Annotated in this window: 102 protein-coding genes and 1 tRNA gene (2 of these 103 cut by a window edge); 38 read left to right on the top strand and 65 right to left on the bottom strand. The window is 56.2% G+C overall.

Annotated elements, in window-relative coordinates; genetic code table 11:
* From DBV39_RS17335 to DBV39_RS17310, 6 genes are all read right to left on the bottom strand, one after another.
* Nucleotides 1-1,088 carry the 5' portion of a DSD1 family PLP-dependent enzyme gene (locus DBV39_RS17335; RefSeq protein ID WP_108622617.1) on the bottom strand. 46 nt of this gene lie to the left of the window's left edge, so only the first 1,088 of its 1,134 coding nucleotides appear in the window; its start codon is at nucleotides 1,086-1,088; its stop codon lies beyond the left edge, outside the window.
* 153 nt (nucleotides 1,089-1,241) lie between these two features.
* Nucleotides 1,242-1,805, bottom strand: a complete 564-nt coding sequence (locus tag DBV39_RS17330) for a GNAT family N-acetyltransferase (RefSeq protein ID WP_108622616.1) — start codon at nucleotides 1,803-1,805, stop codon at nucleotides 1,242-1,244.
* A gap of 49 nt (nucleotides 1,806-1,854) precedes the next feature.
* A complete protein-coding gene (locus tag DBV39_RS17325) occupies nucleotides 1,855-2,319 on the bottom strand; it encodes a DUF2141 domain-containing protein (protein WP_108622615.1) in 465 nt (154 codons plus the stop codon).
* Between the two features lie 17 nt (nucleotides 2,320-2,336).
* On the bottom strand, nucleotides 2,337-2,840 hold the full coding sequence (locus DBV39_RS17320; RefSeq protein ID WP_108622614.1) for a monooxygenase family protein: 504 nt from the start codon (nucleotides 2,838-2,840) through the stop codon (nucleotides 2,337-2,339).
* A 170-nt stretch (nucleotides 2,841-3,010) separates the two neighbouring features.
* Nucleotides 3,011-4,555 (bottom strand): acyl-CoA carboxylase subunit beta, encoded by a 1,545-nt coding sequence (locus DBV39_RS17315; protein ID WP_108623356.1) that lies wholly within the window; start codon nucleotides 4,553-4,555, stop codon nucleotides 3,011-3,013.
* A gap of 152 nt (nucleotides 4,556-4,707) precedes the next feature.
* Nucleotides 4,708-5,463: an SDR family NAD(P)-dependent oxidoreductase gene (locus tag DBV39_RS17310; protein ID WP_108622613.1), complete on the bottom strand. Its 756-nt coding sequence runs from the start codon at nucleotides 5,461-5,463 to the stop codon at nucleotides 4,708-4,710.
* A gap of 339 nt (nucleotides 5,464-5,802) precedes the next feature.
* On the opposite strand from DBV39_RS17310, the gene katG reads away from it, so the two are divergent.
* Nucleotides 5,803-7,962 (top strand): catalase/peroxidase HPI, encoded by a 2,160-nt coding sequence (gene katG, locus DBV39_RS17305; protein ID WP_108622612.1) that lies wholly within the window; start codon nucleotides 5,803-5,805, stop codon nucleotides 7,960-7,962.
* A gap of 126 nt (nucleotides 7,963-8,088) precedes the next feature.
* On the opposite strand, the gene DBV39_RS17300 is transcribed toward katG, so the two are convergent.
* On the bottom strand, nucleotides 8,089-10,947 hold the full coding sequence (locus DBV39_RS17300; RefSeq protein WP_159079019.1) for an autotransporter domain-containing protein: 2,859 nt from the start codon (nucleotides 10,945-10,947) through the stop codon (nucleotides 8,089-8,091).
* 296 nt (nucleotides 10,948-11,243) lie between these two features.
* On the opposite strand from DBV39_RS17300, the gene DBV39_RS17295 reads away from it, so the two are divergent.
* Nucleotides 11,244-11,453 carry a hypothetical protein gene (locus tag DBV39_RS17295; protein WP_108622610.1) on the top strand — a complete coding sequence of 70 codons (210 nt, stop codon included), beginning with the start codon at nucleotides 11,244-11,246 and terminating at the stop codon, nucleotides 11,451-11,453.
* An 87-nt stretch (nucleotides 11,454-11,540) separates the two neighbouring features.
* Nucleotides 11,541-13,595 carry an alkaline phosphatase D family protein gene (locus DBV39_RS17290; protein WP_108622609.1) on the top strand — a complete coding sequence of 685 codons (2,055 nt, stop codon included), beginning with the start codon at nucleotides 11,541-11,543 and terminating at the stop codon, nucleotides 13,593-13,595.
* An 83-nt stretch (nucleotides 13,596-13,678) separates the two neighbouring features.
* Here DBV39_RS17290 and DBV39_RS17285 read toward each other — a convergent pair whose 3' ends face one another.
* Entirely contained in the window at nucleotides 13,679-14,299 is a 621-nt protein-coding gene (locus DBV39_RS17285) for a hypothetical protein (RefSeq protein WP_108622608.1), read from the bottom strand.
* Between the two features lie 185 nt (nucleotides 14,300-14,484).
* Here DBV39_RS17285 and DBV39_RS17280 point away from each other — a divergent pair, with 185 nt between their 5' ends.
* Genes DBV39_RS17280 through DBV39_RS17265 form a run of 4 tightly spaced genes read left to right on the top strand, consistent with a single transcriptional unit; the run spans nucleotide 14,485 to nucleotide 18,985 of the window.
* Nucleotides 14,485-15,450 carry a Bug family tripartite tricarboxylate transporter substrate binding protein gene (locus tag DBV39_RS17280; protein WP_159079018.1) on the top strand — a complete coding sequence of 322 codons (966 nt, stop codon included), beginning with the start codon at nucleotides 14,485-14,487 and terminating at the stop codon, nucleotides 15,448-15,450.
* Between the two features lie 46 nt (nucleotides 15,451-15,496).
* On the top strand, nucleotides 15,497-16,498 hold the full coding sequence (locus tag DBV39_RS17275; protein WP_108622606.1) for a 2-hydroxyacid dehydrogenase: 1,002 nt from the start codon (nucleotides 15,497-15,499) through the stop codon (nucleotides 16,496-16,498).
* 21 nt (nucleotides 16,499-16,519) lie between these two features.
* Nucleotides 16,520-18,130 carry a thiamine pyrophosphate-binding protein gene (locus DBV39_RS17270; RefSeq protein WP_159079017.1) on the top strand — a complete coding sequence of 537 codons (1,611 nt, stop codon included), beginning with the start codon at nucleotides 16,520-16,522 and terminating at the stop codon, nucleotides 18,128-18,130.
* A 12-nt stretch (nucleotides 18,131-18,142) separates the two neighbouring features.
* Nucleotides 18,143-18,985 (top strand): TauD/TfdA dioxygenase family protein, encoded by an 843-nt coding sequence (locus tag DBV39_RS17265; RefSeq protein ID WP_108622604.1) that lies wholly within the window; start codon nucleotides 18,143-18,145, stop codon nucleotides 18,983-18,985.
* A 97-nt stretch (nucleotides 18,986-19,082) separates the two neighbouring features.
* Here the strand turns inward: DBV39_RS17265 and DBV39_RS17260 are convergent, their stop codons facing one another.
* The 11 genes from DBV39_RS17260 to tyrS form a co-directional block, all read right to left on the bottom strand.
* A complete protein-coding gene (locus tag DBV39_RS17260) occupies nucleotides 19,083-20,222 on the bottom strand; it encodes an Ldh family oxidoreductase (RefSeq protein ID WP_108622603.1) in 1,140 nt (379 codons plus the stop codon).
* Nucleotides 20,223-20,423: 201 nt separating this feature from the next.
* Nucleotides 20,424-21,836, bottom strand: a complete 1,413-nt coding sequence (locus tag DBV39_RS17255; RefSeq protein ID WP_159079016.1) for an autotransporter outer membrane beta-barrel domain-containing protein — start codon at nucleotides 21,834-21,836, stop codon at nucleotides 20,424-20,426.
* A gap of 211 nt (nucleotides 21,837-22,047) precedes the next feature.
* A complete protein-coding gene (locus tag DBV39_RS17250; protein ID WP_108622601.1) occupies nucleotides 22,048-22,431 on the bottom strand; it encodes a hypothetical protein in 384 nt (127 codons plus the stop codon).
* A gap of 91 nt (nucleotides 22,432-22,522) precedes the next feature.
* Complete coding sequence (locus tag DBV39_RS17245) at nucleotides 22,523-23,716, bottom strand: tyrosine-type recombinase/integrase (RefSeq protein WP_108622600.1); 1,194 nt, start codon at nucleotides 23,714-23,716, stop codon at nucleotides 22,523-22,525.
* Between the two features lie 148 nt (nucleotides 23,717-23,864).
* Nucleotides 23,865-23,955 (bottom strand) — tRNA-Ser (locus DBV39_RS17240).
* Between the two features lie 85 nt (nucleotides 23,956-24,040).
* The gene (locus tag DBV39_RS17235; RefSeq protein ID WP_108623355.1) at nucleotides 24,041-24,667 is read right to left on the bottom strand and encodes a riboflavin synthase; all 627 of its coding nucleotides are present in this window, start codon (nucleotides 24,665-24,667) and stop codon (nucleotides 24,041-24,043) included.
* 35 nt (nucleotides 24,668-24,702) lie between these two features.
* A complete protein-coding gene (ribD, locus tag DBV39_RS17230) occupies nucleotides 24,703-25,833 on the bottom strand; it encodes a bifunctional diaminohydroxyphosphoribosylaminopyrimidine deaminase/5-amino-6-(5-phosphoribosylamino)uracil reductase RibD (protein ID WP_193853036.1) in 1,131 nt (376 codons plus the stop codon).
* Between the two features lie 62 nt (nucleotides 25,834-25,895).
* A complete protein-coding gene (nrdR, locus tag DBV39_RS17225; protein ID WP_108622598.1) occupies nucleotides 25,896-26,366 on the bottom strand; it encodes a transcriptional regulator NrdR in 471 nt (156 codons plus the stop codon).
* An 18-nt stretch (nucleotides 26,367-26,384) separates the two neighbouring features.
* The gene (gene glyA, locus DBV39_RS17220; protein ID WP_108622597.1) at nucleotides 26,385-27,629 is read right to left on the bottom strand and encodes a serine hydroxymethyltransferase; all 1,245 of its coding nucleotides are present in this window, start codon (nucleotides 27,627-27,629) and stop codon (nucleotides 26,385-26,387) included.
* A gap of 205 nt (nucleotides 27,630-27,834) precedes the next feature.
* Nucleotides 27,835-28,476: a YbhB/YbcL family Raf kinase inhibitor-like protein gene (locus DBV39_RS17210; RefSeq protein ID WP_108623354.1), complete on the bottom strand. Its 642-nt coding sequence runs from the start codon at nucleotides 28,474-28,476 to the stop codon at nucleotides 27,835-27,837.
* 108 nt (nucleotides 28,477-28,584) lie between these two features.
* Nucleotides 28,585-29,811, bottom strand: a complete 1,227-nt coding sequence (gene tyrS, locus DBV39_RS17205; protein WP_108622595.1) for a tyrosine--tRNA ligase — start codon at nucleotides 29,809-29,811, stop codon at nucleotides 28,585-28,587.
* Between the two features lie 219 nt (nucleotides 29,812-30,030).
* Here tyrS and DBV39_RS17200 point away from each other — a divergent pair, with 219 nt between their 5' ends.
* Nucleotides 30,031-31,392: a M23 family metallopeptidase gene (locus tag DBV39_RS17200; RefSeq protein ID WP_108622594.1), complete on the top strand. Its 1,362-nt coding sequence runs from the start codon at nucleotides 30,031-30,033 to the stop codon at nucleotides 31,390-31,392.
* A gap of 124 nt (nucleotides 31,393-31,516) precedes the next feature.
* Complete coding sequence (locus tag DBV39_RS17195) at nucleotides 31,517-32,623, top strand: anhydro-N-acetylmuramic acid kinase (protein WP_108622593.1); 1,107 nt, start codon at nucleotides 31,517-31,519, stop codon at nucleotides 32,621-32,623.
* 2 nt (nucleotides 32,624-32,625) lie between these two features.
* Here DBV39_RS17195 and DBV39_RS17190 read toward each other — a convergent pair whose 3' ends face one another.
* The 5 genes from DBV39_RS17190 to erpA all read right to left on the bottom strand — a co-directional run bounded on the left by DBV39_RS17190 (nucleotide 32,626) and on the right by erpA (nucleotide 45,759).
* Nucleotides 32,626-33,327, bottom strand: a complete 702-nt coding sequence (locus tag DBV39_RS17190; protein ID WP_108622592.1) for a response regulator transcription factor — start codon at nucleotides 33,325-33,327, stop codon at nucleotides 32,626-32,628.
* Complete coding sequence (locus DBV39_RS17185) at nucleotides 33,303-35,249, bottom strand: sensor histidine kinase (protein WP_159079015.1); 1,947 nt, start codon at nucleotides 35,247-35,249, stop codon at nucleotides 33,303-33,305. The genes DBV39_RS17190 and DBV39_RS17185 overlap by 25 nt, the downstream gene beginning before the upstream one ends.
* Before the next feature lie 126 nt (nucleotides 35,250-35,375).
* The gene (locus DBV39_RS17180; protein WP_159079014.1) at nucleotides 35,376-36,170 is read right to left on the bottom strand and encodes a peptidylprolyl isomerase; all 795 of its coding nucleotides are present in this window, start codon (nucleotides 36,168-36,170) and stop codon (nucleotides 35,376-35,378) included.
* Nucleotides 36,171-36,191: 21 nt separating this feature from the next.
* On the bottom strand, nucleotides 36,192-44,831 hold the full coding sequence (locus DBV39_RS17175; protein ID WP_108622589.1) for an autotransporter outer membrane beta-barrel domain-containing protein: 8,640 nt from the start codon (nucleotides 44,829-44,831) through the stop codon (nucleotides 36,192-36,194).
* A 559-nt stretch (nucleotides 44,832-45,390) separates the two neighbouring features.
* Entirely contained in the window at nucleotides 45,391-45,759 is a 369-nt protein-coding gene (gene erpA, locus DBV39_RS17170) for an iron-sulfur cluster insertion protein ErpA (RefSeq protein WP_108622588.1), read from the bottom strand.
* Nucleotides 45,760-45,972: 213 nt separating this feature from the next.
* Between erpA and DBV39_RS17165 the strand changes: the two genes are divergently transcribed.
* Nucleotides 45,973-47,445, top strand: coding sequence for an amino acid permease (locus DBV39_RS17165; RefSeq protein WP_108622587.1), 1,473 nt, complete (start codon nucleotides 45,973-45,975; stop codon nucleotides 47,443-47,445).
* Here the strand turns inward: DBV39_RS17165 and argC are convergent.
* The 4 genes from argC to pmbA all read right to left on the bottom strand — a co-directional run bounded on the left by argC (nucleotide 47,424) and on the right by pmbA (nucleotide 51,163).
* Nucleotides 47,424-48,488, bottom strand: a complete 1,065-nt coding sequence (gene argC, locus DBV39_RS17160; RefSeq protein WP_108623353.1) for an N-acetyl-gamma-glutamyl-phosphate reductase — start codon at nucleotides 48,486-48,488, stop codon at nucleotides 47,424-47,426. The two genes, DBV39_RS17165 and argC, sit on opposite strands and share 22 nt — an antisense overlap.
* Nucleotides 48,489-48,698: 210 nt before the next feature.
* Nucleotides 48,699-49,091 carry a 30S ribosomal protein S9 gene (rpsI, locus tag DBV39_RS17155; RefSeq protein WP_108622586.1) on the bottom strand — a complete coding sequence of 131 codons (393 nt, stop codon included), beginning with the start codon at nucleotides 49,089-49,091 and terminating at the stop codon, nucleotides 48,699-48,701.
* Nucleotides 49,092-49,102: 11 nt separating this feature from the next.
* Nucleotides 49,103-49,531, bottom strand: a complete 429-nt coding sequence (rplM, locus tag DBV39_RS17150) for a 50S ribosomal protein L13 (protein ID WP_108622585.1) — start codon at nucleotides 49,529-49,531, stop codon at nucleotides 49,103-49,105.
* Nucleotides 49,532-49,807: 276 nt separating this feature from the next.
* Nucleotides 49,808-51,163: a metalloprotease PmbA gene (gene pmbA, locus DBV39_RS17145; RefSeq protein WP_108622584.1), complete on the bottom strand. Its 1,356-nt coding sequence runs from the start codon at nucleotides 51,161-51,163 to the stop codon at nucleotides 49,808-49,810.
* An 80-nt stretch (nucleotides 51,164-51,243) separates the two neighbouring features.
* Here pmbA and yjgA point away from each other — a divergent pair, with 80 nt between their 5' ends.
* Together yjgA and DBV39_RS17135 are read left to right on the top strand one after the other, a co-directional pair.
* Nucleotides 51,244-51,816 carry a ribosome biogenesis factor YjgA gene (yjgA, locus tag DBV39_RS17140; RefSeq protein ID WP_108622583.1) on the top strand — a complete coding sequence of 191 codons (573 nt, stop codon included), beginning with the start codon at nucleotides 51,244-51,246 and terminating at the stop codon, nucleotides 51,814-51,816.
* Between the two features lie 14 nt (nucleotides 51,817-51,830).
* Nucleotides 51,831-52,490, top strand: coding sequence for an alpha/beta hydrolase (locus DBV39_RS17135; RefSeq protein WP_108622582.1), 660 nt, complete (start codon nucleotides 51,831-51,833; stop codon nucleotides 52,488-52,490).
* Here the strand turns inward: DBV39_RS17135 and DBV39_RS17130 are convergent.
* Nucleotides 52,459-54,927 carry a bifunctional acetate--CoA ligase family protein/GNAT family N-acetyltransferase gene (locus DBV39_RS17130; RefSeq protein WP_108623352.1) on the bottom strand — a complete coding sequence of 823 codons (2,469 nt, stop codon included), beginning with the start codon at nucleotides 54,925-54,927 and terminating at the stop codon, nucleotides 52,459-52,461. The genes DBV39_RS17135 and DBV39_RS17130 overlap by 32 nt on opposite strands.
* Nucleotides 54,928-55,130: 203 nt before the next feature.
* Here DBV39_RS17130 and gltX point away from each other — a divergent pair, with 203 nt between their 5' ends.
* The 5 genes from gltX (at nucleotide 55,131) to DBV39_RS17105 (ending at nucleotide 62,644) form a co-directional block, all read left to right on the top strand.
* On the top strand, nucleotides 55,131-56,546 hold the full coding sequence (gene gltX / locus DBV39_RS17125) for a glutamate--tRNA ligase (protein ID WP_108622581.1): 1,416 nt from the start codon (nucleotides 55,131-55,133) through the stop codon (nucleotides 56,544-56,546).
* Between the two features lie 388 nt (nucleotides 56,547-56,934).
* Nucleotides 56,935-59,853, top strand: a complete 2,919-nt coding sequence (locus DBV39_RS17120) for a ribonucleoside-diphosphate reductase subunit alpha (protein WP_108622580.1) — start codon at nucleotides 56,935-56,937, stop codon at nucleotides 59,851-59,853.
* A gap of 30 nt (nucleotides 59,854-59,883) precedes the next feature.
* Nucleotides 59,884-61,071 (top strand): ribonucleotide-diphosphate reductase subunit beta, encoded by a 1,188-nt coding sequence (locus tag DBV39_RS17115; protein ID WP_108622579.1) that lies wholly within the window; start codon nucleotides 59,884-59,886, stop codon nucleotides 61,069-61,071.
* Nucleotides 61,072-61,506: 435 nt separating this feature from the next.
* Complete coding sequence (locus tag DBV39_RS20480) at nucleotides 61,507-61,944, top strand: histone (protein ID WP_108622578.1); 438 nt, start codon at nucleotides 61,507-61,509, stop codon at nucleotides 61,942-61,944.
* Between the two features lie 136 nt (nucleotides 61,945-62,080).
* Nucleotides 62,081-62,644 (top strand): YggT family protein, encoded by a 564-nt coding sequence (locus tag DBV39_RS17105; RefSeq protein WP_108622577.1) that lies wholly within the window; start codon nucleotides 62,081-62,083, stop codon nucleotides 62,642-62,644.
* A 194-nt stretch (nucleotides 62,645-62,838) separates the two neighbouring features.
* On the opposite strand, the gene DBV39_RS17100 is transcribed toward DBV39_RS17105, so the two are convergent.
* The 8 genes from DBV39_RS17100 to DBV39_RS17065 form a co-directional block, all read right to left on the bottom strand.
* Nucleotides 62,839-63,342 (bottom strand): outer membrane lipoprotein, encoded by a 504-nt coding sequence (locus DBV39_RS17100; RefSeq protein ID WP_108622576.1) that lies wholly within the window; start codon nucleotides 63,340-63,342, stop codon nucleotides 62,839-62,841.
* 38 nt (nucleotides 63,343-63,380) lie between these two features.
* Nucleotides 63,381-64,319 carry a carbohydrate kinase family protein gene (locus DBV39_RS17095; RefSeq protein ID WP_108623351.1) on the bottom strand — a complete coding sequence of 313 codons (939 nt, stop codon included), beginning with the start codon at nucleotides 64,317-64,319 and terminating at the stop codon, nucleotides 63,381-63,383.
* Nucleotides 64,320-64,359: 40 nt separating this feature from the next.
* Nucleotides 64,360-65,751, bottom strand: coding sequence for a DUF3426 domain-containing protein (locus DBV39_RS17090; RefSeq protein ID WP_108622575.1), 1,392 nt, complete (start codon nucleotides 65,749-65,751; stop codon nucleotides 64,360-64,362).
* A complete protein-coding gene (prmA, locus tag DBV39_RS17085; RefSeq protein WP_108622574.1) occupies nucleotides 65,751-66,656 on the bottom strand; it encodes a 50S ribosomal protein L11 methyltransferase in 906 nt (301 codons plus the stop codon). Before prmA ends, DBV39_RS17090 begins: the two co-directional genes overlap by 1 nt.
* Before the next feature lie 69 nt (nucleotides 66,657-66,725).
* Nucleotides 66,726-68,072 carry an acetyl-CoA carboxylase biotin carboxylase subunit gene (gene accC, locus DBV39_RS17080; protein ID WP_108622573.1) on the bottom strand — a complete coding sequence of 449 codons (1,347 nt, stop codon included), beginning with the start codon at nucleotides 68,070-68,072 and terminating at the stop codon, nucleotides 66,726-66,728.
* A gap of 2 nt (nucleotides 68,073-68,074) precedes the next feature.
* Entirely contained in the window at nucleotides 68,075-68,518 is a 444-nt protein-coding gene (accB, locus tag DBV39_RS17075) for an acetyl-CoA carboxylase biotin carboxyl carrier protein (protein WP_108622572.1), read from the bottom strand.
* Between the two features lie 77 nt (nucleotides 68,519-68,595).
* Entirely contained in the window at nucleotides 68,596-69,039 is a 444-nt protein-coding gene (gene aroQ / locus DBV39_RS17070) for a type II 3-dehydroquinate dehydratase (protein WP_108622571.1), read from the bottom strand.
* A 66-nt stretch (nucleotides 69,040-69,105) separates the two neighbouring features.
* The gene (locus tag DBV39_RS17065) at nucleotides 69,106-69,660 is read right to left on the bottom strand and encodes a TlpA family protein disulfide reductase (RefSeq protein ID WP_108622570.1); all 555 of its coding nucleotides are present in this window, start codon (nucleotides 69,658-69,660) and stop codon (nucleotides 69,106-69,108) included.
* A 73-nt stretch (nucleotides 69,661-69,733) separates the two neighbouring features.
* Between DBV39_RS17065 and mpl the strand changes: the two genes are divergently transcribed.
* The 7 genes from mpl to DBV39_RS17030 are packed head-to-tail and all read left to right on the top strand — an operon-like array spanning nucleotide 69,734 to nucleotide 77,429.
* Nucleotides 69,734-71,116 carry a UDP-N-acetylmuramate:L-alanyl-gamma-D-glutamyl-meso-diaminopimelate ligase gene (gene mpl, locus DBV39_RS17060; protein WP_108622569.1) on the top strand — a complete coding sequence of 461 codons (1,383 nt, stop codon included), beginning with the start codon at nucleotides 69,734-69,736 and terminating at the stop codon, nucleotides 71,114-71,116.
* Nucleotides 71,113-71,721 carry a YqiA/YcfP family alpha/beta fold hydrolase gene (locus tag DBV39_RS17055; RefSeq protein WP_108622568.1) on the top strand — a complete coding sequence of 203 codons (609 nt, stop codon included), beginning with the start codon at nucleotides 71,113-71,115 and terminating at the stop codon, nucleotides 71,719-71,721. The genes mpl and DBV39_RS17055 overlap by 4 nt, the downstream gene beginning before the upstream one ends.
* 4 nt (nucleotides 71,722-71,725) lie before the next feature.
* A complete protein-coding gene (locus DBV39_RS17050; protein WP_108622567.1) occupies nucleotides 71,726-73,624 on the top strand; it encodes a ribonuclease catalytic domain-containing protein in 1,899 nt (632 codons plus the stop codon).
* A gap of 19 nt (nucleotides 73,625-73,643) precedes the next feature.
* Nucleotides 73,644-74,525 (top strand): energy transducer TonB family protein, encoded by an 882-nt coding sequence (locus DBV39_RS17045; protein ID WP_108622566.1) that lies wholly within the window; start codon nucleotides 73,644-73,646, stop codon nucleotides 74,523-74,525.
* Nucleotides 74,522-75,382, top strand: a complete 861-nt coding sequence (gene aroE / locus DBV39_RS17040) for a shikimate dehydrogenase (RefSeq protein WP_108622565.1) — start codon at nucleotides 74,522-74,524, stop codon at nucleotides 75,380-75,382. Before DBV39_RS17045 ends, aroE begins: the two co-directional genes overlap by 4 nt.
* A 9-nt stretch (nucleotides 75,383-75,391) precedes the next feature.
* Nucleotides 75,392-76,567: an LPS export ABC transporter permease LptG gene (lptG, locus tag DBV39_RS17035; protein ID WP_108622564.1), complete on the top strand. Its 1,176-nt coding sequence runs from the start codon at nucleotides 75,392-75,394 to the stop codon at nucleotides 76,565-76,567.
* Between the two features lie 22 nt (nucleotides 76,568-76,589).
* Nucleotides 76,590-77,429: a symmetrical bis(5'-nucleosyl)-tetraphosphatase gene (locus DBV39_RS17030; RefSeq protein ID WP_108622563.1), complete on the top strand. Its 840-nt coding sequence runs from the start codon at nucleotides 76,590-76,592 to the stop codon at nucleotides 77,427-77,429.
* 19 nt (nucleotides 77,430-77,448) lie between these two features.
* On the opposite strand, the gene DBV39_RS17025 is transcribed toward DBV39_RS17030, so the two are convergent.
* From DBV39_RS17025 to DBV39_RS16995, 7 genes are read right to left on the bottom strand one after another with little or no spacing between them, the layout of a single operon-like run.
* Nucleotides 77,449-78,201, bottom strand: a complete 753-nt coding sequence (locus tag DBV39_RS17025) for a lysophospholipid acyltransferase family protein (RefSeq protein WP_108622562.1) — start codon at nucleotides 78,199-78,201, stop codon at nucleotides 77,449-77,451.
* Nucleotides 78,198-79,496: a dihydroorotase gene (locus tag DBV39_RS17020; protein ID WP_108622561.1), complete on the bottom strand. Its 1,299-nt coding sequence runs from the start codon at nucleotides 79,494-79,496 to the stop codon at nucleotides 78,198-78,200. The genes DBV39_RS17025 and DBV39_RS17020 overlap by 4 nt, the downstream gene beginning before the upstream one ends.
* Nucleotides 79,493-80,446 (bottom strand): aspartate carbamoyltransferase catalytic subunit, encoded by a 954-nt coding sequence (locus tag DBV39_RS17015; RefSeq protein WP_108622560.1) that lies wholly within the window; start codon nucleotides 80,444-80,446, stop codon nucleotides 79,493-79,495. Before DBV39_RS17015 ends, DBV39_RS17020 begins: the two co-directional genes overlap by 4 nt.
* A complete protein-coding gene (pyrR, locus tag DBV39_RS17010; RefSeq protein ID WP_108622559.1) occupies nucleotides 80,446-80,976 on the bottom strand; it encodes a bifunctional pyr operon transcriptional regulator/uracil phosphoribosyltransferase PyrR in 531 nt (176 codons plus the stop codon). The genes DBV39_RS17015 and pyrR overlap by 1 nt, the downstream gene beginning before the upstream one ends.
* A gap of 17 nt (nucleotides 80,977-80,993) precedes the next feature.
* The gene (gene ruvX, locus DBV39_RS17005; protein ID WP_108622558.1) at nucleotides 80,994-81,392 is read right to left on the bottom strand and encodes a Holliday junction resolvase RuvX; all 399 of its coding nucleotides are present in this window, start codon (nucleotides 81,390-81,392) and stop codon (nucleotides 80,994-80,996) included.
* Entirely contained in the window at nucleotides 81,385-81,948 is a 564-nt protein-coding gene (locus DBV39_RS17000; protein WP_108622557.1) for a YqgE/AlgH family protein, read from the bottom strand. Before DBV39_RS17000 ends, ruvX begins: the two co-directional genes overlap by 8 nt.
* Nucleotides 81,948-82,112, bottom strand: coding sequence for a rubredoxin (locus DBV39_RS16995; RefSeq protein ID WP_108622556.1), 165 nt, complete (start codon nucleotides 82,110-82,112; stop codon nucleotides 81,948-81,950). The genes DBV39_RS17000 and DBV39_RS16995 overlap by 1 nt, the downstream gene beginning before the upstream one ends.
* 43 nt (nucleotides 82,113-82,155) lie before the next feature.
* On the opposite strand from DBV39_RS16995, the gene DBV39_RS16990 reads away from it, so the two are divergent.
* Genes DBV39_RS16990 through DBV39_RS16965 form a run of 6 tightly spaced genes read left to right on the top strand, consistent with a single transcriptional unit; the run spans nucleotide 82,156 to nucleotide 88,094 of the window.
* Nucleotides 82,156-82,986 carry a bifunctional hydroxymethylpyrimidine kinase/phosphomethylpyrimidine kinase gene (locus DBV39_RS16990; RefSeq protein WP_159079013.1) on the top strand — a complete coding sequence of 277 codons (831 nt, stop codon included), beginning with the start codon at nucleotides 82,156-82,158 and terminating at the stop codon, nucleotides 82,984-82,986.
* Complete coding sequence (thiE, locus tag DBV39_RS16985; protein ID WP_108622554.1) at nucleotides 82,983-83,666, top strand: thiamine phosphate synthase; 684 nt, start codon at nucleotides 82,983-82,985, stop codon at nucleotides 83,664-83,666. The genes DBV39_RS16990 and thiE overlap by 4 nt, the downstream gene beginning before the upstream one ends.
* 38 nt (nucleotides 83,667-83,704) lie before the next feature.
* Entirely contained in the window at nucleotides 83,705-84,985 is a 1,281-nt protein-coding gene (hemL, locus tag DBV39_RS16980; protein WP_108622553.1) for a glutamate-1-semialdehyde 2,1-aminomutase, read from the top strand.
* A gap of 27 nt (nucleotides 84,986-85,012) precedes the next feature.
* Nucleotides 85,013-86,239: a bifunctional glutamate N-acetyltransferase/amino-acid acetyltransferase ArgJ gene (gene argJ, locus DBV39_RS16975; RefSeq protein ID WP_108622552.1), complete on the top strand. Its 1,227-nt coding sequence runs from the start codon at nucleotides 85,013-85,015 to the stop codon at nucleotides 86,237-86,239.
* Nucleotides 86,240-86,254: 15 nt separating this feature from the next.
* A complete protein-coding gene (locus DBV39_RS16970; RefSeq protein ID WP_108622551.1) occupies nucleotides 86,255-87,136 on the top strand; it encodes an ATP-binding protein in 882 nt (293 codons plus the stop codon).
* On the top strand, nucleotides 87,129-88,094 hold the full coding sequence (locus DBV39_RS16965) for a Nudix family hydrolase (RefSeq protein ID WP_108622550.1): 966 nt from the start codon (nucleotides 87,129-87,131) through the stop codon (nucleotides 88,092-88,094). The genes DBV39_RS16970 and DBV39_RS16965 overlap by 8 nt, the downstream gene beginning before the upstream one ends.
* On the opposite strand, the gene DBV39_RS16960 is transcribed toward DBV39_RS16965, so the two are convergent.
* The 4 genes from DBV39_RS16960 to DBV39_RS16945 all read right to left on the bottom strand — a co-directional run bounded on the left by DBV39_RS16960 (nucleotide 88,047) and on the right by DBV39_RS16945 (nucleotide 91,578).
* Nucleotides 88,047-89,468: an efflux transporter outer membrane subunit gene (locus DBV39_RS16960; RefSeq protein WP_108622549.1), complete on the bottom strand. Its 1,422-nt coding sequence runs from the start codon at nucleotides 89,466-89,468 to the stop codon at nucleotides 88,047-88,049. The two genes, DBV39_RS16965 and DBV39_RS16960, sit on opposite strands and share 48 nt — an antisense overlap.
* Nucleotides 89,469-89,530: 62 nt before the next feature.
* Complete coding sequence (gene zapD / locus DBV39_RS16955) at nucleotides 89,531-90,280, bottom strand: cell division protein ZapD (protein WP_108622548.1); 750 nt, start codon at nucleotides 90,278-90,280, stop codon at nucleotides 89,531-89,533.
* Between the two features lie 28 nt (nucleotides 90,281-90,308).
* Entirely contained in the window at nucleotides 90,309-90,914 is a 606-nt protein-coding gene (gene coaE, locus DBV39_RS16950) for a dephospho-CoA kinase (protein WP_108622547.1), read from the bottom strand.
* On the bottom strand, nucleotides 90,907-91,578 hold the full coding sequence (locus DBV39_RS16945; protein ID WP_108622546.1) for a prepilin peptidase: 672 nt from the start codon (nucleotides 91,576-91,578) through the stop codon (nucleotides 90,907-90,909). The genes coaE and DBV39_RS16945 overlap by 8 nt, the downstream gene beginning before the upstream one ends.
* A gap of 86 nt (nucleotides 91,579-91,664) precedes the next feature.
* On the opposite strand from DBV39_RS16945, the gene DBV39_RS16940 reads away from it, so the two are divergent.
* The gene (locus tag DBV39_RS16940; RefSeq protein ID WP_227870692.1) at nucleotides 91,665-92,435 is read left to right on the top strand and encodes a copper resistance protein NlpE N-terminal domain-containing protein; all 771 of its coding nucleotides are present in this window, start codon (nucleotides 91,665-91,667) and stop codon (nucleotides 92,433-92,435) included.
* Here the strand turns inward: DBV39_RS16940 and DBV39_RS16935 are convergent.
* The 4 genes from DBV39_RS16935 to DBV39_RS16920 all read right to left on the bottom strand — a co-directional run bounded on the left by DBV39_RS16935 (nucleotide 92,432) and on the right by DBV39_RS16920 (nucleotide 94,822).
* Nucleotides 92,432-92,710, bottom strand: coding sequence for a response regulator transcription factor (locus DBV39_RS16935; protein WP_108622544.1), 279 nt, complete (start codon nucleotides 92,708-92,710; stop codon nucleotides 92,432-92,434). The two genes, DBV39_RS16940 and DBV39_RS16935, sit on opposite strands and share 4 nt — an antisense overlap.
* A gap of 109 nt (nucleotides 92,711-92,819) precedes the next feature.
* Complete coding sequence (gene panC / locus DBV39_RS16930; protein WP_108622543.1) at nucleotides 92,820-93,662, bottom strand: pantoate--beta-alanine ligase; 843 nt, start codon at nucleotides 93,660-93,662, stop codon at nucleotides 92,820-92,822.
* Between the two features lie 35 nt (nucleotides 93,663-93,697).
* Nucleotides 93,698-94,537, bottom strand: a complete 840-nt coding sequence (locus DBV39_RS16925; RefSeq protein ID WP_227870939.1) for a segregation and condensation protein A — start codon at nucleotides 94,535-94,537, stop codon at nucleotides 93,698-93,700.
* 96 nt (nucleotides 94,538-94,633) lie between these two features.
* Nucleotides 94,634-94,822 carry a DUF3460 family protein gene (locus tag DBV39_RS16920; protein WP_108622542.1) on the bottom strand — a complete coding sequence of 63 codons (189 nt, stop codon included), beginning with the start codon at nucleotides 94,820-94,822 and terminating at the stop codon, nucleotides 94,634-94,636.
* A 132-nt stretch (nucleotides 94,823-94,954) separates the two neighbouring features.
* Here DBV39_RS16920 and DBV39_RS16915 point away from each other — a divergent pair, with 132 nt between their 5' ends.
* Nucleotides 94,955-96,328, top strand: a complete 1,374-nt coding sequence (locus tag DBV39_RS16915; RefSeq protein ID WP_108623349.1) for an MFS transporter — start codon at nucleotides 94,955-94,957, stop codon at nucleotides 96,326-96,328.
* 27 nt (nucleotides 96,329-96,355) lie between these two features.
* On the opposite strand, the gene DBV39_RS16910 is transcribed toward DBV39_RS16915, so the two are convergent.
* The 3 genes from DBV39_RS16910 to DBV39_RS16900 form a co-directional block, all read right to left on the bottom strand.
* A complete protein-coding gene (locus DBV39_RS16910; protein ID WP_108622541.1) occupies nucleotides 96,356-97,231 on the bottom strand; it encodes a universal stress protein in 876 nt (291 codons plus the stop codon).
* A 10-nt stretch (nucleotides 97,232-97,241) separates the two neighbouring features.
* Nucleotides 97,242-98,717 (bottom strand): SulP family inorganic anion transporter, encoded by a 1,476-nt coding sequence (locus DBV39_RS16905; protein ID WP_108622540.1) that lies wholly within the window; start codon nucleotides 98,715-98,717, stop codon nucleotides 97,242-97,244.
* A gap of 516 nt (nucleotides 98,718-99,233) precedes the next feature.
* Nucleotides 99,234-99,743 carry a hypothetical protein gene (locus tag DBV39_RS16900; RefSeq protein WP_108622539.1) on the bottom strand — a complete coding sequence of 170 codons (510 nt, stop codon included), beginning with the start codon at nucleotides 99,741-99,743 and terminating at the stop codon, nucleotides 99,234-99,236.
* A gap of 572 nt (nucleotides 99,744-100,315) precedes the next feature.
* Here DBV39_RS16900 and DBV39_RS16890 point away from each other — a divergent pair.
* Nucleotides 100,316-101,455, top strand: a complete 1,140-nt coding sequence (locus DBV39_RS16890; RefSeq protein WP_108622537.1) for a GGDEF domain-containing protein — start codon at nucleotides 100,316-100,318, stop codon at nucleotides 101,453-101,455.
* A 36-nt stretch (nucleotides 101,456-101,491) separates the two neighbouring features.
* Here DBV39_RS16890 and DBV39_RS16885 read toward each other — a convergent pair whose 3' ends face one another.
* From DBV39_RS16885 to DBV39_RS16865, 5 genes are all read right to left on the bottom strand, one after another.
* Nucleotides 101,492-101,953, bottom strand: a complete 462-nt coding sequence (locus DBV39_RS16885; protein WP_159079012.1) for a hypothetical protein — start codon at nucleotides 101,951-101,953, stop codon at nucleotides 101,492-101,494.
* Nucleotides 101,954-102,088: 135 nt separating this feature from the next.
* Nucleotides 102,089-102,901 carry a mechanosensitive ion channel family protein gene (locus tag DBV39_RS16880; RefSeq protein ID WP_108622535.1) on the bottom strand — a complete coding sequence of 271 codons (813 nt, stop codon included), beginning with the start codon at nucleotides 102,899-102,901 and terminating at the stop codon, nucleotides 102,089-102,091.
* Nucleotides 102,902-102,915: 14 nt separating this feature from the next.
* Complete coding sequence (locus tag DBV39_RS16875; protein WP_108622534.1) at nucleotides 102,916-104,133, bottom strand: hypothetical protein; 1,218 nt, start codon at nucleotides 104,131-104,133, stop codon at nucleotides 102,916-102,918.
* A 113-nt stretch (nucleotides 104,134-104,246) separates the two neighbouring features.
* A complete protein-coding gene (locus tag DBV39_RS16870; protein WP_108622533.1) occupies nucleotides 104,247-104,921 on the bottom strand; it encodes a gamma-glutamyl-gamma-aminobutyrate hydrolase family protein in 675 nt (224 codons plus the stop codon).
* On the bottom strand, nucleotides 104,900-105,883 hold the full coding sequence (locus DBV39_RS16865) for an amidoligase family protein (protein ID WP_108622532.1): 984 nt from the start codon (nucleotides 105,881-105,883) through the stop codon (nucleotides 104,900-104,902). The genes DBV39_RS16870 and DBV39_RS16865 overlap by 22 nt, the downstream gene beginning before the upstream one ends.
* Before the next feature lie 147 nt (nucleotides 105,884-106,030).
* On the opposite strand from DBV39_RS16865, the gene DBV39_RS16860 reads away from it, so the two are divergent.
* Both DBV39_RS16860 and DBV39_RS16855 read left to right on the top strand, forming a co-directional pair.
* Nucleotides 106,031-106,648: a DNA-3-methyladenine glycosylase gene (locus tag DBV39_RS16860; protein ID WP_227870691.1), complete on the top strand. Its 618-nt coding sequence runs from the start codon at nucleotides 106,031-106,033 to the stop codon at nucleotides 106,646-106,648.
* A gap of 109 nt (nucleotides 106,649-106,757) precedes the next feature.
* Nucleotides 106,758-107,702: an aldo/keto reductase gene (locus tag DBV39_RS16855; protein ID WP_193853081.1), complete on the top strand. Its 945-nt coding sequence runs from the start codon at nucleotides 106,758-106,760 to the stop codon at nucleotides 107,700-107,702.
* 36 nt (nucleotides 107,703-107,738) lie between these two features.
* On the opposite strand, the gene DBV39_RS16850 is transcribed toward DBV39_RS16855, so the two are convergent.
* The 5 genes from DBV39_RS16850 to DBV39_RS16835 all read right to left on the bottom strand — a co-directional run bounded on the left by DBV39_RS16850 (nucleotide 107,739) and on the right by DBV39_RS16835 (nucleotide 113,401).
* On the bottom strand, nucleotides 107,739-109,154 hold the full coding sequence (locus tag DBV39_RS16850; protein WP_108622530.1) for a nicotinate-nucleotide adenylyltransferase: 1,416 nt from the start codon (nucleotides 109,152-109,154) through the stop codon (nucleotides 107,739-107,741).
* A 99-nt stretch (nucleotides 109,155-109,253) separates the two neighbouring features.
* Nucleotides 109,254-109,880 carry a HupE/UreJ family protein gene (locus DBV39_RS16845; RefSeq protein WP_108622529.1) on the bottom strand — a complete coding sequence of 209 codons (627 nt, stop codon included), beginning with the start codon at nucleotides 109,878-109,880 and terminating at the stop codon, nucleotides 109,254-109,256.
* Nucleotides 109,881-109,977: 97 nt separating this feature from the next.
* Complete coding sequence (locus DBV39_RS20350) at nucleotides 109,978-110,112, bottom strand: hypothetical protein (protein ID WP_265416012.1); 135 nt, start codon at nucleotides 110,110-110,112, stop codon at nucleotides 109,978-109,980.
* Nucleotides 110,109-112,007 carry a potassium/proton antiporter gene (locus tag DBV39_RS16840; protein ID WP_227870690.1) on the bottom strand — a complete coding sequence of 633 codons (1,899 nt, stop codon included), beginning with the start codon at nucleotides 112,005-112,007 and terminating at the stop codon, nucleotides 110,109-110,111. Before DBV39_RS16840 ends, DBV39_RS20350 begins: the two co-directional genes overlap by 4 nt.
* A 104-nt stretch (nucleotides 112,008-112,111) precedes the next feature.
* Nucleotides 112,112-113,401 carry a solute carrier family 23 protein gene (locus tag DBV39_RS16835; protein ID WP_108622528.1) on the bottom strand — a complete coding sequence of 430 codons (1,290 nt, stop codon included), beginning with the start codon at nucleotides 113,399-113,401 and terminating at the stop codon, nucleotides 112,112-112,114.
* Nucleotides 113,402-113,689: 288 nt separating this feature from the next.
* Between DBV39_RS16835 and DBV39_RS16830 the strand changes: the two genes are divergently transcribed.
* The 3 genes from DBV39_RS16830 to DBV39_RS16820 form a co-directional block, all read left to right on the top strand.
* A complete protein-coding gene (locus DBV39_RS16830; protein ID WP_108622527.1) occupies nucleotides 113,690-114,634 on the top strand; it encodes a DnaJ C-terminal domain-containing protein in 945 nt (314 codons plus the stop codon).
* Between the two features lie 12 nt (nucleotides 114,635-114,646).
* Complete coding sequence (locus DBV39_RS16825) at nucleotides 114,647-114,973, top strand: MerR family transcriptional regulator (RefSeq protein ID WP_108622526.1); 327 nt, start codon at nucleotides 114,647-114,649, stop codon at nucleotides 114,971-114,973.
* Between the two features lie 199 nt (nucleotides 114,974-115,172).
* Nucleotides 115,173-115,343, top strand: partial view of a hypothetical protein gene (locus tag DBV39_RS16820; protein WP_108622525.1) — the 5' portion only. It continues 33 nt past the right edge of the window; only the first 171 of its 204 coding nucleotides appear in the window; its start codon is at nucleotides 115,173-115,175; the stop codon falls past the right edge of the window.

The following is a 115,343-nucleotide window of genomic DNA, read 5'->3' as shown; positions in this document are numbered from 1 at the left end:
ATGATGGCTGTGTATGCTGGATACTGCGCCGCAGTCGCGCAGGCGTGATTAGGCAGTATCCGCAAGCGTGTCCCGATGGGATAACGCTGTTCGATCGCTTCACCCTCATCAATGGATACTGAAATAATGCCATGCTCCTGATTTGCGCCAGTCATCAGCACACTGGGCAACACATTGCCTTGCAGATCACATACCTGCCCATACCCGAAATCCTGCTTCTGCTTCTGAGTTCCACGATCCCGGCTCATAGCCATCCAGCCAGCGTCCACAATGAGCCAGCCTTTCTCCGGTTGGTGACCGATCACGCTGGCGAGCACACTCAGCGCGATGTCGCCGGTCGAACAGACACCGACGTTATGCATCACCAGATCAAAGAACACATACACACCGGCACGGACTTCTGTCACGCCATGCAGGTGATCGTACGACAAGGCAGTTGGTGTTGATCCAATGCTGACTTGCGCACAGGCATATCCCGCTTGACGCAATCTATGCGCCGCGCGCACGGCGAGGTCCCGCTCCTGACGGGCAATCTGAAGCAGCGCCTCGCAGGTATCAAAATCATAACTGGAGCCCGCGTGGGTCATCACGCCGCCCAGACGCGCACCCACCCTGTTGAGCTCCCGTGCGATCTCGAGCAGCAAGTCACTTTCAGGTGCGACACCCGAACGATGCCCATCTGTGTCAATCTCGATCCAGACCTCAAACGTATGCCCCTTTGCCCGACCGTACTCGGCAATCGCTCGGGCGCCTGCCACACTGTCTGTGACAAGCTTCAGACAGCATCCTCGCTGACAGAGCGCAAAAGCACGATCAAGCTTGGTGGGAGCCATCGCTATCGCATACAGAATGTCGATCACTCCCGCCTCAAAAAACTGCTCGGCCTCTTTCAGAGTCGAAACAGTCACACCTTGTGCACCAGCAACGATCTGTGCTTGAGCGACCGGCCAGCTCTTGCTGGTTTTGACATGCGGTCTGAGCCGTGCGCCCAGTCGGTTGACCTGATTTTGCATCCGGTCAATATTGGACTGCATCCTTTGAACATCAACGACTGCAGCGGGGGTCTGCAAAGCATTCAGACTATTCATGATTCACGCGTAGGGGTAATGATCGTTCCAAGCAAGTGATCCCGGACGGATCGTCGCAAGAGGTCTTATAAAAATTGATCATAGCAATCCGTTTGGCAGAGCACGGTCCGACCACATTTCTTCATTTGATTTTCTCGGACAAAACCAAGCCTTCTAGGGTTTTGCCTGATCGCCTTGCTTGATCGCACGCTGCATCAGGACAGTGTCAACCCAGCGACCATGCTTGAAGCCGACCGACCGGAGCACGCCGACATGCTCGAATCCAAGCCGCGCATGCAGGCTGATAGACCCCTGGTTTGCGCGATTGCCGATCACGGCGAGCATCTGGCGCCACGGTCCTTGCTCACAGCGTGTAATGAGCGCGCCGAGCAAGGCTGACCCAATTCCCCGCGAGGCAAAACCATCACGGACGTAAACCGAGTCTTCGACGGTGTACCGATAGGCGGGACGTGGCCGATAGGCGGTGACATAGGCATACCCTACGATCTCGCCCGCCTCGCACGCGACGAGGTACGGAAACCCTGCCGAGATGATGGCTCCTCGACGCTGCATCATTTCCTCGACAGTCGGTGGTGTTTCTTCGAAAGTCGCGAGACTATTCAACACGAAATGCGCATAGATCGACTGCACGGCATCCATGTCCGATTCCTGCGCATCTCGCACAAGAATTTCAGGCAGGCCTGTTTCCTCATTGACTATCTTACTGACGCAGCTCATGTTTGAACTCACTGATCATTTTGCCGTGGGCATCTGCCCTTCACTCACCTCAGTACTTCATCTGCACATCCAGATTGACCGTGGCGCTCTCGATCCTGAACGCAGCCTCGTCGAACGAGGGCGGCCCCCAGGTGACGGATGGATTGTTGGAAAAGCCCACACCTTGCTGCGGTTTTCCAAACAAGCCATAGTTCACTTGACTCTCATTTGCCTGTGCATGAAACACGGCAACGGCATATTGGCCGGGATCAACCTGTTCGAATCTGCATGTCGCCCGCTTACCCTCAATTCTGGCTGTCGTCATTTTGAGAGCCCTGGATTCGTCTCGCCAACCGTCTTCACGGTCAAAGAGGCCACACTGAACTCGCCCATTATCGTTGACAAAATCCGTCATGCGAACCACGACACTCTCGGCCTCGACTGCCTGAACATGCAAGGGGAGCGCCGCCGCGCCCATCATTGACGCAAGCATCCAGGCACCAGCCCGGCTCCGTTTGAGAACATGTTTGAACATAGCTTCTTCTTTCTGGATCAGTCCTGCCTGTACAACTCAGACTCCGGGATCACGGACTCAACCGTTTTCTCAGCCGCTCTGCCAGCGCGCTGGCGTGAACTGAACATTGCTCCTCGAGCCGGAATCTCAGGTGCGAAGGCGCGCATACCAAACCGCTCGGGCACGTTGACGTAAACAGCCTCCATCCCCCCTCTCATGAAGCAAGCCTCATGCCAGAACCCGGTTCCTTTCGGATTCTTGAGAAATGTCTTCCACCAAGTCTTGTGTGGCTCGGTTCGCGCCCATGCTTCAAGACTCTCAAAGTCACGCCAGTACTGACGGATACCCAGGTGAGGAGGAAACAAGGAGTAAAGCACGGTCTCATGACAAAGCAGGCCGTCTGGCTTGTCCTTGATGGCCTGAGATATCCAGGGGCCAAACCGGAACAAGGTAGGCAATCCACTCAGAGTGTTGACCCGCATGCCAAGCGTCATCATGACCAGGTCAGGATAGGCGGAAAGGTCGACGGTTACGCGATCCATGAAAGACCTTTACAAATCGAGTACAGGCCGCCGATAAGAAATCAAGCGCAGCGAATAAACGCAGATGACAGGCGCCTGGCGGGTCAGAAAACAACGGTCGAGTCACAGGCTTCGAGGGCCACCCAAAGCCTGATAGTGGTTTTAAGTCGCGAGCACCACCATGTCAAGACTCAGGGACGAAAGCCCAGCGAATACTCGCGAGCTTGCCGGAATTTCGCACTCAGCTCTGCAAATTCGACCAGTCGCGCTCGCGTTTCGACCGGATCAATGATGTCCTCGATCACAAACGCCTCGGCACTGCGCAAAGGAGAAGTCAGACTGCGAACACGCACCTCAATCTCGCTGCGTCTGGCTTGCGGATCGGGTGCTGCCTCGATCTCTGCGCGGTAAGCCACATCGAGTCCTCCTTCAATCGGCAAGGATCCCCACTGGGCAGATGGCCACGCATAGCGAAAGTTAAATCGGTTGGAGTTCTGGTGTCCGCCCGCGGCAACACCGAAGGCCTTTCGCATGATCAATGAGAACCAGGGAACAGTTGCCTGACTGACGGCCGTCAGTGCTCGTACCCCCGCCCGCATGACGCCATCTTTCTCTGCGTCAATGCCAATTTGAAACCCGGGCACATCCACCAGATGAACAACGGGCAGCCGAAACAGTTCGGCCAGGTCAACCAGTCGAGTGAACTTCTCGGATGTGTGACGATCCCAGGCACCGCCATAGTGATACGGGTTGCTGGCGACGAACACGACTGGCCAGCCATCGATTCGTGCAAGCCCGGACACGATCGCCTTACCCCAGTTCTTGCCAATTTCCATCACCGACCCGGGATCAAAGAGACTCTCGACGATGGGCCGGATCTTGTAGACTTTGCGAGGATCTTTCGGAATCGCTGTACGCAACCAGGATTGATCAGGCAGGTGTGCCGGACGCTCGCCGCGCGGTGCCACCTCTTGAGCGCAATCAGGCAGGTAGCTGAGGAACCGTCGAGCAGCAGTAAAGGCTTGTTCTTCTGTTTCCACCTCATCATCCACAACCCCGTTACGGGTATGGATTTTGCTGCCACCTAATTCATTCTTGGTGAAATTCTGACCGATCCGTTCGACCACCGGTGGTCCTGCTATGAACAACTGCGATGTGTCTTTAACCATGACACTGTAGTGGCTGCCCGACACGCGGGCCGCCCCCTGACCCGCAACTGAACCAAGTGCAAGAGACACTACTGGAACATGTGACAGATTGCGCGCAATCCAAGACCAGATCTTCATTTTGGGAAGGAGTGTGTGACCCAGTTTCTCGATATTCTTGACCGAACCACCTCCGCCTGTACCATCAACGAGCCGCACCATCGGTACACGCAGATCAAAAGCCATCTGCTCGGCGAATATCATTTTGTCGCCCACCGCACCATCGTTGGCCCCACCACGAACCGTGAAATCATCCCCGATCACGACAACAGGACGATTATCGAGTCTTGCGCGTCCGATGACCACATTGGACGGCACGACGTTCTTGAGTTGTCCTTGTTCGTCATACTCCGCTGTTCCTGCCAGTGCGCCAACCTCCACGAATGACCCAGAATCGACAAGACCTGCCACCCGCTCGCGAACGGTCAGTTTACCGTTATCGTGCTGACGTTTGATTTTGTCAGGTCCGCCCATCTGCACAGAAAATTCCTGCCGACGTTCCAGTTCCCGCATCTCCTGCGACCAGTCCAGTTCCTGCGACCCACTCATTCAATCCTCCTGTTGGTACTGCTGTTTGATTACGACCGCATTCTTATCTGCTGCCGTTCCTTAGCCTTTAATGATCTGTTAATCGTCTACCGTGATGCAACCGCCAGCGATATCGCAGGCATCCCTGTCGACACTCAATCCGCCGTCCATCCACCATCGATCAAAAGGGCACTGCCAGTCACCAGCGCAGATGCCCGGGATGCGAGATAAATCGCACCACCGACAATGTCCTCGGGCTGACCGACCCGACCCAGTTTGATACGACTCAAAACGTTATCCATTACCGCCTTGTCTGCAAGCAGGTGTTGCGTCATGGGGGTCTCGATGAACGTTGGACAAATGGTGTTCACGCGAATCTTGTGAGGGGCCATCTCGATGGCAAAAGCTTTGGTGAAACCCTCGATCGCCCATTTCGAAGCACAATACAGTGTTCGGTTCAGTCCACCAACATGACCCATCTGTGACGAGGTATTGATGATCGACCCTTGAACACCTTCGTCCATCATCTTTCTTGCAACGGCCTGAGCCACAAAAATTGCTGCACGCACATTCAAACTCATGACAACGTCATAGTCCTGCAGAGTGGCCTCCATCAAAGGGCCAGGACGATTGGTTCCGGCGTTGTTGACGAGGATATCGAATGCAGGCAATTCAGCGACCAACGTCTGGAACGCGGCGATGTCGGTCACGTCTGCGACGAGTGCCTGTGCCTGTCCACCTTGAGCCTGGATATCGCGAACAGCCGCGTCGATCTCGGCCTGGCTACGCGCGCACAGTGTCACCTCGGCACCCGCCTGTGCAAACCCTTTGCTGATCGCCAGACCGATACCACGTCCTGCACCGGTCACCAGCGCACGCTTACCCTTCAAAGAAAATAGATCCATGCTCATAGGTGCTGTTCCCACTCGTTGAACTGACAAAACAAGAGGTCAACCCACGGCAGACTGGCTATGAAAGCCCACCTGCAGGTCCGACACTCACGGTGACAACTGAGTGTAGCGGTTGGTATGACTACGTGGCAGGTTTGCGCCCAGCATGAAAAAAGCGCTCGCATCATCCACTCAAAGCGTCTTGATGTGCATTGAAAAGGCCACCCGACTCAATAGCTATCAGTTAACAAAAATAAAATATCGATAGCTTTTTAATAAAATAATCATACTTATTTTTGATTGGACCATCTTAACTGATAGAACGAAACTATGACAATGCATTCACTCAGGAGAAACGCAATGTCAAATTCAGCAAAATGTCCAGTCATGCACGGTGGCAACACAGCCAGCGGCAACAACAACATGCAATGGTGGCCCAACTCGCTTAATCTCGAAATTCTGCACCAGCATGACACCAAGACCAACCCACTCAAAGGATTCAACTATCGCGAGGAAGTCAAAAAGCTTGACGTTCAGGCTCTCAAGAAGGATCTGACCGCGTTGATGACGACCAGTCAGGACTGGTGGCCCGCAGACTGGGGGCACTATGGCGGGCTCATGATCCGCATGGCATGGCACTCGGCAGGGTCTTACCGGGTCGCTGATGGTCGTGGCGGTGCCGGCACGGGTAACCAGCGGTTTGCACCACTGAACTCATGGCCAGATAATGCCAACCTGGACAAGGCACGCCGCCTGCTCTGGCCCATCAAGAAAAAGTACGGCAACCGCCTGAGCTGGGCGGATCTGATGATTCTGGCAGGTAACGTTGCCTACGAATCAATGGGTCTCAAAACTTACGGATTTGCATTCGGCCGCGAAGACATCTGGGCGCCGGAAACCGACACCTATTGGGGCTCCGAGAAAGAGTGGCTGCAAAAGAGTGACGGACAAGGGAGTCGCTACTCTGGACAACGCGACCTGGAGAACCCGCTTGCAGCGGTCATGATGGGTCTGATTTACGTGAACCCGGAAGGCGTGGACGGCAACCCGGACCCGATCAAGACCGCCCAGGACATCAGAGTGACCTTCGCCCGTATGGCAATGAATGACGAGGAGACGGTTGCACTCACTGCGGGCGGTCATACTGTGGGCAAAGCTCACGGCAACGGTAACGCCGGGAACCTCGGACCCGAGCCCGAGGCAGCTGATGTACATGAACAGGGACTGGGCTGGAACAACCATGTAAGCCGTGGTGTCGGACGAGACACCGTGACCAGCGGCATTGAAGGAGCCTGGACCACGCATCCCACCAAATGGGACAACGGCTACTTTTATCTGCTTCTGAACTATGAGTGGGAACTCAGGAAGAGCCCGGCGGGTGCGTGGCAGTGGGAGCCCGTCGATATCAAAGAAGAAGATAAACCCGTTGACGTGGAAGATCCGTCCATTCGTCTGAGCCCCATCATGACCGATGCGGACATGGCCATGAAAATGGACCCGGAATACCGCAAGATTTCTGAGCGATTCTACAAGGACCCAGAGTACTTCTCGGAAACGTTTGCGCGTGCCTGGTTCAAACTCACACACCGCGACATGGGTCCCAGAACACGCTATATCGGACCCGAAGCACCCGCTGAAGATCTGATCTGGCAAGATCCGATCCCCGCCGGAAATAGTGACTACGATGTGGCAACCGTCAAAGCACGCATTGCAGCAAGCGACCTGTCAATCGGGGAGATGGTGGCCACCGCCTGGGACAGTGCCCGCACATTGCGCCGGTCAGACTACCGTGGCGGTGCCAATGGGGCCAGGATTCGTCTTGCTCCCCAGAAAGACTGGGAGGGCAACGAACCAGAACGTCTGACGCGTGTGCTGTCAGTGCTCGAACCGATCGCACGTGAGTCAGGCGCAAGCATTGCGGATGTGATTGTCCTGGCTGGAAACATCGGGCTCGAAAAAGCCATCGCGGCCGCAGGCTACGAAGTACCCGTACCGTTTGCACCCGGGCGCGGCGACGCGACCCAGTCGCAGACCGACGTCGAGTCCTTTGAAGTGCTCGAACCTCTGGCAGACGGATTCCGCAACTGGCAGAAGCAACACTACGTTGTCCAGCCGGAGGAGATGCTTCTGGATCGCGCCCAGCTCATGGGACTGACCGCGAGCGAGATGACCGTCCTCATCGGGGGCATGCGCGTACTCGGTACGAATTACGGAGGCAGCAAGCACGGTGTTTTCACTGAGCGGGTTGGAGCGCTCACCAATGACTTCTTTGTGACGCTCACCGACATGTCCTACACCTGGAAGCCGACAGGACGCAACAGCTACGACATCGTTGACCGCAAGACAGGCCAGACCCGCTACAGCGCCACACGTGTTGATCTGGTTTTTGGATCCAACTCGATCTTGCGGGCTTACGCCGAGATCTACGCGCAAGATGACAATCAGGAAAAATTCGTCCGGGACTTCGTTGCCATCTGGACCAAGGTGATGAACGCCGATCGCTACGACTTGCAACCATGATGTTCGCACAGGCTCAGACTGCCCGATGCGTTGTACCTGTCGTCAGGTAGAGTCTGAGACCACCGCCCGGAAACTTCCGGGCGGTCGAACACAAGTCTCTCAAAGGCATTGCGTAACAAAGACTGCTCAGAATTTCCACTGCATTTGCGCCTGCAATGACTGACTGGATGTGCCGGCACCAAACGAGCCGGAATAAACCAGCATGACCTTCGTGGACTGGTTGACCGTTGCGCCGATACCGAACTCAAGCGCGAGCGCATCACGCGCCATGGGTGCCGAGCGAATGGTAAACGCATCACCACCCTCTTGAAACCCAAGCGTTGAAGTGGTCGTCAAATCGCCCCACCCCCGTTGCCAGCCAATCATGGCACTGGTGCTCCAGGTCGCACCGCTTGCCTGAAAGTCAGACTGCAGACGCACACCCAGCGTACTGAATCCGCTCGCATTCTGACTGGCGTCACCCTTGAGTCCGGCAAAACTCGCAGTCTCGTTAAACGAGCTCATTCGCAACCAGGTCTGGCTCACATTCCAGAAAGGCTGAACGGTGTGATTCGCGGAAAAGCTGAACGGCAGACCGATGTCGGCAAACACCTGCGTGGCATCACCCGACAGGGACGAAGACGCACCACTGCCTGCGGGTGTGCCGTAACCAGCAGAAATAGTGCGGTTGACATCAACCTCGTACCAGGACTGTGTCACTCCTGCGCTGAGTCTGGCTCGGCCCAGATCTGCTGCGCCATAGACACCGAGCTGATACGCATTGGTGCGGGCTTTGCTTGCAGACGCTTCAGCAGAGGTCTGATTCCAGCCAAGCACGCCACCGAGCCGCAAAGCCGGCGAGAGCGCATGTTCAAGGCCAACCAGCATCCCTGCTCCGTTGGCACTGACGGATGTGGCATTCTGGTTGCCAGCAAGGCGCTCACTATTGCCGTAAACGTCAAGCCAGGCAATCGTGTCGGAATTGACACGCCCGATTCCACTTTGACGGCTCATCTGCGGATTTGCCAGAAAGCTGTCCTGAATGCGATTATTCAATGCGCGTGACAAGGCCAGATTGTTTGCCAGCAAAATCGCCTGGTTACTGGCATATATCTCCCCGGAGAACGCCTGAAACGCTGCAGGCAAGCCGGCCGCACTGGTGACACTGACCAACGAGTCAAAGGGTTGCGCGCCAGGCCCCTGGCTGTCAATCGCTTGGGCAACCGATGCCTGGTTACCCGTCTGGGCGTACGACGCCATCTGCACCCCGTTGCGCGCGACTTGATAACTCAGCACCCGATTGTTGCTTGCCGACAGCCCCACCCGCTGTCCTAGAAACAGGTAGTCCGGCCCGTTGACAGTGTAGTTGCCCGTTAGCGTATCGCTGACTGACAACACGTCATACTCACGCAGGAGTTCGAGATCGGCCAGAGGCTGGACCTTTAAAATAGCGCCCGGTTCGATCACGGCCGCACCGGTCACCCGGATTGCATCCGATTCACCAGTTCCGTTGACCTCATAACGATACGTCGATCCGGCGGTCTGCAAAAAGTCCCCGTCCACCGTCAAGATGCCGATAGAGTTACCAGGGGAGACAGTGCCTCGCACCAGGGTGTCGCCAACCGTACCGGATCCGGCCAGAGTTCCCTGTGCAAGCACTTCGAGATCAGACAGCACAATCGAGCCATTAACAGCCAGTGTGCCTGACACAACCGTGGTATCACCCGTGTAATTGTTGTTGCCTGCCAGCGACAACACGCCGGCACCGCGCTTTCTCAGCCCGCCTGGGCCTGAAATGTCGTTGGACCAGACAGAGTGATAGCCCCTGGTATCCACGTCAAACGTTGCCGCAAAGATGGGATTCGAACCAAACTCGACAGGACCACGGACTGCGCGTCCCAGATTCAACAGACCGTGACCATAGACATCGGAGTCACCGAGATCCGTGGCGGAAGTCAGAAGCACTTCGATAATCTGGCGCGCAGTCATATACGGAAACGCCTGCCGGAGCACCGCAGCAGAACCCGCAACGAGCGGCGACGCCATGGACGTTCCGGATTTGAAACCATATGTACTCATCGGAACCGACGACAGCAAGTTAACGCCCGGTGCCCCCATGCACCATGCTGCGGCCGCACCGCAGCGATTGCTGAAACTGGCAATCTGGTTGTTCTGGTCAAGTGCCACAACTGTGATCAGAGCGCCCTGAAACTCGCTCGCATCCGCATTGGCCAGGTCTGGATCCGTGAGCGGTATAAACTCCCAGGAGGACGGGTCGGCCCGGTCGCTCTCGTCCGTGATCACCCGGTACAAGGCACCCGCTCGCGTATTGTCCGGGGTGATCAGTGGAAACATGCCATATCCCGCCGGAATCTGCGAGGCGATGGGCTGGACTTCACTTTCGTTGCCCGCAGCAAACACCATCACGATATCGGCTTTGGCCAACTTGTTGATGCTTTCATAGTAGGCATCAAGCTGATCCGGACTCAACGCCAGAAAATCGATCACCTGGTAATTCGGGTTGTAGCTCCCGTCCTGAAAGAACATCGGCGGGGCCGGTGGTGGACCGAAACTGCCATTCATGACCGACACGCCAGCGTCTACAAGCTCTTGCGCCCAGTCCTGCGGAAAGGGGTAGCCCGCCGCGGGCACCGCAATCACACCAGACAGACGGGTATCAAACGCCACCCCCATCATGCCGACATCATTGCGCGCAGCAGCGGCCAGACCCATCACGTGAGTCCCGTGCGAAGGCACCTCGTAACCAGGCACCGGAAACGCAGGGATGGGACTGGGCCATTGAACCCGGTTCGCGAACTCGGGATGCATGAACTGAAACGGTTCATCTGCAATGCCGAGCGTGACACCCTTGCCGGTGTAGCCCATGGCATATGCATCCTGGGCGCGTATGACACCCAGACCCCAGTTGGCCCGAAATTCCGGGGTCACAAATGAAGACGGTGAGGATATGTTAGCTGTAGCCAGCGAGGAGGGCTGTGCCTGCACTGCGGTACTGCACAGCACGCCAAAGGCAGACCACAAGACCGCAATGGCAGGCAGGAGAACCCTACTGGCACGCGGTGTCCGACAAGAATGCGCCAAAGATCTCACCGGCTGCAGGGATTGTGAGGTGATTCGCCGGGCGGGGATCGAAGTTATCGTCATCGCAATCTCTTTCGTCGACGGATTCGCGCGCGCGCTTTCTGCCTTGAATACATGTGCCATACGATTGATCACCCTTGCTGCGCCTTGACTTTTCAAGCGCCGAATGTACCGCAGTAACGAAATGAAAGTAACCACAAATGAGTGACTCGTATGCCGTCAAGCCCGAACATGTCGATCAACTTGTCGTTGCGACGCCCACTAATCAACCTGTCGATCCGAACAGTGATCGAATGAACCGGCAGCCTTCAGCCAGCCCATTCAAGATGGGTGCGCCTGCTCTATGTACACTGATCGCGTATGCCTGGCTTCAAACAGAGGTGATACATGCCATCGGCATGAAAGCATGAGAAGACATTTCAATTAGTTGTATCCTAAACAATCCGCATGTTAGCCCAGCCCGCCCAGGCAGGACTAACGCCTGCAGATGAGCATCCATGAGTAGAAGCGAGCAAAACAACATTCCAACCATACTGGCTGGCCCTGTCCTGAGGCGGTGCACAAACAGCCAGCTCGCGATCTGGCTGGCAACCAGCAAGCCGCTGGCGCTACGGATTCAGTTGTCACCCGGTCAGACCGACAATCGCACGTATACGCTCAGCCCGGATGACCCGGGCTATCGCATTCTGTGCGCCGGCAAGCACCTGTACTATGCGATGATCAACCTCTCGATTGAAGAGCCATTGCCATCAGATACCTGGATTGAATACTCGGTGTCAGTTCGACCTGTACAACCCACTGAAGCACTCGAGCCTGGATCTGATGGGTCGGCCAATGTACGGCATCACACATGGCAGGAGCTTACCGAACTACTTCCCCATCTGTGCTACACGGGAAGATCAAATCCGGGATTGCTGCTGCCTTCCCGGATACGCAGTCTGCTACACGGCTCGTGTCGCAAGCCTCATCATCCAACAGGCGACGGGCTTTGTGAGGCTGATCGATTGCTCGGGTCGCTGGTGACAGAAGGCGTTTTGACATCCCCACTCGACACAGAAGAAGCACCAGCAGCCGCCGAATCCGGATCGAACCCCTCCTGGCCATCGGTACTCATGATGACCGGCGACCAGATTTACGCCGACGATGTCGCAGGTCCCATGCTGCATGCCATTCATCAAGTCATTAGTTTGCTCGAACTGCCCGATGAGCCTATTCCTGGCGGCGAGGACATCCGGGTAGACAGTGCACAATCGCTTTACCACCACCCCGCGTGCTTTTATCACCGGGAGCGACTCCTGCCCAGCCAGAAACGCCATTACGCGCTGATCGAGGTCCTGTTCGGGGGGGTGGAAAAGCCCGTTTTCACGACTGACAGCGCTCACAACCATCTGATCACGCTCGGTGAGGTACTGGCAATGTATCTGCTGGTCTGGTCGCCGACTTTGTGGCAGTACGTAGACCTCACACCGCCAGAAGGTCTTGATGATGAGTCGCTTGCGCTCTACGAGACAGAACGCAAAGCCATTGAGAACTTCATTGATGGCCTGAGCTCTGTGCAGCGGGTCTTAGCCCACCTTCCAACGGCCATGATCTTCGACGATCACGATATCACCGATGACTGGAACCTGAGCCGGGAATGGGAAGAGGTCGCCTATGGGCATCCTTTCTCCAGACGAGTCATCGGCAACGCAGTCGTGGGCTATCTGCTCAATCAGGCATGGGGGAACCACCCTGAAGCATTTGATGACAGTCTGCTCAATCGACTCAAACTTGCTCTTCACAAACCTGGTCATGACGAACACGACGGTCTGATTGAGCAACTTTTCCGGTTTGACCATTGGCACTACACGTGGAAGACACAGCCACCGCTCGTCGTGATTGACACACGTACACATCGCTGGCGTTCAGAATCTGCTGCCCGCCAACCCTCCGGACTGATGGACTGGGAGGCACTCACGGACCTGCAACAGACGATCAAAGGTCATCCTGCCGTGCTACTTGTTTCACCCGCTCCCATCTTTGGCGTCAAGCTGATTGAAACCATCCAGCGCGTATTCTCCTGGTGCGGCAAACCACTTATGGTCGACGCAGAAAACTGGATGGCTCACCCGGGTGCCGCACACGCCATTCTGAACATCTTTCGGCACCCCAAGACACCACAACACTTTGTGGTGCTATCGGGCGATGTTCACTACTCGTTTGTCTATGACGTCGAGTTGCGAGGCCGAATCCGGGGCCCCGATATCTGGCAGATCTGCAGTAGCGGCCTGCGCAACGAGTTTCCGGCCGCGCTACTGGACAAGCTCGACCGGGCCAACCGCTGGTTGTACTCACCGCGTTCGCCGCTGAACTGGTTTACACGCAGACGTCACATGCGCGTCATTCCCCGCAAACCTGAAGGGACGCCACATGGGCGCCGGCTACTGAACGCTACCGGCATTGGTCTGGTAGAGATCGACGAACAAGGTGTGCCGTGGCGCATCAGGCAATTGAGTGGATCAGGGCAGATCGTGGAATTCACACGCAGGGAAGATGAGTCTCGCTGGCATTGACGGGTTGCACACAGGACGGCGGGTTCGTTGTGAGCTCTTCATCTATCAAAGACCACTTGTTAACCCAGTCTTGCACCTGTTGATTATTCCCTGTTACCTTCCGCCTGAAGTTCAGGCACTGCCTTGTTCAACGTTGCAATCAGCTCTTCTGGCAAAACATGTGCGCGCTTGCGCCACGGCCAGTGACTTCGAACCAGCGCACTGCCAAAGAGAATCAGCAAAGAGAATGGCACCGCCGCGGCAGCCAGCTTGCTCGCAGGCACTCCGGTCACAACTGCTGCGGTGAGCAAGCCTGCACCGAGGGCCACTGCAACCACGCCCAGACCAAACAGGATACGTTGAGCTTTGCCAGTCTGCCCAAGTACCACCCGCATTTCTGGCCTGACTGACACGACCGCTCGCAACGTCGCGATGAGTGCGGCGTAAAACTGCAGCTCGTCCGTACTGGAACGCGAACCTGTGCGACCTGTGTTGATGGAAATCGAGCGTTTTGTGTTTGATCCTTGCAGATCGAGCCGAACCATCTGGCTGTCGCCTACGCGTCCCTGAAAGAACGCCATGGAACGGATATCGGTCAGGTCAAGCGACCATGATCCCTCTACCGCCACGCTATCTGGACCCACCACCACGGTGAGTCGGGAGCCGACTGGAGCAGCTCGGTAGACAAACCTCCGTTCAGGCATCGCATGTGCAGACTCAGGCATCACTGTGTATCTCCTGCGAAGGATCTGGCTTGACTCACCCAGAATTTCATGATGTTCACCTGATGTCCAGAAATCACGTCACAGTGATTCCCCTAATGTCGCTACCCTCGCGCGGGACTATTGTTGTGATCTGCCGGTGTAACCAGCGCCGACGCATCAAAAAACAATATCCGGAGACAAATACAATGAAACCATTGCACCGTGTTGCGACACTGCTGCTTGCGTCGCTGGCGTTTGGCGCCTCATCGTCCCATGCCGAATCATTTCCGAGCCGCCCGGTAACGCTAATCGTGCCATTTGCGACCGGCGGATCCAATGACATTGTGGCTCGCCTGCTCGCCAAAGAACTCGGCACCATCTGGAAGCAACCCGTCATCGTGGACAACCGGCCGGGTGCTGGAGCGGCCATTGGTTCAGCTTACGCGGCCAAACAGGAACCGGATGGATACACCCTGCTGATCGCGTCGGTCACCTTCACCATGGCGCCGGCTGTTCGGGACATGCCGTTCGACCCGGTCAATGACTTCTCGCGCATCGGTCTGATTGGTGAAATTCCTCTCGCCCTCGGCGCCAAGCCAACCGTAACTGCCAGTACGCCCCAGGAGTACTTCGAATATCTCAAGGCCCTCCCTAACGGCACATACGGCGCAACCGGTGTGGGCAGTATCCAGCACTTCGCCGGCGAGCTCCTGAATATGAAAATAGGCTCGAGTATCCTGGCTGCCCAGTACAAGGGAGGCGGACCGGCCATGAATGATGTCATGGGAGGTCACATCGAATTCTCCATCGGCAGTCTCAACCAGATGCTGCCTCAGTTCAAGGCCGGCAACATCAAAGGCATCGCCGTCACCAGCACAGAACGTTCTCCCGCAGCACCCGAACTGCCCACGTTGAAAGAGTCCGGGCTCGATGACTACGATCTGACACAGTGGTGGGGAGTACTCGGCCCGAAAGGCATGAGCAAGGAGCGCATTGCCCAGATCAATGACGCCATTCGTCAGGCAGTCACGACCATTGACATGTCCCAGGCGCTCGAGCGCGACGGTGGGCGCGTACGCCCCATGACACCTGAAGAGTTCGACAAGTTCATGGATACAAACTTTGAGCAATGGAAGGCGCTTGCCGTACAGACTGGAATGAAGAAAAAGTGACTGCGGATCAGCCTTCAGAAATCTGGACAGCACACAGGAGAAATGGATGACACAGCATCACGTTGCAGTGATTGACGATTTCAAGCAAAGGTCCATCCAGACCATCATCGATACCATCCCGAAAGACTGGACATTGAGTGTGACACCATCCGGATCGGAAAGTGACGTGAGCGCCACCATCAAGCAGGCTGATGTCATCTTTCTGATGGGCAAGGGAGTCACTGCCGAGATGGTCAATGCCGCCCCCAGGTTGCGCTTCATTCAGAAGCTCGGCGCCGGGGTCGACAACATCGACGTGCGCGCCTGCAGTGAGAGATGCGTTACCGTTGCCAGACTTGCAGGCGGTAATGCCGTGCCGGTCGCAGAGCACACATTATTGATGACTCTGGCCACTTTGCGACGCCTCGCCCAGCTCGATCGAAATACCCGTAACGGACTCTGGGTCCGCGAGCAGGCACGCACGGTCAGTCGTCAGCTGTCGGGCAAAACGGTGGGCATTATTGGGTTTGGTGCAATCGGGCGCGCCTACGCGAGGCTGCTCAGGGGATTTGAAGTCAAGGTGAAGTACTTTGACATTGTCAGGGCACCAGCTGACCTCTGCGAGGCAGTCAATGCCAGTTATGCCGAAGTCGATGAAGTACTCGCCACATCAGATGTCATCTCCGTGCACACTCCGCTCACGGAACTGACACGCCATATGTTTGGCCAGCGTGAATTCGCGCTGATGAAACCCGAAGCTGTCTTCATCAACTGCGCTCGAGGCGGAATCGTCGATGAGGATGCCTTGATCGAGGCACTTTCCTCGGGCGCCATCCATGGCGCAGGCATCGATGTGTTTGGTCAGGAGCCACCCGACTTGTCGATCCGGTTTTTTGAGCTCGATAACTGCGTCGTCACCCCGCACACCGCCGGTGGAACCGTCGACAATTTTGAGCATGTCGTCAGACGGGCCGTGGACAACGTGCATCGCCTGGACCGAGGCGAACCGCTGCCGGAAGCGGACCTGGTCAAACCCAAACAACCCGTACTCGCGGACAACAAGGCTTAAGAAGCAGCATTGGAGAAACAGGTGACAACTACTGTAGAGTTTATGGCCGAGTCCTTCAAGGCACTCGGTACCCCTTTTATTGTTGGGCACCCCGGTGGTGAGTCCGTCGAGTTGATGGACGCAGCCAGAGTCCGGGACATGCGATTCATTCTTGTCAAACAGGAGGTCGCAGGCGCGATGCTGGCCAGTACCTGGGGAGAAATTACGGGATCTCCGGGAGTATGTCTTTCTACTCGAGGCCCTGGTGCGGCCAACATGGTCAACGGCATTGCCCATGCGTTTCTCGATCGCGCACCTTTGATTGCCCTGACAGATCGATATTCGGCGGGGGCCCAGGAGGTTGGACTGCGACAACGCATCGACCAGAAAGCGATGATCACGCCCCTGGTCAAGTGGAGCACCACGCTGGAATCCAGCGTGGTCGGACAACAGGTCAAGCGCGCCGCACGTACAGCCATGGCGCACGCACCAGGGCCGGTGCACATCGACATTCCACAAAGTGAAACCACGAAGCCTGCGGGTCCGGGCAGTGACCCCGCCGACCTCGTCATAGAACGGCCTACGCTGACTCCGGACAAGAAGAGCCTGTCGCCATTGCTCACGCGTATTGACAAAGCCAGTCGCCCGGTGCTGCTGGTGGGGCTCGGCGTATTCTGGGACAAGGCGAGCGTCGAACTGATCAGGCTCGCCGAGCATCTGGGTTCGCCTGTTCTCACGACGTCCAAGACCAAAGGCGCGATTCCCGAAGACCACGCGCTACGCGCTGGCTGCATCATTGGCGGTCTGATCGAACGCAAGCTGGTGATGCAGTCCGATCTCATCATCACCATCGGTGTCGACCCGGTTGAACTGCAACCCAAGCCCTGGCCTTACAACATTCCAACCGTGTCGATCACCAGCGTGGCATCCAATGAGGCCTTTATTCCAGCCGAAGTCGAGATGATCGGCAATCTGCAGGTTCTCATGCAGGCGATAATGGACTACTGCCCTGCCAAATCGGCATGGGGCGAGTCCGCAGCCCGGGACTTCCGTTCTGAGGTCCGGGTAGCACTCGATACGCCCTGCACTGGTCTTTCCCCTCAGAGACTGATGGAGGTTGCGCGAGCAAGCTTGCCCCGTGACACGATCGCAACCTGTGATGCCGGTGCCAGCCGTCTGCTGGTGGTTCAGAAATGGGAGTCCTATGGAGCGCGTGAGTTTCTGACGTCCAATGGTCTGGGCTCAATGGGGTTTGCCATTCCGGGCGCCCTAGCAGCCAGGCTCGCGCATCCGCAACGCCCGGTCGTGGCCTTTACCGGCGACGGTGGCGCCATGATGGCCATTGCGGAAATTCAGACAGCGGTCAAGGAGAACCTGCCCATTATCGTGATCGTGATTGATGACGAAGAGATCGGACTCATCCGGGTCAAGCAGGAGCTCAAGAAGATCCCCAGACATGGCGTGGCCATTGGCGGGATTGACTGGGAGAAACTGGCCAACGGCATGGGTGCTGATGGCACGACAGTTACCACCGAAAACGGCTTTCAGGACGCGATTGGCCATGCTCTGAAGTCTGGACGTACAACGGTGATTGGTGCAAAGATTGATCCGTCCGGCTACGTGGCACAATTCAACGCGCTGCGTGAACTGTAAGGAGCGCCAGTAATGAATCCTCCGTTTGTATGCGTTGTAACAGACGTCGACTTTCAGGTTGATCAGGGCGACGCGCTCGCACAACGCCTGAATCGTCTGCTTTCCGATCACGGCGTGGTGGTGTTCAGGAACCAGCGACTCGAACCACCTGAGTTCATCCGGGCGATTGCCCACTTTGGGGAGCTCATGCCGCAGCAAATCAAGAAGTTCACCCTGCCGGACTACCCGCTTGTGGGATACAACTCCAGCAACGATTTGCCGAGAAAGGATGGTCGACTGCAGGTCAGAGGTGAGAACTATCACACTGACCATTCGAACGAGATCGCCCCGCCCAAGGCAACTTCACTCTACGCCATACAGATTCCTTCGGTTGGTGGAGACACCCAGTTCGTGGATGTTCGGGCGGCCTACGAGGACCTGTCCGAATCAGTCAAACAGCAGATCGACGGCCTGTACTCACTCCATGTGCACCAGAGCTCGCGCAGTCCCAGAGAGCTGGCCAAGCTGACGCCTGAGCAAATGGCCCTGATTCCCCGAACCCCCCAACCGCTAGTGATTGCGCATGCCGGTTCAGGGCGTGGTGCCTTGTATCTGAACACGGCACGTATGGAAGGGATACAAGGGATTCCGGACGAGCAGGCTTACGAGCTGATCGAATATCTGTACAACCACGCCACCCATCCCCGGTATGAATACCGCCATCGATGGCAAGTCGGTGACGTGGTGATCTGGGACAACCAAGCGGTCATGCACCAGGCCAATGCCGATTACGATCCGCAAGAGTACCGGTATCTCTTGCGTCTCATGATCAAAGGTGCGCCACTCAAGGCGTACAGACTCCCGGTCACACAATAGCTGCCCGTTACAGCGTGCAAGATTGATGACAGGAAATCTGTCTGGCCGAGTTGCTGGCAATACCCTGTCCCTGCAGTAAAGGGTCGAGCGTAACCGGTCACCCGAGCAGGTATGGGACCTGCGCCTGCTCGCAAAGCTTTTTGACGTGATCAGCCAGCGCGGGTGGAAGGGGTATCCCGTTGACTCGACGGGTCGCACGACACTGCTCTTCGGGCTCCCCATGCACCAGCACCTTTTGAGCTGGATCTGCCGTCGGGGTTGCACACAGGATATCGATCACCTGGTCGAGATCTTCACGAAAATCTTCTGGATCCCTGAATACCGCCGGATCAATCACCAGAAAGAAATGCCCCAGATTATCAGGATCCTCGGGACGCTGGGTTCTGGTCCTTATCGGAGAAAACGACGATCCGGATAGTGTGCCCGCGAGAATATGGACCATCATCGCCAGGCCATAGCCTTTGTGGCTGCTCATCTCTGGCGTGCCACCAAGAGGTGCCAGACCACCCCCAAGCTCTTTGGGGCGGCGAACCAGGATATCCATGGCCTGAGTCGAGTCAGTCACCGCCTGGGCATTCTCGTCGGTCACCCAGCCAGCGGGTATGGGATCGCCTCTTAGTTCGTAAACCTTGACCTTGTTAGCTGCCACACTGCTGGTTGCCATGTCCAGTACAAACGGCGGGTTACGAGATGCCGGTGCCGCAAATGCAATCGGGTTGGTGCCCAGCACGGGAACCGTCCCCCGGGTTGGAACCGTATTGATCGAGCGGGTTGAGCTGGTACACAGCCCGATCAGTCCTTGTGATGCGGCCATGCGCACGTAATAACCGGCCGCCCCGAAATGGTGGGAGTTACGCACGCAAACCAGACCAATACCATGAACACGTGCCCGCTCGATCGCCATTTCCATGCCCATCACCGCAGCAGCATGACCCAGTCCGGCATCAGCGTCCAGCAATGCGGTCACACCGTGATCACGCACAACCCTTGGTTCGGCATGCAAGTTCAGGCGCCCGCTCAATCGCGACTTGTTGTAGTCCATGAGCATCGAAACCCCGTGCGAATCGACACCTGAAAGATCGGTGTCAACCATGACATCAGCGCTCTTGGTCGCCTGCATCTCGCTCATCCCCCACGCTCGCAGCAGGCGGTAAATCTGTTCGCGTACCGTTGCAGCACTGGGGCTGATCCATGTTGATTGCGGTGAAGTTGCTGCCTGTGACTGGCTTGCTGTCATGATTCGTATCGTCCTCGTTGTTGTCAGGGTTGCCTGATCTTAGGGGACACAGCGCGGTGTACGAAAGCTCGCCGACTGCTTTTTTATGTAAAGAATTTCGCACAGCAAGGGTCTCGCAGGCAAGCTGCTGCCTCTGCGGCAGCCAGCAGGGCATGAGAGCCATGACCACCGACCAGGTCAAATCGCTGCATGACAAAGAGGCTAGAACCGATAGACCAGATTGGCACTCAGGCTCTGGCTCCAGTACCCGTCTCCCACCTGCAGCCCATATTGCGCACGCACCTCCAGATTGTCTGACTCATACGCCTGCAAGCCGAGATTCAAATGCCCAAGCACTGTGGGTCCATCGGTACTCACCCCGTAAGTACCGACATTGGTTGCGAGGTTCCCGAGTGACATATGCGTGGTGACCTGATTGTTGGGCAAGAAGCTTGCACCGACACTGACAAACCCTTTGATTCGTCGCTTGCCGTCTACCGCCAGGTCCGTACCCAGTTCAAGCATCGGTGTGACCGCGACATTGAACTGGCTACCCGACTCAGCCTTCAACGCCAGAATCCCACCCGACTCGCTATAGCCCGACTGTGACGCATAGACAAGGTCAAGATCCACGTACGGCTTGAGATAATAGTGACCTTGATCATGGGTGTAAGCAGCGCGCAGCTTCAAGCCCGCCATGGTGATGCGCGAACGGCTCGTATAAAGACCCGAGATTGACTGCGCTGGTCCATTGCTCGGCAGACTTAGCGAGCGGTTGTTCTGCAACCAGCCTTGTGCGAACCCGAACGATGCACCAAACGTCCAGTCGTCAACCTGCTTCTGTAGCGATGCAGACATATCGAAAAACTGGCCATTGCTGCTGAAGCCATCAGAGGTCATGTAATTGTTGCCGTAACCTATTGTGACCCCAGCGGTCCACTGGTTGCCAAATGGCTTTTGAGCCCCCAGACGAATGCCGCCAGCTGTCACGTGATAGCCCGTATTGGAAGTATTTGACGACTGTTCGACAATGTTCCCCGTCAGCCTGCCCCACGAGCAACCGGTCTGCCTGAGTCGCCAGCCTTGACCGGTCATGAGCGGACAGGACAGGCTGTCAGTTAAACATGTGGCAAACGTTGTCTTGAGTTCGATGGTCTGACTGTTCAGCACCCCGCCCGCGATTCGCTGAAGCACCGATTGATAATCCGAGTAGTCACCTGCCTGGAACTGGTGCAAGTATCCAAACACAGAGGCCAGATTGGCCCCGCCCGCATCCCAGACACTCTGCAAGTAGCCGGCCTTGGCGCCTTGCTGAGAAGTGAGGTACCGGCCACCAAGCGCAAAGTCCGCGTCAACCGTCGCAGACAATGTCGCTCCTCGCACAGCATTGTTCCAGTCAAATACCAGTGTGTTGCCAATGGTTGTCGTACTCGCGAGCGATGCTGCGGAGATCAAGTCATACTTCAGCGGCAACAGCGGTGCAACATTGAGGGCAAGCGTTCCATCGACTGTGACTGAATCACGAACACGGATGATGTCATTGGGTTGCATCTGATTCTGCGCATCAATATCAAACACTATCTGAGCGTCGGATGCATTGCGTAATGCGGCCGGCAAGTCCATAACATCTGGCACGCCGACCTAGCCCACCAGCAATGTACCAAAATTGTTCAACGCACTGCCCGCGCCCATGGTGGCACCGGGCGAGTTCAAAAAGCTCAGTGTGCTGCGATTGACAATCTGTCTGGTTAACAGCCCATCGTTCACAATCAAGGTCCGGCCAGCCTGATAGATATCAACCGCCCTGTCGTTGGCCGCATCGGCAACCAGCGCGTACCATCGTTGATCAACTGGTTGACCATGCCATCAAGCACGATGGCTGTGCCCCCGTGCGCGGACACCACCGCAGGCCTGGCGACGTAGATGTAGGGGTCCTTACCACTAGTGTCCGTACATGGACGCCTGCTGCGTAGCTTGCACCAAGCCACCCTTCAGCCAGCATCGCGATGACATACGCGTCAATCTCAAGCTCATCAATTTCCTTCAGCATGTTTGGAACATCGGATGGCATACCCACAGCGTCAACAATTTCAAGGATTCTCAGAATGGTTCTCTCTTGCTTTCGAAGCATCGCGAAGTAGTCGACAAGCTCTGACTCATCCACGTCAACAATAATGTGCTTCGTTGTCTTAAGAGTCGCCCTGGGCGCTGTTCCGTCATCGTCTTTCATGCTGTCCTCACATCGTCCGATTGAATAAGGACCAATGTCAGACCGGTGGGCTATCCGACTCCCCCGTCGGAGTAGACATTGGCTTAGGCTGTCATGCTCTGACCATTGGAATAACATTCTCCACGCGCAAAACATCCAAGTATTGCGCCCATGCTTGCATCATCTTTGCCCGCTGTGCCAGATAAAGTGCATGGTTGTACGCGGCGCTCGTCTCGTCGCGCTCTTGGTGAGCTAGCTGTAACTCAATGTGCTCATGCGGCCAACCTTGCTCATGCAATATGGTTGACGCCACCCCCCTGAAACCATGGCCTGTCATGCGCCCCCTGTATCCCATGCGATACAAGGCATAAAGAATCGTGTTGTTGCTCATGTGGGTTGGCTTGCCGGTGTCAGCAGGGAACACAAAGGGCCTGCCATATGACAGGGCTTGCAGCTTCTGTAGGACTGCCAGCGCCTGAGTGCTGAGCGGGACAATGTGAGGGGTGCGCATTTTCATACGCTCTGCCGGAACCGTCCATCTTGCCGCGTCAAAATCAAATTCTTCCCACCTGGCCCCGATCAGTTCACCCGTGCGTACAAAGGTCAGCGCCATCAACTGCAAAGCCAGGCGGGTATGTTCGCCCCCGGTGTAGGCGTCAATGTCTCTCAGCAACTGCGGCAAGTCCTTGGCGTCAATTCGTGCGTAGTTGCGCTTCTTACGTGCGGGCAGAATGTCAGATGGTTGAATGTCGGATACGGGGTTTCGCGTTGCCATGTCATGCGCGACAGCATGCCGCATGATCTGACTACACTTTTGCAACTGCCTCTTTGCAATATCCAGCGCGCCCCGTGCCTCAATCGCTTTGATGCAATCCCTGACTTGCGCTGCAGTCAGCTCATCAGCAGGGATGCTGCCCAGTGCCGGGAATATGTCCAGTTCCAGCCGCCGCCAGACTTCAGAAGCGTGCTTTTCGGTCTTGTTGGGTTTCCAATGCTGAAACCACTTTTGAGCCACAGCGCCAAAGGTCAGCGCATCGGCCATCTTCTCAGCCTTGCGCTGAGCCATGGGGTCAATGCCACTTGCAATCTGCCGCTTCACGTCAATGTGAAGTTCACGCGCTGCAGCAAGGGTGATGACAGGATATGTGCCGTATGAAACCGTTTTGCGCTTGTCATCAAACCTGTAGTCGTACCGCCAGTACTTGCCCTTTGTGTTGACTAGCAGATACAGGCCCGTACCATCGGCCAGTTTGTACGGCTTGTCCTTCGCTTTGGCCTGCCTGACAGCCACATCAGATAGCTTCATGACGGTATTTCAGATACCGTCCAAAGTACCGTCAGGTGACGGTATAAGTCAATCCACTACCGTACATTGCTGTAGACACAAAAAAACCCGCAATGCCAGTAAACATGCGGGTTTAGTCTAATGTTGTACACGGTTGTATACAGGTAATTGGCGGACAGAGGGGGATTCGAACCCCCGATACGCTTTGAACGTATACACGCTTTCCAGGCGTGCGCCTTCAACCACTCGGCCACCTGTCCTGCTTCACTGCTACTTTCTGCCACACACCAGCCTTTGGCTGCGTCTGACGTAAGGGCACGAGTGTAACAGACTCAGAAAAAAAGTTCAGCGCCCGGTAATCCGGGTCGCTTTGATCATCCGATGAACATATCGGGCAATTGTATCCACCTCGATATTGACCGGATCTCCCGGTTTCAGATGCTGCAACGTGGTCATGGCAACGGTGTGCGGGATGAGATTGATATGAAACCTGGTTGACCCATCGAGATCGACCACATCATTGACGGTCAGGCTCACGCCGTTAACAGCAACAGAACCCTTATAGGCCAGATACGTACCAAGATTTGAAGGCACATCGATCACCAGCTTCCAGGACTCGCCAACCTGATGAAACTCGATCACCTTGCCCAATCCGTCGACGTGCCCGGAAACCAGGTGCCCGCCCAGCGGATCACCGAGGCAGAGCGACTTCTCCAGATTCACCTGCCCGACTGCACTCAACCCGACAGTGCGATTCAGACTTTCACGCGAAACATCCACCGTGAATCCGCCTTGCGTCATGGTCGTGACCGTCATGCACGCACCTTGTACGGCGATCGAATCCCCTGTCTTCACATCAGACATATCGAGACTGCCTGCTTCAATCGACAGACGCAAACCCGACTCTTCGCCCATCTCGATTGGACTGACTTTGGTAATGACACCCACAGCCTGCACAATTCCAGTAAACACAATCACTCTCCAAAGTTCATTCGAATCGATTCGATTTAACCTGTCGTCCAGCGGTCATTTGCCTGCAGGACCTTCAGTCGAATCTGCTCCCAGCGATCAACAGACCTTGCTCTGAGCCGGATATCTTCACCAATCTGACAGCTATCCATGAAGGTCAGTCTGGATGCCTGCTCCAGACCGTCAATGGTTGGAATCGCCAGCATGGGTGCTCCACCGCCAAGAAACACTGGCGCCATATAGATCAGCAACTCGTCGACCCTGCCCGCGCGCCATAAAGCTCCATTGAGTCGCGCCCCGGCCTCAATATGCACTTCATTGAAGCCATGTTTTGCCAACCAGCGCATCACCGCATCGAGATCCACATATGATGGTTGATAGAAGTCGGGCAATGCTACGACAATTGCGCCCCGGTCTCTGAGCCGCCGGACCTTGTCATCATCGGCAGTCGCCACGAATATCATAAGCCCGGGCTCATCAAGCAATCTGGCCGTTTCCGGAACATCCAGTGAGGCATCAATCAAGGCTCTGGCCGGCTGACGTGGTGTCTGCACGGCACGGACGTTTAGCTGAGGGTCATCGGCCTTAACTGTTCCGATACCAGTCAGCACCACACAGCTTCTTGCTCGCCAGTGATGGCCGTCGGCCCGTGCTTCGGATCCGGTGATCCACTTGGACTTGCCGTTAACCGTGGCCGTATGGCGATCCATCGATGCCGCAACCTTGACCCAGGAGTATGGCAACCCGAAAAGCATACGTGATACGAATCCCGGATTGATCTCAAGCGCCTGCTCCGCCGCCACGCCAACAGTTACTTCGATACCGGCTTGCCGAAGCGAAGCGACACCTCGACCGGCAACCGAAGGGTTTGGGTCGACATGGGCAATCACCACTCGTTCAGGGTTCGCTTGAATCAACGCATGAACGCAAGGCGGGGTTTTACCGAAATGGCTACATGGCTCCAGCGTGACATAAATCGTGGTGCCTGATGCGGCCAGGCCTCTCGCTTTGAGTTCCCTGAGCGCCATTACCTCCGCATGCGCCTGCCCTGCAAGCTGTGTTGCTCCCTCGGCCAGCAGCTGACCGTCTCTGACAATCACACATCCCACCCGGGGATTGGGAGAAGGGACGTAGAGCACGGATCGGGCAAGATCCAGAGCACGACTCATCCAGCGATGATCATCTCGGTCTGGGAGACAACGGGATTGTTCCATCAGTCTGGCTTCAGCCTCTACTTCGATCCGAGCGGCTTGGCATTCTGCATTTCCTTGATGGCCTGCACAAATTCACCAATATCCTCAAAGCTTTTGTAGACTGAAGCAAAGCGCACGTAAGCAACCTTATCGAGCCGGTTGAGCTCGTCCATGACCAGCGCGCCAATCTCCTCAGTGGAAGTCTCTCTCTGCCCGCTGGTGAGGAGTTTCTCTTCGATCCGGGTCACGACCTCATCAATCTGGTCGGTGCTCACAGGCCGCTTGCGCAAGGCCAGTTTCAGGCTGGCCTTGAGTTTGGACGCGTCGTATTCATGACGACTGCCGTTGCGCTTGACCACCGTCGGCATGGCGAGCTCGGCCCGCTCGAACGTGGTAAATCGCTTGTCACAATGTTCGCAACGTCGCCGACGGCGAATGAAATCCCCCTCCTCACCAACACGGGAGTCCACAACCGAAGTTTCGGAGTGACCACAATAGGGGCATCTCATCGTCAGCTGGTGCGCACGTTAGCGGTAAACAGGAAAAGCCGAGGTCAGCGCGTGAACGCGTTCACGCACACGGGCCAGATTCTCGTCGTTTCTAGGATCATCCAGTACGTCAGCGATCAGATTGGCGGTCGCTTCAGCCTCAGCCTCGCCAAATCCGCGCGTGGTCATGGCTGGCGTACCCAGACGCACGCCACTGGTGACAAACGGCTTCTCCGGATCATTCGGGATGGCATTCTTGTTCACAGTGATGTGCGCAGCACCAAGCGCCTGCTCGGCGTCCTTACCGGTGATGCCCTTGGCACGAAGATCAACCAGCATCACGTGGCTTTCTGTCTTGCCAGAAACGATCCGCAGGCCGCGGTTAACCAGTGTCTGGGCCAGTACGTCCGCGTTACGAACCACCTGAGCCGCATACTGCTTGAACTCTGGTTGCAGCGCTTCCTTGAACGCGACTGCCTTGGCTGCAATCACGTGCATCAGCGGACCACCCTGGATGCCAGGGAAGATGGCCGAGTTGATGATTTTCTCGTGCTCGGCCTTCATGAGGATCACGCCTCCGCGAGGGCCGCGCAGTGACTTGTGGGTCGTCGAGGTCACGAAGTCAGCATGCGGGACCGGGTTGGGGTAGGCGCCTCCGGCAATCAGGCCCGCATAGTGAGCTGCGTCCACCAGAAGGTAAGCATTGTTCTCGCGCGCAATCCGCGCGAGGCGCTCGAAGTCGATGCGCAACGAATACGCCGAGGCACCGGCCACGATCAGCTTGGGCTTCTCGGTTCTGGCAAGCTCTTCTACCTTGTCGTAGTCCAGCACTTCATTCGCGTCCAGACCGTACTGCACAAACCGGTAGAGCTTTCCGGAGGCATTGACTGATGCCCCGTGCGTCAGGTGACCGCCTTCTGCCAGGCTCATTCCCAGTACCGTGTCGCCCGGCTTCAGAACGGCCATGTAGACTGCCTGATTGGCCTGTGAACCGGAATTTGGCTGGACGTTTGCGGCCTCGGCACCAAAGAGAGCTTTCAGGCGCTCAATTGCCAGCTGTTCCACAATATCGACGAACTCACACCCGCCGTAGTAACGCTTGCCGGGATACCCTTCGGCGTACTTGTTGGTCATCTGCGAGCCCTGTGCCTGCATAACGGCTGGGCTCGTGTAGTTTTCTGAGGCGATCAACTCGATGTGCTGTTCCTGTCGGCGGTCTTCCTTCTGGATGGCATCCCACACCTCGGGATCAACACGATCAAGAGTCAATTTACGGTCGAACATGGATTTTCCTGGCAAGGTTTTAAGAATCTGGCTTGTCGGCTGCAATGTTGTCCGGGACCACCCGGGGCTGCGCGATCAAAGAGGGAAGATTGTAGCGCCTGGAAACAGTCAGAGAGCAGGTCTCGCACCTGGAACCCTCAAGGCATCTCAGGATACCTTGAGGCACAACAAAAAACAGATCAGCCATTCAGACGATCGAGAAGGATCAGCCTAGAGCCTTTGGAGCCAGGTCCGGGTTCAGCGTGTACAGCCCCATGATGCTGGCTTGATCCAGAATGTGGCCCTGGATGCGCTCAAGCACCTGGGCTGCCGTAAATGAGCCATCGACCGGAACTGTATCGATATCGAGTGCATACACCGTAAAGATGTAGCGGTGGTTGATCTCGTCGTTCCATGGAGGGCACGGACCGTCGTATCCGAAATACTCACCCGACATGTCTCGATCGGCTGCAAACCAGCTGGTGTAATCATTGATGCCCTGCCGGGTATCACCAGCTGCCAGTGGACCGCCTTTGCCGCGTGGAGTGATGCTGTTGCTGAACTCCCCTTCCTCTATCTCACGCCTGTCTGCAGGCACGTCGACCAGAATCCAGTGATAGAAGTTGGTGCGCGGCAGATCAGCCGGCACCGTTCGGCCCTCCTGATTGACGTCGTCCGCGCTGGTCGGTGCATCAGGATCGTGGCAGATGACCACAAAGGACTTCGTGCCGGCAGGCACGTCATCCCAGATCAACTGGGGGTTGATGTTGTCGGCCAGAGCAATGTGAATGTCCGGATCTATCCGGCCGAAAGCATACCGCTCAGGGATGAACGCCTGATCCGCAAATGACAAGCTAGAAACTTTCATGAACATCCTCCTCAAACGATGCAGAACAGAGCTGCACCACAAAATCGGATCGACGATCCACGCAAACCCGTCCAGACAGTCTGGCCAAAGGTGCTGGCGCCTCTCCGACTAGCCTACCGTAACACGTGCAAACTTACGTTTTCCAACCTGAATAATAAAAGTTCCCTTATGAAGCATCAGTGATTTGTCGGACACCCTCTCTCCGTCTACTCTCACGCCCGCTTGCTCCACGTTGCGCTGGGCCTCGGACCCAGAACTGACCAGACCGGACTCACGCAGCACCTTCAGGATCCCCACCGGCCCTTGCGGGACGGTGATCTCAGGCATGTCATCAGGGATAGCGCCATCCCGAAACCGGGATTCGAAGTTCGACAACCCTTGCTGTGCCGCATCATTTCCATGAAACCGCCCTACGATCTCAAGGGCGAGTTCAACCTTGACATCCCGTGGGTTCCTGCCCTGCTCAACAGCAGCCTTGAGTACCGCGATATCGTCCAGCGACCTGAAGGATAGCAACTCATAATAACGCCACATCAGCGTATCCGATATCGACATGAGCTTGCCGAACATTTCATTAGCGGGCTCGGAAATACCGATGTAGTTGCCTTTGCTCTTGGACATCTTCTCGACACCGTCGGTTCCCTCAAGCAGCGGCATAGTAAGAATGCACTGAGGCTCCTGACCGTATTCACGCTGCAACTCGCGGCCAACCAGCAGGTTGAACTTCTGGTCCGTCCCTCCAAGCTCCATGTCGGCCTTGAGTGCGACAGAGTCGTAACCCTGCATGAGCGGGTATAAAAACTCATGAACCGAGATTGCCACGCCCTGACGGAACCGCTGGGTGAAATCCTCTCGTTCCATCATCCTCGCCACGGTGTAACGCGAAGCCAACTGGATCATGCCACGCGCACCTAGCGGGTCACACCATTCCGAGTTGTAGCGGATTTCTGTGCGTTCGGGATCCAGAACCATGCTGGCCTGTGCGTAGTACGTGCTGGCGTTGGCTTCGATCTGCTCGCGGGTCAGAGGTGGACGAGTACTGTTACGCCCCGAGGGATCTCCGATCATCGAAGTGAAGTCACCGATCAGGAAGATCACCGTATGCCCGAGATCCTGCAGCTGGCGTAACTTGTTCAAAACAACGGTATGCCCCAGATGGATATCCGGTGCGGTCGGGTCCAGTCCTAGCTTGATGCGCAGCGGGATACCTGTGGCTTCACTGCGTGCGAGTTTCTGCTCGAACTCTCGCTCAACGAGCAACTCATCGCAGCCGCGCGTGACAACGCGCATGCTTTCCTTCACGCGGTCGGTGACCGGATACGTTTTTTGTGTCATGGCTGATCGGGTATCTTGCAAAGTATGAAAATCCGTTGGGATCACCGGGACCGGTTACAGATTCATTGGTTACAGATTCGTAACAGTTTGAATCATGGCGTCGAATCCGTTGTAGATCACGAAGAAATTAGGCTAACATTATGACAGCTTTGGGCTTTACTTCAGAAATCCAGCGAAGTTGCATGCCCCCTTCCCCAGTCATCAGCAACGAGATCACCTATGCAAGATATACAGGCCGCGCGTCGTCGCCCCAAAAAAATGGCAGCCCGACTTACGGCAGGCTTGTGTTTAGGTGGTTTGCTGGTGGGAGCCGGCGCGGTCGCCATGGTTCAGCCAAAACAAGCGGCGCCAGATATCCGCTTGCTGGTATCGGACGTCATGCGAGTTCCACTGGTCGCAGTTCAAGCGCCTCAGCAGCAAACTCAGGAAGATTCGTTTTTCTCGGAGACTCGCATTCAGTCAGGCGACAACCTCTCGACCATTTTTGAGCGACTCGGCGTCAGTGAAGATGGACTCATGCAGTTCATCACGGTTAACAAGGACGCCCGCTCAGCCTACAAGCTCTACCCGGGCAGAACTGTGCAGGCAGCGGTTGGTGCAGATGGAGCCATGCAGTGGTTACGATACATCCACACCCCCGGCGCTCAGGACGGCCTGGATCACGTCACAGAGTACCTTGAGATCATCAAGACGGGTGATCGCGAATTTCTCGCCCGAGAAGTCGCCGAGAAAACCGAGTCCCAGACGCACGTCGGATTCGGTACCATCAACTCCTCACTTTTTGCGGCAACGGATGCAGCGGGAATCCCGGACGGTGTCACGTTGCAGATGGCCGAAGTTCTAGGCGGAAAAATTGATTTTGTTCGCGATCTTCGTCAGGGCGATTCGTTTCGTGTGATCTACGAAACCCGCTATCACGAAGGCCGGCCCGCCGGCACTGGTCGCGTTCTTGCTGTCGAGTTTGTCAACAAAGGCGAAAAAGCCGAAGCATTCTGGTTCGAACCAGAAGGTGGGTCTGGCGGGTATTACGACAGCAATGGAAAGAGCCTCAAAGGCGCGTTTCTTCGCAACGCCATTCCGTTTACGCGGATCAGCTCGACTTTTGGTATGCGCAAGCACCCCATACACAATCGCTGGCGCCAGCACAGCGGCATCGATTTCGCAGCGCCAACTGGCACACCCATTCAGGCCACATCGGATGGTGTCGTCGAGTCGATAGGACGCAAGGGTGGCTACGGAAACACGATCGTGCTGCGTCACCCCAACAACATCACCACACTTTATGCTCACCAGAGCCGCTTTGCAAAAGGCCTCAAGAAAGGTGATCGCGTTTCCCAGGGACAGGTCATCGGCTACGTCGGCTCGACCGGCTGGTCCACTGGCCCACACCTGCACTACGAGTTCCGTGTGAGCAACAAGCCTGTGGATCCGCTTGGCGTCAAAATGCCCGAAGCCGTAGTGCTTGATGACAAGCAACGCGAACAATTTGTTTCGCTGGTCAACCCGCTTCGCAATCAGCTTGAGCGCATGGCCATGCTGCAAGACGAGAACCCGGACCTGCTCAAACTGGCGGCCAGATAAAGGCCCCGGAGCACTCATCTCGACACAGACGGCTCTTTATGAGCCGTTTTGTCTTATGGGCTGATCCATTACCCGCAGACCCTCTGATACTCATGGGTTGGCCTCTCAAAAGTGCGTGACCGATATGCAACCAGATTCGCTTTACATTGGCATCATGTCCGGCACAAGCCTCGATGGCGTGGATGCCGTTCTTTGCCGGATCAGTGATGACGGCAAACCTTCGTTTGTTGCACGACATCACGAGCCATTCGGCCCCGCGATCAGGCAGCAGATTCTTGACCTGAACACTTCCTTGCATGACGAATTGCACCTGGCAGCATTGACGGCGAACACACTCGCAAAGACCTACGCAACCTGTGTCAGCGGACTTCTTCAGAACTCGAATGTCAACGTCGATAAAGTCCGCGCTATCGGCGTTCATGGCCAGACGGTTCGCCACCAGCCTGCCCTTGGATACACGATCCAGATCAATTCACCTGCCCTTCTGGCTGAATTGACAGGCATTGACGTGATCGGTGACTTCAGAAGTCGTGATATCGCCGCGGGTGGACAGGGCGCTCCACTGGTTCCGGCATTCCACGCAGAGGTGTTCAAGGGACCAGGGACCCGCGTGATCCTGAACCTGGGGGGGATCGCCAATGTGACCATCCTGAGAGAAAGCGGCGAGGTTGTCGGGTTCGACACGGGCCCGGCCAACATGCTCATGGATGCCTGGTGCGAGCGACACACCGGCCTACCCTTCGATGAAGACGGGAAATGGGGCGCGAGCGGTCAGGTCAACTTGCCACTGCTGGAGAAGCTGCTGACTTCCCAGCCCTGGTTTGATCAGCCTGCGCCCAAGTCAACTGGTCGCGACATGTTCAATATGCCGTGGCTTGAGTCCATACTCTCGCAGTTCCCCGACACTCTGCTGCCCGCAGACGTCCAGGCGACCTTGCAGCACCTGACTGCCCTGTCAGTGCTGACCGCACTTGAGCGGGCCGGAGTCTCATCTCCTGACCTGTTTGTGTGTGGAGGTGGCGCCAGGAACTCGGCGGTGATGCAGTTACTTCGAGAGCTTGGTGCAACATCAGCCAAGGCAACTGACGTGCTCGGCATCCCGGCGCAGGATGTCGAAGCGGTCGCTTTTGCCTGGCTAGCCTGGGCATTCGTGCAACGCAGGCCAGCCAATCTGCCACAAGTCACGGGCGCAAGGGCAGAACGGATACTAGGCGCACTCTGGCCAGCGTGAGATCATCTCACGACTACCTGGCAGGACAGGCGGTAGCCGACACCCCGCACAAATGCAATCGGGTTGCCGGAAAGCGCGACAACCAGCTTTTTACGTAGCCGGGAGATTCTGACCTCGATCGCATGTCCGTTGACAATCTGGCTGTCTGATTGCAAGATCTCTGCAATTTGCCATGACTCCAGCGTACTCTGAGGTGCCGCTGCCAAGGCAGCCATGACCTTTGCTTCCGACAAGCTCAGGGAAATGGTAGAACCCGCAACCTCTAGACACAATCGGTCGCGATACAGAAAAGCGATCTGATCTGAATCATCGGCCGATCCAGTCGGTGATCCTCGCCTGCGTTCAGAGACGATTTCCACTGCACGCAACAGCTCCTGCCCTTTCACGGGTTTTGATAAACACAGATCAGCGCCACTGGCGTATCCGTCAAGCTGGCTTTCGACACCAGACCGGGCAGTCACCATGATGAAGGAAGCATTAGGAAATATCGGTCTGAGTCGCTTTAAAAGCGTCACCCCTGACTCCTCGGGCAAATTCCAGTCCACGATAAACGTATCTACTTCGGCCAGACTTGCATATTCCTGCAGGTCCTCAGCCGAACTCAAACCGATCGCTTTGTGCCCTGCCCGCTCCAGGACTCGACAGAACATCGCGTTCAGCGCCTCGTGGTCTTCGATGATCAGGACGTGCTGGCCGGCAGCCATAAAGCAAACTCCACGTGTGTCTGGCCAGGACGATATTCAATCGCCCCGTGTTGAAGGTGTGCAAACGTTTCGACGAGGTACAGGCCCAGCCCCGTTCCAGAAAGATGTCGGGCCGATTCCGCCCGGTAATATTTCCTGAACACATTCGCCGGGTCAGGCTTGCCCGCAATCCCGACAGCATTGGAGACCAGAAGTTCAAAACCGGTCTGCGAACGACTGAACCTCTGATGCGTGCTCTCACGCACAGTGATTGTGACCGGTTGGTCGGGATCACCATATTTGAGTGCGTTCTCCACGAGGTTACTGACAATTCGCTCGATAAGCAGCGGCGCACCGAGCACAGACGCAGCCACAGGCAGATGGCACAGCAGGAACACCGAGTCAGCATCGCGGCTCAGGTGCTCGCGCACGACCTGCACCAGGTCCACAGGCTCAAACGCAACAGCCCCGAGCGTTTCGCTCAGACCCTCAATCGAGCGTTCAACGACGGCCCGGATTTCTTCGATCGAACGGTCTGCGAGCCTGCGCTCAGATGGCTCGCGCACCCACTCCTCAACTGACAGTTGCAACACTGAGAGCGGGGTCTTGATCTCGTGCCCGATCATCTCGATCATCCGTGCCTGCTCCTCTCTGGCGAGTCGCTCGGCGAGCAATTCCCCTTGAACACGGGCAGCTACCTGGGTCGCCCTGATCTGTCGCTGTTCGATATCTCTGGCACGCAAGAGCAGCATGGTCATCAGCAACACCGAACTGATCACGCTATGAAACAGAAATGCGTGCAAAATCAATTCATTACCCTGATAAAAACCAAGCACCTGGGTGGCCCCCAGTCCGAGCAACAGCAAAATGATGCCGTAATAGATCACCAGCGTCTGTTTGGACAGCGGACCAAACTGCTCCACCGACGCGCGTGACCCAGCTTGCGCGGCGTACAGGCGCCCTTGCTGTGAGTCACGCATGGGCGCCGGCAGCAACAACACACAGGCAAACACGATGCAAGGCACGACCAGCGTTGTCAGGGTGGCGGCTCTGAGCCCCGCCTGCATCAAATCGAGCATACCCAGCACGATCGAAACGACCGGTACCAGATAGAAAACCTGGCATACGCGAATCGGCCAGCCCTTGAGGCCATAGTCAGTCAACACCCCGACATGGAACCACAGACCAATCAGCACCAGCACAAATATCGAGTACGAGAACACCTGATCCGGACTCAGACCAGCTGGCAACAAAAACACGAGATATCCGAGATAGCCGACGCAATACAAGGTGACAGCAAGGTGCTTAAGTAAAAAACGGCCTATCAGTGCATCCCGTTTCGCAAACCACTCGAGTGCCGACCAAAGCAAGATCAGACCCACAACCCCAAAAAACAGTCCGTGCCAGAATGTCTGAGCTCCTATCACCTCCATGAACACTTGTGGGGAAAGAACCTGCACGTCCAGCAAGTGCGCACTTGTCGAACGCAGACGCAGGTAGATGTCCCGATCATCAGGAGTATTAGGTATGCTGAACCCAGGGCTGGTCGGACGCAGCAAAAACGCCGGATCCGACACCGCATCACCCGTTGACTGCGGATTCCAGTCAAGCGCAGGATCGAACAAGGTGAGCTCGTTGACATAGGCCGGTCGGATTCTGACCATCAGATCCTTCTGGTCTGCGTTAGCTCCAACACCCGCTACGGTCAGGCGAACCCAGGTTGTACCGGGCCGATACCCAAGGCTCAATACCCCGGTGTAAGCGTGATACGTGGATTGTCTCGCCTGCGCAAGACCGGCCTCTGACGATGCGTCGTACCAGTACGCGCTTGCGCGCAGAAAGTCAGAATACGATGCAGGTGACTGAGCCACAGCCATCGCGGCACTCATTGACAGAAGCCACCCAAGTGCGACAGCCAGACAAAAGCCCGGAACCTGCCTCATGCTTTGTGCTCCGCGCAAACACCGCTGCACCCCTGACACTCGACTAAGGACCATGGCGAAACGGATCGGATTGTTCAAGGGGCGAGGGCGAAAACTCGAAGCATCCGAACGACCCGAACAACCCGCTCACTGTACGATGACCGCTTTCTCGCGGAGCGACCGGACGTAATCAGCCTGCGACTGCTGCGCAGCAGCACGTCTTAATTGCGGTTCGATCTGTGACATCGTGGGAGGTACATAGGCGCGCCGATCGTCGAGCCGCACAACATTCCAGCCAGAACGGGTCTGTATCGGAACTGCAGACAGTCTGCCTGCCACGAGGTTAGCGACCACATTACCGACGACCGGGACCATCTGCTGAGGCAACAACCAGTCGAGCTCGCCCCCGGCTTCACGGCTCGGATCAACTGACTCAGCTTTTGCGATGGCAGCAAACAACCCTTTATCCTCGCTGCCTTGCAACTGGGCAATGATTTCCCTGGCGCGGCTCTGATCGGGCACCGTGATGATACTGATCTTGTATTGATCCAGACCTGTCATTTCTTTCAGAAACAGATCATACTGCTGCCTGATCTGCTGCTCGGTGACAGGGTTGTTTCGCACAAAATGCTCAAGCAGCAAGTTCGCAAGAAAGCTCTGCTGAATCTGTTCGAGTCGCGCAAGCGCCTGGGGGTCCTGGTCCAGCCTGAGCGCCTTTGCCTGCTGCGCCAGCACAGCCTGCCCGATCAACTCCTGCGCCAGTAGTGCCCGCACCTCCAGCGTATCGGGCTGACCACGCTCGGCATTGGCCTGCACATTGACCTCCAGCAAGTCGTTACTGACTGGCTCACCATTGACTACAGCAAACGAACCCTCAGGTACCCCCTGCGCCAACGCAACGCTTGTCGCCAGACCACCTAAAACCGTCAAAAACCACTTCAAGATTGTCTCCCAATCACACCATCAGAACCGGTACAGCAGATTAGCACTCAGGCTCTGGTTCCAGTAGCCCTCGCCGACCAGCAAGCCATACTGCGCCCTGATTTCCAGATTCCCCTTGTGAAACGCCTGAATTCCGAGATTGAGCCTGCCCAGTACCTGCGGGCCGTCTGTTGTCACATCAAAGGTGCCGAGATTCTGATTCAGTCCCAGAAATGACACCTCGCTCTGAAGCCTGTTTCCCGGCAGAAAGCTGGCACCGACTCCGGCAAACAGGCGGATCCGGGTCTTGCCCTCAGTGATCGTATCGAGCCCATACTCGAGCATGGGGCTGATGGCCACGCCCCAGCGGCTGGTCGATGCAACATTCAATCCGAAAGGGGCAGCACCATCCTCCTGATAGCCAGGCATATGGCTGTACACAAGGTCCAGATCCACATAGGGCTTGAGGTAATGCCGAGTATCAATCTCATACTCGTAGGCTGCTCTCAGACGAAGCCCTGCCATGGACATTCTCGAACTGCTGGTGAATACGCCATCCATTGCCCCCACCAGGCCGGAGCCTGGCAACTGCCGGTTGCGGTTGTTGGTGAACCAGGCCTGGGCCAGACCCAGTGATCCACCAAACGTCCACTGACCGACCTGTTTACTGGCTGACACGGAGAGATCAGCAAACTGGCCATTACTCGAGAAGTTAGTCGAGGTCAGGTCATTCATGCTGTAGCCACCCGCAAACCCGACGGTCCAGCCTTGACCCAGCACACGCTGTGCACCGAGACGAATACCCCCACCTTTAGCGTGGTACCCCGGGTTCGAGCTGTTTGCGGACTGATCAGAAATATCACCTGTGATTCTCGCCCAGGCGCAGGCTTGCGGAATCAGACCAGGCCTGTCGTCTGCCACGGGCGGGCATGCCAGACTTTCCCCCATGTAACTCGAAAATGCCGTCTGGAACTGGATCGGTTGCGCATTCAACGCTTGCCCCATCAGCTGATTCAAGGTGTTCTGATACTCACCATGTGCACCATCATCGTGACCGTGGAGATAGGCGAAGAGCGTCGACTTGGATGACTCACCACTGTCCCAGCCGCGTTGCAGATAGTGTCCCAGCGAACGCTGGTTATCCGTGAGGCTGAAGTCCGGTCGCACAAAGTTTGCACGCGGAACTGTAGACAGGACGCTGCCGTTACTATGCAACTCCCAGTCAAACACGTGCCTGCGGTTAATCGATGCCGAGTGCTCCAGCGTTCCTGCCCGAACGATTTGATAGCTACCCGGCAGCAAGGTTGTCGGGCGGGGTACAAATTTGCCCTCGATACGGGCAAGTCCAGTCACAGTGATCAGGTCGTGCGTGCGGCCCTGTGTCGCAGCGTCCATATCGACATGGATCTCGCCACTGGCATGGTGTTTTAGAGAACCAACGATGTGCAGCCCACCGATCGTCCCCTCGCCTCCCGCATAGATCTTGCCGTAATTGTGTAACGAGTTCTGTGCGACCACCGCGCTCGAACCATGCCAGGTTCCGTTATTGGTGAAATCTCCCCGCGTACGAATACCGAGCAAGATGTTGCCCGTGATCGTTCCCGCATTGATGAGGTTGGTGTACCCGGTTGGTGCGTACACGGCCCATTTGTTGTACGGCGCATCAGTATCATCCAGAGCATAGCCCGGACTAACCTGGTATGCCCCGCTGGTAATCGTGCTCGTGCCATCAACTGCAATACTGTTCTGCCAGGATGTTTGCGTGCTGTAACTCCCGCCCACAAGCATCAGAGCAGTGTGCTGTGCAGAATAGATTTCCGACCGATTTCTGAGTGTCACCTGTATCTGGCCCTGATTGCCTGCACCGCCTGGCCCTGCGCCATCAGTCTGAATCAGGGCACCTCGCGAGGCAGGCCCATAAACCTTGACAGAAGACCCATCCAGGGTCAGATTGACCTGACCACCCGGCGTGTTGCCCTGTGCATTCTGTCCCACCAACGACACACCCATCGTCAACTTGTCACCACGAGACGACCATGCACCACCGGTTGAGCCCAGATTCTGAATCACGATGCCGTGGGCATTCTTTCCATACGTCCTGACCTGACTATCGGTCAGGTTGATGTTAGCCGTTGCGGTACGCCAGATGTCACCTGTCGAGCCGCTGGCCAGATTCGCCTGATTGACGATTGAGCTCACTGCGTGATTGACTACCAGGCTGGTTTGCCCCGTCGCCTGCGTGGGTCCGTTGAGCGCACTGGCATAGTACAGCGTCAGAAACTGCCTGACCTGTTCCGGTGTGGGCTTGATGACGCCTTGCAGACTCAACGAAGTTGCTTCAATATCCTCGGCGCCAAACACGATGCCAGTTCCGTCAATATCACCTGTGTCGCTGCCTGCCACAAAAAAGTAGTCTTCGCCCAGGTTCAGAATGTTGCCCGTGCCCACCGTTGCCTTGAACTGACCGTCTGGAGAGTACTGCTCGATCAGGTATGGGTTTCCAGGATCCGTACTGACAGAGACCTGAAGATAGTCTCCCGCTCCCCATTGAACCTTTCCACGTTGATATGGAATGTTGTAAGGCTCGCCCGCGGTCACGCGACCGACATCACATTGCCCGGTATCTCGGCAGTCAACCGGATACCAGGAAGCTGCGTCAGCGACCTGCATTCTTGCAAACTGTCCCAGAACCCTGATCGCATCGTGGCCTTGACCGTCGAGCGGCACCTTGAAAAAATGACGTGAGGCCATCGCATCGATCTGATCCTGATCCGGTTGACTCAGACCGGTTACGGTGTAAGTCGTGGCCCCGTGAATACCGTCACCCCGGTAGAGCTGGGCAGTCATGTTGTCGTCGCCCACGAAGAGAAACGCACCTTCTTCCATTGTGACAATACGACCTTTGCCGATACTGCCTTTAAGCGAACCATCGGACCGGAACTGATTGACACGAAAAGAATTGTTGCTGTCTCCACTGTCGACAAGCATCAGATAATCACCGTCGTCCCATTGCACCTGACCACTTTGATAAGGCACTTTATAGGGCGCACCAGGAACCATCTCTTCGATCCGGCAGGTTCCGGTCTGCAGACAATTCTGATAATCCCAACGATGCACATCCGCGACCTGCATTCGCCCAAACCGCACGTCTCTGATCGACCCGGGACGCTGACCTGCTGCAAAGACATCGTGGGCTGCGGCCGAATTCTGGTCATATTTGACGTTAAATGCGAGGTCCCTGGACGAATCCCCAAAGAATCCACCGCCGCCCACCACCGCTTGAGAGAAAAGTCCCCATGCACCATCACCATGGGTTGTGATGGATGCACCTGCGAGGTTGATCGTGGTCTGCGTCTGCAAATCACCCGTGTAGTTGGTCACGCGCTGTTGCGTGGGCATGTTGACCGAATGAATACGACTATTGGCACCACTGAAAAATCCGCCACCACCGGTAATGTTCTGAGTGACCATGCCCATGCTTCTGGCGCCGTACGTCGTGATGTCCTGTTGCGAGTAAACATTGATGATGCCAGTCTGACCCCCACTAACCCATTGAGCCGAGTCAAACTCACTGTTCAGATTGATCTCGACTCCGCTGGTGCCGGCTGCACCCACAAACGGGGCGGGTTGGCCAGCGGATCCGTTTGTATTGGGATTGCCGTGACAGGCACTTGCATAATGTGATGCATTGACCGCGCCGGAGTTGCTACATCCCATGCTGACCAGACCACCGCCACCACTGATTGTCTGCAGCAGAACCGCCATCGAATCATCACCGTGTGTCGTGACACGACCCATTGCGTAAGAAGACGAAGTACCAAAATTGACATCTCCCGAGCGCCCGCTGTTGCCGTATCTGATGATGTCACCACCTCCCTTGTCCAAGCTCCCGGACCCAAAGCTGACCGATCCAGCAGCTTTTGCATCATGCGCCTGGGCGCTGTATGAGGCGCTCGAGCCGATGCCGCCAAAGTCGACGCCACCTGAGACACTCACATCCTCATCCAGACCTACTGTGCCAGACAGGCCAAAGGTACTGCCTTCATGTGCAACGCCGCCACCTCCGCCGATTGATTGCAGTACGATGCCATGTGAGCCATAGCCATGGGTGATCGTGATCGAATCCGCGCGGGTAGACAAATAGGTCACTGTGCTTGCATCACCAGCCACCCCGCCTGCGCCGCCAACGTTGATGGATGGGCTGAAATCGATGCCATCATCAAGTGTCGCGCTCAGGCCCAGGTCAATCAGTGCACCATGTACGGCGCCCGCCTGCCCTCCTCCTCCACCAATCGACTGAGCCAGCACACCGAATGAGCGGTGACCAAAGGTTCGGATCAGTCCGTTATGAGTGACCGCGACGCTCGCACCCGAACCGCCTGACCCACCCGTGCCACCTACGTTGATCTTGGGGCTGAAACTGAAGCTGTCTGGAGCCTGACCCAGCAACCCGAGCTTGAGCAAAGCTACGCCAGCATTGATATCGGCAATATCATCGCTCGAAAGCCCGAGGGCCAGCAGCTCAGCCGTCTCGTATTTGCCATTGAGCAGATCCATGATCACGCTTGTGGTCGCCGAGCTTTGGGGATCGGCGTTGCCCCCGATGCCACCGCCTCCACCCACCGAATGCGCATGGATGCCGTGAGAATCTCCACCAATGACAGCCGGTGCCACAAACTTTGTCAGGTCTTGCTGGCCGGGATTGGCCAGATCAAACATCTGGCCCGTCACGATCAGCCCTTCATTCACGACGGTCACCGCACCTGCATCACCGCCTGCGCCGCCGCTCCCGCCAACATTGATCGTCGCATTCAACTCTCCACCACTCGCATCCGCCCCGGCCAGTGCCCCGATTCCACCGCCCCCTCCGATTGACTGTGCGAAGAGGCCAGTTGAATTCGAGCCTGCGGTAAATAGCCTTCCATACGAGGTCACCTCTACTGCTCCGCCGTCACCCCCACCAGCGCCTGATTTGCCGACATTCACATCAACCGTGACTGTCTTTGACTCAGGTGCCTCGGGATCGTCTGTATCACAGTTTTGAAGCCCTGCCGTGATGCTATTGGTCCTGAGCATTTTTTTCAGACAGATCATGGCACTGGCAAACAGCGTCTTCTCCTGACTGGTGACTGCAACCCCGGACGTATCAAGATCATCCAGATCGTTCAGATTCGCGACATCACCATCAACCTCTCCGGCCGTTGATGAAGCACCATTGACCACCGCGGACGGATTGCTGGTGTCCGGCAGATCCTTGAAATCATCCATGTCTGCAACATCATCGCCAGCCTGACCCAGCGTGTCATCATTCTCTGAGGGCTCTGCACCGTCTTTCGGGGTGAACTGGACAGACAGATCAAAACCACTGCCAATACCCGCATTCCCACCACCACCGCCAATTGACTGCGCAATGACGGCCTTTGAGTTGTGACCAGTCGTTCGAATGACCGCAGGGTTACTGTTGTCCAAGCTCCCTAATTGCAGCCAGACCTGGCCGCCATCAGCGCCTTGTGCAGCCGAACCGCCAAGACCCATGCTCAGATTGACCTGAGTCTCGGCGACACCCACAGTACTTGAGGCGGCCGTGGAGTCACCGCCTGAACCGCCACCACCACCAATTGACTGGGCCAGAATGCCTGGCGAGCCACCGCCGTAGGTCGAGAGAAAACCATCGTGCCAGTAACTGATGCTGCCACCAGAGCCTCCACCTCCTCCCGTCCCGCCTAACGAGAACGACACAGCGATAGCGGGCACTTCGGCGAGCTCCGGTGCCAGGGTACCCAGCCCGAGCGCAATGCTTTTTGCGACCGAACTGCCGCCAATGCCACCGCCGCCTCCGATCGACTGAAGTTTGATGGCCGTGGAGTCATGCGCATTGGTTATGACATCGCTGAACACGGGGGAGACTCGACCACCGGATCCACCACCCGTCACTGATCCACCATCGCCTCCATCACCGCCAGAGCCTCCCAGTGCCACCGCCGTGGAAAAGACAAGGCCATAAGAATGGGCATTGGCAGAACCACCCATACCTCCCCCACCGCCGATTGACTGAAGCACCAGACCATGTGCGTGCTGACCTGACGTCCGGAATGTTTTGCCCGAATTGCGCACATCAACAGATCCGCCATTGCCTCCGCCGCCTCCCGCGCCTCCAATCGCGTTGTCGACAAAGATGCCGGTGGACTTTGCATCGCCACCATAACCACCTCCTCCGCCAATAGAGTGCGCGAGCACTCCTACTGCGTGATCGCCACGCGTCACAACTGCAGCGCCACCATGAAACAACAACTCGATCCGACCACCATGACCGCCTGATCCACCGCGCCCTCCCGTTGCCACAAACCAGGAGTCAGAATTGGCGCCGGCACCTCCACCGCCTCCGATTGACTGGGTAAGAATACCGACCGCCGAGTTGCCAAGCGTTCGGATCACGCCAAAGTTATTCACCGTGACAGTGCCGCCGTCTCCGCCTGATGATCCAGATGTTCCATCTCCTAGTGCCCCCGGCGCACCCCCCATGGTCATCCCGCCACCGCCACCAATGGATTGCGCAACAATACCGTAGGCAACTCGGGTGCTACTGTCTGCATTTCCTGTAAATACATAACTGCCTGACCCGTTTGTGACCGCCACATCTCCGCCGCTCATCGGGGTCTGCGTAAGTATGGCGTAGTCCTGGCCAACGTAGCCCCCGCTATACCAGTTGTAGTAGTACTCAAAATAGCCATTGCCACCAACCTGAAATGAAGGGGCGGAGTTCGCCTGTGCAGATCCCAGGCTGTGGACAAGTCCACCCGATCCGTTGGAGGCGGCGTAAATACCCGTCACGTGGTTGCCTGTCACACGAATCCGACCGTTGTTTGTCACGCTCACCGATTCGGCAGTCCGGCCGGAATAGGCCGCACCCATCGAGCTTTGCTGACCAGCACTAGAAACGCCACCCGAATTTCCCGCCGACACAGTTGCAATACCGACCGCCTGACGCCCGGCCACTGCGATCTGCCCGTCGTTTTGAACAGTGACCTGACCGCCCTGGCCTAACGCCGGTTGTGGGCCCAACGGCACATCCTGGATGTAGTCATTCGACTCGAAAGGTGCGAGCGAGCCGCTCCCCGTGGACGTGGCAATCACCCCGGCGCTAAAGCCATTGTTTGCGTTCGAACCGGCCAAATCTGACAGGTCGATCGAGGAGGACGAATCAATCATGACGGTGACGTGTCCACTTGTCGGTGTGTCGCCGCTCCAGCCATTGAAATTAAATGGCACGGCAATCGGCCTGGACCCACTGCCGGCCATAATCCCGACAAGATTGCTTCCGGACAGACTGATCGACGAATGATTGAGCTTAACGCTGACGTCGCCACCCGAGCCAGGCAATGGAATCGCTGGCGTGGCGCCGTTACGGGTCAGAAGGTAGCCCGAATCCCAGCCGACAAAATCATTGGAATAGACCCATTCTCCGCCGAGTGGCAATCCTGGATACAGCTCAAGCGCGCCACCCACGCTGCTCGCAGTCAGGCCAAGCAAATACTGCCCGCTTCCAGATATTGCGGTATTGTTGAGTGCCACGGATACGTAACCAGCGGAGCCATTCTGACCGACATTGCCACCAAGCCAGTTATATTGCTGTGACGCAACATCACGGTACGGATGATCCGTGTAAAAGTGGGGACTCGCTTTGATCACCGAGAACAAAGGTGCAATCGGCACGTTGTTATTGACGTAACCGGGATCATCTGCCTTGTACCAAGGTACGGATCCTATTCCGCCCTGGCCACCGATGGAGGATACCACTACACCCGAAAACGGGGCGCGTGCTGTTCCACTGACATTGCTGAGTTGCAGATAGGTCTGCGGAATGAAAGTCACAGCTGACTCGTCACCTACAACCAGCGACACGTTGCCACCCTTTCCACCGTTTTGACGGGTGATGTTATTGCCGTAACCCACGCCATCACCCCCCCGGGAGGTGACATGGATCAGCGCTCCTGCAGGCTGCCAGGCAAGTCCACTGCCCGTCCCGGACATCGCGACAGAGTTAATAAACGCGAGTGGATTGGCCGCATTGTGCGTCGCGAAGGTGATCTCGAGCGAACCACCGTCACCGCCTTGATAGTTGTATCCCTCTCCTTCCTTGCCTTGTAGAAAGTAACCCGATGTTCCTGCAGACACCACATTGAACTGCACAGCCTGAGGCCCAGGAATCCATCCATCACCCCAGGGTGCTGAAGTAAATCCACCCGTATCGACTTCACGCTGTGTCTGCTGGTTCGACATATACGGTCGCCAGTCAAAATATGCACCGTTGGCAGAAAGCGGGCCCGCAAAAGGCATGTCATAGAAGATGGTCGCTGAAGGTGCCTTGCGCTGGTCATTTGAGTACGACCCCATTGAATTCGGTTGCCCGATCAGGATGAATTCACTGAAGCCCGACACCTGGTAGCCACCCGAGAGAGACAAACTGTTCTGGCTGGCACCACCGACTATTGAGTTCTGTAACGAATAGATCTGCCTGTTGACCTCCAAGGGTCGCCACGAAGGTGGAGAAGAAGGAAGGAAGGAGTAAGATCCATAGCTTTCTGCAGAGTTAGCAGACGTGGCATCAGGCAGGATCAAGACTATCCCTGCCGCGCACGTAAGCGACCATTTGAAGCCATTCACCCGATTACGAGCAGCCATTCAACATCCTGTCAGTTTCAAGATAGACGTGCCTGCTTAATTCTGTGCTTGCACTAAACAACGCGCGGCACTGGCTGACTGACCATCAGCATTCAAAGCGGGCCTGTTTCACTTCGGTTACCCGCAGATACCCGGCGGATGAACTCCCAGACTGAATGTAAGATAGGGACCAGACCGTACTCTCTCACTTGCTCTCATTTTGCTAAGCAATATTTTCATCAGGCGAGTTCCTGTAGGTGGGGCGCAACAGTGATGCCCGCATTCTTTTTCAATAAAAGCTTTTTGAACGGATTGGGGCTCTTAGCTGGATGAAGGGACGAAGCGAGATCGGCGTGGTTGCAGGCAACGGTACTGTGAGGGCGCTTGAGGAATCGTCAATACGGGAACCGTACCGGTTCGGCAAAGGAGCTGGCTGGCTCATGAAAAAGCCGCCCTGCAAGAGACGGGGCGGCTTTTTATAGTGCACTGCAAGAATAATGACCGTGCAGGCACCGTCAATCAACTGAGCGACGGCTGTTCATCGACCGGTGAGGCAAACAATACAGAAACGGGAATACGTTCAGACTGAGAACGAAGAACCACAGCCACAAGTTGTCGAAGCATTCGGGTTGCGAATGACGAACTGTGCGCCTTCCAGATCTTCCTTGTAGTCGATCTCTGCACCAACCAAGTACTGAAAACTCATCGGATCCACCAGCAATTGAACGCCGTGCTTTTCGAGTGCCGTGTCATCTTCGTTGACATCTTCGTCGAACGTAAAACCGTACTGAAATCCTGAACATCCGCCGCCCTGCACAAAAACGCGCAGTTTGAGGTTCGGATTGCCTTCATCAATCAGCAGATCACGCACCTTCTCCGCGGCAGAGTCCGTAAAAAGAATGGCTGGGGGCGGGGACTGAAGGTCCACTGTTTCGCTGACACTGCTCATGACTTGACTCCTGACATCACTTCGGTTGACGGCCGTTTAAGGCACGTACTGCTTCTGGCACGTACTTCTGAGCAATGAAAGTCTAGCGCATTCACAGTGACGAATCGGTATTACCCCTAATTCAACTACGGGAAATGTGCAACCCTTGAAATCAAAGGCCGACCACATCAGTACTAAGTTTGTTTTACTATTGTTTCTTTTTTTGAGATCATCATGGGTCAATTCTTTCAACGCAAGGCCCTGCCTGACCCGCAGGCATCTACATCTGGCGGTCTTCATCGCACCATCGGACTGACCTCCCTCATGCTCATGGGGGTTGGAAGCACTTTAGGAACCGGGATTTTCTTTGTGCTCACCGAGACGGCCCCTCTTGCCGGCCCGGCAGTCATCATATCGTTTCTGGTCGCAGCCTTCGCCGCCGGGCTGACCGCACTGTGTTACGCCGAGGTAGCCAGTGCCATTCCCGTGACTGGTTCGTCCTATACGTTCACCTACATGACGATGGGCCGGGGCCTGGCGCTCTTTGTCGGAGCCTGCCTGGTACTGGAATGGGGCGTTGCAGCCGCTGCAGTAGCGGTTGGCTGGAGCAGCTATCTCAACGAGGCACTGGTACTGCTCACCGGGCACGCAATCCCGCCGACCTTTCGTATGTCCTCACTTCAGGCAGGCCCCGTTGCTACAGACTCGATCCATGTCGGCAACATACCTGCAATGCTGGTCGTATGGATGTGCGCAGCTGTCTTGCTCAAAGGTTCCGGCCAGTCCAGCAAGCTCAATGCTGTGCTCACAACCTGCAAGATTGCACTGCTCCTGCTTTTTGTGGTGATGGTCATTCCGGTGTTTGACACCGGAAACTTCACTCCTTTCATGCCCAGCGGCGTATCCGGAGTGAGTCAGGCAGCCGCCATCGTATTCTTCAGTTTTGTAGGACTCGATTCCGTGGTCAATGCCAGTGAAGAAACGGTCAATCCCGACAGGAACCTCCCCAAGGCGATCATTGGCGCATTGGCAATTGTCACAGGTGTCTACCTGCTTGTGACGGTTGCGTCTCTCGGCGCACAAAAGGTAGAGTTTTTCAGGGGGCAGTCTGCCGGCCTGGCCGAGATACTGCGTCAGGCAACGAACACATCAGGTGGCGCAACCGTACTTGCATGCGGGGCGGTCATCTCGATCTTCAGCGTCACATTGATTGCACTGTATGGACAGGCTCGTGTCTACTTTGCCATGGCCAGAGATGGGCTACTACCAGACAGACTTCAAAAAGTTGACCCGACCACCGGCACTCCTCGCGTCGCAACGGTGGTTTCTGCACTGGTTGTCACCCCAATGGCGGGGTTCGTACCCAGTCACATGCTTTGGGGACTGGTTAGCATCGGAACACTCATGGCATTCATTGCTGTGTCGGTATCGCTGATTTTGCTCAGAAAAAACCATCCCCAGCTTCGCCGGGGATTTTCTGTGCCGCTTTATCCTGTGACGCCTATTCTCAGTATTGTTTGTTGCGCTTACCTGATCCTTAGCCTGGGAGTCTCAGTGCACCTGGCATTCATCGCCTGGATTGCACTGACATCAACCGTCTATCTGGTCGTACGCAAGGTGGCCGCAAGAGCTTGCCAGGAACCATCGACGATGGAACCCGAGTCCGCTCCTGGCACGCCTTGCGCTCAAGGCAGAATCGCGATCTGACTCAAACCCGCCTCTTCAGGTAGTCCGAACATCAGATTCATGTTCTGGACCGCCTGGCCGGAGGCGCCTTTGACCAGGTTATCCTGCACAGCCAGAATAACAAGTCGATCGACCGTACCCGGTGGGCGATGCAACGCAATTCTGAGCATATTGGACGCTCGCACCGAGCGGGTGTCAGGTTGCGCGCCAGCAGGCATGACATCAACAAATGGCGAGTCCCTGTAGTGAGCTTCAAACAAGGCTTGCACATCGGTCTCAAGGCCCTTCTCGGTCAGACGCACATAGATCGTGCTCATCATGCCCCGCACCATCGGCACCAGATGCGGCACAAAGGTCAGACCGACTGATGCACCTGTCAAGCCTTCAAGCTGGGACACGATCTCAGGATGATGGCGATGACCCGACACACCATACGCCTTGAAACTGTCACTGACCTCAGAGAACAGCAAGCCAACTTCGGCTTTGCGACCAGCTCCGGTCGCACCTGACTTGGAGTCAGAGATGATGTCCGTGACATCAATCATCGGATCGGGGCCAAGCAAAGGCGAAAGGCCCAGAATCACTGTCGTTGGATAGCACCCTGGATTGCCGACCACCCGAGCTTTGCGAATGGCTTCACGATTGATTTCAGGTAGTCCATAAACCGATTCGGCCAGTACATCCGGGCATGCATGCGACATCTTGTACCAGCGTTCGAACATCGCAGTATCCTGCAGACGGAAGTCTGCAGCCAGATCGATGATCTTCACATCTGCTGCGAGCAACTCGTTGGCCTGACTCATGGCGACGCCATGCGGTGTCGCAAAGAACACAACGTCGCACTCCTTGAGGGGCGCATCGGCAGGCGTGGTAAAGACCAGATCGAGATGGCCACGCAGGTTGGGGAACATATCCGCAACCCGCGTTCCTGCATCACCTCGCGAGGTGATGGCTGTCAACTCGACGTTGGGATGCTGTGACAACAAACGCAACAGTTCAACACCTGTATAGCCGGTCCCACCGACAATACCCACTTTTACGACTGGACTTGCAGATGTGCTCATCATTTTCCGCGATCCGATTCTGTTCTCTGGTTAAGGGTGATTCTAGCGTGCATGACCACAGAGACAAACCCTGACAGGCCAGACAAAGTGAATCAAGTGGAATTCATTTCATCCTTTCGCAACACTGTGACAACATTGTCACAGGCAGGCCGCTCCTGAAAAAAAAGCCACCCGTAGGTGGCTTTCGTGCGGCACAACAGCAAGGAGAAATTAACGCTTGCTGAACTGCTTGCGGCGACGTGCCTTGTGGAAACCTACTTTCTTACGTTCCACTTCACGTGCATCGCGCGTTACGAACCCGGCCTGCGACAACGCTGGCTTGAGGGTTGCGTCATAATCAATCAACGCACGGGTGATGCCATGGCGCACAGCACCTGCCTGCCCGTTCTCACCACCGCCATGCACGTTAACCTTGAAATCGAACGACTCGAGATGCCCAGTCAGTTCCAGCGGTTGACGAACGACCATGCGGCCTGTTTCGCGTGCAAAGAATTCATCAACGGGCTTGCCATTGACAACGATCTTACCCGTGCCTTTCTTCAGAAAAACACGTGCCACCGACGTCTTGCGGCGGCCGGTTCCATAGTTCCAGTTACCAATCATGTTCGACGTCCTTAAAAGTCAAGCGGCTGAGGCTGTTGGGCGCTATGCGGGTGCTCGGCACCAGCGTAGACCTTGAGTTTCTTGATCATTGCATATCCGAGAGGTCCGCGGGGAAGCATGCCCTTCACGGCTTTCTGGATCGCACGACCAGGATGGCGCTCTTGCATCTTCGCAAAGTTGGTCTCGGTAATACCGCCCGGGTAAGTACTGTGGCGATAGTACTTTTTGTCCTGAGCCTTGTTACCGGTCACAACGATATCAGAAGCGTTGATGATGACGATATAGTCGCCCGTGTCAACGTGCGGCGTAAATTCTGGCTTGTGTTTACCGCGCAGGCGTCGTGCGACTTCGCTGGCCACACGTCCAAGAACCTTGCCTTTCGCGTCAATCACGAACCAGTCACGCTTGACTTCATGCGGCTTTGCCACGAAGGTTTTCATGATTGGATCCTAAATTTTGATTCGAACGACAGCAGGGGAATCCTGCTGCTTGAAATTACCCATCATTCAGGAACTCAAGGCGTTGTTACCCCGCCCGTAGTTCTTCGAGTCTGGCAATTTTTGCCACCTGTGCGAAACACAGGCACAAACCAATTAACCAGAAAATTTTGAGTAATCAAGCATTCTACTATAAAAACAGCAACCTACAAAAACCAGACAGACTTTTCTGAGCCAACAAGGCGGCTGGAACGCGTCAACCGCTCCCGTCCCTGTCACTCAGGTCCCTGCAATCGACATGGATTCGATCAGAATCGAGCCTGTTGTCTTGCTCCCGCGAGTGAGTTCGTCCGCACCCACCGCAGCAATACCCATCAACATCTCCCGCAAGTTGCCAGCAATAGTGATTTCCTGAACCGGATACTGGATCTGGCCGTTCTCAACCCAGTAGCCAAATGCACCACGGGAATAGTCACCAGTCACGTAATTAACGCCCTGCCCGATCAGCTCGGTCACCAGCAAGCCTGTTCCCATCTCCTTTAGCAGCCAGTCCAGATCATGATTGAAAGCCGTGCGAGTTGAGCGCAACTGCAGATTATGAGATCCGCCCGCGTGTCCGGTTGTCTTCATGCCCAGTTTGCGCGCTGTGTACGAAGACAGAAAATAATTGTTCAGCACCCCCGCCGTGACCACCTGTCGCACCCGGGTGCACACACCCTCATCATCAAATGCACCACTGCCCATCGCTGCTGGAATGAACGGATTCTCATCGACCATGATGTGCTCAGGCAGAATCTGTGTGCCCAGCGAGTCCAGCATAAACGTCGCCTTCCTGTACAGCGCACCACCACTAACTGCCTGCGTGAGTGCCCCAAGCAGCCCAAGCGCCAACGGCGCCTCGAACACCACGGGAACCTTTCGCGTTGAAAGCCGGCGCGCACCAAGACGCGACAACGCCCTCTGGGCGGCGTACTTTCCCAATACCGCCGGATCAGCAAGCCGGTCAGCGCGCCGATCGCTTGCGTACCAGAAGTCTCGCTGCATCTGGTCTCCCTTGCCAGCGATGGGTGCAACAGACAACCCGTGCCTTGTGAAGCTGTACCCATTCAGAAATCCGCGGGTATTGCCCAGGACAAACTGACCTTCGCTGGTGTCCACACCGGCGCCCTCTGAATTGGAGATGCGCCGATCCAGCCCCATCGCTGCCGCCTCCGCCGCCAGTGCCATCTCGGTGGCTTGCTCGACATCGATTGACCAGGGATGATACAGAGACAAGTCTACGCCGGGTTCGCGCATCAGTTCATCAGGATCTGGCAGTCCCGAAGCGGGGTCATCGGCCGTATAACGGGCAATATGCCAGGCCGCTTCGACGGTCTGCCTCAATGCAACGAGTGACAGATCAGAGGTAGAGGCCGAGCCGCGCTTCTGGCCGGCAAACACAGTCACCGCCAGCGAAGCTCCCCGGGTCTGTTCAACTGTTTCGAGCGACCCTAGACGCACTGACACCGAGAGTCCCTGCCCCTCGGAGACCTCAGCGGCCGCGTCGGTCGCGCCGAGTGACCTGGCGTAATCGAGTGCCTGGGTGACCAGATCCTCGAATCTGGCTCTGCTCTCTGCGATTGGCAATGGCTGCATGAATGAGACGTCCTGAAGTAGTTGGTTCAAAGGTTTGTATGATAGCGAAGTCAGCACACAAGACCGGGTGAAACCCAATAATGGAACACGAACAAGACTCCGAGCACCAGGAATTACAGGACAGGCCCAGCAAATCGCAGGTCAAGCGCGACATGCTTGCGCTGCAGGCGCTAGGCAAGCGACTGGTCGACACGTCAGTCGAAAGACTCAAGCGACTGAACCTGGAAGAGAAACTTCTGGCGGCCATTTTGCTTGCCCAGCGTACCACCAGCCGCGAAGGACGCAGACGGCAGGTGCATTACGTCGGCAAACTCATGCGAGAGGCCCCTGCCCAGGAAATTCAGGCCCAGCTTGACGCCTGGGACAAGGGTTCTGCCACTGAAACCGCTCACATGCACCGCCTGGAACGCGACCGTGACAGGCTACTGGCCAGCGATGACCACCTCACCCCATGGCTGGAGCAACATCCGTCTGTCGATATTCAGGCGTTTCGCGCACTGATTCGTGCCGCACGCCAGGAGGCAAAAAAGAACGCATCCCAGCCCGCCGACCACATGCCTCAGCGCAAGCACTACAGGGCGCTGTTCCAGGCCATCAAGGCGGCTTATGACGAGAAAAACGAACAGCAACCCAGCGACCCACCCACAACCTGAAAGAGATTCTGAACATGCTTGACTGCATCGAAATCGAAACCGGCAAACAGCCCACCCACAGCATTATCTGGATGCATGGCCTGGGTGCTGACGGCAATGACTTCGCACCACTGGTTCCTGCACTGAACGTGGCATCCAGACACGCCATCCGGTTCGTATTCCCCAACGCTCCTCAGCAACCCGTCACCATCAATGGCGGGATGGTGATGCCGGCCTGGTATGACATTCTTGTTCCATCAATGGTCATACAAGAGGATGAAGCCGGCATTCTGAAATCCGAGCAAAGCATCAATGAACTGATCGAACGTGAGATCGATCGCGGCATTGCGCCTGAGCGGATCGTGCTGGCCGGATTCTCGCAAGGCTGCGCAATGACCCTGCACACTGGCTTACGTCAAAAACACAGTCTGGCAGGGCTGATGGGTTTGTCGGGCTACCTGCCGCTGGCCCAGACTGCGCCAGATGGATTGAGCGACGCCAATCGCAAGACTCCCATCTTCCTGGCGCACGGCACGATTGACCCCGTGGTCACGATTGACCGCGGCACGAAAACCAGAGACTTTCTGGAAAGCCACGGATATGACGTGCGCTGGCATACCTACATGATGCCGCACAGCGTCTGCCCGGAAGAAGTAGCCGACATCAACGCGTTTCTGGAACAGGTTCTGGGTTAAAGGTCATCCAGACCCGGCGCATACCGGTCGGGTCATCCGGATCCGGATCGTTACGCATTCCCATGCTCCTGGTCATCAGGGTGAGCATGGGCCTGTTATTGGAAAGGACTAGTCCTTCGATGTAGCTCAGGCCCTGCTCGCGGGCGGCTTCTGTCAGGCGCGACATCAGCCGCTTGCCCAGACCCTGCCCCTGCCAGTCATCCGCGACAACGAGCGCATACTCGGCACCCTGACCATCCGGATTGAGCAGGTAGTGGGACAGACCGATTATTTTCTGGGCCTCGACACCACTGGTGTCGGACTCGACAATCGTGGCAACCAGCGCAAACTCCCGGTGATAGTCCAGTTGTGTGTAGCGGGCCAGCATCTTCGGCGTGAGCTCTCGCATCATCGAGACAAACCGCATGTAGCGGGCCTGGTCAGAGAGATCCCGCACAAACTGCTGTAGTGCGAGGGCATCGTCCGGGCGGATGGGCCTGATCACTGCCTCGACGTCATTCTTGAGGGAGAGCTTCTCCACCCACCGGCGCGGGTACGGGTGAATCGCCATATGTTCGTAGCCACTTGCAGCAGGCACCGCCTGACAAAGACCATCCCTCAGGACAACATCCAGGTCTGCCACAAAAATCATGGCACCCCTGATCACGACGGGATCGATCGTGATGCTTTCAATCTCGGGACATTCCGACACGAGATCCGAGATAAGCTCCAGTGCCAGCAGCAACCTGGTCAAGGCAGCCCCCGACACCATGGTGCAAAGCATCTGCTGCCAGATTTGACTTCTTTGTACAAGCCGCTTGGCCAGAAAATGGTTCAAGGGCGCGAGATCCACACCATCCTGATCGATTGCGATACGCCCCATCATGCCACCTGCACCGAACCGCACGACGGGTCCGAACAGCGGGTCTGTTCCGACACGGATCGCACAAGGATACTCGGTCACCGAGACCGGTGCCTGGTCCGGGGCAATCGGGGCCAATGGCACATGAAAGTCAGCCAGAAGCGCCCAGGCCTGAGCCCTGTCAAGTCGACCGCCCTGCGTTTGAAGTGCAAGACGCAACCGCTCCCTTGCGACACGAACATCCGGCAGTGCGTGGTCCGGTTCGGCAGGCTGAATCTGCAGTAGAAGCTGCTGGTTGTAATGGTGACTGGCCAGAATGCCAAACGCGTTAGCAGTCGATTCCGGGGTACGGAATGCAGAAGTCCCTGCATTATCCAGAGTTCGTCGCAAGGGTCGCATCCCGGCATCACCCATCATGCAAGTCAGTACAGGCTTGTTGGCAACTGGCGCGAATCTCGCCAGTTCCGCGACCACTCCAGGAAAGTCTGATCGGGAATCCGGCGCAAAACTGGCCACCACACCATCCACCCCGTCATCCTGCAACAGAACACTCAGGACGTCATTGACGAGCATGGCATTCAGAGGCTGGTGAGTGACCACTGGATTACATATCAAAGACCCTGGCGCAAGAAACTTGTTCAGCCTGTTACGGGAAGCGTCCGACAGGCTTGCTCGCACAATCGGTCCGCCCGAAAAGGCCATGTCCAGCGCAAGCTGAGCCGGTCCTTCACCGTTGGAGAACACTGCCACACGCCGCCCTTTGGGACGACTTCGATACATAAAGACCTTGAGCGCAGAAAAGAGCTGAACAAAGTACTTGACCCGGACGGCGCCTGCGCGACGCAGGGCGGCATCAAACGCTTCCTCTTCTCGTGGATCCGTATCAAGCGATCCTGACCTCAGCACCACAACCGGCTTGACACTCGCAGCCGAGCGCAGTGCACTCATGAACTCACGCCCGTTACTCACTTTCTCGAGATAAATTGCAACGCTGTCAGTACTTGAATCCGTCGCCAGATAATCCAGCACTTCCGATATTCGGGTGTCGAGTTCGTCCCCCAGCGCGACTGCCGTGGAGAATCCGATGTGCACGTCATCGGCCCAATCCAGCACGCCGGCCATGATTGAACGCGACTGGGCAATCAGTGCCACCCTGCCTGGCTTGGCCAGCAAACGATGCTGACTGAGGTTGAGCCCCCGGTTGGGGCGTTGCAATCCAAACGCAAACGGCCCCAACAGGGCGCAGCCATGTGCCCTGGCCCACTTCGCACAGAACGTCCGGGTCGACTCAGGGTCAGGATCAATGGCCTCATGCGCCAGAATGACCAGTGCGCGGGGCGGAGCTCCTTCAAGCTGATCCAGCGTGTGCGCCAGATTGAGCGGTGGCATGCAGATCAGCGCCAGGTCGAGTCTCTCCCCGGCAGTCAGACCTTCCAGCCTGGCGGGAATACTTGCAAGGCTGCCGGGAGCGGGCTCGATCAGGGTGGTCTTGTTGCGTAGCGAAGCCGGCAATGACTGCATGACGGGAAGTGCCTGATCAGTCACAACCATCAGGCTGCGCGGCTGAAACAACGGATCAAGGGCGTGACGTAGCATAGGCGTATCTGCTGCTTTAACCAAAAGGATGTACTCTGACGCTCTAAAATAGAGTGACGTCCAGTCGAACTGGCGATCATTTGCTTCAGACAGACTGACTGCAAACATGCGGGCGAACCGGCACATGCTGAACAGCCCTGATCAGGGTTTACCTGACTGTCCATTGAAGCACAAACTTTCCGCACAAACCATTCGAAAATCAGATGAGCCAGAATCCAAACCGTCGCGTCCGTACCCGCTTTGCCCCCTCTCCAACTGGATATCTTCACCTTGGAGGTGCCCGCACAGCGCTGTTCTCGTGGGCATTTGCAAAACACCACGACGGAGACTTCATCCTGCGAATCGAGGACACTGATCTCGAACGATCCACCCCGGAAGCTGTCCAGGCCATCCTGGATGGCGTGGCATGGCTGGATCTGACACATGATGAAGGACCTTTCTATCAGATGCAGCGGATGGACCGCTACCGGGAAGTGATTGCCAGTTTGCTTGAGTCGGGACAGGCCTATTACTGCTACAGCAGTCCGGAGGAAGTCCAGACCATGCGTGAAGTGGCGCGCGCCAGAGGGCTCAAGCCACGCTACGACGGAACCTGGCGCCCAGAGCCTGGCAAGACCTTGCCTGCCGTCCCGGCAGACCGTACGCCCGTGGTGCGATTTAAAACCCCGGTTGATGGCGTCACGACCTGGAACGACATGGTCAAAGGCATCATCAGCATCGCCAACACCGAGCTCGACGATCTGGTCATTGCTCGCCAGGATGGCACTCCCACATACAACTTCTGCGTGGTCGTCGACGACTGGGACATGGGTATCACGCACGTGATCCGCGGAGATGACCACGTCAACAACACGCCGCGTCAGATCAACATCATGCAAGCACTGGGCGCAGAACTGCCCGTATACGGGCATGTACCCATGATTCTGGGGCCTGATGGAGAAAAACTCTCAAAACGCCACGGTGCAGTGAGTGTCATGGACTACGAGCGCCAGGGCTATCTCGCAGAAGGGATGATCAACTATCTGGCGCGTCTGGGCTGGAGTCACGGCGACGACGAAATATTCGATCGCGAGCAATTGATCCAGTGGTTTGACGGCAGCAGCCTGTCGCGATCGGCGTCGCAATGGGACCCCAAGAAACTGAACTGGGTTAATGCACATTACATCCAGAACGCGGACAAAGCCTGGCTCGCACAGATAATTGCACCACGCATCAGTGAACTGGGCGGTGATCCGGGAGCCTTCCCACTTGAAGAAGTGGTCAGCCTTCTGAAAGAACGTAGCGAGACGCTTGCTGACCTGGCCCAGGCGAGCATGCTGTTTTATGGAGAGCCACAGACTCCGGATGCGCAGACGCTCGCCAAGCATGTGACCGATGCCTCACGCGCCGCACTGATTGCGTTCCTGGATCAAGCAAGCGAGTGCTCATGGGAGCGCGCCAGTATCAGTGCCCTGATCAAGCAGATTCTGGGCACCCAGGGACTGAAGATGCCCCAGCTTGCCATCCCTTTGCGCCTGGCTGTAGTGGGAACCACACAGACTCCTGCGATCGATGCTGTCCTTGAAATTCTGGGCAAGAAACGCGTCATGCAGCGTTTGCAGACATTCCTGAGCGAGTGATTCGCCCAGGTGGCTGGTATCAGTAGCGGGATGGGTGCCAGGCCCTAACAAAACGCATCAATTCCCTCTCCCACAGGCTGCGTCCCTTTCAGTCTGTCGTCTTCCGGTTTGCTGCCCAGAATCAGCAGAAGGCGACCACTGACGGGCCGCAGAACGAGATACTCTGCGCCTGTGCAGCCCGTCAGACCGAGGCGTGAGCAAGTAGATTCAAATCGCTCGAAACAACGCTTTTAACACAGACTTAGGCACTTGCGGGATATCATCTGAGACACTAGAATTAGTGGATCGAATATTAACGAACACAACATGTAGTGTTCGTCACCACAACGTCTCTCGATCAGTCTGCCACCCTCGAGAGCGCATAAAAACACTCGCAGGAGCCCCCCAAATGCAAGTTGCAACGCCCTCCCCCACTGTCTCTGGTGTTCAGACACCCGTTGCCGCTGGTGCCCCCGTCACCAGCACGTCCCTTTGGTCCAGCTATCACATCATTCGTCGCAATGGATCTGTCGTCGGGTTTGAGCCAGGCAAGATCGCGATTGCCATGACGAAGGCATTTCTGGCCGTCAATGGTGGTCAGGGTGCTGCATCGGCCCGTATCCGGGAGCTCGTCGAGCAACTGACGCAACAGGTCGTGGGCGCACTGGTTCGCGGCCGACCGACCGGCGGCACGTTCCACATTGAAGACATTCAGGATGCAGTTGAACTGGCGCTGATGCGATCCGGTGAGCACGATGTCGCACGTGCCTACGTGCTGTACCGTGAGCGACGTGCTCAGGAACGCGCTGCGGCCGGCGAAACGCCGATGACACAGGCGGATCACACATTCAATGTGATCGAGAATGGTGTGAGTATGCCTCTGGACGTTGCACGTCTGCAGACTGCGATCGAAAGCGCTGGACGCGATCTGGGCGACTTCGTCGACACACAATTGATTCTGAAAGAAACCCTCAAGAACCTTTACGACGGCATATCCATCGAAGAAGTTCACAAGTCCGCCATCCTGTCAGCTCGTGCGCTGGTGGAAAAGGATCCGGCGTACAGCAAGGTGACTGCTCGCCTGCTGCTGCACAGCATCCGCAAGGAAGTCATTGGTGAGGAAACCTCTCAGGATGCCATGCATCAGGAGTATGCAAACTATTTCCCCAGATTCATCAAACGTGGCATCGAGGGTGGTTTGCTGAACAGTGAACTAGGTAACTATGACCTGAAGCGACTCGCCCAGGCACTGAATGCTGATCGTGACATGCAGTTTGACTACCTGGGTCTGCAGACCTTGTACGACCGCTACTTCCTGCATATCAAGGGACAGCGGATCGAACTGCCCCAGGTGTTTTTCATGCGCGTTGCAATGGGCCTGGCACTCAACGAGATCGATCGCGAGGCCCGTGCCATCGAGTTCTACGAGCTGCTCTCATCGTTCGACTTCATGAGCTCAACGCCCACACTGTTCAACTCCGGCACGACCCATTCACAACTGTCTTCATGCTATCTGGCTACGGTTTCCGATGATCTTGATGGCATCTATGAAGCAATCAAGGAAAACGCACTGCTTGCAAAGTATGCCGGAGGTCTGGGCAATGACTGGACTCCTGTGCGGGCCATGCGCAGCCACATCAAGGGTACCAACGGTGAAAGCCAGGGCGTTGTACCCTTTCTGAAAGTCGTCAACGACACCGCCGTTGCGGTGAACCAGGGTGGCAAGCGCAAGGGTGCGGTCTGCTGCTACCTCGAGACATGGCATCTGGATATTGAAGAGTTTCTCGAGCTTCGCAAGAACACTGGTGACGAACGCCGTCGCACCCACGACATGAACACAGCCAACTGGATTCCAGACCTGTTCATGAAACGTGTAATGGAAGGCGGTGACTGGACCCTGTTCTCTCCGTCAGACTGCCCCGACTTGCATGACAAAGTGGGACAAGAGTTCGAGCGAGCCTATGTTGGCTATGAGGAGAAGGCTGCTCGCGGCGAGCTGACCCTGTTCAAGAAAATCCCCGCGATCTCACTCTGGCGTCGGATGCTGTCCATGCTGTTTGAAACTGGCCATCCCTGGATCACGTTCAAGGACCCCTGCAATATTCGCTCGCCCCAGCAGCACGTTGGTGTCGTACACAGCTCAAACCTGTGCACCGAGATCACGCTCAATACCAACGAATCAGAGATTGCGGTCTGCAATCTGGGCTCCGTGAACCTGGTCGCACACCTCAAGCAACGCGAGGATGGCGGGCATGAGCTTGACCACCAAAAGCTGCAGCGTACGATCAACACCGCCATGCGCATGCTGGACAACGTCATCGACATCAACTACTACGCTGTCGGCAAGGCTCGCAACTCGAATTTGCGACACCGTCCGGTAGGCATGGGCATCATGGGTTTCCAGGACTGCCTGCAGATCATGCGCGTTCCCTACGCAAGCGATGCCGCAATCGCCTTCGCGGACACTTCCATGGAAGCAGTGTGCTACTACGCATATGGCGCTTCCAGTAACCTGGCTGTCGAGCGTGGAACTTACGCAACTTATCAGGGATCTCTCTGGTCCAAAGGCATCTTGCCGCAGGATTCGATCGAGATGTTGCGCCAGGAACGGGGCGGGTTCGTTGAAGTGGATGACTCAAGCACCATGGACTGGGATAGCTTGCGCGAGCGCATCAGGCGTCAGGGTATGCGCAACTCCAACTGCATCGCTATTGCGCCGACAGCGACCATTTCCAACATCATCGGCGTCTCGGCATGCATTGAACCGACCTACCAGAACCTGTACGTCAAATCGAACCTCTCTGGTGAGTTCACAATCGTCAACCAGAATCTGGTGCAAGATCTCAAGAAGCTCGGCCTGTGGGACGAGGTGATGGTTGCCGATCTGAAGTATTTCGACGGAAGCCTTTCAAAGATTGATCGCATTCCGGCTCAGCTTCGCTCACTGTATGCGACTGCTTTCGAGATTGAGCCACAATGGATCGTTGAGTGTGCAGCCCGTCGCCAGAAATGGATCGATCAGGCGCAGTCGCTCAACATTTACATGGCAGGGGCATCTGGCAAGAAACTGGATGAAACCTACAAGCTGGCGTGGTTGCGTGGCCTGAAAACAACTTACTACCTGCGTACGCTGGGAGCAACCAGTGCCGAGAAGTCAACCGGCCAGGGCGGTGAGCTGAACGCCGTCAGCATGTCGGGTTCGACGGGTTCCGGCGCAATGGCCTCAAGTTCGGCACCGGCCATCATGCCGGAAGCAGAAATTGTCGGCGCTGCTTGCACCATGCGACCTGGAGACCCCGGTTTTGAGGAATGCGAAGCTTGCCAGTAAGAAAGCAAAGAGATCAATACAAGGAATACCATGCTGAATTGGGATGATGAAGTCAAACCGGCACAACAGCCAACACAACATCCGGCCGCACCAAGGGCAGGACGCGATGATGGTTTGCGTTCAGCCACAGGCGTGTTTGGAGATATTGCCATTCCAACACCTGGCCTGAAGGAAATGCCGGTCTCTGCGCAGGCACAGGCCCAGCGCGTCAACGTGGCCGACAAGCGGATCATCAATGGGCAGACCGACGTCAACCAGCTCGTACCATTCAAGTACAAGTGGGCCTGGGAGAAGTATCTCGCGACCTGCGCGAACCACTGGATGCCGCAGGAAGTCAATATGGCTCGCGACATCGCTCTGTGGAAAAATCCGAATGGGCTGAGTGAGGACGAGCGTCGCATCGTCAAGCGCAATCTCGGCTTTTTTGTGACGGCCGATTCACTGGCCGCCAACAACATCGTTCTTGGAACATACCGCCACATCACGGCCCCGGAGTGCCGGCAGTTTCTGTTGCGCCAGGCATTTGAAGAGGCCATCCACACCCACGCTTATCAGTACATCGTGGAAAGTCTGGATCTGGATGAGTCAGAAATCTTCAACGCTTACAACGAGATTCCCTCGATTCGTGCGAAAGACGAGTTTCTGATCCCGTTCATTGACGCCATTGCCGACCCTCACTTCGCAACCGGTACACCTGAAAACGACCAGACACTGCTCAAGTCGCTCATCGTGTTTGCCTGCCTGATGGAAGGGCTTTTCTTCTATGTCGGGTTTACGCAGATTCTGGCGCTCGGCCGACAGAACAAGATGACAGGGGCGGCAGAGCAATATATGTACATCCTGCGCGATGAATCGATGCACTGCAATTTCGGGATTGACCTGATCAACACGATCAAACTGGAGAACCCCCACCTCTGGACCCCCGAGTTTCGTGAAGAAATTCGTGAGCTTTTCCGTAAAGCGGTCGAACTCGAGTACGCCTATGCAGAGGACACAATGCCGCGCGGTGTACTGGGCATGAACGCTCCCATGTTCAAGTCGTACCTGCGCTTCATTGCAAACCGTCGTTGTCAGCAGATTGGTATTGAGCCACTGTTCGGACAGGAAGAGAATCCTTTCCCATGGATGGCCGAGATGATTGACTTGAAGAAAGAAAGAAACTTCTTCGAGACTCGAGTGATCGAGTATCAGACAGGTGGAGCTCTCAACTGGGAGTAAAGGGACATTCATCCGACCTTCGTTGCATGGACCTCAGACATGCGGGAGGGTTGGTGATCGACGTGTCTACTGATGAGAAGTTAATCTTGTCTAGAACCATATGCCAATAAACAGTCGCTTATCACTAGCATATGGTTACCATCCTGGTGGATAATGGACGGTCGGTCACTCTGTCTGATCAATTTGGTCCTGAGTGACTGACTTGCAAGCAGGTGCGAACAAGTGCTGCCCCAACAAGGGTAGTTAGAAACAGGTCGTCCGCTTGGTTCCAGCTTGTTGTTCGCACATGTCATTGCGTGACATGAGTGGCCTGAACAGGTCTATCATGTCCGGGGTTGAAGATAGACTTCTCTCGGCCGCTGTATTGGTGGCAGTCGCATCAGCTGTTCTCTCGTCGAATTTTTGAGTCCTTGATAACAAGAAAGGAGTTACATCATGGCTACAGCCAAGAAAGCTGCGAAGAAGGTTGCGGCAAAGAAAGTCGCCAGTAAAGTCGCAGCAAAATCTGCTGAATCCGGGGTCCAGGCAACTGCCAGACCGGCTACCAAGCAAGCAGCCAAAACCGTTGCCAAGAAGGCCGTCAAGAAGACGGCGGCTCCTGCAAAGAAAGTGGCTCCCTCCACCTCGCAAAGAGCCGAAGCATCCTCTGCTGCCAAGCCTGCAGCACCAAAAAAAGTCGTTGCCAAGAAAGTCGCTCCGGCAAAGCCGGCTGCTGCGGAAGCCGCCAAGCCCACCTCTGTCAAGAAGACCGCCAAGAAGGCCGTGGTACGTAAACCCGCTGCCAAGAAAGTTACTAAAACTGTTGCAAAGAGTGCCAAGACCGCCAAGAATCCGGTCGCTGCATGGCCATTCCCGACCGGCAGTCGTCCCTGACAGTTCATCCGCCCCCAAAAATTGTCCCTGACTGGTCTCACATCTTCGTGCTGCAACAACCGGTCAGGACAACTCAAACGGGCATGCTCATGCGACAATTCGCTTTGTTGACCAGTTTCTTGGGCGCGTAGAATCCATGCCAGGCGAAATTCTGCAGTTTCTGATTGAAATCAGCTTTACCATTCTGGGTGCGGCGTTCCTTGCCCGCATGTGGTTACATGCGATCCGGTTTCATCCTTTCAATCCGTTCTCACAACTGATTTTCAGAGCGACGGAATGGCTTTGCAAGCCTTTGCGCAGTGTTTTGCCGTCTACCCGTTCTATAGACCTTGCCAGTCTTCTGGGTGCCTATCTGGTCGCATTTATTTATCTGATCCTGATGTGGACCGTAGCAACCCTGTCGCTGCCTCCTGCTCAGATGATCGGCCCCGCTATGGGGGCTGCAATCTTTACGACGGCACGATGGATGCTGAACCTGGTCATCTGGCTCACACTGATTCAGGCAATCCTGTCCTGGGTTAATCCAATGGCTCCTGTCATGCCAGTTCTCAGAACACTCACCGCGCCACTGCTTGAGCCCATCCGGCGCATACTGCCGAACTTTGGCGGGATTGACCTCTCGCCGCTGGTTTTACTGATCCTGGCGCAAATCGCGATGATGGTTCTAAACCGCATCAGCTTTACGCTGTTTGGTGTTTGATGCGAGCACGAGCAAACAGTCAGGCATGCGAGGGCTCAGGACTTCTGTCAAGATCATATCAGGGCCTGACCAGATGACCGTTCAACATAGAAATGGCAGAAAAGGCGCACCAAAAAAAGCATCACCTGTAGTGATGCTTTTTTTTCCCCGCTGAAATCCGTGTTGCCACGGATCTGCCGGATACTTCGGGTACTTTAACGCTGGGGCACGACTCTGGCCGGTCCAGCTCCGCTAATCACCGAAACACGCTGGCCTACAGAAATAGGTACATCTGCTTCCTGAGCAATCACGCGGTCTTCACCATTATCAAGTCTAACGGTGATTTCAAGACCATTGGTCCTGCCCATGCGCTCCTCAACCTGCTCACCGGCAAGTGCGCCCAGAATGGCACCACCGACAATCGCCAGATCCCGTCCGGTACCACCACCGATTGCACTACCAGCCACTCCACCGAGCGCACCTCCAGCAACCATGCCCGCACCGCTGCTGCGATCACGCTGGATCACGATCGGACGAACGGAGACGACCGTACCGTGACGAACAATCTGCTCAGACTGCGCCTGATCAAAGGTGTAAACGTTCGCCGAGGCGCTCGGCGTCTGACAACCAGATACCGTTACGCCAAGCAAGCCTACCACGACTGCAGCGCCGGCAAGCCTGACAGTCCGTGCACTGGTTTTAAAACTGCTAATGCTCATGATTTCTCCTATCTACGACCTCTGAGTGTGAGAATACTCTATTTAAGACCAATCCCATAGACCGCGCGCATGCGCTGATCCACAACCTCTGGCTCAACCTCATGATTTTGTGGCCCTCTGGAGGCAATCTTGATCGACCCCATCACATTCCCGAGCATGCAGGCACGCTCCCAGTTCCACCCCTGGGTCAGACCATACAACAGTCCGGCGCGATGTGCATCACCACACCCGGTCGGATCGACAACCTGCTCGGCCAGAACCGGTGCGATTTCTGTCACTTTTCCATCTGAATAGAGTGTCGCACCTTGTGCTCCACGGGTAACAACTACAGCCTCGAGATCAACCGCAATCTGTTCAATCGACTTGCCCGTCCGTTGCTCAACAACACTGGCCTCATAGTCATTCAGTGCCAGCGCCTGCACCTTGCCAATGACGTCCAGCAACTCGTCCCCATCAAAGAGTGGCATAGCCTGACCAAGATCAAATATCGTCGGCACACCCGCTTTACTCAAACGGTCTACATGCGTGAGCATGCCCACTTTGGAGTCTGGCGCCACAATCGCCCAGGCTGCATCCTCATCCGACACGTCATTCTTTGCAGAGTGCTCCATCGCGCCCGGGTGGAATGCACTGATCTGATTGTCGTCCAGATCTGTCGTAATGAAACATTGGGCGGTCAACATATCAGGGACAACCAGCATTCGTCTTGTTTCCACTCCCAGCGCATACAACCGGGCGAGATAGTCCCCTGCATCCTCACCAATGGTCGCGACAGGTAGAGGATTTCCTCCGAGACGCTTGAGGTTGTATGCAATGTTGCCAGCGCAACCCCCGTACTCCTTTCGCATGGAAGGAACGAGAAACGAGACGCTAAGCGCATGGATACGGTCAGCAAGAATATGTTCTTTAAAACGTCCATCGAACACCGCAATCGTATCGAATGCGACTGAACCACAAATCAAAACTGCCTTTGATATCACGCGTGCACCTGAGGTTGTAAAAGGTCGATCGGCTCACTCAGGGAAAGAATCGCTGTAATTCAAACCCACTGACTGAGAGCCCCTGAGTGAAAAGAGGAACTTCTAACGCTACTTCCTGGCGAGCACCAAACGGCGCATTTTCAAGGGATACGGGCAAGTATTGCTGGGGAGTCATCACCCGCCTGGAAATAATCGTTCCAGATGCATCACTGAGCGACAGTAACAAGGAAGGCCAAGGCTGGGGATAGTCGTTGCGATTCTGCAGCGTCAGCTTGAGCAGATAGGGACTACCTTCCTGCCCGTCTTTGCTCTCTACCTGCTGCAGCGATGAACCAATGATGACGATCCGATCAATATGTCTCACGTAACCGACCTCACATCCCAGCGGCTTGCAGATTTGCTCCAGCACCCCTCTTGTTGCAGGCATTGTCGTCGCGAGGTCATTCCTGAAATACAAGGCAAACTGCCCCAGCAACAAGACGCCGAGAACCAGAGCGACAAGCCACCACAGAGTGGTCGCGCCCGTTGAAGACACGTCATCCTCAAGAAACTCGGGCTCACGCCGACCAGCACTTGCAGGATCCTCACCTCTGAGCCGGGCTTCCCCCATCACACGCAAGGGCCTGGACTCGACTGCGGTTGTGTCATCAGCCGCCAACTCTGCAGAATTCAATCTGGACAGTACAGGTTCTCGACTGTCTCTCAAAGGCACTGCTGGCCTGACCCGCACATGGGGCTCACGAACCGAACTGTGTGCGGACATGGGCTTGTCTTGTCCAGGCTTTGAGCTATTGACGGAGGGATAGAGGGACCGGTCAGTCGGCGGATCCGTCCAGGCACTGATTCTCCGCACGAGCGGTGAGTCTTCTTCATCGTGCTGCTGCTTTTCATGACCGTCCAGCGACAGAGAAGGCTCTGACGCTCGTGCTGACCGAGAGGAAGAAAAAGACGATGCAATTGATGAAGATGTAGAGGAAGACGCAGACGAGGAGACGCTTGTAGGGGAAGACGGTTCGGTCGCAGAGGCATCGGGCTGTCCGCCTGGTGCTCTACCCGTGTCATGCCCCGGGAAGGCCGGTTTGATACTCGCTTGCGAATTCGAAACAGTAGCGGGAGGTGAGCCAGGCCTGGATGCCTCGCCTGACTGGTGGGCGCCCGAGGACGCTTGCGTGAAAGCGGGTGGGGTCGCTGCTTGCCGGCCCGTCGTGTCAGCAGCAACCGGGCTGCGTGAGAGATCACCCTGTGTGGATGAAATCCCTTCTTGATCGATTTTGCGAGTCAGCGTCGGCAGTTCAGCCTGCAGACACTTGAATCCATCAAATACATGGGAACACTGACCACAACGAACCAATCCATCGTGGAGTCTTAACTGATCCGCGGTTACCTCGAAACCACTCTGACACTTCGGGCAACGAGTGATCAGACTCATTACACAGCCTCCTCGGGTCGCTCACCCACAAGGCAGACCCATCCATCTTGCGCTTGCCAGACTTGCATGGGAATCCATGGCTCGTAAAATCGAGCCACTTCCTCAGCCTGACGCTCAAGAATGCCAGACAAGACCAGATGCCCTCCCGGCCTGACACGTTTTGACAACATGGGAGCGAGCACTTTGAGGGGATTGGAAAGAATATTGGCAACCACCACGTCGAACTCACCCGACGGCAAATCCTTCGGCAAGCCTGCCTGCAACACCACTGCGTTCGCACTGGCATTCAGACGCGTGGCATCAACTGCCTGCTCATCGATATCGATTGCCCACACATCCCTGGCGCCAACCAGTCTGGCCGCAATGGCCAGAATGCCAGACCCGCACCCGTAGTCAAGAACACTCACTCCATCAGGAAGGCAGTCCGACAACCAGCGCAGACACAAGTGAGTCGTCGGGTGACTGCCTGTACCAAAGGCAAGGCCCGGATCGAGCTCAATTTTGACTCGCTCATCCATGGGATCGACGTCGGCACTATGCCAGGTCGGCACGATCAGAATCCGGTCGCTGACTTCGATCGGTCCAAACTGGGATTGAGTCAATCTGACCCAGTCCTGATCTGGTACCTCCCGAACGTCCCAATCACCGATCGAAATGCCAAACTCTGCCTGAACTTGCTCCACAAGCTGATGCGGATCAAGGCCGTCTGGCAACAAGACCAGCAGGCGACTGCGATCCCACCCTTGCGGTGTCGCGTCACTGCCAGGCTCACCAAACTGGGGCTTCTCGTCTGGCGTATCCAGATCAGCGTCTTCCACACTGGCGCTCAAGGCCCCGGCCTCAATCAGTGCATCTGTCAGATCATCTGCCAGCTGGCCGCTGCAGTAGAGAATCAGCTCACGCATGGAAACCCTCCGACAAGTTCGACCGAGGGGGGGTGTTCCGAACGTGCCTGGCTGAAGTGGTCGCCATGATCAGGGACGCTCATCCAGTTTGTGCTCGAGGTAGTGAATGCTTGTTCCTCCCTCGATGAAGCGAGCGTCAACCAGCAACTCGCGATGCAAGGCGATATTGGTATTGATCCCTTCAACCACCATCTCGGAAAGCGCCGTACGCATACGAGCCAGTGCCTGCTCACGGGTATCACCGTAGGTGATAACCTTGGCAATCATTGAGTCGTAGTAAGGAGGCACAAAGTAGCCATTAAATGCGTGCGAGTCGATTCGCACACCTGGCCCCCCAGGAGTGTGCCAGTTCGTGATTCGACCCGGACTGGGAACGAATTTGAACGGATCTTCCGCGTTGATACGACACTCCAGAGCATGACCGCGGAACTGGATATCGCGCTGGCGCAACTCGAAAGGCTCCCCCGCGGCAATCCGGATCTGCTGTTGAACCAGATCAATTCCGGTAATCAGCTCGGTTACCGGGTGCTCGACCTGAATCCGGGTGTTCATCTCGATGAAATAGAACTCGTCATTCTCGAACAGGAACTCGAATGTGCCAGCCCCGCGGTAGCCAATCTTGCGGCACGCTTCGGCACACCGCTCACCAATTCGCTCGATCAGTCGTCGGGGGATACCGGGTGCTGGCGCCTCTTCGATCACTTTCTGGTGACGTCTCTGCATCGAGCAGTCACGCTCACCAAGCCATACGGCACGACGGCCGCCATCTGCCAGGACCTGAATCTCGACGTGGCGAGGATTCTCCAGGAATTTCTCCAGATAGACTTCCGGATTGTTGAATGCTGCGCCAGCTTCGGTTCGGGTCATGGTGACCGCGCTTAGAAGCGCCGCCTCGGTGTGCACAACACGCATGCCACGCCCACCGCCACCGCCTGCCGCTTTGATGATGACCGGATAGCCCACTTTGCGAGCAATCGCAAGGACTTCCTGAGGGTCTTCCGGCAAAGCGCCTTCCGATCCCGGCACAACCGGCACACCAGCCTCGATCATCGACCGCTTGGCACTGACCTTGTCTCCCATCAGCCGGATCGACTCTGGCTTGGGACCAACAAAAACAAATCCGCTTTTTTCAACTCGCTCGGCAAAGTCCGCATTCTCGGACAAAAAGCCATAACCAGGGTGAATCGCTTCGGCATCGGTGACTTCCGCGGCCGAAATGATCGCCGGCATATTCAGATAGCTTTCCTTGGAGGGAGCTGGCCCAATGCAGACTGATTCGTCGGCCAGTCGCACGTACTTTGCGTCGCGATCAGCCTCTGAGTGAACAACAACCGTCTTGATCCCCAGTTCCCTGCAGGCACGCTGAATGCGCAGGGCGATCTCGCCGCGGTTGGCAATGAGAAGTTTTTCAAACATGATCAGGCAATGATGAACAGGGGTTGACCGTACTCGACTGGCTCACCGTTCTCAACCAGAATTTCCTTGATGACACCCGCCTTGTCGGCTTCGATTTCATTGAGCAGCTTCATCGCTTCAATGATGCACAGAGGCTGGCCCTCTTTGACACTCTGGCCCACTTCGACAAAGGGCTGGGCACCAGGACTTGGTGCACGATAGAAGGTTCCCACCATGGGCGCCTTGACCACATCACCTTCCTTGTGCGTGGGTGCGGGTGGCACTTCAGCCACAGGTGCACCTGACGGCACCGCGACTGTCACGGGTGCTTGCGGTGCGCTCACAGCCTGCGCTGGCTGAGAAAACTTGACAATGCGTACCTTGTCCTCGCCTTCCGTGATTTCGAGCTCGGCAATTCCAGACTCGGCGACCAGATCAATAAGCGTTTTAAGTTTGCGCAGATCCATGTTGTTTGTTTTCCGTAAGGGGATCAGAAAAAATCAATCTGTAGCAGATGCCAACAGTTTGAATTCAATTAACCCAGTCAAGAGACTGGTTGCTGCAGTATGTAGCGAAGAGCTGCTTCGTAGCCCCATGCTCCCAGCCCGACGATGACGCCTTTGGCCACATCGCTGAGATAAGAATGATGACGAAAGTCCTCTCGCTGATGAACGTTCGAAAGATGAACCTCGACAAATGGCTTTGCAACAGCTGCCAGCGCGTCTCTTATTGCCACGCTGGTGTGGGTGTAGGCGGCCGCGTTGACGATCAGCCAAGTGGTTCCGTCAGTTCGAGCCTGCTGAATGCGCGTAACCAGCTCACCCTCACTGTTGCTCTGAAAGGTGGACAGAATCGCTTGCTCCTGACGTGCACAATCCACCAGAGACTGGTTGATCTGATCCAGTGTCAAACTTCCGTAAATCTCCGGCTCCCGGGTCCCGAGCATATTGAGATTGGGTCCGTGGATAACCAGAATCTGATGGGGCATGGTGGCATTCAACCGTAAAAATTCGCAACTCCTTGCTAATTGCCGTCAATTTTACATATTTCCGACTCACCCGGCTAACATTCGAGAGATATCTGTACGCAAAGACGCTGGATCCACCTCCCCCAGGACCTTCGAAACAAGCTCTCCACGGTCGTTGATGAGGATGGTAAAGGGCAAGGCCATCACGTTGTTCCCAAGGCCTCGGGTCACCTCAATGCCTGCATGGCCGGCTATATAAATCGGGAATTTCACAGGCACCTTGTCCAGAAACTTGACCACGTTGTCCCGGCTGTCGATGGCCACTCCGATAACCCTGGCATTTGGCATCTCCTCCGAAATCCGGTCAAGCTCCGGCATTTCCTTGACACAGGGCGGACACCATGTCGCCCAGAAATTGATCACAAGAGGTTGACCGCGAAGGGACTCCATCTGGACGACATCACCGTTCAGTTCATCGAAGGCTGCCTTGAAAAATACAGCTGGATCAGGCTCGACCGGTGTCCGCCTTGCCTCCCGGTTCGCCTGCGGCGCCTTGCGTGCACTTTCCTTGAATGCAAACCAGCCAGTTGCACCTAACGCAGCCAGTCCGGCCGCTCCGACAATAAGCGTTCTTCGTTTCATGATTCAATCATAGCGCCGCTTTACCTCATGCGAATGTTTGCAGGCATCTAAAATGCCCACAAGGAGATTTCAGATGCACCTTCATATCTTGGGTATTTGCGGAACATTCATGGGTGGGCTGGCACTGGTTGCACGCTCGGCTGGCCATCGTGTAACAGGTTGCGATCAAGGCGTCTACCCGCCGATGAGCACACAGCTGGCCGAACAGGGGATTGAGCTAGTTGAAGGCTTCAGCCCCGACCAGATTAGCCTGAAGCCAGATCTTTTCGTGATCGGTAACGTGGTCACCCGTGGCAATCCTTTGATGGAAACAATTCTCGACCAGAATCTGCCATATGTGTCGGGACCGCAATGGCTGGGCGAACACATTCTGAGCCGGCAACACGTACTCGCAGTCGCTGGGACGCACGGCAAGACCACGACCAGTTCCATGCTCGCCTGGATTGCCCAGTCATGCGGCCTGTCACCCAACTTTCTGATTGGCGGAGTCGCCCCGGATCTCGGCGTGTCAGCGAAATACAACGCATCCTCGCATCATTTCGTGATCGAAGCTGACGAGTACGACACTGCCTTCTTCGACAAACGTTCAAAGTTTGTTCACTACCGTAGTCGCACCGCAATCCTGAACAATCTGGAATACGATCATGCCGACATTTTTCCGGATCTGAACGCGATTGAAACCCAGTTTCATCACTTGGTCAGAACCATTTCCCGACAGGGACAGATCGTCATTCCGAATCAGGACGAGGCGCTCGAACGGGTACTGGATCGGGGCTGCTGGACGCCTGTCATCCGGACAGGTATCGCGCACGGCTGGCACGCGCAGCATGGCAGTGATGGTGTACCGGTCATCTGGCTAGGAGATCAGGAGGTTGGCATTTTGCGATGGTCGCTATCCGGGCAACACAACATACAGAACGCCCTGGCTGCCATGGCAGCTGCCTCGCATATTGGAATCGACGCCGACGCCGCACTGGACGCGCTGAATGCCTTCGGAGGAGTCAAACGGCGCATGGAGGTCAGAGGAACGGTTCGGGATATCACGGTCTACGACGATTTTGCGCACCACCCTAGTGCAATCAAGACAACGCTTGCGGGTTTGCGTCAGAAAGTTGGTGCGCAGCGCATCATCGCAGTCCTGGAGCCCCGTTCGAACACGATGAAGCTCGGATCCATGGCTGCGCAGCTGGCGCAGTCTCTGAAAGAAGCTAACCTGGTCTTCTGTTACGCTGAAACTTCAGGCAAACACAAGCTTGAGTGGGATGCCCAGGCAGTTCTGGCGCCGCTAGGTAACCACTATCGGGTCGAAAATGAGCTGAACGAACTCGCCGACGCAGTCGTGCGATCGGCGCAACCCGGTGATCACATTGTCGTCATGAGCAATGGCAGTTTTGGACAGATTCATGAGAAACTGCTCACCCTGCTTCAATCCATCCATTCAAAGGCTCAAGAATGATTCTGTACCTTCACGGATTCCGGTCTTCTCCCGAGTCGTTCAAGGCACAACACATGCAGGCGGTCATGACGGCGCGTGGCATGCGGTCACTCTGGCGCTGCCCGGCCCTGCCCGTCAGTCCGGCGCAGTCCTTTGACTTGGCGCATCAGCAGGCACTGGATCTGTGTCTGGAGCATCACGCCGGCATGGAGAAGCTCACCATTGTTGGCTCATCGCTAGGCGGCTTTTACGCAACATGCCTGGCGGAAACACTCGGATGCCGGGCTGTGCTGCTCAACCCGGCTGTACATGCCCCGCGCGACCTCGCCACCCAGGTGGGCAAGCACGAGAATTATCACAATGGCGAGCCCATGGACTTTCTCGCGAGTTACGTCGACGAGCTAGAGGCGATGGCCATCACCCGGATCACACGTCCCGATCGCTACTTTCTCATTGCAGCAACTGGAGATGAAGTGCTTGACTGGAACGAGATGCGGGAATTTTTCCAGGGCAGTCGCCAGACCATTATTCAAGGTGGTGACCACGGCCTGACCAATGTGTTCGCCGATCTTATCCCCGATATTCTGAGTTTCGCATACCCTGATATCGTGAACCAACCGAGTTAAATCCATGTTTGTATTGTTCGAGGAAGGCAGTCAGTTCAAGGCAGCCCTCATTCGCGAAGAGGCCCCCACCACACTGCAGATCGAGTCTGACTCTGGAAAGCGCAGCAAGATCAAGCGGTCTAACTGCATTCTCACTTTTGCCAGTCCGCAACCTCAGGAGCTGCTTGACCAGGCACAAAGCATGGCCAGCGAGGTCGACCCGGAATTTCTCTGGGAGGTCGCACCGGAAGACGAGTTCGAAATTCAGACGCTTGCCGCGGAATACTACGGTCACGAACCGGTGGCTACCGAGGTCACTGCTCTGCTGTTCGGTGTGCACAATGCGCCGGTCTACTTTCATCGTCGAGGCAAGGGACGCTACCGGCGGGCACCCGAGGAAATTCTCAAAGCCGCACTTGCTGCGCAAGAAAAAAAGCGGCTGCAACTCGAGCAGCAACAAGCGTGGGCGCAACAACTCCTGCAGGGAGAGCTACCTGCTGAGGTAGCCGAACAGGCTTTGTTGCTGGTCACCCGTCCAGACAAGAACGGACAGGTCTGGAAAGCAGTTAGTCTGGCATGTGAGGAATCGGGCAAGACTCCCGACCGGCTCCTGCTGGATTGCGGTGCCTGGCCGCATGAACTGGCGTTGCACAGGGCTCGGTTTATGGCGGCGAACTTTCCGAAAGGAACCGGGTTTGGCAGTGTGCAGTCCGAGTTCGTGCACGACGACCTGCCACTGGCAGACGTGACGGCCTATTCCGTTGATGACATATCCACCACAGAAATCGACGATGCCCTGTCCGTTCGAGAGATCGATGACGGCTGGCTCGAAGTCGGCATTCACGTGGCCGTCCCTGCACTGGGAGTCACTCGCGACAGCGAACTTGACCGGATCGCGCGGGACCGTATGTCAACTGTCTACATGCCCGGCGAAAAAATCCCGATGCAACCCGATGGCGTGATCGACAGCTATTCCCTGTTTGCAGGCAAACCGGTACCTGCTCTATCGCTCTACGTTCAGGCTCACCCTGAATCCGGGGAAGTCCGCCAGTACCAGACCCGGCTCGAGCGCGTCATATTGACAAACAACTTACGCCACAACGAGCTCGATGCCGTCATCACGACCGAGACAATCGAGAACAATGACTCCGATCTTCCTTATGAATCATGGTTACGTCCGCTATGGAAGCTTTCCAAAGCGTTGAGCGCGGTCAGAGACCAGAGGCGGGGCAAGCCACAGCGTAATGACCGGGTGGACTACAGTTTTTACGTCGATGGTCCGGCTGACGACCCTGACTCACCTGTCAGGATTGAGCCCCGCAAGCGCAACGCCCCGCTTGATCTGCTCGTTGCCGAGTACATGATTCTTGCCAACGAGATCTGGGGAAAGTCGCTTGCAGACCACAACCTCCCAGGGGTCTACCGGTCTCAACAGACAGGCCGGGTCAGGATGAGCACCCACGCCCTGGCACACGAAGCAATCGGGGTGGCACAGTACGCATGGTGCACGTCACCCTTGCGCCGCTACGTGGACCTGGTCAACCAGCGCCAACTTGTCGCCATGGCCCAGCATGGCGTTTCCGCCCCACTGGTCGCGCCGTACAAACCCAAGGATGCGGACCTGTTTGCCTTGATCAGTGCGTTTGAGGCTCAGTACGCTGTCTGGAGCGAGTTTCAGCAGCAGATGGAGCGCTACTGGTGCATTCGCTGGATGAGACAGAACAAGCACTTTGCATTCAAAGGACAGGTTATCCGGGACGATCTGGTCCGACTGGAAGGCCTGCCACTGGTACTCAACGTTTCGGCGATGCCCGAGCTGGCCAGAGCGACACCCGTTGAAATCGAGGTTACGGGATGTGATGAGCTCACTCTTCTGATTCAGGCCCAGTTCGTCCGGGCCGAGACAACTGAAGCAGTCAGCTAGCTGACACCGGACACGACCAATGCGTCAAACGTCTTTCTGGTACGACTGGATACGAGCCCCGGAGCAAAACTTTCTGCGCTGGGGGATCGCCCTGTCGATGCTGGTGCACGCTCTGTTACTGGCTTGGCCAGAATCCCCGAAGCCTGCGCCCAGCGATGCACGCGCGCCCAAGCTTGACGTGATGATCGTCAACACCTATGACGATCAGGAACCGCTCATGCCCAACGTAATTGCGCAGGCGAACCTTGAGGGTGGCGGGGATCAGAGCGAGCGGATCGCTTCAACCCCCTCACCCCGAGTCGGTGATGTAGACGAAGACATGTCACTCGAGGCCATGACCAGGCAGCGTCAGACCCTGGAGGCACAGCAGGAAGAGTTGCTCACCCGGTTGATGAGCCTGTGGTCGGTTCCAGATCGGCCCGCTGACGCAGAACGCACAGATGATGCAAGGACCGAAGGTGCAGACCCCACAGATCAGGAGGCGCTCGAACTCAATGACCGGATCGCTGCTATCCTGCAGGAGATCGAACGCTACAACGCCAGGCCTCGCAGGCACTATGATGCCCCCTCCGCGATCAAAAACCGCTTTGCAGCCTACATCGAAAGCTGGAGACTGACCGTAGAACAGGCAGGCAGTGAACACTACCCAAGCGACGGTGACAGGCGCCCCACAGGCTCACTGCAAGCCACTGTCACGATTGACGCCAGCGGACGTGTTCTGGATGTGAAACTGGATCGCCCTGCATCTGACCCGTTATTGAATCAGGCGGTTCGCAGGATACTCCAGCTTGCCAGCCCGTTCGCTTCGTTTCCGCCAGAGTTTGCAGACGACATTGACCAACTGGTGATCACCCGCACCTGGGAGTTCACGCCCGGACAACTGACCACAAAAACACCATGACGCAGCCAGAATATGATTTTGCAGTGATCGGTCACCCGATCTCGCACAGCCGCTCTCCCGACATCCACGCGGAGTTTGCAAGACAAACTGGCATTTCCATGCAATACGGTCGCATTGATGCGGAGCCTGACCAGTTTGAAGAGACCGTCAGACAATTCTTTGCCAATGGTGGGCGCGGTCTGAATATCACCGTCCCGTACAAGGAGCGCGCATTTGACATGGCGCAACCTCACCTGTCGCAACGCGCTCGCGAAGCCGGCGCGGTCAACACGCTCTGGGTCAAAGACGCCATGATCCACGGTTGCAACACCGATGGCGTGGGACTGGTGAGGGATTTGAATCGGCTTGGAACGCTCAGACCTGGTATCAAGATTCTGATTCTGGGAGCGGGTGGTGCCGCTCGCGGTGTGGTGGGCCCACTTCGGGAGCAAGGTTGTGGACTGCTCATGATCGCAAACCGCACGTTTAGCAAGGCTGATACTCTGGTGAAGGAGCACATTGCCCTGCATCCCCAGGATACCGGCGTCATCACGGCCTGTTCACTGAACGACCCGAGGCTCGAGCAGGACTGGGACCTGATCATCAATGCGACCAGCAGCAGCCTTGGAGGCGCGACGATTGAACTGCCTGACATGGCGTTTGGAAACGATACTTTCATCTACGACATGATGTACGGCGCGAAGCCGACACCGTTTCTGGACTATGCCGCCCGTCACAGGAAGCTTGCGATGGCAGATGGACTTGGCATGCTGGTCTGCCAGGCAGCAGAAAGCTTCCGGATCTGGCATGGGATTGAACCGGCCGTGGACGCTGTGATTGAGCAGATCCGCATGCAGCTCGTGGCCCACGTCCGTTAAACTGACGCCATGTCAACCGCCCGCAACTATCTCGCCCGAGAGATTTACCGCTCCACGTTTGTGGTGATGATCGCACTTCTGGGGCTGTTTTCTTTTTTCACACTGGTCGACCAGCTTGACGCCGTCAACGAGCTGTTTCCCGTCACATCTCTTCTATATCTGGAGATGCTGGCATTACCGACACGACTATATGAGTTGCTCCCGATCGGCCTGCTGGTTGGCGCAATTCTGGCACTGGCGGGTCTGGCCCAGCGAAACGAACTGGTCATTTTTCGGGTTTCAGGCGTAAGCTCCGCACACTTGCTGCGTATGCTCTGGGTCATCTCGATTCCCGTGATCATTCTGGCAGTCCTGCTCTCTGAGGTCATCACCCCGGCTTCAGAGGTTCGATACAGCGAAGCCAACCTGCTGATGCGGGGCAAGGTTGAAGGCGGGCGCCTCGCAAGTGGATACTGGTTCAAGGAACCCCGTGAGAACGGTGGTTACCGGATCATCAATGTGGGTGAACTGCTAGCGTCTGGCGAGGTGGCCAACCTCACTGTTTACGAGTTCGAAACGGGCGCCGTTCTCACATCATTGATTCAGGCTCCGAAAGGAAAGTTTGACGACGGTGGTCTGATCATTTCGGATGCCGTTCAGAATCAGCTTCCACCCGATGCAGTCGATGCCCTGTCACAGGCATCACCACCCGACGCCCCCCTCATGCAGGTAAGTAAGCTGCCCGAGTTCAGGATTGCCACCTCGCTGACTCCAAACCGACTGGTTGCAAGGATCCTCGTACCGGAACGCATGTCGCTGCGGTCCCTGATCGACTACACCCAATACATGGAAGAGAACGGCCTGAACGTTGATCGACAGAGAGTTGCTATCTGGCGCAAACTTGCTTACCCGTTCACTCTCATCGTCATGCTCTCCATCGCTGCACCAATTGCCTACATGCAGACGCGCCGCGGCGGTGTCGCTGCCAAGATCTTTGTTGGCATACTGATTGGAACTGTATTTTTCATGGTGAATCAACTGGCGCTGAACGTCGGTATGCTCTACCAGCTGGATCCGGTTTTCACCGCACTGTTTCCGAACGCTGTTGCATTCTTTCTGGCAATCATTACGGTCATGAACATGGAGCGCAGACTCGGACCGAAGGAAAAGAGGAAAAAGCCCTCAAAGGAGAAACGAAGCCGATGAAAATTCAGGCTGGAGCCGAAGTATGAGCGCCACTGAAGTGTGGATGATCGGAGATATTCAAGGCTGTTGTCACTCACTGAACAAGCTACTCGCACATCCGACGATCGCGCAGGATGTGGATGCCCAGTTCTGGTTTGCGGGCGACCTGATCAATCGCGGCCCACAATCCCTTGCCACGATACGTTACCTCATGCAGATGCAGGACCGTTGTGTCGTACTTCTCGGAAATCACGATCTGCACTTGCTTGCTGTGGCAGCGGGTGTCCGTTCTCCTGGCAAGCATGACACCTTACGTGAAATCCTGATGGCACCGGATGCAGGCGAAATCATCGACTGGGTACGACACCAGAAACTGGCCCACTTCGAGAACAATCATTTGATGGTTCATGCTGGCGTGCTCCCTAAATGGGACGCGCAGAAGACGCTCATGCTCGCGAGAGAGGTTGAAGCAGCATTACGTGGCAAGAACTGGCAGCGCGCCATCGACAAGATGTACGGCAATGAGCCCAACCATTGGAAAGACGAATTCAAAGGCGGCAAGCGACTTCGCGTGATCGTCAACGCACTGACTCGTCTGCGGATGTGTACACCCAAGGGCCATATGGCGCTGTCAATCAAATCATCACCCGGTGCACACCACCAGGGTCTTGTGCCATGGTTTGACATGCCGAATCGTGCCACCAAGGACGTCACTGTCGTGTTTGGACACTGGTCCACCCTTGGCCTGCTCATACGACCGGATGCGATCTGTCTCGATACAGGGTGCGTCTGGGGAGGTCACCTGACCGCCATTCGCCAAAGCGACCGGGAACTGGTCCAGATTCCATGCCACCAAAGCCTGGACCCACTGACGCAGCCGTAACAGAGCGCATTCACCTGGATCATGCCCCGGGAGACCTCAGCAGGACAGAGCGAATATCCTGGCGAGTCAGGCTTGCCAGTTCGTTGCGCTTGTGCTGACCCAGTGTGTTACCAGCCATGACTGGCAGAAACACCATTTCGATTGACACACCCGTGGTGCCAAGTACACGCCAGAGATTCTGCATCAGACTCTCCTCCCCGACAAAAGATGCGAAATCGCTTCTTTGACCGCGATGGGAGTACAGCAGCGCAATCGGCTGGATCGGCACCGCCATACGACGCGCCGGCTCATAAAGGTTTGCGTAGAAGGGCAGCACATCAAAGCCCGTCGAAGTGGTCCCCTCCGGGAACAAACCCACGGCCTGGCCTTCTTCGAACCGGTTTTCCATGGCCAGACCAACCCGGTGCACGGCGTGACGCACCCCGCGTTCGATAAAAATCGTGTCGGCCCCCGCAACGAGCCAGCCAAGCACGGGCCAATGCCTGATCTCATGTTTGGCAATGAAAGTTGTCGATCTGACATGATTCAAGACAAAAATATCTAGCCATGAAACATGATTGGCAACCCAGAGCACCGGTCCCGGCTCAGGGGGATGCCCTGACACACTCAATTTGATACCGCAAAGCCGGATCAACACTCTGGCCCAGAACCGCTTGACAGCCAGTCGGGCTTGCTGCGATAACCACGGAAAGACCAGTGACAGCGTCAGCAAGCCCCCAAGCACCCAGAGACTCATCCACCAGGCGCGCCATACAAACCTCAGAAGGCTCAAGCCTTACGCTCCCAGACCACCCTGCCCCTGGCAATGGTTGCAAGGACTCTGCCAGGCACCTCAAGACCCAGAAATGGCGTGTGGCAGCTCTGACTGATCAGCGTTTCCCGACTGACAACCCAGTGATCCTCCAGGTCCACAATCACCATGTCTGCAGGAGCTCCGATACCAAGTGTGCCCTGCCCATCAGCCTGTAGCCCGGATTGCTGCAAAACGCCAGCCGGATTCGCAGTTACACGGGCAAGCGCCGTCAACAAGTCCAGGTTGTCCTGTTGCGCCCACTTAAGTGTCATGGAGAGCAACAGCTCCAGACCTGTCGCCCCCGCTTCGGCGTCTGCAAACGGCAACTGCTTGCCATCATCATCGACCGGCGTGTGATCAGAACAGATAGCATCGATTGTTCCATCGGCCAGACCCTGGCGCAAAGCGTGGCGATCTCGCTGTCCGCGCAAAGGCGGGTCAAGCCTGTAGCTCGTATCAAAAAATCCGATATCGAGATCGATCAGATGCAGACTGTTGATCGAAACGTCGCAGGTCACAGGCAATCCTCGGGCCTTTGCTGCCCGGACCAGTTCTACCCCTGCTGCGCTCGACAGGCGGCAGATATGGAGGTGCCCACCAACAGCACGTTGCAGCTCGAACAATGTGTGCAAGGCGACCGTTTCTGCCTGCTCAGGCACTCCGGACAATCCCAGCCTGGCTGCGTAGGGGCCACTTGCTGCCACTCCTGTACCGGACAACCATGGGTCCTGCGCTCTTAGCCAGAGCGAGTATCCGAATGAATGGGCATACTGCATGGCACGCAGTAACACATTCGAGTCCACGACAGGCCTGTCTGCTTGAGAAAACCCGATGCATCCCGCTTCCGTGAGCTCAGCCATCTCCGTGATGACCTCGCCTTGTAGCCCAACTGTCATGGCGCCAAGCGGAAACAGGTTGACATGATCGAACTGGCGTGCCCGATGCTTGAGCATCTCGACCAGCCCCGGTTCGTCGAGAGGCGGATCAGTATCTGGAGGCAGGACCAGGTTGGTGATGCCGCCAGCCATCGCTGCTTCGAGTTCGGATTCCAGGGTAGCCCGATACTCAAACCCTGGCTCCCTGAGTCGCGCAGCCAGATCAGTCAGCCCTGGAAGGACCGCCTTCCCGGCAAGATCCACCTCCAATGCAGCGTTAACCCGACCCTGCAATGCACCAATGGTGGCAACCTTGCCATCCCGGACAAAGACATCTGCAACCTGGTCCATCCGGTTAGCGGGGTCGATAACCCGCGCATTCTTGAGCAACAGACTCATGCCGACGCTCCTGCAACGATACTCATGACAGCCATTCTCACCGCGATTCCGAAAGTCACCTGATTCAGAATGACTGAGTTCGGCCCGTCAGCTACGGATGACGCGATCTCCACGCCCCTGTTCATCGGTCCCGGGTGCATCACCAGTACATCAGGCTTGGCACGCGCAAGCTTGTCTTCAGTCAATCCGTAATGTTTGAAATATTCGTGCGACGAGGGCAGCAGGGCGCCTCTCATGCGCTCGTTCTGCAAACGCAACATGATGATGACATCCACGTCACGCAACCCTTCCTCCATCCGCGTGAAAGTTTTGACGCCCATCTGGTCAAGCCCTCCGGGCAACAGTGTCAGAGGTCCAATCGCCCTGACCTCAGCCACACCCAGAGTGGTCAAAGCATGGATATTGGACCGCGCCACTCGGGAATGCATCACATCACCCACGACGGCAACCGTCAGATCTGAAAATGACTTCTTGAAATGCCGGATGGTGTACATGTCCAGCAAAGCCTGGGTGGGATGGGCGTGCCGTCCGTCGCCAGCATTGATCACATGCACGTGTGGTGCCACATGTCGTGCGATCAGATAGGGTGCACCGCTTGCCTCATGCCTGACAACAAAGATGTCAGCCTGCATCGCAGACAGGTTCGCGATGGTATCGAGCAGCGTTTCGCCTTTAGAGGCCGACGAAGCATTGATATTGAGATTGAAAACGTCCGCCGAAAGCCGGGTTGCCGCAATTTCGAAAGTAGTTCGCGTACGGGTCGAATTCTCGAAAAACAGATTGAAAACGCTTTTACCCCGAAGTAGAGGGACCTTTTTGACCTCCCGATCCGCCAAGGGCACGAAGGTGCTGGCTGTGTCGAGGATATGAGTCAATATGTCTCGCGGCAATCCCTCGGTGGAAATGAGGTGGGTGAGTTCGCCATGGCGATTCAGTTGGGGGTTGTACATCAGTCGGCCTCGTTTTCAAGGGTCAGGCTGAACCGTCCATCCCCGGCCCTTTCCAGGACCAGATTGCCTGCGGCAGGAGACGCCACCGTCCAGGCAGAAAAGTCAGCCTGGATTGGCAGTTGACGCTCCCCTCGATCCACCAGAACAACCAGACGGATCGATGCCGGTCGACCATAGTCGAACAGTTCATTCATCGCAGCCCGAATTGTACGACCGGTGTACAGCACATCGTCGACAAGAATCAAATGCGCGTCGGCGACCTCGAAACCGATATCTGAAGGTGTAATCTGGGAATGCAGACCAATGCGATCAAAATCATCCCGGTAGAAGCTGATATTGAGGGTACCCATCGCGGAAGCAAGACCAAGGTCCTTCTGCAACTGCTCGGCAAGCCATGCCCCGCCTGAGTGGATGCCTACCAGATGAACCTGTTGCGAAGGCAAAGGCTTGATCATGCCTCGAACGGCTTCGAGAAGCTGTTCATACAGTGCCTGAGCATCAGGCAGGCCAGTCGAATTCAAACTTTTCATGATTTTCCCGAAACGGTTCAGTTCTGCAAACTGTCGAAGTATCTTTGCAGAATGATAGCCGCTGCCACGGCATCGTCGGGAGAATGACGTGTTACTTGCTGCGCCTCCAGGCTTGAGCCGCGTTCGTCGACGAGCATGACATCCAGACCGTACCGATCTCTAAGCTGATTGGCGAACCGTCTGGCCTGCCGGGTCGCCAGCTGCTCGGCTCCTGCCTGAGTCAACGGCAGACCAACCACCAGCCGCTGCGGCTGCCAGGATGACACTAAGGAGCCAATTCGTTCGAAACGACGAACCTTATTCTCGATATCGATGATTTCGAGGGGCTGGGCCTGCCGCAGCAACGTGTTCCCTAGCGCGACACCGAGTTTTCTGACCCCGTAGTCGAACGCAAGCACAGTGGAGAATTCAGGCATGACCGGCAGAGCCTGCCAGCATGGCAGGATCGATTCCAAGCAGCCGCATCGCCGCCGGATATCTGGCTTCTGGTTCGGTATCGAAGATGATCTCATCTTCAGCCAGAACCGACAGCCATGAGTTCTGGGCCATCTCCTGCTCGAGCTGACCCGCGCCCCAGCCTGCATAACCTAGCGCAACCAGCATGTCTTGCGGGCCGTCACCTTTGGCAATCGCCTGAAGCACATCTCGAGACGTCGTCAGCGCCATATCTTGCGACAGATGAATGCTGGAGCTGTAATTCATTGCAGGCTTGTGCAGGACAAACCCCCGGTCTGTCTGCACCGGTCCACCGTAATACACCGGAATTCTGGAGACCTCCGGATTGGTCGACTCCAGCTCGACTTTCTCCAGCAGGTTCGCAACGGTGAGGTCAGTCGGGCGATTGATCACCAGCCCGAGTGCACCTCTTTCCGAATGTTCGCAAACATAAATAACGGTTCCGGCCAGATCGCCACCGACCAGACCATGCATCGCCATTAGAAAGTGTCTGCTAAAGTCCACCGACTGCGTCATCAGATCTCCATCAACTCAAAATCTTCTTTGCGGGCACCACATTCCGGGCAGACCCAGTTCGGGGGCACGTCTTCCCATTTGGTCCCAGGTGCGATGCCATCCTCGGGACAGCCTTGCTCTTCATCGTATATCCAACCACATATCAGGCACATCCAGGTTCGCATAATTCTCTCTGCTGATCTTTTACAATGGATCGTAATGTTACCAATGTCTACAAAAGTGCCACACCTGCCCACTCCCGTCGTACTACTGATTGGCCTGTTTGACCCGACCGGGCAACAGGACGTTCCCGCAGATGCCATTACCTGTGCCAACCACGGTGTTCACAGTGTATCGGCAATATCGGGCGTTTCTATCGCGGACTCTGCCAATATCCTCCATATCGACCCGAGCGCACCCGAACTGTTCGATGAACAGATCCGGTTCCTGCTTGAGGATACGCCTGTCCAGGCGATCAAGGTGGGGTGCCTGCCCGCAGTCGAGCATGTTAGTGTGATTGCACAGATCGCAGCCGATTATCCGGATGTTCCACTAATCCTGCACCTTGGCCCCCGCCCCCCACTCGAGGATCCTGACGAGCTACCGACTGCAGACAGCGATCTGGTAGTACACGCGAGTCTCGAATTGCTCGTTTCGCAAAGTGAGGTCGTCGTGGTAAGCCCGAATGCCACTGATCGCTGGCTCAACGAAGACATGACCGAGATGATGGACGTCGGAACCGGCCCTCAGGCGCTGCTTCACATGGGTGCACAATGGGTGCTGTTGCCGGGGTTCAGGCAGCGCCCTGGATCGACGGTCTACTTTCTCGGGCACACTGAAGGGCTGACGGTCACCTGGCCCTGGGTTGCTGCGCCCGAGCGAACGCAAGACACCACCGGGCTTCTTACCTGCTCAATCGCAGCCCAGCTCGCATCCGGTATTCCGATGCAGGCCGCGTGCGAAGCTGCGAGCCGTTACGAGGCAGACGCTCTGTCAGGTGCATTTCAGGCTGGCATGGGTCAGCGAACCGCTAAAAGGCTGACAGGGGGAGTGTCGTGAACGAACAAAGCCGTGACACACCGTTGAGATTTCCGCGCGGACTGTACGGCGTCACGCCAGACTGGGATGACGCAGAGCGTCTGGACGCAGCGGTTCGCGATGCGGCAGCCGGCGGAATGGTGGCCGTGCAGCTGCGACTTAAAACCGTACAGGTGCAGACACGCCTGAAGATCGCACAGCGCCTTCGTAAAGCCTGCAGCGAACTGGGTATCCTGTACATCATCAATGATGACTGGCGTCTAGCAACCGAAGTCAATGCCGATGGCGTGCATCTTGGACGCGATGACGGTAATCCATTCGAGGTCCGCGAAGCGGTCGGGGATAGTCTCCTGATTGGCGTATCCTGCTACGCAGACCCGCAACGAGCGCAACAGTTGATGCAGGTGCCAGCCGACTACGTCGCTTTTGGTGCCATGTATGCATCGGGAACCAAGCCAGCTGCACTACCGGCACCGCATTCGGTGCTCACACAAGGCCAGGCGCTCGCCAGACAGTACGCCGGCAAGGTAGGCTATCCCCGACCGGCAGTGGTCGCGATCGGAGGCATCACGCCCGATAACACCAGACCGCTGATCGAGGCCGGTGCAGACAGTGTGGCTGTAATTGGTGCACTATTCAACGCACCGGACATCGCACAAGCTGCAAAGCAGTTCACCCGTCATTTTTCTGGATCAAACTGATCCCTTCTGTTTTAAACATGTCCTAGGAGACCTTCCGTATGAGTCGTAACGCTGAACTGTTTGAGCGCGCCTGCCGCAGCATTCCCGGTGGCGTCAACTCCCCGGTGCGCGCCTTTCGCTCGGTCGGCGGCACACCGCGCTTTATCGAGCGTGCGCAAGGCCCTTATTTCTGGGACGCGGATGACAAGCGCTACATTGATTACATCGGCTCCTGGGGACCGGCGATTCTCGGCCATGCCCACCCGGAGGTCGTCAAGGCCGTTCAGGAAGCAGCAGTTCACGGCCTGTCATTCGGGGCGCCAACTGAAGCTGAGATCGTCATTGCGGAAATGCTCATCGAGCGTCTGCCATCCATGGAGCAGGTACGTCTGGTGAGCTCCGGCACCGAAGCCACCATGAGTGCCATTCGACTGGCACGTGGCGCGACGGACCGCAACAAGATCATCAAGTTTGAAGGTTGCTACCACGGACATGCTGACAGCCTGCTGGTCAAGGCAGGCTCTGGTCTGCTGACCTTTGGCAACCCGACATCAGCTGGCGTGCCAGCGGAGTTCGTCGCCCACACGATCGTGCTTGACTACAACGACAGTGAAGGCGTGAGAGCCGCGTTTGATGCACATGGACAAGACATTGCCTGCGTGATTGTTGAGCCAATCGCCGGCAACATGAACATGGTCAAGCCTGCAGCAGGGTTCCTCGAGACACTGCGTGAACAGTGCACTCGCCACGGCTCGGTCCTTGTGTTTGATGAGGTCATGACCGGATTCCGAGTAGGCCCACAAGGTGTACAGGGGTTGTATGGCGTTGAGCCTGACCTGACCACTCTTGCCAAAGTCATCGGCGGAGGCATGCCGATAGGTGCATTTGGTGGCAAGTCAGAGATCATGAATCACATCGCACCAGTCGGCGCGGTCTACCAGGCGGGCACACTGTCCGGAAACCCGGTCGCGGTCGCTGCGGGCATCACCACACTTCGCCTGCTATCTGAACCCGGCTTCTACGAAACCCTGGCCTCACACACCCGCGCGCTGGCGCATGGGTTGACCTCTGTTGCCCGCAAGCACGGTGTTGCCTTGAGTACAGACTTCGAAGGCGGCATGTTCGGGCTGTACTTCTCTGAAACCATCCCGACATCACTGAGTGACGTGTCTGCAGGCAACATCGAGATGTTCAAGCGATTCTTCCACGGCATGCTCGACGAGGGCGTTTACTTTGCGCCCTCGGCTTTCGAGGCAGGTTTTGTGTCCTGCACCCACGACAGCGATGTTATTGATGCCACGCTGCAAGCCGCCGACAAGGTACTTGCAACACTGGCTTGACTCACCCGATTCCGTTGAGAGGTTTTCATGGCTGTCAATCTTCATATCCCTGCACGTAACGACGTTCATCCCGTCAAGGGCGTGCGTATCGGCATCGCTTCGGCTGGCATCAAGAAACCTGGCAATAAAGATGTCACGCTATTTGCTCTGGATGAGGGCAGCACGGTCGCGGGTGTGCTGACGAAGAACCGGTTTCGTGCGGCACCCGTCCAGGTCTGCCAGGCGAATCTGTCCTCAGGACAGGCGACCAGAGCGCTGATTGTCAACACTGGCAATGCCAATGCAGGCACAGGCGAACCTGGCTTGCAAGCCGCTCACCGCATGTGTACTGCCACGGCAAATGCGCTTGGCCTGGATGACACTGCAGTGCTGCCGTTCTCGACTGGCGTGATCCTGGAGCCGCTACCCATTGGCAAGATCGAGTCCGCAATTCCTGAGGCCGTTGCGGCCCTGTCGGAAGACAACTGGTTTGATGCCGCATACAGCATCATGACGACCGACACGCTGCCCAAGATTCACTCAAGCCGGCCTGTGATCGCAGGCCATGTTGTCACGATCACCGGCATCAGCAAAGGTGCGGGCATGATCCGGCCGAACATGGCAACCATGCTGGGATACCTGGCGACTGACGCTTACATTGCCCAACCCGTGCTTGACCGTCTGGTTCAGTCAATCGCCGACCGGTCATTCAATCGGATCACGGTAGACGGTGACACATCGACCAATGACTCTTTCATTCTGATGGCCACTGGCGCAGGATCGCTAAGGATCGAGTCGGAACAGGACCCGGAGCTACCCGCGCTCGAGGCTGCACTGAAACAGGCGGCCCTGGAGCTTGCGACCAAGATCGTGCGTGATGGCGAAGGTGCGACCAAGCTCATGACGATACAGGTCGAACAGGCTGAAACAGTCGACGAGGCATTGAAAGTCGCTTATGCCGTTGCCCACTCACCCCTGGTTAAAACTGCTTTCTTTGCCTCGGATCCGAATCTGGGCCGCATTCTGGCGGCAATCGGCTATGCAGGCATCGAAGACCTGGACGTCAGTGGCGTCACCCTGTGGCTGGGTGATGTCATGGTGGCGCAATCCGGTGGACGATCACCCACATATGTGGAGGAGGACGGACAACGTGTCATGCAGGAATCCGAGATTCTGGTGAGAATCGCCTTGAATCGTGGCAACGTCACCGAAACCGTCTACACCTGCGACTTCTCGCACGAATACGTAAGCATCAACGCAGACTACCGATCCTGAGCCCCCCATCCAGACATGACCAATCTTTTATCTGAAACCGACCTGGCAAGACTGCTTTCAAAGGCAGATCAGGTGCTGTCACAACTGCAGGCCTGGTTGCCGCCCGCCCCTCCTCCCGTCAACTGGGACGCGCATGCTTTTCGCTGGCGAAAGCGAGGCACAGCGCACGGTTGGCTGGATGCGATTCGCCATCCACACTTGATCCGTACAGAAGACCTGCAGCATATCGAGCGCCAGAAAACGATCATTGAGCGCAACACTCTGCATTTCGTAAACGGCAAGCCGGCCAACCATGTCCTGATGACCGGCTCACGCGGCACCGGCAAAAGCTCCCTGGTCAAAGCCATGCTGGCACAGTTCGCGGATCAGGGATTGCGCCTGATCGAAGTCGACAAACAGGACCTGTCGGATCTTCCTGACATTGTGGACGCTGTGGCCGAAAGACCCGAAAAGTTCATCGTATTTTGTGATGACCTTTCGTTTGAAGAGGGCGAAGGCGGATACAAGGCACTAAAGTCCATTCTGGATGGCTCGGCCGCGTCGACCGGCCAGAACGTTCTGATCTACGCCACATCAAACCGCAGGCACCTGATGCCGGAGTACATGCGCGAGAATCTTGAGGCCAGGCACCAGTCCGACGGTGAGGTTCATCCAGGAGAGACCGTCGAAGAGAAAATCTCCCTGTCCGAACGCTTTGGCCTCTGGCTATCCTTCTACCCTTTCCGTCAGGACGACTATCTCGATATCGTCGCCCACTGGTTACGGGAACTGGGATGCTCTGAAGACTCAATCGTTCAGGCCCGCACAGAGGCGCTTCAATGGACGCTGGAACGCGGATCACGATCAGGAAGGGTTGCCTGGCACTTTGCGAGGGACTGGGCTGCACGCCATGCGTGAAACGATCACGGATGTCGCTGTTGGAGTCATCCGCCGGGAAGACGGGCAAATCCTGATTGGCAGTCGGCCCGAGGGCAAACCGTGGGCCGGCTGGTGGGAACTGCCTGGTGGCAAGATCGAGCCAGGCGAGTCAGTCGGCCAGGCCCTGCAGCGTGAGTTGCTCGAAGAGATCGGTATCCATGTGACCCGGATGCGCCCTTGGGTCACCCATGTCCATCGTTATCCTAATACCACCGTGCGGCTTCATTTCTGGCAGGTGACGGGCTGGACCGGCCAGCCTTCATCGCTGGAAAAGCAGCAACTTCAGTGGACAAGCGTTCAGGATGCCCTTAATCGGGAAGACTTGCTGCCTGCGACTTATCCTCCGCTACGCTGGCTGCAAATCCCGACCCGTTATCTGATTTCAAATGTGGGGAGCAGCTCCCGACTACCTGCATTCATCAATCAGTTGCAAACCGCACTCGCTCAAGGCATCACCCTGGTCCAATGGCGAGAACCTGGCTGGCAGGCACTTTCAGGCGAGGAGCCAGTACATGCCGGAATGTTGCAAGCTCTTGCTCTGTGCCAGGCCGCCGGGGCACGACTGCTTGTCAACAGTGTTCACCCAAGTCTATGGTGGGCGCAATCCGATGGTGTCCACCTTCGGGCCGACGATGCAATAGCCTTGGCAACCCGCCCGACGCTCCCGGATGGGAGCTGGGTTGGCGTTTCGACACACAACCTGGTGCAACTCGCTAAGGCTCGGGAGCTGAATGCCGAGTTTGCGGTTCTGGGGCCCGTGCTGGAAACCGCCTCTCACCCTGACGGCACGCCTCTTGGCTGGGAACAGTTTGAAAGGTTGCGAGAAAACGCTGGTTTACCGGTTCTGGCCATCGGTGGACAATCCAGCAAAACACTCGAGACAGCGCGGTTACGGGGTGCGCACGGCATCGCCGGGATTCGGCAAATCATTGACTGACCACGCACCACCCAGAGCCGCCACTAACTGCACACTGGCAGCCAGCTGGTCAGTCTGCAACGATATCGCCGTCCGTTCCGCGTTGAGTGCTGTCGTCTCAAGTACCGCCACGCTCAGGAAATCAGCGATCCCTTTCTCGTACTGGTCACGCTTCATTCTCACGGATTCCCTGGAGGCGTTGACTGCACGTTGCTGAGCCTGGGACTGCTCCTGCAGCAAGGCCAGCTGAACCATGGCATCTTCAACCTCCTGCAGAGCGCGCAGGACGGTCTCGCGATAACTGGCTGCCTGAAGGTCGAACTCCGCCTGAGCCTGTTCAATGCGGGCAGTACGTCTGCCTGCATCGAACAACGTTGCGGCCAAGGCTGGGCCGAGTGCCCAGAACTGAGCAGGTGCGCTAAACCACTTACTAAACTGCGTACTCTGATAACCTCCATTGGCGGAAATCGTCAATGAAGGGAACCATGCAGCAGTCGCCACACCGACTTGCGCATTCGCCGCCGCAACACGCCTTTCTGCCGCAGCAATGTCCGGTCGACGCAATAGCAATTCCGATGGCACGCCCGCAGGCGTCGACACAATATCGGCCTTCCAGACCGCGTTCGGATCGATCTGCAACTGAGCAGGTGCAACTCCGAGAAGAACAGCAATCGCGTTCTGCAGAACTGCCCGCCTGCGCTGCGTGTCGATCATCTGAGATCGCGCGGCTTCGAGCTGCGCCCGGGCAACCGGCACATCACTCGGGTCAGACAAACCTGCTTTGACCAGATTCCGGGTCAGTGTGAGCGACCGTTCATAAGTTCTGACGGTACTGTGAAACAGCATAATATGTTGATCCAGCCCTCTCAGCTGAAAGTAACTGCTTGCCAGTGCTGCCTGTGCACTCAGACGCGCTGCTGCCAGGTCTGCTGAGCTGGCTTGCACTTGAGACTGCGCCCGCTCGGCGTCACTTGCCAGTGCTCCCCAAAGGTCCACCTCCCAGCTGACTCCAACGCCAGTGTTGTACTCCGTATTGGGTCCAAACCCACCGAGGACGGCTCCGGACGGTGCAGCAGTAGGTACGTCGGCGCGAGTCACCTGAGCGCTGGCCGTGAGAGTGGGATACAGACTGGCGTTGGCCGCCTTCATCATAGCGATCGCTTGCCGATATCTGGCCAGTGCCTGCTGGATGGTCGGACTATTTTCCTGAAGGCTGGTCATCAACCGGTCGAGCTCGAAATCCCGGTAAAGTGTCCACCATTGATCGGGCAACTCCACCCTTACCTGGTCAGCAGCCAGCCAGCCAGTCGGTGCCTCGGCAGCGCGAAACGACTGCCCCACATCGACATCTGGTCTACGGTACTCCGGCCCTACCTGACAGCCCGCCAGCAACATGACCGATGCAATGCAGAGCAGCGAGTTCTGCCCAGAAAGCCTCTGGCGTGGCGCATCTCGTCTTACAGGGAACACAGTGCGAAGCGGAATGGAATGTCTTTGTCCACAGGCTGTGGTTTGATCACACCATCCTGCTCAGAGAACCGCACCCAGACCATGTACTTGTTTGCACTCATCTCGGGAAACACACCCTGGTCATCGTCAAGCCAGACCCTGAAAAGCTGATAGGTCTTGCCACCGAGCATTTGCTGGTACGCGCCCTGACGCGCGAGTGCGGTCTCCTGCGAGCCCGAATCTCTCAGAAGCCGCATCACAAGCGCAATGCCTTGCTGCAGAGGCAGTAGCGGCTCGATCCATTTACTGAGGTCTGCGCAACGTGTCTGCACATCCTTGCATTGCCACGCATGAAACGACGGCATGTCAACCTGGGTCCCGCCACCTGGGACCGATAGTCGACCTCGCAGACTCGTCAACCACTCATTCTCGCGAAGTACCTGACCCGTTCGGCCTTGCCTGGAGAGAGAGGTAATGGCCACGTCAATCTGATCGATCACATCGTCAAGAGCAGCCACATCAACCCCGGGATGCCCCTGTAGATTGGTCAGTGTTATTTTCTGGCGCTCCAGATCCTGCATCAGCCCGCCCTTGACATCGGTTCTCTCAGTGGCATCGAGAACATCAAAGAGCGTGCCAAACGCCACCTGGTGCATTCTTGCGTCGCCGGGGGCTGAAAAGAATGTCAGACGGTCGAGTAGATACTCAAGGCGAATCCATGTTCGAACCCGCTCGTTGAAAGGGTATTCGAAGCGCATCACGATTCGCTGGCTGCAGAAAGTTTCATTAACATGCTGCTAGGTTACACCACCGCTGGTGCAAGACCAATACCTGCTCGCGAACTGACTCCCGCGTTGTCTGTCCATCATTAGTAATCACGTCATCAGCATGATCCAGACGTTCCTGTCGGGTCGCCTGAGCAGCAAGGATCTTCTCGATCTGCTGCAGCGCCAGTCCATTGCGTGAAACAACCCGATCAATCTGGGTCTGTCGGTCGCAATCCACCACACACACCCGGTCAACCTGATGACGCCAGCGCCCGGACTCGATCAGGAGAGGAACGACGAAAACGGTGTAGCAGCCAGTCGCCTCGTTCGCCAGTTCTCCCACTCTCTTGCGGATCAAGGGATGGATGATGGCTTCAAGCGTCTTCCTTGCTGGTGGATCCTCAAACACGAGCGCACGCATCCGGTCTCGATCCATTGCTCCGTCAGCACGTATTACGTCCGCACCAAAGGCTTCCCGTATCAAAGCGATTGCTTGTCCGCCCGGAGCCGTTAACTCGTGAGCAACCCTGTCCGTGTCAATCACAGCGGCGCCGAGCTCCTGCAACATGTCCGCGACAAGGCTTTTGCCGGAACCAATACCACCTGTCAAACCCAGTCTAAACATACGTCAGCATCCAGATATTTGCGCTCACAGCAAAAAAAGGCCCCATTGGCAAGGCAACGGGCATTCTTTCTTCGACCATGCTACGACCGACAGTATAAAGAAGGCACCACCTGAGCGACTTGACAAGGATCCAGCCCAGCGCAGAAGGTCCAAACCACATGACCAGACCAGCAAGCAGCTTGGCGTCCCCCAGACCGACGGCATCGATACGCCGACATCTGCGATAAACAGCGTTCACCATGACTGGCACCAGAAACGCCCCGAGCGATGCCAGGCAGGTTTCCATGGAAGGTATATGCTCCGGATTCTGGTGGATCTGCCAAAGGAGTGCCAGCCACAGAAAAGACCCGGTCATGGAATCTGGCAGGATTGCAGTGCGCCCGTCGACGAACGCCATGATCCAGAGCAATGTGGAGGCAGTAATGCACGCCAGGGCTTCAAATCCGGCCCCCAGTCGCGCGAGAAGCACGTACACGGATACACTGACAAGCGCTATCAGGACCTGCCCTGGCAACTCGATCCTGCCGACCTCTGCTGATTCTGCAACGCCATGCGCACGCTCCTGATCAAGCAGCCACTCAACCCGTCTGACTGAGGCTGTTGCGGCAAGAAAAGCCAGGATACCTACGGGTATTGCGATTAGGACAATCCACAGCGGATACATTCACCAAACCTCCTGAAAATGCGTAGAATGGAAATACCTGAGCTGGTACAGCTCGCTGTTTAAATAACGGTTTATCGATGAGAACCATGATCCGCACGCTCCCTGTTTCGCGCTTGTCGCGCTGTCTGTTCGTGATGTCCGGCGTCTTTTTGCTTGCTGGATGCGAACAGATGAAAAGCCCTGGTTATTACGACTTACCGCGTGCGAGCACAACAACCGATGCGATCCGACAGGCGGAGTCCGGTGGTACCCGGCAAGTCATCCAGGCACCGAGCCAGCTTCAGTTCAAGTTTTCTCGCCCCGCTTCACCCGACGGCACAGGTGTGCCGCCCGATGCAGCTGACTCACCGCAGGAACGTGTTGCCGCACAGGACACGACGATTGGGCAACCGGGTGAAGGCGCGCGTCTGACATCGCAAGGCAGACGGGCAGTAACCGAAGCAGATATCGAGACGTTTGATCTCACAAAGTGGATTCCGCAGCCTCAAACCTACTTCGGAACATTGCCGTGTTTCCACCAGGACATGCGCTGTACCAACCAGAAAGTCACACTTACGCTTGCACCAAACGGCCGATGGCGCGCACGTGCCGCCTATCTCGAGAACAATGCAGAAAGTGGCAAACCCCTTGCAGATCAGGGTTGCTGGAGAATTTTGCCAACTACCCCTCCCACCCTGACACTGCTCGATATCAACGGTAATGCTCGCGCTGAAATGGCGTTTCTTAACAGAAACAGTCTGCGGGTTCGCACGATTGATGGTGACACGCCCAACCTGACCTACATGCTCACCAGGCAACCAGACCTTGACCCGATCGCCGAGCTTGACGGCAAACCTTCCCCAAACTGCAACAACTAAGAATCCGGGACAGGGGATTTTGCTGACATATCCCCTTCGAATGGTGAGCTTCGACGAGTTGGGGCATAGACGGCTCGGGCAAGCTCCACCGCATTTTTAACGCCCATCTTGTGAAAGATTCGGGCGCGATGGGCCTCAACTGTGCGAGTTGATATTCCGAGTTCCATTGCAATCAGTTTGTTAGGCTTTCCCTGCGCAACCGGGTAGATAACCTCCCGCTCCCGCGCTGTCAGTGCGGACCAGCCCACACCGGCCTGACCATAGAGCTTTTGCATACCGCCTCCAATGAACAGAAGCGACAGTCTCTCAAACTCGGAATACCACGGATAGCTAACAAATTTGTTAGCAAGGGATTACCCTAGGGTAGTATTGACAAAGCAAAACTTATACTTCCAGATTATCAATAAGTCGGGTTGCCCCCAGCCGTGCCGCTGTAAGAATAACCAGCGGCTCTCGACGCTCCAGTTCATCCGGCGTTGGTGCAAGCAAGTCCCGCTGCCTGCGTACACTGAAATAATCCACATCCCAGCCGTGACTGACCAGTTTTTGTGCGGATGCCGCTTCCAGCGCTGAAACATCATGACAACCTGCGAGCAACTCCTGGCGAGTGGCTTGCAGTGACTGGAAAAGCATCGGGGCTATCGCACGCTGCTCACTCGTGAGATAAACATTACGGGATGAAAGCGCGAGCCCGTCATCAGCCCTGACCGTCTCATGGGCCACAATCTCGACCGGCAACTGAAACTGTCGGCACATGCTGCGCACTATCATGAGTTGCTGGTAATCTTTTTTTCCAAATACAGCGACTTTAGGCTGCACACAGGACAAGAGCTTGAGCACAACGGTACAAACACCTTCAAAGAACCCGGGGCGATGTTCACCTTCCAGAATCCTGCCAAGTTCATCAGGCGTCTGGACGCGATACTTTTGAGGTTCGGGATAAAGCTCCCTTTCGTCAGGCGCAAACAGCACGTAAACATTACGCTCTTTTTCCAGCTTCTCGATATCATCAACCAGCGTGCGCGGATACTTTTCGAAGTCCTCATTCGGACCGAACTGCAAACGATTGACAAAGATACTGGCAACGACAGGATCCCCATACTGGCGTGCCGTGCGCATCAGAGCAAGATGACCCGCGTGCAGATTGCCCATGGTGGGAACAAATGCAGCACGCGTCTGACCTCTTAACTGATCCCTGAGTTCCTCGACGGTATGTACGACTTTCAATATGTTCTCCGCAAAAAGTACCCGGTTCGATGGGTTTACGCGTGTGCGATGGTATACGACAGGCGAACGTAAATGGGCGCGTAGGCTTCCGCCTGTGTGATATCAAGCAGTGATTCCTTGGCGAGTTCAAGGAGCGCCACGAAATGAACGACGATCACGGCAACGTGTGCCCCTGCGTTGATTCGAGACATGAAAAGCTCGCTAAACTCTATAAACCGGACATCCGAAAGCTGACGCAGAATATGGGTCATGTGTTCTCGGACTGAAAGTTGTTCGCGGGTGATGTGATGATGAGCATTCAGGCTGGCGCGCTTCAGGATGTCCGCCCAGGCTGCCTGAAGGTCTTCGGGACTGACTGATGGCAAGACCCTTGCAACCTCAAAATCAGCCGTCGCCTGTCCGAGCATGAAGTCACGACCCAGTCGAGGCAATGCATCAAGCTCTCTTGATGCAAGTTTCATCTGCTCATACTCGAGCAGTCGTCGAACAAGCTCCGCGCGAGGGTCATCTGGCTCCTCGCCGTCGTCACGACGCTTGACCGGAAGCAACATGCGGGCCTTGATTTCGATCAGCATGGCTGCCATCAGCAGATACTCCCCCGCCAGTTCCAGGTTGGTCGCCCGGATCTGCTCGACGTAAGAAAGATATTGCTGAGTTACCTGTGCCATCGGAATGTCGAGCACATTGAAATTCTGCTTGCGTATCAGGTACAGCAAAAGGTCAAGCGGCCCTTCGAAGGTTTCCAGAAAAACCTCAAGCGCATCAGGCGGAATGTAAAGGTCTTGTGGCAACGAAAAGAGGGGCTCACCGTACAGGCGCGCCAACGCAACGCTGTCAACAATATCAGGCGTAGAGTCGACTGCAGGAGTGATCAGCTGATCAAGCTCGAGCCCGGACGCATCCGGACCGGCACCTGCTTCGCCAGAACGGCCCGACTTGCCCGCGTCACGACCCTGCTGCACCACGACCAATCAATCGTTCTGGTACACGTAAGGCTTCTGAAGGACGCGCGCCTGTTTGAACCCTTCCTGCAGCTCCGGATCCAGCGGCTTGTCCCACAGACGGGATCGCCCTTCACGCTGGCGTTGCTCAACGTCAGGATGAGACTTTTTGTAGCTTTTGATGAAGAGGGTGATATCGGATTCGTAATGCTCAGCCATAGTGTTGTCAATCAGTTTAGACTTTTAGTAATTTCAATATTTTACTCGAGCATTACGCATTTCATGCCTTTTTCTGGAAAGACCCGCCTGAACGGGCTGCGAAGATCGGTACGAACCCGTATGACAGGGCTCATGGTGCCCTTTATTGTCGGCTGCGCACTCTTCATGCAGATGCTCGATGCAACGGTCATCGCCATTGCACTGCCAGCGATGGCGACCGAGTTTGCAGTCCCTGCGGTGCGGCTCAATACTGCCATCACTGCGTATCTGATGGCAGCAGCCGTGTTCGTCCCGATCTGTGGATGGGCGGCGGACCGGTTCGGGGCCAGACGGGTGTTTGTCACGTCCATCGTAATCTTTACGGTCAGCTCAGCCGGGTGTGCATCGGCCTCGACCGTTGCAGATCTGGTCGGATGGCGAATTGTTCAGGGTATCGGCGGCGCCATGATGGTTCCAGTCGGACGATTGATCATGCTGCGAACAGTGGCTAAACATGAGTTGTTACGCGCCATGGCGTTTCTCTCGCTGCCCGCGCTCATGGGGCCTGTTCTGGGACCGCCGGTTGGTGGTTTTCTGGTGACCTATGCCTCCTGGCACTGGATCTTTCTGATGAATTTGCCAATCGGAATTCTCGGCATTTTCATGAGCCTTCGCTACATCGCCGCCCAGGCAAACGAAACCACAGACAAACCACTTGATCTGCTCGGATTTTTGCTTAGCGCCACGTGCATGGCAACACTGGTTGCTGCGTTCGAATTGATGGCCAGTCGCGCGCTGCCGCCCGTCTGGATCGGTCTGATGATCCTGACTGGAATCGCCTGCGGCTATCTGTACAAAGGCCATGCTCAACGGCACGCGAACCCCATCATCGATCTGACGCTATTAAACATTCCGACCTTCAAAGAATCCGTACTCGGTGGCAACCTGTGCCGATTCACAATCGGTGCAACGCCCTTTCTGCTGGCACTGCTGCTTCAAACGGGATTTGGCATGTCAGCCATGTCGGCTGGACTGATCACGTTTGCCAGCGCGCTGGGCGCAATGGCCATGAAATTCTGCGCGCCGCCGATTCTCAAACAATGGGGTTACCGTCGAGTTCTGATGGTCAATAGCGTGATCACAGGCGCGACGATGGCTTTGTGCGCGACGTTCACGTCAACAACACCGGTCTGGCTGATGATCGGGATTTTGCTCGTAAGTGGCTTCTTCCGCTCACTGCAATTCACTGCCATCAACACGCTTGGCTTTGCCGACATCCCCCAAAGCAAGCTCAGTGTTGCGAGCGGGTTCAGTGCCATGGCTCAGCAACTTGGCATCAGCGTGGGTGTGGCTGTGGCAGCACTGGTCATCAACACCAGCATGAGTCTCAATGCCCATGAGATCCCTGCCACGTCCGACATCACGCTCGGCTTCATCGTGATCGGCCTGATTTGCGCACTAGGCGCTCTTTTCTTCATGCGACTGCCTGCTTCTGCTGGAGAGATCCTGCAAAACAGAAGGAAATGAGTTCTGCAGTCGCCCCTAACCCATTTCTTATCGAAGCAGTAAAGTGGCGATCGTTGCTGATCGAAGAAGATCCGTAGTGCGACTGCCAAAAACGAGACTACGCCAGGGCGAATGACTGTATGCGCCCATGGCAAGCATGTCGATCTCCAGGTCTTGTATCGCCTTGGCAATCTCGATTTCAGGATCGCCCTGAGCCCGATGAGTGTGGACATCAAATCCCGCCTGCGCCAGTCGCTGCCTGGCCCACTCCATCTGCCTGTCTGCCGCACTGGTCGTGCCTGCCGCTTTCTGGCCCGCCATCAGAACATGTATTGGCAGTCCCCTGAAAATCTGACTTGAGGCAATCATCGCCACGCCTCTGCGAGTCATCTGCGTACCATCGAACGCAATCAGTACCCGCCTTGGTTCGACAAACTCGTTCGACACTGTCAGGATAGGTTGCTTGAGTACTCGCACCAGACTTTCTACATGTCGGCCAATATCACGTTGCGTGCGATCGCCTGACGCTCCCCGGCGACCGAGCACGTAGAGACGGACGCTATCCTTCTGGACCTGAACAGCTTCCAGCAACGTCCCCATCCTCTGACGCACATCCACCTCGGACAGTCCTGTGGCAAGTGCCCGTTCTCGCAGGACGTTCAGGAAGATTCGTCCTTGATCGCGCACGACCTTGCGGCGAATCTGGTCCTTCTGCGTCAATTCTGTCAGGAGCTGTTCCTGGGTATCCAGACCGAGGGCACCGCTATGGTCCTCGCTCTCGGTCACCTCAGAGTCTCGATCGATCACGTGCAGCAACTCAAGTGGCGCATCGAGCTTTCTGGCAGCCCAGGCGGCGTAATCTGTAACCACGTTTGCATAAGGCGATTGATCAACGCAGGCAAGAATCTTGTTGTCTGTTCTCATCGTCATCTCCTCAATGGCCCACGAGCATGTCGCGCCCGTCCGACTTGTCATGCACGGCAAACTTGTCGACCATCGTCGCACTGGCTTCGTTCAGCCCAAGCACCTCGACTTCCGTCCCTTCCCGACGAAACTTGAGCACAACCTTGTCAAGGGCTGTCACTGCCGTGATATCCCAGAAATGCGAACGACTGACGTCAATCCTGACCCTCTCAATCACTTCTTTGTAATCAAAGGCATCGACAAACTGGTCGGCACTCGCGAAAAACACCTGCCCCAACACCACATAATTTCGCGTACGGCCTTCGTCCTCACTGACAGATTCGACCGTCAGAATCGTCCCGACTTTAGCAGCAAAGAATACGCCCGAAAGCAGTACCCCAGTCAGCACGCCCATCGCCAGGTCATGCGTGAGAACCGTGACAAGGACGGTCGCGACCATGACCACACTCGAGCTCTTGGGGTGATCCTTCAGGCTGCGCAGCGACCCCCAGCTAAACGTCCCGATCGAAACCATGATCATGACCGCCACCAGCGCAGCCATCGGAATCTGGCTGACCCAGTCGCCCAGAAACACAACCATAATTAGCAAAAAGATCCCGGCGCTCAGCGTTGACAGTCGACCACGCCCACCGGACTTGATATTGATGACGGACTGACCAATCATGGCGCAACCCGCCATGCCTCCAATGAATCCACTGGCAATATTGGCCACGCCCTGCCCGACACATTCACGATTCTTGTTGCTCTTGGTGTCAGTCAGATCGTCGACGATCGTCGCTGTCATCATGGACTCCAGCAATCCAACCATCATCAGAGTCAGCGAGTAAGGCAGAATGATTTGCAAGGTCTCAAAATTGAATGGCACATCAGGAATCAGAAAAACAGGCAGACTGTCCGGCAACTCTCCCATGTCGCCAACCGTTCTGATATCGAGACCGACCAGCATCGAGAAGATCGTCAGCACAACAATCGCAATGAGTGGTGAGGGAACCGCCTTGGTCAGATAGGGCAAACCATAGATGATCCCCAGCCCGGCCGCTGTCATGGCGTAGACATGCCATGTCACGTTGGTCAGTTCAGGCAACTGGGCCATGAAGATGAGTATTGCCAGCGCATTGACAAAGCCCGTCACCACAGACTTGGAAACAAACCGCATCAGCACCCCGAGCCGCACCCATCCGGCAATGATCTGCAATACCCCGGTAAGCACCGTGGCAGCGAGGAGGTACTGCAGGCCATGCTCTTTGACCAGCGTGACCATGACAACTGCCATCGCGGCTGTGGCGGCCGAAATCATGCCAGGTCGTCCACCCGCAAAGGCAATAACCACAGCGATACAGAAAGACGCATAAAGGCCAATCTTGGGATCCACGCCAGCAATGATCGAAAATGCAATGGCTTCAGGAATGAGCGCGAGCGCCACAACCAGACCAGCCAGCAGGTCGTTGCGCACATTGGAAAACCAGTCTTGTTTGATAGAGTCCATGAACCGTTTTGAATAGTAGCGATGAGCACTGCATCTTCGGTCCGCATTCAAACTGAATGTGTCAGCTCGTCACAATCACACATTGATCGGGCACGAAGCTGGTAAACCACTGCAGAGTGGGACCTCGCCTACAACGCAAATACTGTGAAACAAGGGCTTGAAGAAGCAGCGTGAAAGCCTGCCCTGTCTGGGTAACCAGGCAGCACATGGCAGATGTATGTTGGGTGACGGTAAAACAACCCATCCGGCACCGGATCGGGCAGCATTACGTGTGGGTGAGGAAATTACATGGGTCTGCGAATATCCGGGAGAACCCGAATGTTAACGCGGATGACGAGATGCATCAATGCGACTGGCAAAAGACTTCATACGAACCTGGCACAAACACTAGAAGCGATCAGTCGAGCCACCCAGCTTTAATGCCCTCGCTTGAGGCGCCAGGGATCGAGGCAAACAACTTGCTACTGAGTGAGCAACTGCCTTCGAGCCCCGATCGCCCTTATGTTTCAATCGACGTTACTGCTTCATTTTGAGGGCGGGCAGATCAAAACTGACGCTGACATCGATAGACTTGTCTTTGTTCAGATCCTGGCCAATTTTTTCAGCCAGATACAGCCTGCCCTTGTACTGTCCTTGCACCTGCACCTTCTGCGAGGTCTCATCCTTGAGTGCAATGCTGAATTCGCCCGGCGCATCGGCATCGGACGTATAGCTGGGCAACATCTTGTCTCCCGGGAAATACATGACGTCTGGAGATGCCAGTGGCTGACCATTCATGAGCGCCACGTTGATGGTCAATGTGCCTTTAATCGCGTAACTGGGTTCGGCATGGCCTTGAATCACCACCATCTGGATGCCCGGTCCTTGTTCCGAGATGCTGACCGTTGACTCATTCCCCTTTGTCAAAATATGCCAGGTCTGCGGCTTGCCATCAATGGTTCCTTCAAATGTCTGCGCGACAGCCACACCAGACAGGCCCAGGCTTGCACAGAACAAACCAGCTGTTATTCCAAGTTTTGCGAACACAACATCCCTCCGGGACAAAGAATCAGTCAAATCAAAGCGTAGCCCACAGCCGGACAGCTGGTCAATAATCCCGCGGGACTAAGCAGATCAACGCACGGGAGGCTAAATTGCTGACATTGGCTCACACCCCAATCCTGACACGATCACCGCCCCTTTAGCCGCACCTGCAGAAAATAACCGCCTCTGTGCGACGCTAACCGTCTGACTTCTCTGGCCCGCCTCACGAGAGCGCCCACATCGAGCCCCGCCAGGTCCGCTTGCCTGAAGTCGCGCCAGCGAGGGTATGCGCACACAGTGCAGAGTTAGCCGCACGCCCCCTTCCTCACATGTCATGCTGATACACTCGTCGCTACTGTCCCGGGCAAACACAGCAGGACCTGAATGACAAAAGCTCCGGACAACAAAAACCAACAACCAAAACAAGCCGAGAGGCGGATAACCGCCGTAAAAGTTGAACTCTGCGCATCAACGCAGCTGTTGCAACCTTCAGTCCGGTCTTGCACGGATTTGCGCTGGCTAATGCTACCGTGGCTGGGCAAGCGTCCACTCACAGTCGACAAGGAGTTTGATTGATGGAAACATTCGCCTGGGACAAAAATTTCCTGACTGGCATCGAAAGCGTTGACTCCCAGCATCACCAGCTTGTTGATTTGTTCAACGAACTCAACGAGTCCCTCTTCTCCACGGACACCAACCGGGAGGAGATCATAGAGAAAGCGTTCGAAAGTGTCGTTGACTACACGCACTATCACTTTACAGATGAAGAGGCGTTGATGGAAGGGGCGGGAGTCGATCCGCGCCATATCGACATACACAAAGCCTTGCACGACCAGTTTGTAGAACAGGTCAAGGCCCTCTGGACGCAAAGGGAGATCATTGCCAACAACCCTGAAGTCTTCGTCGGATTCCTGACTTCCTGGCTCGGCATGCATATCCTGGGCGTGGACCAGTCACTGGCCAGGCAGATTCGTCGTGTTCGAGAGGGGATGGATCCTGCGCATGCCTGGGAACTTGAAGGGTCCGCCCAGGATAACAGCACTCAGGCTTTGCTGAAAATGATCAATCAGCTTTACAAGGTGCTCACGGTACAAAACACCAAGCTCGCCGAGGCCAACACGCAACTTGAAGATCGAGTCAGACTGCGTACGGAAGAGCTCGCCCAGGCCAATGCCGACCTGATTCAGGCAAACCGGCAACTTGAAGCCTTTTCCAGAACCGATGGACTGCTTCAAATCGCCAATCGCGCTTATTTTGATGAGCAACTGGAACTGGCCTGCGCACAATCCAGCCGCAGGGGCGAGACCATTGGGCTGCTGATGATTGATGTCGACTATTTCAAGCGTTACAACGATACCTACGGCCACCAGGCAGGTGATGACTGTCTGCGCGCAGTCGCCAACGCGATCAGACAAACGCTGTCACGCAAGACCGATCTGCTTGCTCGTTATGGTGGGGAAGAGTTGGCCGTCATACTGCCCGATACAGACCAGAGAGGCGTCGCGCTAATGGCAGAGCGTGTTGTCCAGGCGGTGGCTGCACTGGACCTGCCACACGAGAAATCAGATGCGGCCAGTCACGTTACGGTGAGCGTCGGCGGTGTGAGCGCCATTGCGGCAGAGTCTGGTGCAACAGAGGATCTCATCGCCAAAGCAGACGCAGCGCTTTATGATGCTAAAAATGGCGGCAGAAACAGGTTTGTCATGGCGCACTAGGCAAGGCATGAAAACAATGAGTGCAGGAAACAGGCGTCAAGTTTTGAGCGCGGGAATCAACTCCTGCTCGATCTTTTGCATCAACGCCTTCAGCATACTGAGCCCATCCACAAATGGCTGTCCCAGCATGTCGGTGACGCTCTGATCCCCCGAACCACCAAACTGGCCCACCCACTTCATGACGATCGCAGTCATCTCGTTTGCCAGGGCAAGAATCTGCTCTGTCGACTGGATCAACGGTTCAAGCATCCTGACCCACTGATCCGGGTCCGTCACCGCGGCCCACTGCATAGACATCAGCATCTCCGGCGAACGTGACTGCGCCATCGCCGAGCCGGCGATCAGTAGCAAGGCGCACAGGGTCAGTAAGACACACACATCATGTCGGCCCGAGCGTCCTGGTTTTTGCCCGATATCATTGCCACTACGCACACCACACCCTCCTCCAGCCACGTCGTCAACTGACAGCGCCTGTCTGCTCCTCGCAAGGCCTGTCAACGTCAGGACAATCCAGACTCTCCCTCCTCACTCCACCAATGCGACAAAACCAGGCAAACCTTATGCCAGATCCGATCCATATTGTGCTCACTATATGACCATCTGATGGTGAGCACAATAATCAAAAACCTTATATCAGCTGCCAACACCTGACACTACAGGCGATACAGCGAACCGGACACTAATATCCTGAAGCGCCGATCGGCCCCTGATGGTGAGATCCGTAATGAACCGGAATTGCTGGGTGCTGTCGACTGGATATGCCCGAATCTTGTAGTGAGTCCCCCACGGATGCTCTTTGGCAACGACCGAGACCGGATCATCAAAATACAAGTAAGGACTGGTGAGCGCTACATCCTCGAGTACTCGGCACACTGCCATCCCGTCATGCTCAGGGTGTAGATAAAAGTCCGCAACACATTGCAGACGCGCATCCCCGTTACTGGCGTTGTGAACAGGCTGAGTCCAGAGTTGTTGATGAGGGACCAGCACCCGGTCATCATCCGGCGTGACGATTTCCAGCGTGCGCATCCCTACGTGGCGCACCTCGCCATAGACATCACCGATGCGCACCCAGTCACCATTGCGGTAGTTCTGCTCGCCAACCGCCACGACACCGGCAATGAGACTGCTGACATAGTCTTTCAGCGCGAATCCGATCGCCAGTCCGACGCTACCCAGCAACACCGCCGTATTCTGCAGGGAAGGCTCTATCAGAATCGGGACTACCAGGATGACAGCCCAGAGAATGAGAACCAACCGGATAACCGGAACAGAAGACAGAAGCAATAAACGCCTCTTGCCAGTAAAGCGCTCAGCCACCCATGGGATCAGTCTTTGCATCAATGTGATCAGCACGATCGCTGACGCGATGATCAGACCGAGTTCGATCAGGTCTGTTGTACCCAGGGGTCGCAGTATCTGGGAAATTTGTCCGCTCTCGTTCATGCAGCCTCCTGAGCCTAGAAATCATCCGAGAGATAATTGTGACTGACCAATACATCGCGTACCGCGGCATAGGCAATTGACCTGATGAACCAGACAGCCTTGCGCTCCTCAAGCAAGCCCATCTGGTGCATGCGCTCAACCAGTGCCTCGACACGATTAGGCGACATGGGTAACGTTTGCATCAATCCGGCAAGATCAAGTCCGCCATGCAGGAGCAGCGCATGCATCAGGAGAAACGCGTCTTCGTCCTTGCCTGAGGGGAGCGTCACATCAGGCAGCAAGCTTGAAACCCAGATTCTATGAGTGCTGTCAGCGAGCTGCCCAGAATCCGGGTCTGAGTCCGGGTCTTCGCGTGACCCAGGTCCGGGCGCTTGTTCAGTGGAACGTAAAGATTCCCGCCAGTAGTTCACCGCGGTGCCAACATTCCCGCGGCAATGGGCAGCGAGATGCTCAAGCTCAACCCGGGACCCCTCGGAGCCATCAGGCACTGTGATGATATTGTGGCCGTTCTGTGCATTCAGGAAACAAAGCCTGCTTCCTGCATCAACCTCGGCCATCCCGCAAAACAAACGCTCAAGACGACCGGCATCGAACGCCTGGAGCGTGAGCGCACCCACAATGGGCGCACGGCATACCCGTCGCAGGTAACTCCAGGACCAGCTGTCACACCCGAGCAGAATCTTTTTCCCATGTTGCGCACAAGCGTGATTGAGAAGGTCGCGCACCATGCCCAGACCGTGCGAGTGTCGCAAAAAGTAACGTTCCAGATCCGGAATCACCCAGAGATGACCGTCAGCCAATGGCCAGACCATAGATCTGGCCTGCAAAACCATTTCAAGATCAGGCGCCTGCAGCACTTGAGCATCGTGCCGTTGCGCCCATTGCCTGAGCATGTTCGCGCGGTCCACATATGGCGGGGTGATGAGACACCGCACGTTGAACGGCGCATCTGAATCCGCTACCCAGTCCCGCAACTGGGCCTCCAGCGCAGCACTGGCGTGGTCCCACTCCAGCGATGGCACCAGGTGAGCCAGTTGCACCTGCGAAAGTCCGTGCAGTTCGCGCTCCTTCTGCAAGGGCTCAGTCAAGGGATCCTGGTCCCTCACAAACACCCGCTTGACCGTTTTCCAGAGATCGCTGGCGACACTCTGGGCAGGCGCTACTGGCAATCTGTACTCAGAAAGCGGCACAAACTCCCATAGCGAATCGACTGCAGACTCTTCCTGACTCATGACAAACGGCGTCCTCCGGACGAAAGGGTTCTGGCATCAGTTCAGGCACCGACTTGAGCAGCAAGTTGCTCAGGTGGATTCTTGTACAGGCCAGTCTGTGCTCCAAAACTTGATCAGACAGTCTGCCTCGCAGACGACACCAGCCAGCGAAACAAGGCCAGATGACTGGGCAGGTAAACCAGATACTCCGGATGCCACTGTACACCGACAAACACCTTTCCCTCACGCCCTTCGATCGCCTGCACAATCCCGTCACGATCGTGTCCGACCAGCTCAACGGACAGGCCTGGCCGGTCAACTGCCTGATGATGCAGACTGTTGACCCGGATGCGCCTTCGTCCACAGACGCTTGCGACCAGCGATCGTTCGGCCAGTTCGACATGCTTGGTTGCCAGCAAACCTGGACGGTTGCGGGTGTGACGGCGCATCTTCCGGATATCCTGATGAAGCGATCCACCGAGCACCACATTGATCAGCTGGGCGCCACGACAGATCCCCATCAGCGGCAGGCTCTGCTCGAACGCCCGACGAATCCATTTGATTTCAAGCGCATCCCTGTCCGTATCGATACGGACTTTATTCTGAACATCGCCCCCGTAATGTTCCGGACCGATGTCGTTGCCACCTCCGATGATCAGTGCGTCCAGCGGCAGATCACCTGAGTCATGCCGCACACTGATCCTGACGGGAATTGCCCCAGCGATCCAGAGCGCAAGCGCGCTCGACCACCAGCTTGGTGCCCAGCGCCTGCCATTGCCTGTGACGCCTACTCGTGGTCTTTTAGCCATTGGTCGACATAATGAACCCAGGCGGCACGATCCACCCCCAGCAGCCAGCGTTCCGAGCCTAGAAAGGCATGGGCCAGTTCCTCAATCAACTCAGGCCTGAATGCCAGCCACTCCACATGAAACCAGACATTCCAGGCACTGGCCAGCGTCCAGTCTGGCCGATCGATCTGACAGTTTGGCAAACGGTAGTGAAATGCTGGGCGCGCCTTGACGCGATCATCATCCACGACCTGCTGCACTGCCTGCCGGTCGATCTCGCTCAGCAACGGCAGGAGATCCATCGCACGGTTCCGGCTAGGATTGTATTGAAGGTAGTCAGCCATGATCTGGCCCATGTCCGGATGTTCACGCTGCAAGACTTGTCGGACATAAGCTTCAGGATACAGATCGATGTAGGGACTCAGCCGTCGCGCAAGATCGACCTCATGAGCATCCACAAGCCACCACTGCAACAAGCAGAACGCGCGCAAATAGTCATGAAGTGTCGAAGCGTCGAGGCCTGGCAGCTCGACATTGATATGAAGGCCATAGGCCGCGATGATCGACTCGTCGGTCCCGACCGCGCCAGCCTGGCGCAAAGCTTGCACCATTGCATCAAGACGCGCGATCTCAGTCATCGGAATGGGAGGACAAACCACCTCGACAGGCACCAGTGCGCTGGCTGCCCGACTGAGAGGCGCCAGTAGTGACTGCGCCAGCTCATCCTCAGGGCCGACCGCTCTGGCTTGCTTTTTAAGGAACGACCAGTCCAGCTCGATCACGAACTCACCCAGTCCGCCGACCACAACTTTCTGCTCCGCCACGCTGCACACCCGACGGTCCCCATTCAGTGCCTGAGCCACGGCTTTCGCGGTCTCGTCCAGCCCCACTCCGGAAAACTCCAGTTCAAAGCCCACCTTGCGCACCGCGCCCGAGGCAGTCTCGATGCGGTCCGGAAATCTGTATCGGGACGGATTCTGCATGAACGACTCCTGACATTGACACCGTTTACTGCCCGCAGGATACCACCTCCGGGTATGCTACCGAACAGGATCGGACGTACGTATCGAGCCAGTCGCCCCGATGCCTGCAAGCCGAGTACACATTGCCGACGGTGCAAGAGATTTGCCATGATGACACCCGACACAACACCACACAGCCTCCTTCGCGAATCCAGCCGCGTTCCTTCGAGCATCTTTGAAGGTGACCCAGTCGCCGCTGCACGCGCCATCATTGGTGCCATTCTTGTTGTCAACGGAGCTGGTGGCATCATTGTTGAAACGGAAGCCTATGATCAGAGCGACCCGGCCTCCCACAGCTTCAAGGGACTAAGGCCGAGCAATCGATCCATGTTCGGACCGCCCGGTCATGCTTACGTGTACAGATCGTATGGGGTTCACTGGTGCCTGAATTTTGTGTGCCAGCCAACTGGCCAAGGGGCGGGTGTGCTGATTCGTGCTCTTGAGCCTCTGTTCGGTATTGAGCAGATGCAGGCAAGACGCGCAACCCGCTCACCCCGTCTTCTGTGCGCCGGTCCTGGCCGACTGACCCAGGCGCTCGGCATTGATGACCGACATGACGGACTTGCCCTGAATGCATCGGAACTACAGGTGTTTGAAGCTCAGTATCCTCCTGATACCAGGCAGATTCTGGTTGGTCCTCGAATTGGCATCACCCGGGCGATCGACCAACCGTGGCGATTTGGTCTTGCCCGATCCGGATTTCTGAGTAAACCGTTTCGGTCCTGAAGGGAGCTGCCTTCGGATTTGAACGAAGGGTTGCCACCGACGTACTATGGCTAGTATCGAACGGGCAGACCATGCCGGTCATTGCCAGCCGCTCAGGAGAATTGACATGGTGCATCAGCGCAATTTGGGATCAACAGGAATCGCCATCGCCCCACTGGTATTTGGCGGCAATGTGTTTGGCTGGACAGCAGACACGGCCAGATCATTCGAGTTGCTGGACAGATTTGTCGAGAAAGGGCTGAACTTCATCGACTCGGCTGACGTCTACAGCGCGTGGGCCCCAGGAAACAAAGGCGGCGAGTCAGAAGAGGTAATTGGTCAGTGGCTCAAGTCCCGGGGCTGCCGGGAACGCGTTGTCATCAGCACCAAGGTGGGAATGTGGGAAGCCCGAAAAGGTCTGTCCGCCAGGAACATCGAGCAGGCCGTTGATGAATCGCTCAGACGACTGAACACAGACTACATTGACGTGTATTTCGCCCATATTGACGATGAGAACACGTCACTTGAGGAGTCCCTGACTGCCTTTGACCGGCTTGTCAGTAGCGGGAAGGTTCGCGCACTCGGTGCGTCCAATTATGGTGCCGTGCGCCTGGCACAAGCGCTGCAGGTCGCCGGGGAGAAACAAGTATCCCCCTATCAAGTCATACAGCCTCTTTACAACCTGTATGACCGCAAGGAGTATGAGCAAACGCTGGAGCCTCTTGCTGAACGCAACAACCTGGGAGTCATTGTTTACTTTGCACTGGCGAGCGGATTTCTGAGCGGAAAGTACAAGGACATTGACCAGATCCGCAATACGCCACGTGAAAGAATGCTCGGCAAGTACTTCAATCCGCGAGGAATGAGCATCCTGGATGCCCTGCAGACAGTCGCAAAGGAGACCGGGGCCAGCCCGGCGCAGATTTCTCTGGCATGGCTATTGCACAAGCAATCTGTCACCGCACCGATCGTCAGCGCCACCAGCACCGTCCAGCTTGACGAACTTATCGGCAGCTTTGATATAAAACTGACAGAGTCCTCAATGAAATTGCTGGACCAGGCATCTGACTCCTGAGATCCACATCAACTGCAGATCGATTCGGCACGGAAACTATTCCGTATCGAATCCAAGCAAACGGCGCTCGACGATGGTCTGCGCGACATTCTCGGGCACATCCGTCTCCCACTCACCCCGGCCACGACGCAGCGCCGCCAGCACACTGGCACTGTCGATATGCAGGTGACTTTCATCCAGAGGCTTGATCGCCAGCAGCTTGTTATTCGCAATCAGAAAAGCGAGCAGGTGGCGCAAGTTTTCAGGGACAACGACATTATCAAGCGTCACCAGATCGTGATCAGTCTTGTCTCTGGGTCTCGCAGGATAGACGTAGACGTGCGTATTGTCCGGGAAGAGTTTTCCAAAAGCTTCGAGAATTCCTCCTTCCAGACTTTCGTAATATTTCTCGTCGAACAGAAACTCGAAATCACGGACGGAGAGCACGATACCGATTGGTTTTGGCGTGTAGCGGCGCAGGTAGGCCCGTAACCTGAAGAACCGCAAGTAGTCAGAGATCATCACGGTATACCCCTGCGAAGCAAGCAGGTCCATCCGGGCAAGAAAATCCTCTCCGTCCACATTATCACCGGTCACCAGCGAGTTCATTGTGATCTCCGCCAGCGCCATCACTTCATTCTCGTCTACCGCCGAGATTTGACTGTACTGTTTGAGGCCAGCGTGCATCATGTCAGTATTGACGAGCGTGACCGGATTAAAGCTACCTCGCATCACCAGTACCGGCTTGCGATACAGCAGCTCACCAGGAACCACCACCTCACCGGCTGGATTGAACACGACCGCACGGGTCAGCCAGCTGCGGATCAGATGCAGGTTCATTAGCCGGTTCTCGACTTCCTCGAAGTACGGTCCACTGAAGTGAATCAGGTCGACCTCGATACGATCCGATCCCAATCCGTCCGACAGTCCCTCGACGATCCACTCGGGCTGATCAAAATGGAAAAACGCACCATAGATCAGATTGACGCCCAGAATGCCCAGCGCCTCGGACTGCTGCGCATTGTCATTGTCGAGCATCCGGACATGCAAAACGATGTCGCTTGGCTCCGCTCCGGGATGCAATTGAAGCCGCACGCCAATCCAGCCGTGACATTCGTTCTTCTGCTTGAAACTTCGAGCCGTCACTGTTGCTGCATAAGCAAAGAAAGTCGTATTGCGCGCACGGACATGAGTCAGCCGTTTGACGACCTGACTGAACTCGCGGTCGAGCATCTGCAACAAACGGGCCCGGCTGACATACCGGTCAACATGCCCGTAGATATCGTCACTGACTGCCATGTCGTAAGCCGACATGGTCTTGGCAATTGTGCCAGCTGCCGCACCAACGTGAAAAAATCGCCGGGCGACTTCCTGACCAGCGCCAATCTCGACGATGGAGCCGTACTTGTACTTGTCCAGATTCAGCTTGAGAGCTTTCTGGTCTGTGGTCAGAGTGGCGTCACGCTTTCGCATACTGGTTACTCATCGGTTCAACGGTCTCAAGGGATAACCCGAATAATAAGCCAAGAACACGAAAGCAAGTAACAGTGACTCCAAACGTCCCTGAACAAGTCACAGTGCTCCGGCAGTCAGCGCCAGAATGCCAAGCAATGCGCTCACGCCAGCACTTGCCTTGATCAGCACCGGTCTGACTGAGGACCCCACATGTCTGATCCCGGTTCCCACCAACCAAAGCATTGCCGACTGAATCAATCCCAGGCCGACCAGGTAGCTCACAATCGCACTGGTTCTCGCGCCAACTACCGCTTCGCCGAAAGCATACCCATGGACGAGCGCAGCCAGCACACAAAACACAACGGCGACACCCGTACCGACCCTGAGTGGGCGCAAGAGCAGTCCTGCAACAACGATCAGGGAGAGTCCAATCCACATTTCAGGCAACGCAAGAGTGACACCTTGAGTGTGGGCGTAGGTTCCCAGCAGAGAGAACACTACGAAGGGAACGATAAGCCTCAACCGCCCGTTGTCCACCAGACTGGTCAGCAATCCGAGCGCAATCAGAAACGCCAGATGATCGAATTCAATGACCGGATGCCCAAGGCCAGATAGCAACCCTTGCATCGCACTGGCAGGTGTTTCCCCTCCCGTCGGATGGTGAGCCCAGGCCGGTAAAGCCACACATGCCATGACCATGGCAACCGCGCCAGCTATCCACTGTTTTTTACTGTCGTTTTCCATCAGAGTCTCCAACAGCCTACAGACAAGAGGTGTCTGACAGGCCTTGCCTGACACCTGTCAGGCAAATTCAATTACGCCATTGTGTGCATCGCTTTCACTAGTCGTCAACATTGGCGAGGTGATGCGCGATCATGACCTGATAAACAACCGGATGCAAGCTGGTCGATTCTGTCCAGACGCGAACCAGCCCGGTCGATGCACACCAGGCAATCACATGGCCCAGGGCCATCATCGAGATTTTGTCTCATTCCTTTGTGGATCAATCGCCTCCTGGGCATGGTCAGGCTGCGTCGTGCTTTCCGACTCACGCGGGGCCCTTGTTTTAAGGTGGCGCGCTGACCACCAGTGCATCAAGGCATTGGCGATATCCTGCCAGTTCTGAAAGATCGGCAACTGGAACGTGGATGCCACACTGGGCTCAAGTGCCAGACCCACAGCGGTTGCGACCCCCTGTTCGTCGGACTCTCGCACAACAAGTTCGATCGATCCCAGCGGGACGCGGTCACCTCGAACGACTGTTGCTCCGAGACGCCTGGCGATCAACTGCGCGACAGTCAACTCATCTTCACCACTGCGCAATGACACACCATAGTAATTGGCCAACTCCAATACAGGCCGCTCCGGATCAACTGCCAGATCGCCAAAGTATCGTCTGTCCTTTCTGGTCAGCGTCACGGGCTGTGCGAAGAGCCGATCCAGCAGACTGATGTATCTCGGTGTCGTAAAGATGTAGACGTAGTCTCCGACCTTGAAACGTCCATCTTCATGGTTCTGCATGGACTTGCCCTCCCGCACGGTCAACGAGGGACGAGCCCAGCGTGGAATGCGTTCGCCCTCTGCCACCGGGCTACCTCTGGTGACCCGGTACACCAGCAGTTCGTGCTGGGCGTGCCCTGGCAGCTCGAGCTCCACTTTGTCGACTGCCCCCAGATGTGGCGGAACAATGAGGTCCAGCTTTCTGGCCATCGGGCGGATGGTCCAACCCTGAACCACGAGCGAGACCAGCACGATGATGAAGGCGCTGTTGAACAACAACTGGCCATTTTCCAGTTGTGCCATGATCGGCAAAATCGCCAGAAGAATGGACACCGCCCCTCGCAGACCCACCCACGCGATAAACGTCGTCTCCGCGCGCGTGAAACCGAACGGAATCAGACATAGCCAGACCGCAAGTGGTCGAGCAATAAATATCAGGAGCAATCCCACCAGGACCGCACCCAGAGCAATGCCAGGGAACTCGGAGGGTGTTGCCAGCAGACCCAGCATCAGAAACATGGTGATCTGAGCCAGCCAGGTCAGGCCTTCCTGAAACCGGCGTATCGTCAGGCCACCACGAAAGCGAACATTGCCCATGATGATGCCAGCAACGTAGACGGCCAGAAACCCGCTTCCCCCGAGAACAGACGTGACCCCGAACAACAACAGGACCAGCGAAAGCACCAGAACCGGATACAGGCCGGCGTCGAAGACGAACCGGTTCAGCACTGCCACCAGCAAGTAGCCCACGGCCACGCCGATTCCAAGCCCCAGACCGAACTGCTGCAGCAGTGCCAGACCGAACGTACCCAGCCAGCCCTCCTGCAGCGATCCCATGGCAGACATTTCCAGCAAGGTGATCACCAGAAAAATCGCCATCGGATCGTTGGAGCCAGACTCGATTTCAAGCGTTGCCCGTACCCGGTCCTGGATGCCAATATTGCCAACCCGCAGAAGAAAGAACACCGCTGCGGCGTCGGTTGAACCCACAATCGCTCCCAGAAGCAAGGCTTCCGACCAATTCAGCCCAAGCAGGAACTTTGCTGGCACTGCCAGCACTAGCGCAGTGAGCAGCACGCCCACGCTCGCAAGAGTCAAGGCGGGCGTTGCAGCCAGCCTGAATGACCGCCACTGAGTTCCGTATCCGCTGTCAAACAAAATGACCGCGAGCGCAACACTCCCAATGAAATAGGCAGCAGAGGCATCCTGAAAGGGGATTCCTCCAATGCCATCCTCACCAGCCAGCAAGCCAACCACCAGAAACACAAGTAGCAATGGAGCACCGATCCGGAACGAGATCAGGCTGGTCAGAATTGAAATCACGATCAGGCCGGCGCCCATGGCGATCGCCAAAGAGACCATATCGATCATGATTTGCTTTCCTTCATTGCACACTCCGCTTCAGATAAGCCCACCCCTCATAAGAATGACCCTCAATCATCCCTGAGGTTTCACTTGCCTACCGAAACAGTATCTCACTTCTCGGCAGCGCGCATGTTCAGCAGGGCATACAGAAGTATGGCACCAAAAGTCGACGTACCGATTCCGCCAAGTGTGAAGTCACCAAACGTCAGAGTGAAATCACCGGTACCGAGGATCAACGTGATGGCGGCCACTAGCAGGTTCTTGTTGTCAGAGAAGTCGACCTTGTTGTCGACCCAGATCTTGGCTCCCGCAATCGCGATCAGCCCGAACACGACGATGGACACACCGCCCATCACAGCGAGCGGGATTGCCTGGATCAACGCACCAAACTTGGGACTGAACCCCAGCAAAACCGCCATCAGACCAGCGACCACAAAGACCGCCGTTGAATAAATCTTGGTCGCGGCCATGACACCAATGTTCTCGGCATAAGTTGTCACCCCCGTACCCCCAGCCGAGCCCGCAATCATGGTCGCGAGTCCGTCACCCATGAAGGCGCGTCCAAGGTAGATATCCAGATTCTTGCCCGTCATGGCAGTCACCGCCTTGATGTGCCCCAGGTTCTCTGCCACCAGGATGACAGCAACAGGCGCGATCAGCAGCGTCGCGTTCACACTGAACACTGGCGCACTGAAATTCGGCATCCCGATCCACGCTGCACTGGCAATCCCGCTCAGGTCAACCGGCGTTCCCAGTCCCATCCCGTTCGTGAGCAAGGCATAGATCAGACTGGCCGCCAGCAAACCCATCAGGATCAGCAGGCGCTGGATCATGCCACGCGTAAACACAGCAATGAGACCCACGCACAGAAACGTGATGGCCTGCGCCCAGGCATCAAACGGCGTCGGCGCCATGTTCTTGATCGGGATCTGCGCAAGATTAAGGCCAATGACCGCGACCACCGAGCCCGTCACGACCGGGGGCATGAATCGCTCGATCCAACCGACGCCGATCATCTGTACAACCAGTCCGATCAAAAAGTACAGAGCCCCGCAGGCAATGATTCCTCCGAGTGCCAGTCCGATGTTGGCATTTGGCCCGGAACCGGCATAGCCGGTTGCTGCGATCACCACGCCGATAAACGCAAAACTTGATCCGAGGTAGCTAGGCACCTTGCCACCGGTCACGATAAAAAACAGTAATGTACCGATACCGCTCATCAGAATGGCAACGTTGGCATCGAACCCCATGAGAATCGGTGCCAGAACGGTGGCGCCGAACATGGCAATCAGGTGCTGCACACCCATGACGGTCGTCTGCGGCCAGGGCAGGCGCTCGTCGGGACCGATGACACCGCCAGCCTGCAGTGCATCTTCTTTTTTTATTGTCCAGGAGAACATGGGGACCTCTGCTTGTGTGATTGTTGTTATGAGAACACTTCATGTAAAACAGGCGTGATTCTGAACGCTCGCCCTGTCTGACGCAACCGTGATGCAAGAAATGTGCCCAAAACAGGACGGCGCACAAACGCAATGATGCACATCAGGCTCACCTCACAAAAGTGAACAGCCAGATGGGGCCTCATCATTGCACCCTCGCCAGCCCGCTGAGTCCGGACATTCGAATGAGTACTTGAAGTTCCACGCCGCCGGCCTTATCTTGTCATTATCATCATGGACAACCGGACTATGGACACTCCTGAATATTACGCAATACTGGGCGTCAAGAAAGACGCAACCCAGGACGACATCAAGAAAGCCTACCGCCGGCTTGCGCGCAAATACCACCCGGATGTGAGCAAACAGGAGGATGCCGGACGCAAGATGTCGCAACTCAACGAAGCCAATGATGTGCTGTCTGACCCACAAAAGCGATCAGTCTACGATCAGATAGGTCATCGCGCCTGGATGCAGGGGGCTCGCAGCACGGATGATGTCAGGCCGCCCCCGGGATGGCGTGGACAAGGCTCGACCAGTCAGGGCAACGCAGAGGACTTCAGCGAATTCTTTCGGGACATCTTCGCACGCGGTGACCGTGGGCAGTCAGGCGCGGGTGAACAGACTCGCTCGGGCTGGCCGGGACAGGATATTCATGCCGACGTCTCTATCAGCCTGGCTGATGCATACAAAGGCACGACGCGAGCATTGCAACTGCAAAGCGCAAAAATTGACGCACAAGGGCATCTGGTGCCCGACCTGAGAACACTGGAAGTCAAGATTCCGGTCGGCGTCAGCCAAGGACAGATGATTCGTTTGAAGGGGCAAGGGGAGCCTGGGATCGGCCAAGGCCTACCCGGAGATCTCTACCTGAGAATCAAGGTCGAGCCGCAGGGTCGCACCCAGGTGGTGGGTCGAGACTTGCACATGCCGCTCATCGTCACCCCGTGGGAGGCCGCCCTGGGCGCCGACATCCCGGTCACCACCCCGACTGGCACCGTGCACGTCACCGTGCCGGCCGGATCGGTTGCGCGACGCAAGCTGCGACTACGCGGACAAGGCATACCCGGCCCCAAACCCGGTGACATCATGCTGGAAATCGAGATCGCCATGCCCAGCGCGGTCACACCTGCTCAAAAATCGGCCTGGGAGGGACTTGCCAAAGCTTATCCTGGATTCGATCCGAGACCACAATAGGAGGCCCTCAGCATGACGCGACCTGAATCCCGCACGCAAAAAAGACATCTGATCGAGCACGTGGAGGTCATCGAAGGCGAAACACTGCGCGCAGAAGATATCGCCCGTCTTTGTCACCGAACACCCGACTGGGTCATGTACCGGGTCGAACAGGATATCCTGCAAGCCCAATGGAAAGATGGTGCCTGCTTTTTCTCGAGCTCCACAGTCTGGCGTGCACGCAAGATTGCCGACCTGGAACTGCGCTTTGATGCCGATCCACAACTGGCGGCTCTGGTCGCAGACCTGGTCGAAGAAGTACAAGACCTGCGAACACGCCTGACACTGCTGGAGCGCTAGCCAGGAAGCATCAGAGGCCTGACTGGAAATCGCCCATACTTGCCCTGACACTTGAGCCGCCCCTCCTCGGCGGGGATGATTCGAAAGCCGCCGCGCGGTAGGATGTTCTCTGACAGGCAAACGAGGCCCTCGCAAGGCTATGCGATAGCGGCCACCCGGTGCCTTGTGTCTGATTACCAACAGAACAGGGAACATCTCCATGAACAGCACACATCCGGACAAAGACCGCACAGACGCCGATATTCTGGCCATCGCGCGAGCGCTGGGCCTGAAACGTCTGACAGAAGAGTTCGGCGATGATGTTGTAGTCGCCGCACGCGTAGCGGATAAACTACGATCCAGTTTTACTCCAACTGATGATCTGACTCGC

This window comes from Orrella marina (assembly GCF_003058465.1).
In the GTDB taxonomy this organism is placed as follows: Bacteria; Pseudomonadota; Gammaproteobacteria; order Burkholderiales; family Burkholderiaceae_B; genus Algicoccus; species Algicoccus marinus.
Note: the sequence above shows the minus strand (reverse complement) of the source record. Positions and strands in the feature narration are given on the sequence as shown.

Coding starts and splice junctions, on each gene's coding strand:
- DBV39_RS17330 (WP_108622616.1), bottom strand. CDS start 1,805: ATGAGCTGCGTCAGTAAGATAGTCAATGAGGAAACAGGCCTGCCTGAA.
- DBV39_RS17325 (WP_108622615.1), bottom strand. CDS start 2,319: ATGTTCAAACATGTTCTCAAACGGAGCCGGGCTGGTGCCTGGATGCTT.
- DBV39_RS17320 (WP_108622614.1), bottom strand. CDS start 2,840: ATGGATCGCGTAACCGTCGACCTTTCCGCCTATCCTGACCTGGTCATG.
- DBV39_RS17310 (WP_108622613.1), bottom strand. CDS start 5,463: ATGAGCATGGATCTATTTTCTTTGAAGGGTAAGCGTGCGCTGGTGACC.
- katG (WP_108622612.1), top strand. CDS start 5,803: ATGTCAAATTCAGCAAAATGTCCAGTCATGCACGGTGGCAACACAGCC.
- DBV39_RS17295 (WP_108622610.1), top strand. CDS start 11,244: ATGAGTGACTCGTATGCCGTCAAGCCCGAACATGTCGATCAACTTGTC.
- DBV39_RS17290 (WP_108622609.1), top strand. CDS start 11,541: ATGAGTAGAAGCGAGCAAAACAACATTCCAACCATACTGGCTGGCCCT.
- DBV39_RS17285 (WP_108622608.1), bottom strand. CDS start 14,299: ATGCCTGAGTCTGCACATGCGATGCCTGAACGGAGGTTTGTCTACCGA.
- DBV39_RS17280 (WP_159079018.1), top strand. CDS start 14,485: ATGAAACCATTGCACCGTGTTGCGACACTGCTGCTTGCGTCGCTGGCG.
- DBV39_RS17275 (WP_108622606.1), top strand. CDS start 15,497: ATGACACAGCATCACGTTGCAGTGATTGACGATTTCAAGCAAAGGTCC.
- DBV39_RS17265 (WP_108622604.1), top strand. CDS start 18,143: ATGAATCCTCCGTTTGTATGCGTTGTAACAGACGTCGACTTTCAGGTT.
- DBV39_RS17260 (WP_108622603.1), bottom strand. CDS start 20,222: ATGACAGCAAGCCAGTCACAGGCAGCAACTTCACCGCAATCAACATGG.
- DBV39_RS17250 (WP_108622601.1), bottom strand. CDS start 22,431: ATGAAAGACGATGACGGAACAGCGCCCAGGGCGACTCTTAAGACAACG.
- DBV39_RS17245 (WP_108622600.1), bottom strand. CDS start 23,716: ATGAAGCTATCTGATGTGGCTGTCAGGCAGGCCAAAGCGAAGGACAAG.
- ribD (WP_193853036.1), bottom strand. CDS start 25,833: ATGAGTCGTGCTCTGGATCTTGCCCGATCCGTGCTCTACGTCCCTTCT.
- nrdR (WP_108622598.1), bottom strand. CDS start 26,366: ATGAGATGCCCCTATTGTGGTCACTCCGAAACTTCGGTTGTGGACTCC.
- glyA (WP_108622597.1), bottom strand. CDS start 27,629: ATGTTCGACCGTAAATTGACTCTTGATCGTGTTGATCCCGAGGTGTGG.
- DBV39_RS17210 (WP_108623354.1), bottom strand. CDS start 28,476: ATGAAAGTTTCTAGCTTGTCATTTGCGGATCAGGCGTTCATCCCTGAG.
- tyrS (WP_108622595.1), bottom strand. CDS start 29,811: ATGACACAAAAAACGTATCCGGTCACCGACCGCGTGAAGGAAAGCATG.
- DBV39_RS17200 (WP_108622594.1), top strand. CDS start 30,031: ATGCAAGATATACAGGCCGCGCGTCGTCGCCCCAAAAAAATGGCAGCC.
- DBV39_RS17195 (WP_108622593.1), top strand. CDS start 31,517: ATGCAACCAGATTCGCTTTACATTGGCATCATGTCCGGCACAAGCCTC.
- DBV39_RS17190 (WP_108622592.1), bottom strand. CDS start 33,327: ATGGCTGCCGGCCAGCACGTCCTGATCATCGAAGACCACGAGGCGCTG.
- DBV39_RS17185 (WP_159079015.1), bottom strand. CDS start 35,249: ATGAGGCAGGTTCCGGGCTTTTGTCTGGCTGTCGCACTTGGGTGGCTT.
- DBV39_RS17175 (WP_108622589.1), bottom strand. CDS start 44,831: ATGGCTGCTCGTAATCGGGTGAATGGCTTCAAATGGTCGCTTACGTGC.
- erpA (WP_108622588.1), bottom strand. CDS start 45,759: ATGAGCAGTGTCAGCGAAACAGTGGACCTTCAGTCCCCGCCCCCAGCC.
- DBV39_RS17165 (WP_108622587.1), top strand. CDS start 45,973: ATGGGTCAATTCTTTCAACGCAAGGCCCTGCCTGACCCGCAGGCATCT.
- argC (WP_108623353.1), bottom strand. CDS start 48,488: ATGAGCACATCTGCAAGTCCAGTCGTAAAAGTGGGTATTGTCGGTGGG.
- rpsI (WP_108622586.1), bottom strand. CDS start 49,091: ATGATTGGTAACTGGAACTATGGAACCGGCCGCCGCAAGACGTCGGTG.
- rplM (WP_108622585.1), bottom strand. CDS start 49,531: ATGAAAACCTTCGTGGCAAAGCCGCATGAAGTCAAGCGTGACTGGTTC.
- pmbA (WP_108622584.1), bottom strand. CDS start 51,163: ATGCAGCCATTGCCAATCGCAGAGAGCAGAGCCAGATTCGAGGATCTG.
- yjgA (WP_108622583.1), top strand. CDS start 51,244: ATGGAACACGAACAAGACTCCGAGCACCAGGAATTACAGGACAGGCCC.
- DBV39_RS17135 (WP_108622582.1), top strand. CDS start 51,831: ATGCTTGACTGCATCGAAATCGAAACCGGCAAACAGCCCACCCACAGC.
- DBV39_RS17130 (WP_108623352.1), bottom strand. CDS start 54,927: ATGCTACGTCACGCCCTTGATCCGTTGTTTCAGCCGCGCAGCCTGATG.
- gltX (WP_108622581.1), top strand. CDS start 55,131: ATGAGCCAGAATCCAAACCGTCGCGTCCGTACCCGCTTTGCCCCCTCT.
- DBV39_RS17120 (WP_108622580.1), top strand. CDS start 56,935: ATGCAAGTTGCAACGCCCTCCCCCACTGTCTCTGGTGTTCAGACACCC.
- DBV39_RS17115 (WP_108622579.1), top strand. CDS start 59,884: ATGCTGAATTGGGATGATGAAGTCAAACCGGCACAACAGCCAACACAA.
- DBV39_RS20480 (WP_108622578.1), top strand. CDS start 61,507: ATGGCTACAGCCAAGAAAGCTGCGAAGAAGGTTGCGGCAAAGAAAGTC.
- DBV39_RS17105 (WP_108622577.1), top strand. CDS start 62,081: ATGCCAGGCGAAATTCTGCAGTTTCTGATTGAAATCAGCTTTACCATT.
- DBV39_RS17100 (WP_108622576.1), bottom strand. CDS start 63,342: ATGAGCATTAGCAGTTTTAAAACCAGTGCACGGACTGTCAGGCTTGCC.
- DBV39_RS17090 (WP_108622575.1), bottom strand. CDS start 65,751: ATGAGTCTGATCACTCGTTGCCCGAAGTGTCAGAGTGGTTTCGAGGTA.
- prmA (WP_108622574.1), bottom strand. CDS start 66,656: ATGCGTGAGCTGATTCTCTACTGCAGCGGCCAGCTGGCAGATGATCTG.
- accC (WP_108622573.1), bottom strand. CDS start 68,072: ATGTTTGAAAAACTTCTCATTGCCAACCGCGGCGAGATCGCCCTGCGC.
- accB (WP_108622572.1), bottom strand. CDS start 68,518: ATGGATCTGCGCAAACTTAAAACGCTTATTGATCTGGTCGCCGAGTCT.
- aroQ (WP_108622571.1), bottom strand. CDS start 69,039: ATGCCCCATCAGATTCTGGTTATCCACGGACCCAATCTCAATATGCTC.
- DBV39_RS17065 (WP_108622570.1), bottom strand. CDS start 69,660: ATGAAACGAAGAACGCTTATTGTCGGAGCGGCCGGACTGGCTGCGTTA.
- mpl (WP_108622569.1), top strand. CDS start 69,734: ATGCACCTTCATATCTTGGGTATTTGCGGAACATTCATGGGTGGGCTG.
- DBV39_RS17055 (WP_108622568.1), top strand. CDS start 71,113: ATGATTCTGTACCTTCACGGATTCCGGTCTTCTCCCGAGTCGTTCAAG.
- DBV39_RS17050 (WP_108622567.1), top strand. CDS start 71,726: ATGTTTGTATTGTTCGAGGAAGGCAGTCAGTTCAAGGCAGCCCTCATT.
- DBV39_RS17045 (WP_108622566.1), top strand. CDS start 73,644: ATGCGTCAAACGTCTTTCTGGTACGACTGGATACGAGCCCCGGAGCAA.
- aroE (WP_108622565.1), top strand. CDS start 74,522: ATGACGCAGCCAGAATATGATTTTGCAGTGATCGGTCACCCGATCTCG.
- lptG (WP_108622564.1), top strand. CDS start 75,392: ATGTCAACCGCCCGCAACTATCTCGCCCGAGAGATTTACCGCTCCACG.
- DBV39_RS17030 (WP_108622563.1), top strand. CDS start 76,590: ATGAGCGCCACTGAAGTGTGGATGATCGGAGATATTCAAGGCTGTTGT.
- DBV39_RS17020 (WP_108622561.1), bottom strand. CDS start 79,496: ATGAGTCTGTTGCTCAAGAATGCGCGGGTTATCGACCCCGCTAACCGG.
- DBV39_RS17015 (WP_108622560.1), bottom strand. CDS start 80,446: ATGTACAACCCCCAACTGAATCGCCATGGCGAACTCACCCACCTCATT.
- pyrR (WP_108622559.1), bottom strand. CDS start 80,976: ATGAAAAGTTTGAATTCGACTGGCCTGCCTGATGCTCAGGCACTGTAT.
- ruvX (WP_108622558.1), bottom strand. CDS start 81,392: ATGCCTGAATTCTCCACTGTGCTTGCGTTCGACTACGGGGTCAGAAAA.
- DBV39_RS17000 (WP_108622557.1), bottom strand. CDS start 81,948: ATGACGCAGTCGGTGGACTTTAGCAGACACTTTCTAATGGCGATGCAT.
- DBV39_RS16995 (WP_108622556.1), bottom strand. CDS start 82,112: ATGCGAACCTGGATGTGCCTGATATGTGGTTGGATATACGATGAAGAG.
- DBV39_RS16990 (WP_159079013.1), top strand. CDS start 82,156: ATGTCTACAAAAGTGCCACACCTGCCCACTCCCGTCGTACTACTGATT.
- hemL (WP_108622553.1), top strand. CDS start 83,705: ATGAGTCGTAACGCTGAACTGTTTGAGCGCGCCTGCCGCAGCATTCCC.
- argJ (WP_108622552.1), top strand. CDS start 85,013: ATGGCTGTCAATCTTCATATCCCTGCACGTAACGACGTTCATCCCGTC.
- DBV39_RS16970 (WP_108622551.1), top strand. CDS start 86,255: ATGACCAATCTTTTATCTGAAACCGACCTGGCAAGACTGCTTTCAAAG.
- DBV39_RS16965 (WP_108622550.1), top strand. CDS start 87,129: ATGCGTGAAACGATCACGGATGTCGCTGTTGGAGTCATCCGCCGGGAA.
- DBV39_RS16960 (WP_108622549.1), bottom strand. CDS start 89,468: ATGTTGCTGGCGGGCTGTCAGGTAGGGCCGGAGTACCGTAGACCAGAT.
- zapD (WP_108622548.1), bottom strand. CDS start 90,280: ATGCGCTTCGAATACCCTTTCAACGAGCGGGTTCGAACATGGATTCGC.
- coaE (WP_108622547.1), bottom strand. CDS start 90,914: ATGTTTAGACTGGGTTTGACAGGTGGTATTGGTTCCGGCAAAAGCCTT.
- DBV39_RS16945 (WP_108622546.1), bottom strand. CDS start 91,578: ATGTATCCGCTGTGGATTGTCCTAATCGCAATACCCGTAGGTATCCTG.
- DBV39_RS16940 (WP_227870692.1), top strand. CDS start 91,665: ATGATCCGCACGCTCCCTGTTTCGCGCTTGTCGCGCTGTCTGTTCGTG.
- DBV39_RS16935 (WP_108622544.1), bottom strand. CDS start 92,710: ATGCAAAAGCTCTATGGTCAGGCCGGTGTGGGCTGGTCCGCACTGACA.
- DBV39_RS16920 (WP_108622542.1), bottom strand. CDS start 94,822: ATGGCTGAGCATTACGAATCCGATATCACCCTCTTCATCAAAAGCTAC.
- DBV39_RS16915 (WP_108623349.1), top strand. CDS start 94,955: ATGGTGCCCTTTATTGTCGGCTGCGCACTCTTCATGCAGATGCTCGAT.
- DBV39_RS16910 (WP_108622541.1), bottom strand. CDS start 97,231: ATGAGAACAGACAACAAGATTCTTGCCTGCGTTGATCAATCGCCTTAT.
- DBV39_RS16905 (WP_108622540.1), bottom strand. CDS start 98,717: ATGGACTCTATCAAACAAGACTGGTTTTCCAATGTGCGCAACGACCTG.
- DBV39_RS16890 (WP_108622537.1), top strand. CDS start 100,316: ATGGAAACATTCGCCTGGGACAAAAATTTCCTGACTGGCATCGAAAGC.
- DBV39_RS16880 (WP_108622535.1), bottom strand. CDS start 102,901: ATGAACGAGAGCGGACAAATTTCCCAGATACTGCGACCCCTGGGTACA.
- DBV39_RS16875 (WP_108622534.1), bottom strand. CDS start 104,133: ATGAGTCAGGAAGAGTCTGCAGTCGATTCGCTATGGGAGTTTGTGCCG.
- DBV39_RS16870 (WP_108622533.1), bottom strand. CDS start 104,921: ATGGCTAAAAGACCACGAGTAGGCGTCACAGGCAATGGCAGGCGCTGG.
- DBV39_RS16865 (WP_108622532.1), bottom strand. CDS start 105,883: ATGCAGAATCCGTCCCGATACAGATTTCCGGACCGCATCGAGACTGCC.
- DBV39_RS16860 (WP_227870691.1), top strand. CDS start 106,031: ATGATGACACCCGACACAACACCACACAGCCTCCTTCGCGAATCCAGC.
- DBV39_RS16850 (WP_108622530.1), bottom strand. CDS start 109,154: ATGCGAAAGCGTGACGCCACTCTGACCACAGACCAGAAAGCTCTCAAG.
- DBV39_RS16845 (WP_108622529.1), bottom strand. CDS start 109,880: ATGGAAAACGACAGTAAAAAACAGTGGATAGCTGGCGCGGTTGCCATG.
- DBV39_RS20350 (WP_265416012.1), bottom strand. CDS start 110,112: ATGATGGCCCTGGGCCATGTGATTGCCTGGTGTGCATCGACCGGGCTG.
- DBV39_RS16840 (WP_227870690.1), bottom strand. CDS start 112,007: ATGATCGATATGGTCTCTTTGGCGATCGCCATGGGCGCCGGCCTGATC.
- DBV39_RS16835 (WP_108622528.1), bottom strand. CDS start 113,401: ATGTTCTCCTGGACAATAAAAAAAGAAGATGCACTGCAGGCTGGCGGT.
- DBV39_RS16830 (WP_108622527.1), top strand. CDS start 113,690: ATGGACACTCCTGAATATTACGCAATACTGGGCGTCAAGAAAGACGCA.
- DBV39_RS16825 (WP_108622526.1), top strand. CDS start 114,647: ATGACGCGACCTGAATCCCGCACGCAAAAAAGACATCTGATCGAGCAC.